Below are 115,343 nucleotides of genomic sequence, written 5' to 3'. Positions count from 1 at the left end.
TCATGCTCAAGTTGTGGAGGATCACGTTTAAAACAAGCTTCGCGCAATGTGTTTATTAATGATGTCAACTTACCCTACATTTCACAGCTCTCGATCGCTGAAGCGGAAACTTTTTTTAAAAAATTACAACTACACGGCCAAAAAGCACAAATAGCAGAAAAGATCCTAAAAGAGATCCTCGAGCGGCTCAGTTTTTTAGTCAATGTCGGCTTGAATTACCTTAGTTTAGAGCGCAGCGCAGAAACCCTTTCCGGTGGCGAAGCACAGCGCATTAGACTAGCTAGCCAAATTGGAGCAGGGTTAATGGGGGTCATGTACGTATTAGATGAACCCTCTATTGGTCTCCATCAACGCGATAATGAACGCTTACTTAAAACGCTCACTCACCTACGCGATTTAGGTAATACCGTGATCGTAGTTGAGCATGATGAAGATGCTATTCGCCAAGCGGATCATATCATTGATATTGGTCCGGGAGCAGGTATACATGGTGGTGAAATTATCGCACAGGGTAATTACAAAACCATTCTTAAAGCTAAAAATTCACTAACAGCCGATTACTTAAGTGGGCGTAAAGAGATCGCGATTCCTAAGCAACGCACAGCGTTAAACGATAAATGGATCAAATTAAACGGCGCCACGGGAAATAATTTAAAATCGGTTAATTTAGCCATCCCCATTGGCCTGTTAACCTGCATTACTGGCGTTTCAGGCTCAGGAAAATCAACATTAATTAATGATACATTGTATCCTCTCGCCCAAACCAAGCTCAACAAGGCAACGACCACCACCCCTGCGCCCTTTAAATCAATCACAGGGCTGTCACAATTAGACAAAGTGGTAGATATTAATCAAAGCCCTATCGGTCGAACACCACGCTCAAATCCCGCTACCTATACGGGCATTTTTACTCCGATTAGAGAGCTCTTTGCTGCCACGCCTGAATCTCGCTCAAGAGGTTATAAACCAGGACGCTTTAGCTTTAATGTCAAAGGTGGACGCTGTGAAGCTTGCCAAGGTGACGGTATGATTAAAGTTGAGATGCATTTCTTACCGGATGTTTATGTACCCTGCGATGCTTGTAAGGGGCAGCGCTATAATCGTGAAACCTTATCAGTCAAATACAAAGGCAAAAATATTCATGAAACCTTGGATATGACGGTGGAAGATGCTTTCACCTTCTTTGAGCCGATTCCGGTTATTGCACGTAAATTACAAACATTAATTGATGTTGGCCTTGCCTACATTCGCCTGGGTCAAGCTGCAACCACACTTTCTGGTGGGGAAGCACAACGCGTTAAACTTGCGAAAGAGTTATCAAAACGTGATACCGGTAAAACACTTTATATTCTTGATGAACCAACTACAGGTTTACATTTCCACGATATTGCACAGTTATTAAAAGTTATTCATACTCTGCGCGACCATGGTAATACCATCGTTATTATTGAACATAATTTAGATGTTATTAAAACGGCAGACTGGATTGTTGATTTAGGACCGGAAGGCGGGAACGGTGGTGGCGAAATTATGGCAACGGGAACACCAGAACAAGTCGCCGAAATAACGGCTAGTTTTACCGGTCAATTTTTAAACAAAATGTTAGCTAAATAAACTGCGATAGGAATAAAAAATAAATGGATGTTCAACAAAAACTGACTCGTGCTTTTTTTATCTGTTTTGCACTTTTAATGCTGTTAGGCGCGCATTACTTTCAGCATAATCAAGGAGGAAGTGGCCTTGAGCTGGCACAAAACAATGTGGTTTGGATTTTTTTCTCGTGTTTAATCGGGCTTGGTTTATGGAAAGTAAGTGAACAACAAAAATTTATTTATTCACGTTTCACCATACTATTTTTAATTGCGGTAGCGCTCTTTTGCGTCCCAATTTTATATCCTAACAATGAACTTGCCGAGCAAAGTTATACCCGCTTAATTGGCCTTTTCGCGGGCTTTTTGTTATTTCTAAGTCTGCAACAGTTTCACTTTAAACGCCTTGAAACTGAACGCCTTCTGTTGCTTATTGTCGGCGCAGGATTACTGCAAGCTTGCTATAGCTTAATGCAAGATTACCTGCTACCTGCACAAAATATCTTTGGCTATGATGTCGGCTATGGTCGCCCCTATGGTATTTTCCAGCAGCCTAATGTACTTGCCTCATTTATGGCGACAACGCTCATTTTATCGGGCTATTTATTGCAACAAATTAGTAATAAAAAAGTGCAAGCTTTTTTATTACTAACCACCCTACTTAATGCGTGGGTGATTACCTTGACTATGTCACGCACGGGCTATCTCGGTAGTGTCATCGCGTTACTTTTATTTTTACCTTGGGCATGGCAATGTAATAAAAAGAAGCTGACGATTTTTATGCTCGCCATCGCTTTAGGAACAGGGATTGCGATGCTAAAGGGGGATGCCTTGAAGGCGCGCAATGTTGATAATCTAAGTGAGGGGGGAGCGCGCTTAAACCACTATAGTAATAGCTGGCAAATGATTAAAGAGAAGCCACTACTCGGTTATGGTTACGGCGGTTTTGAAAAGCATTATTTACTGTTTAACGCTGAACAAGTGAAAAACAATAAATCTAAACCCGAATATGCCAACCTCACTCACCCACATAATGATATGCTATTTTGGGCCGTTGAAGGGGGTATTCTTCCTCTCTTTGCGATGTTATTGCTGATTGCTAGTTTCCTAAATTTACTACGTGCTTTTAAGTTTACCCACGCATTGGCACTCACCTCATTAGTGATTCCCATCATATTGCACACACAGACAGAATATCCTCTCTACCATAGTGCGCTGCATTGGTTAGTACTAATAGTTCTCGTGTTTTATATCGATAATCAAACTAAGCTCACTCAACAAAAGTCATTTAGGTTAACCTTTGGACTGCGTGTTTCAGCAATATTAGTCCCACTATTTACCACTATTTTTATGCTATCCAATCTTTATACTATCGCCAAGATAACTGAATATGAGCGCAGCAAAGAACCTAATATTATGGTGTTAATGGATATTGTTAATCCATTAGTGTTTGCTGATCGTTTTAATTTTCATCTCACCTACTTTAGGTTAGTCATGGCAATACAAAGGAAAGATGCCGAAGAGATCCAAAAAATTATTGCATGGACGAATGATACCGTGAAGGAGACCCCTCGCTCTTATTTTTATATTATTTTATACCATGCTTATATGAGTAGCGGTCAATCACAAAAAGCACAAGAAATTTTAGGCTATGCACGTTATTTATACCCTTTAGATAATGCACTTGCTAATATAGATAAACAAATAAAGGCGAACAATGCGCCTATATCAGACGCAAGTTCAACGGGTAGTACTACAAGTGCAGGACAATCAACAACTAATAAAGCCAATTAATATGAGCAGATATTTTTTCATTTTATTTATAAAATGTGTCAAAGTACTCTTACTTAGCTTGCTGCTTAGCCAGCAAGTTTTGGCTGATATTTATCTCTATATTGACAGCAATGGCAACCAACACTTTGCTGAGCGTAAAGTAAATAATGAATACAAATTATTACTACGCAGTGATACCAATAAGAGCCAAGGAAGTTTTAAAAATTGGAAAGAGAAGCGTTATAACAATATTAGCTTACCTAATAATGCTATTTTACAAAAAAAATACCATCCATTGATCCTAGAGGCTGCGCATAAATATCAATTAGAACCCGCTTTTATCCATGCCGTTATCACTGCCGAATCAAACTATCAACGTCATGCCATCTCTCGCGCAGGCGCGAAAGGGTTAATGCAATTAATGCCAGTAACGGCCGAACGTTTTGGTGTCAATGATCCCTTTGATCCAAAACAGAGCATTCACGCAGGAACGGAGTATCTAGCCAAATTATTGTCGGAATTTAAAAATAAAAAACTGGCACTAGCAGCCTATAATGCAGGAGAAGGGACAGTAAGAAAATATAATAAAATCCCCCCCTATCCTGAAACGCAACAGTACGTAAAAAAAGTGATGGACTTTTATCGTCATTACAAAATGAATTTATAATGAATTTTTTAAAAAACACAATACATTCATCAAAGGCAAAGCAACACCATCAACATACTGTTCAAAAAGCAACCGCCCAATTAAAACGGTTTCTAACATTGAGTTAATAAAATTGAAAATTAATAATTGGCACCGTGAAACGACTCACAAAGTAAAATAAAATATATTAATTTGAGAGAAAAAAATTTACAAAATAGCGCATAATAACCCTTCACCTATAAAACATAGATGTGGAAACAGTAACTTAGATAATGCACCCTAGAGATTTATTTATGAATGATGATGATCTTCTCTTTATAGAAGATGATATACACAACATAACAGAGCAATTATCTTTCCATCTATCTCCTTGGAAAGTGCTGATCGTTGATGATGACAAAGAGGTCCATGCAGTCACTAAGTTAGTGCTTTCAAAATTTGAATGGGATGAGATCCCACTACAATTTTATAGTGCTTATTCAGCCTATGAAGCAGAACAAATTATTTTAGAAAATAAAGATATTGCAGTGGCTTTGATCGATGTGGTCATGGAAACCGATGATGCAGGACTTCATTTAATCAAAAAAATTCGCGATGATTTTAATAACAAATCAACGCGAATAGTGCTTCGCACTGGCCAACCTGGGCAAGCTCCCGAACGAGAAATTATTCGTAAGTACGAGATCTCAGATTATAAAAACAAAACCGAACTCAGTGGGATGAAACTCGATACACTGATGTGTAGCGCACTACGTTCATACCAAAATATAATTAATCTAACAAAAAATAAACAAGCACTTGAGTTAGTCATTGAATCTTCAACGGTGTTATCTGAGACGATCACCTACGAAGCTCTTATTTATGAAACAATGAACTACCTGAGCAAATTACTGGATAAATGTTCTCATAGCGCGACTTCATCTCTATCTTCCCTTGGTATCTATTGTAATCCAACCGTTTTTCACCTCATTGAAGCTCGCGGTGAATTTGCTCATTTGAACAAATTAGATGATTTCGATAAGGTACATGATAAAGCCTCCATGTTAATCTCACAAAGTATTGCTGAAAAGCGTGATATTTACAGTGAAAATGCCTTTGTCATGAATATGCGAAGTAGTTCGAACAGCTCTATCCTATTCTACTTTGAAGGATTTTTTCCACTTAACGCACAAGATATTTCATTACTAGATCTATTTGCCAGTAATACAAAAACCGCTTTTGAAAATGAAGAGTTACGCCATGAATTAGAAGAGGGACAACGAGAAATTGTTTATCTACTTGGCGAAGCAATTGAAAGTAAATCCAAAGAAACGGGCAACCATATCCGCCGAGTAGCAGAGATAACCCGCATCTTAGCGCTTGAATTAGGCTTTAGCATTGTCGAGTCCGAAAAAATTAAATCAGCCTCTCCACTGCATGACCTTGGCAAAATAGGTATTCCCGATAGAGTTCTACACAAAGCAGGCCCGCTTAATGCTGAAGAGTGGGAGATAATGAAAACCCATGTTGAAATCGGCTATGAATTAGTGCGCTATTCCACTCAAGATATATTAAAATATGCCGCTTTAATTAGTTATCAGCACCATGAAAAGTGGGATGGCACGGGTTATCCCAATGGCTTAAAGGGAGAAGAGATCCACCTTGTTGGCCGTATCGCTGCCCTTGCCGATGTTTTTGATGCCCTTTGCCATGATCGCTGCTATAAAAAAGCTTGGCCGATGGAAGATGTTTTAAAGTTCATTGATGAGCAAGAAGGCTTGCATTTCGATCCGAAAGTCGTTGCCGCATTCCGCAAACATCGAAGTCAAATAATTGCAGTGAATGATCGCCATAGAGATTACTTCTAGCCTTTTCAAAAATCACAAAAGTTAGCAAGCATTTACGGTGCTTGCTTATATCCATAAAATAACTTTTTAAATTTTTATAAAAATCCCCCTGTTTGCTTTATAATAACCCCTACTTATACCAATTCGCATAATATTATGGTTATAGCTTGTTGAGGAAAAATGATAGAGAGCAAGGCGCATGATTGAGTAATAGCAGGCTATTACGAATAAATGCAACGCTATCATCTATTATTTTAACCAACAATATAGATCAGATCCTTATGCCGATTGGTATTATTATTGTTTTTTTATTTTGGAATATCGCATGTCTTTTGCAGAACTTGAGCTCGACCAACACCTATTAAATGCCCTTGCTCAAATGGGTCATAAACGCCCAACCAGTATTCAAAGCTTAGCGATACCTCCGGCAATGGATGAACAAGATATTATGGCGAGTGCGCCAACCGGAACAGGAAAAACGCTCGCATTTTTACTCCCCGCGGTGCAACGATTAATCGATTTCCCTCGTCGCAAAGGCGGCTCTGCGCGTATTTTAATTTTAACCCCGACGCGAGAATTAGCGGTACAGATCAGTGAAGTAGCACAACAGCTCATCGCGGGTACAGGACTCGTTGTAGGTAATATTATCGGCGGAGTTTCTTACCAAGATCAGGAAGAAGTGATCATGGGTAATGTGGATATCGTGATTGCCACGCCTGGACGCTTAATGGAATACATTGACTCTGAAGCATTTGACTGTCGTGAAGTTGAAGCCCTTATTTTAGATGAAGCTGACCGCATGCTGGATATGGGCTTTATCAAAGAGATGGACAGGATTGCTGGAGAAACTCGCTGGCGCAAACATACCTCGTTATTTTCAGCCACACTTGAAGGTAAAGGGCTACGAGAATTTTCACGCGAAGTACTACAAAACCCAATACAGTTAACGGCGGAAGTGTCACGCAGAGAGAGTGGAAAAATATTACAGTGGGTCCATCTTGCCGATGATCCTGAGCATAAATTAAATCTACTTTGCGCACTACTCGCACCACAAAAAACAGATTCAGAAAGTGATGCCGAAGAAAAACAACAGAAGATCATTGTCTTTGTTAAAACACGTGAACGTTTAGCAGAACTTGTCGCACAATTAGCCGAGCGCCATATTAGTTGTAATTATTTGCGTGGTGAAATGGACCAAGAAAAACGCAACCAAGCACTACGTCAATTTAAAGAGGGAAGCGTTAATATCCTGATCGCCACCGATGTTGCTGCACGTGGTATTGATGTGCCCGATATTAGCCATGTTATTAACTATGACATGCCGCGTAGTGCCGATGTTTATGTACACCGTATTGGCCGAACGGCACGTGGCGGTAAAAAAGGCATCGCTATTTCCTTAATCGAAGCGCATGACATTGATATCCTAGCCAAAATAGAACGTTATACCGACCAGAAACTCAAACGTCGCGTCATTAAAGAACTACGACCAACACATAAAGAAGCCAAAGTTAGCCAACGTAAACTTAAAAAACAGGTTAATAAAAAAGGTAAAGAGCGCGCAGAAGAGCTGAAAAAACAGCAAAAGGCAAAACGCTTACAGAAGAAAGAGAATATGGGTAAACAGCGTCATCGCGATATAAAAGCGAAGGGTAAACCCGATTGGGCGGCTAAGAAGAAAAAAGAAGATAAAGAGTCGTAACAAAATGATAGATGCCCCTATTCTTTATTAGATTGGGGCATCTCAAAAATAGAGCGCTTATTCTTTGATTTGCGCAATAAATTCATTGGATTGAGTTATCGCCAAATTCATATCCGTAATTAACCGCTCCACATCGCGTTTAATGACATTGTACTCCCCTTGTAATGCCCCAATCGCCTTCGCATTTAAATTATGCTTAAGAAACAAGACATTATCTTGCAATGCGGCTAGTACTGGCTGCATCCGCAGTTCCGCGGAATGCATCGTTTTAATCAGTTTATTATAGCGTTTCTCGGTGCTAGTTAGTTTTGCTTGGCTCTGCTTTTTTAACTGGGCACTGCTATATAGATTAATTTCATCTTGCCACTCAGCAAACAACGCATGTGCAACATCTTCAATCGATTCTATCTTACTCGATACATCATCAGCTGCCGCTTTACTAGTATCATAATGATTTTTACTTATTTCATATTGCTCGGCTAAATCACCGCCATCGAAGTTAATAAGCGTAGATAGATGAGTTAACGCATCCTTAAACTCAGTCTGTGCTTCCTGTTGAGACTCACTAGCGGATTCAACTCGGTCAATCAAGATATCGCGTTTGTGCTGCCCGACTTGCTCCATGGCTGCATAATAGGTCGATTCACATCCATAAAAAGTAAAAGTGAGCAGGGTTATTAATATAATTTGAATAAATTTCATCGGCTTACCTAATCATTATGAGCTCGAATGGCTGTATTTAGCGGCATCAATGATGCTCCAAATATATACAATAGGAACAAATAAATAACCAATTAAGACAACGGCTAGCCCCCATGAAATCAACATTCCAACAAAAAATATAAGCGCAGCTAAGAGCCTTCCCTGAACCAATTGCCCTAAACCTGGGATAAAAAAACTACAAATAGCGGCTAACACATTACCACCAGAACCTTGACCCGACATTATCATTCCCTCAATAGATTAATATAAATAATTACTTTAATACTAAAAGCGGGCAACGACAATTGAAAAATGGTGATATTGCTAAGCTAACTAACAATCGCATCGCAATGAGATCACTATCTTATCGTTTATTGCTTGTTGATCACCAATATAACCTCGCCAACATTTATTCCCCATTTTTAATATAACTGCGATTAATCACGGTTTTATTATTGATTTGATATAACCAATCATCAAAGGTAACCCGGTAATGGCTATTATCGACTTTAATATCAAGTTGATAATCCCAATGCAAAGCAAATCCAGCCGCTTCACCTACCGCTTTGCCATGAATGTCCCCAGCCGTACCGCTGTATCGACCATTATCCAGTTGTGTAATAATCCATGTTCTAGTGGTTTTTTCGCCATCATCAAAAACAAACCACTCCTCTAATTTGCCAACATTATCCTGCCATGTACCGACCATTTTCACGCTAAAGCGACGCGCTACAACACCGGCGTGATTTAACACCACGCCATCAGCTTGTAAGGGGCCATTAAAAAAACGTTGCACATCAAACTCAGGGGAAGTTCCCCTATAATCATCGAGGCGCTGGCCACTACAGCCGCTTATTAAAATAACAATAAGAAAAGCCATTAGTTTCATCATTGCTCTCCAATTAACTGTTTACGCAGGGATGGCAAAGCCGTATTACGGGCCAGCCAGATACCTAAAAATGCCGCAGCAAAATCAGGGTGTTGAATGCCACCGACGGGCACCTGATTATAATAAAAAAAACCTTCCCCCTGCTCAGATACATAAAATGTTAATCTATCTCCCTCTTTAACATCGGGGAAAATCAAGGTCAGTTGTGATAGCCAAGGTTTATATAATGCGGCATTCAACTGTTGTTGTTGCCATTGCTCGCGTGTGGCATCAATTAACCGTTGTCGATCAATATTCTTATGGTAGTGAATAGTTAGTGCCTGTGGATAATGTAGCTCTTGATAGTTACCTGTACGACTATATAAACTAGCATTATAAATATCCATAAACATCCATTTTAAGGTCGCTTCCCCTACGGGCTTGAGATCAGCTGTTATAGTCGCGTGACTAACATTAGTTGAAGCTAATAAACTGATCATAAGGAGCAATTTAAGCTTAGTGATTGCCTCTCCTAATCGCATCATGTTCATCTCCCATTAATTTACTCGATAATAGGTATACGGGCATCAACGCCATCCAGATCACTGCGAGTAAAAATAAACTTGAGAATTCTCCAAAAGGTAAGCTCAGTGCTGAAAGTTTCACTCCAGCAAAATAACTTAAAGGGGCAAAAAATCCTCCTGCCAAGGATTTCACCCATAATGGCTTCCCCTTTAACCACGACATAGAATAATTTAGGCTTAATGCAAAATGAGCCCAAAGCAATAACAACCAGAACGGCATAATAGAACTATCAGGAAAGAGAAATACGTCATTAACCGACAACAGCGCATCAACCCCGCCACCTAACAGCGTCACCCAGAACAGACGATAGAGATCAAATGTGCGCTGTCGGGATAGGTAAAAGTGCAATGCTAATGACAATAACAGGGGCATGATTGCCTGCTGCTGAAAGTAAACAGCAGCAAACCAAGCAACTTGGAACCAAAAAAGATTTATCCAATTTGCATAGCGACGCCAGAGATTATCCACAACGGTAACCGGGTTTCGCTGCAATTAAATGTACGGTACTGATAGTACGCTCTAAAAATGCGCCTTCGCAGTAACATAAATAGAATTGCCATAAACGAATAAAATCATCACCATAGCCAAGTTGACGAATCTCATGCAAAGCGCCTTGAAAGCGCTCAAACCAATGCTTTAATGTTTGTGCATAATCCTGACCGATATCATGTAAACCGGTAATCACCATATCCGTCTTATTTGAAACATTATCCGCCATTACCGAAATAGAAGGCAGGCAACCGCCGGGAAAGATATAACGCTGAATAAAATCAACACCACTGCGGTATTGGTCATAACGTTGATCGGAAATCGTTATCGCTTGAATCAACATTTTACCATCATCCTTAAGATGCTTATTGCAGGTTGCAAAAAAGCTAGCTAAATATTCATGGCCAACGGCTTCAATCATCTCAATGGAGACTAACTTATCATATTGCCCGGTCAGCTCACGGTAATCTTTTTTCAATAGGGTAATTTGATCGCTAAGACCTAGGGATTCAACCCGCGCCTTAGTAAAATCATATTGAGCATCAGAAATGGTAGTTGTGGTCACATGCACCTTATAATTCTGTGCAGCATAGATAGCAAGCGCTCCCCAACCTGTGCCAATTTCTAATAATGTTTGCCCTTCTTTAAGATCTAAACGTTGGCAGATGGTTTCTAATTTATGTAATTGTGCCTCCTCTAAATCGGCATTTTGATGAGGATATATGGCACTTGAATAAAGCATTTCTCGGTCTAAAAATGTTTGATACATCTCGTTACCCAAGTCATAGTGTGCAAGAATATTTTTTTTAGAGCCCGCTTGGGTATTTTTACGCGCCTTATGGTAAATCCAACTGGGCAGTTTCATTATCGTAGCAACACCTTTATCAAGCTTGGCTAATGCTTGCTGCTCTCTTCCAAGGACTTGGATAACTTTGGTTAAGTCTGGACTAGACCATAAGCCTTGAATATAGGCTTCACCGGCACCGATACTGCCTCCTAAAAGCATCTTTTTATAACAACGAGGATCGTGAATAATCACCTTTCCCTGCAAGTCGGCATCTTTATTACCTAATAGTTTTTGCTCATTACCCTCTTGTAATATAATCGCGGCTTGTTTCATGGAAGCGAGAATAGAGAAAATCATTTTTTTAGCAAACTTGTCCAACACACCAATGGAAGCTTCTGATTTATTTAACTCTGCTTGTTCAATTGACATGATTTTTCTCCTTAGTAGAGTGAGGAATATAGGGGATGCCTTTGCAAAACAGGCGTAATGCTTGCCAATAAATCCCCAGCAGGGTTTTTACCGTCATCCACGGAATAGCTAAGAGATTATTACGTAAATTTTGATTAGTGAAAGCCAGCCTTTTCATGGCAATACTGGCGCTAAATAACTTATCTTGCTGATGATTTTCAATTATTAGATGTAACTGTTCACTTGGCTCACTAATACGCCAATGGTACTGCATTTGTAAATCCATGAAGGGAGAAACGTGGAAGGTTTTATCACAGACAGTCTCACCATCAATTGCAATTAAATAGTAATGACGTTCGTTCCAAGGTGTATTACTCACTTCAGCAAGTAGGTAAGCTAAACGGCCACTTTGGTCATAGCAATAGTAGTTATTAATGGGACTAAAATACAAACCGAAACAACGCATCTGCCCAATAAACAGCACTCGCCCTTGGCGATTTTCACCACCAAGCTCCACTACCTTAGACCAGACATCATTTTTACTAATAGATGCTTGATGGCTAAGGTAATCGCTGCTGCGAAAACTCAAAGGGGCAAATTGATTCACTTTAAAATAGCGCCCTAACTTTGCTAAAACGGGGAGTTCATCTAAATCTATCGCCAGAAAAAAAATATTGTAACTAAAACGATGTAGCTTAGGCGCAAAACGTTTGTGAAATACCTTACCTTGATAGATACAAGAATTGAGAGGTTTATTTTGATTCATAAACTAACTCCAAATCGTTTACAAACATCTAATGCACTATTCACACCATCTTCATGAAAACCGTTGTACCAATAAGCACCAGCAAAGTGAGTATGGTTTTTGCCACAAATGCGCGACCTTAATTGTTGCGAGTGGATGCTTTTGCCATTAAAAACAGGGTGGTCATAGTGATAAGTTGCTAATATTTTACTTGCGTCGATCTGCTTGGTTTGATTCAAGGTGACACAAAAGGTCGGGGCATCGGCAGGCAAGCGTTGCAAAATATTCATGTTATAGGTCAGCGCAGCTGGGCTATCAGCATCATTACTAAGGTGATAATTCCATGCCGACCAGGCTCGCTTTTTAGTTGGTAATAGAGAGGCATCGGTATGTAAAACCACCTCATTTTTTTGATAGCATAATCCCCCTAACACCCTCTCTTCATCGGCAGTGAGATCCACTAGCATTGCTTTCGCTTGATCACTATGACAGGCTAAAATCACCTCATCAAATTGCTGCCAATCTTCGCCTGCAACTTGAATTTCAACCCCCTCTGCGACGCGCCTTACTTTACTAATCGGCGTGTTGAGATGTATTTTATCTGCAAAAGATTCGCAAAGCGGCGCGATATACTGCTTTGAGCCACCGGGAATAACATACCACTGCGGCCGATTCGTGACACTTAATAAACCGTGATGATAGAAAAAACGGACGAAAAAATAGAGCGGAAAGGCCTTCATATCATTGAGACTAGACGACCAAATCGCTGCCCCCATTGGTAAAATATAGTGATTGGCAAAGTAATCATCAAACCCCTGCGCGCTAAGGTAATCACCTAAATTTATTTGTGGATCGATACTTTGCTGTTGCCACGCTTGGGTGCAGAGTTTGTTAAAACGTAAAATATCCTTTATTAAGCGCAAAAACTTTACATTCAATAAATTGCCGCGCTGGGCAAATAGGCTATCGAGATTAGTACCACTATACTCCAAACCCGTGTGTTGATTTTTAACACTAAAACTCATGGTGGTTGCCAAACGCCCCACACCAATTCTTGCCAAGAGTTTTTCAAAATTAGGGTAAGTTCTATCATTAAAAACGATAAATCCCGTATCTATTTGCCATGCTTTGCCATCAACTTGAACACTTTTCGTGGCTGTATGGCCACCAATATAATCACCCGCCTCAAAAACGTGAACATCCTCCTTTTGATTGAGCAAATAGGCACAAGTTAAACCAGAAATTCCACTACCAATAATCGCTATTTTTTTCATTATCGCTTCATCCTTTTTGCCATACTTCTCCATACCCAATCGGGTAAAAATGCGAATAACTTCAGCAAACCAGTAAAAACTCTCGGAAAATGTATTTCTCTTTTACCTTGAGTAATTCCTTTGAAAATAAACTGAGCGGCTTGTTCCGCACTAATTAACATCGGCATTGGAAAATCATTTTTTGCCGTCAAGGGGGTCTTTATAAATCCAGGGTTAATTAAACTCACGGCGATGCCATCTGTTTGTAAATCAAGACTTAATACCTTAGCCAGATAACTAATCGCCGCTTTGCTTGCTCCATAGGCTTCGGCACGGGGAAAGGGCAAATAACTTGCGCTTGAACCCATTAACGCGAGCCCTCCTCCACTTTTTAATTTGGGCAACAAAAGTGCTAAAGCGTGTCCCACGGCAATCACATTAGTGCTAATAACACGTTCAAATAACTCCCCATCAAAATTGACAGGATCATCAATATATTCACAATTTCCAGCGTTTAATATAACCACATCTAATTCAGGAATACCCAGCAGCGCCGCGTTAATCTGTGCTTTATTTGTCAAATCAAAAGCAATACAACTAACATTGTTTAAGTTTGCTAACTCAGCTAAAACTTTTTCATTACGTCCACAGGCAATAACTTGCCAATGCTTTGCTTGATACAGTAAACAGAGCGCTTTACCAATCCCAGAGGTCGCCCCAGTAATTAAAATACGCTTCATTGTCTGGCCCTCTTTTTAATCACCTTAACTAGTGTAGATAACAGCGGTAGGTGTTCATAGAGCATCTCACCAAGGTCTAAATAATCGCGGTGATAATCAATCTTATCGCTAAAACTAAGGTGGCTAGCACCATGCACAACAATGGTTTTACCACTGGCAATTTTCGGATGCGCATAGTGCATCGTCCAGATGATGCTTGCTTGCTCCCCCTGTTCAATCACCTCTGTGATATCAAAGTGACACAACTGCAAGTTGCTATAAAGATGCTGAAAATAGCCACGTAATTGAATTAAGCCATTAATCTCATGCAAAGGATCTCTAAACTGTACCTGCTCACTATAAACCTCACTGAGCAGATCCAGATTATCACTATTCAATCCTTGGTATATTTGACAAAATCTTGCTAGTAATGGCGAACTCATGCTTTACCCCTGTGACTTTAGTACCGAGAATGTTTGCAATGCCTTAATACGCGCCTGTGTATGGTCAACTATGGCATTAATCGGCAAATGGATCTCTCGATTAGTTAGTTTTTTTAGCTCTGGTAAATAGTTACGTATGAACTCGCCATTTGGATCAAATTTTTGACTCTGTAAGATAGGATTAAAAATACGAAAGTAAGGTTGAGCGTCACAGCCCGTACTAGCCGCCCACTGCCAGCCTCCATTATTGGAGGCAAAATCACCATCAATAAGCTGTGATTTAAAATAAGACTCCCCCCAACGCCAATCAATTAAAAGATGTTTAGTGAGAAAGCTTGCCGTAACCATACGTAGCCGATTATGCATCCAACCACGCTGCTTTAGTTGACGCATTGCCGCATCGACTAATGGATACCCCGTTTCACCATCACACCACTTAGTAAATAGAACGCTATCATTCTGCCAAACAATATTATTTGCCAAGGGATTATAATTTGCCCCCTTACCAAGCTCAGGATTTAGCACCATGATATGGCGATAAAATTCACGCCAAATAATTTCGTTAAGCCAAACAAAAGCGCCACTCTCTGCCCTATCTAAGGCATAGGGAAAATGCATTAATAACTGATAAAGACACTGCTTCGCACTTAACACCCCCAATGCAAAATAGGGCGATAAACTTGAGGTAGCGGGTTGAGCGGGAAAATCACGCAGCGCGCCATATTGATCGACGCTTTGCTCAAAAAAGGTCGTTAATAACTGTTGTGCATATTGCTCACTCGCTGGCCACAAACGACTATCAAGCTGGTTGGGGGCAATATTAATAATAATCTTATCGGCTCCATCAGCCATGTTCACAACATGACCTTGCTTAATTGGCATCGGGCAGGGACGTAAATCAATTTGCTTCACTTGCTTGAGCCACTGCTTACGAAAGGCACTAAACACTTTAAACATACTGCCCTGCTGCGTTAATACCGAACCAGCAGGTAAAATGGTGTCGCCTTGATGCAGCAGCAAAGGGAAACCGATCGCTTGCAGATGCCTATCTCGATTTATCTCATCGATTTCAGGCTCCGCATTGGCGTGAATTTGGCTAATTTCCCATTGCTTACAAAGCGCCCCTAACCTCTCAGCAATACCGCTAAAATAGTCAACATATTCAATGTGTAAAGGGATACCTAATGATGCTAATTGAGTGCGTAAACTTTGTAGTGTTTTTCCAATAAAATCGACTTGAATGGGGGCAACTTGATGCTTTTGCCACTGCTTAGGGGTGACAAAATAGATAGCACGAGTCTGACCATGTAAACACGCCTCATATAAAGCGGGATTATCACTAACACGAAGATCCTTTCTAAACCAAATTAGCTGCATCACTATCTTTCCTTTGCTTTAACATTAATGGTTATACCGTAATTTCAATGCTTCCGGATGGGGGTGCAAATAGACTTGCTGGATAAGATAGGGATCGGGGTAAATAGTTAAATAATGAGTAATTAAGGTTAAAGGAGCCATTAACGGTAACAATCCCGTGCGGTATTTATCAATCGTATCGGCTAATGCAGTACGCTCTGTACTGGTGAGTTGTTTTTTAAAATAGCCCTGTAGATGCGAAAGTGTATTGGTATGGCTTTTTCGATTAGCGATACATTTTAAGGTCGCCATAAAGCCTGCAATATACTCAGGAGCAATCTCCTCGGCACTCTTTCCTGTACCACCGAGCATCGGCCCCAAGGTGTAATAAATAGTCGGATTATGCGCCATCAACAGGTATTTATGTTGGGCATGAAAGTTGGTCAGCTTAGCCATGGTGATCCCAGAGGCAACCAAGCCCTGCCATTTGTGATAGGCAATAACACGGGTGATAAAGTTCTCACGCAATAAAAAATCGTTTAAACGCCCATCTTCTTCGACGGGTAATAGAGGGTGATCTTGCATCACCTTAGCTGCAAACACACCAACCCCATTACGCTGCCCTTGATTATTATCAGGGTTATATAGTGTCACTCGCTCCATCCCACAACTGGGCGACTTTGCACAAAAAACATAACCACTTAACGGTGTTAAGGTCGGGCTAGTTTGCGCGGAAAATTCCTCTAATTTCTCGGTGACTTCAAAACTACCATCGCTGGCGACGACTCTGATACGTTGCTCACCCTTAATTAAGCGAATGGCTCGGCGAGGCGTCCCCATACCAATCGCCATCTCTGGGCATATGGGATGAAAATCGAAATATTGCGATAATATTTTCTGGCAATAAACACTACGTTTATGCCCGCCATCAAAACGCACTTTATTACCGATTAAGCAACTACTAATACCGACTTTAATTTTATTGGCATCAAATTCCATGTTCATCTCCAGCGCCTAGGCAACACAATTAATAAATCAATTTTCCTAATGGGTTCAAAACCTTACTAATACCAGAGGTAAAGTGTAAAGGGGCATTTTGTACCGCATAGCATAAACATCCTGACTCGCTAAATGGGCTGTGTTGCTGCCCACCCTCTAGCCAAATAAAATCACCTTTGTGATAACTACCATGTTCATCGGCAAAGGAGCCATCTAATAATAGCGTTACTTCATAACCTTTATGGCTATGACTCGGGATCACCCCATTTTTATCAATGTGTAACAAGTTAGAGCGAATATTATCTTCGTCTTTAACGATACGGGCACGACTTACAGGCCCTAGTCCAGACCACTTAATATCCTTAAAGGACCTAAAGGCACGCGGCAAATTAAAGGTTTTATTACTCACATAGGTGGTGACATTTTTCACTTGAGCTGCGACTGGCACTTCGGGCAACTCACTCTGTAGTATATTTTGCAACATGTCTGAAAAATCGACAGTGGGGCTATTTTCTTGCCAAGTCTGTGACGCTAACGATTGCGTTAGTTGTTGCGATTTTTTCTGACAATGTTCGCACATCTCGATATGCGCACTCACTGCAACGGCTAAAGAGAAGGGTAAATGACCTTCACTGTGTAAAATGAGTAGTTGCTGGGTTGGATGATGCTTAATCATTAGCGCTCTCCAGTTTTAATTTTAATTTACTGATTGCTAAACGTAGCCGCGATTTCACCGTACCTAAGGGTAAGTCTAAATGGTTGGCTAACTCCTGTTGCGACATGTCCTGTAAATAGATAGCCTCTACTACCTCTTTCTGCTGCATAGGTAAGCTATTGATATGTTCAAGTAAGTGACGCGAAAATAGATGGTCTTTGTTTAAAGATGTATCTTCTTCTGAAAATAACGGCCACAGATCTTCGCTGACATCATCTTCTTTGTTTCTTTGCTTTTTACGCAACATATCAAAACAAACATTACGCATAACGGTAAAGATCCAACCGCTCGCTTTGCCCTTATCACTATCAAAAAGTGACGCTTTACGCCAAACAAGCAACATGGTTTCCTGGACTAACTCCATCGCTTGCGCCTCAATTTGTAAACGCTGTAGACCGAAGCGATGAATACGAGGAGCAAAATAGTTAAATAATAAGGTATAGGCAGCCTTATCTTGCTGACGGGCAACAGCAAGCAATTGCTGCTGTAGTTGCATCTCTTGCTCATCAACATCAGGATGATCATTATATTTCAAATTAATGCCTAACTCAGGGGAAGATACCTTAAGCATATTACAATTCCATAAAAGCGATAAGTGGTTATCTGATAATTACGTAGCAACAAGCAATTTAGATCACAAAACCTCATGACGAATAACTTCTCCAATAAATTCCGCACAGGGTGAACAATCAGACTGCTTAGCCAACCAATATTTTTTACTGTCATCAATGGGCAATAATTCAAGCCAACGCTGACAAACCCAAGTTAGATTTTTAAAATCCTGATCCTTCAAGTTGTCACTATAAAGAGGATGACTAGTTAAGTAACCTCTTAACCTCGAAGCCATATATTGTTGTTTTTCGGGCAGTTTATATGTTTGCCAATGAGGTAAAATAACTATTTCTGCCTCTTTTAAGCCGTCTGATTGCACCGTAAAAGCCCCAATTTCCACTCTATCAACAGCTTCGACATCTATTGTCAAAACGCCCTGCTCATCCTTTTCAAAATCATAAATTTGCACACGACTGCCAATCGGATAAAATTCATCATTAATGGTGCATAGACAAATAACGAAACCATTACCATGCAGCAGAGATTGACTCACTAAGCGCAAATATCGAGGCTCAAAAATACGTAAACGAGTTTTACCGCCTGGCAATAAGAAAACAGGTAAGGGAAACAAGGCTAATTTCATGGTCAACTCCTCTTCTATCGCCGTTATTAAGCAAAATATTTAATAATACTAATCGGAATAAATAGCTGATCTATTTTACTGGTTAAAATAACTTACTTTTTTGTTGTAAGTTTCGTAAAGGGAACAACCATTTACGTCAACTTACGCGTCAAATTAAGCCATTTTTCCTGCGCAAAATTTAGATCACATACTTAATCCGATTGGTATAAATAGAGACGGCTTAGAAAAGAGTACGAGTGAAGGTGAGGTTTAGTTCACTACAATAAAAAATAAAGGCAATCGTGTGGATGAATTTAAAAGCAGTTTATACGCAAACTTAGCAGCAATCCCAGCAGGTAAATTAATTAGTTACGGTCAACTCGCGACACTTTGCGGATACCCGAATCATGCTCGCTATGTCGGAAGAGTATTATCCGCGTTACCTAAAGATAGTCAGCTACCTTGGTTTAGAGTGGTCAATAGCCAAGGAAAAATATCCCTTATGGGGGAAGCCTTTATACGACAAAGGGAGCTTCTTGAAAAGGAAGGGGTTATAGTCAGTGACAGCGGGAAAATAAGTCACTTTAAAAAAAGACAATACTAGCAGCCATTACACAAAATATTGATGTACTATTTTGCTAAATATCTTTAAATAAATAGAGGCGTAATACTGAGCGATTGACACCGCACAAACTAGAGCCGAGGGTACCTTGTTTAGCATAATAAAAAGCAGGTTGCGCTAGCTAGCCTTTGCAAATTATCTTTTATTTGGAACAAGTTTCATAAGAATCCTGTGTGCAATAGGTTAACGGAGTATAAATAACTTCCTCGTACTTTTGTTTTTCAATAATTTTAAGAAGTGTAAATATTATCTGCCTGCCCATTTCATAAGGCTTTTGACCAATGTTCACGTGAGCAAGATGGTCTCCTAGCATCTTTAACTGAATTTCAGATGCATCCGAAATAACAAGCACTATCTCTTTGCGCTCAAGTTTATCTTTAAACGGTTCAATCATGGTGCGGTATAGGGGGGCATCATTTTGTACCCAGCCACCAACGGCAATAAATGCATCAACCTTATTAGACGGTACTTTAAGCATTGACTCTAGCTGTTTAACAGAGCGGTTGATATTGTCATAATTTGGGATCGGAAGGCGCACTTCAGTCCATCCTAAATCATTTTTAAGTATTTCACCGGGAGGATTCTGATACTCTTTTCCAGATAGAGCGGAGCGCACCCCCATAATTCTTAGGTTTAAATTGGGCGAATCGGGTCTTCCTGTTTGAATAAGAAGCGTTCCACCAGCGGGGCGTATTTTTTTTAATTGCTCCCCCAAAGCCTTACCTAGTTCAAAATTGTTTGTCCCTATATAAGCCAAACGTAAGTTGTCATATTTTTCTAGGGTAACTGTATCAAAATCAGAATCATAAGTGATAACAGGAATTCCCAATTTTTTAGCTTTTTGCATGCTACTTTTAGCTAAGAAACGAGACTCAGTAACAGCGACGGCAATTCCATCAACACCTTCATTGAGTAACTCTTCTATAATTTTGTCCTGTATTCTGACATCTCCTTGAACAGGCCCACGGTATATACATTCAACCCCTTCGATTTGCGCAGCGGCATCTTGACACCCCTTTCCACTTTCATCAAAAAAAACACTATAATATTTTGGAACAACAGCAAATTTCAGGTTTTTTGCACTTACAGCAAATACGGTAAACATTAAAAAAACGATAGTTAGCCTTAGCATATTTCCCCTCATATCTATATTACCTCAAGCCTTGAACTGTTGTGCTTAGTTTACATGGCACACTTTATACTGCGTTTATTAATATCTTATAAGAGAATTTGTGCTCCACAGGAAGTGGCTGGAATCAGAGCTGATAATCATATTAGTAAGCCCCTACAAGTGAGGCTCAACCTAGAGTGTAGTATACATACAATTAAAACGCGGGCTTAAAAATGAAACTAGTATAGCGGCATCGGCAACCAGTCCTATCAATGTTTATTAGGGATAAACAGCTATAACCTGACATCGGTTTCCTGTCGACTTTGATAATTTATCAAATGATATCTTTAGTTTCCGTAACGAAGGAGTAGTCGCAAGTGATAAGTTGACATTTTCTATAACAAAGCATCCTTTTGATTCACACCTTTTATCAAAGCCAATGTGCTCATCTCCGTGGGCTCCAATGCCATAGCTATCGATAACAATGAAAAGCGGAGGGGTTAAAAGTATGAAGTCAAGAACATCACTATACAGGGTAGTATCCATAGAGCCATATTCAGGGGTTCCATAATTATTATTTTCAACATTCCCAGTAAAAAGAATGAGCGCTTTGCCTGACATATCCAGAGAAACTAAATCATCCACTGAAGGCATCTTTTCTGTACAATTAACCGTTACTACCTCTACCTCATAATCATTTTTTTCTGGTTCGGAGTCATAACAATCAATATGAGTTCCAATATGCCCAAAAGCACTAACCGCATCAGATTGACGTTTTGCCCACTCATAGGCGGCGTGCCCCTTTTCGACAATAAGGGTTAAATTTTCTTCATACATAAACTAAATCTCTTTAATACATATTAAGTAATATTAAACTATATACCCATGTTACCTCAATATGCTTTGTCAGGCGCGAGCTCGGATACCTGAGCAAGACGTAACGAGAGATAATTGTCATTCACTATTTGAGTGTTACAACGCAACACTGGTTTTCGAGCTAGCGCCCCGTAGGACAAGGAAAATAGCACCAATCTGCTTTGTTATAAAATATCTATGTAGAACTACTATACTTTTATTTTATGCCTCGCATCGCGGTACGCTTTTTCTTGCTGACTTTGCATCTTGAAGTATCATGGGTATATAACTAACGAGGTTGTAGAATTTTTCATTCGTAGTGCGATAACCTTCAATCAAAAAATGATTCATAATTTATTGATATTAAATTAAATAGTTTTTTTAAATCAAGGTGAAACGGTCAAAAAACACTATATCCGACCTACCAATAAATGGCGAGTATTTGTATCTAAAGTGATTGATATTTTGCAGGGAAATAACAAATAAAAACATTATTATTTGCTTTGATTTTTTTTATTGAATTTGACTAATATCACGGTACAATCGGCCAACAATTAACGGCACGAAAGAGCATTATATTATTATTTTTTGCAAGCTATATTGTTGATGGAAATGTTAACTCAATGAAGGCTATTGAGCTAATTACACACTTAAGTAACAACAATACTTAAGCTGATTTTAACAGCCACTATGGCTAGACTTTTGGAATATTGACAGTGACAGAGTGCCAACCTCTTTTACAACTATCAGGGGTCAGTAAAACGTTCGCCGATAATACGGTGTTAGACGATTTAGATCTGACTATTTACGATGGTGAATTTCTCACCTTATTAGGCCCATCTGGTTGTGGTAAAACGACCGTTTTACGCATCATTGCTGGCTTTGAGCAAGAAGATCAAGGGCAAATACTGCTCGATGAAAAAGATCTATCTATTCTTAAAGCAGAACATCGCCCAGTCAATACGGTATTTCAAAGCTATGCCTTATTCCCTCATATGAGCGTCTATGAGAACGTGGCATTTGGCTTGATAATGCATAAAGTGCCGAAAGCGGAAATTCAAGAGCGCGTGCTTGAAGCGCTACGTATGGTGCGCTTAGAAAGTTTTGCACAACGTAAACCGCATCAATTATCCGGTGGTCAACAACAGCGTGTTGCTATTGCACGAGCTGTGGTTAATCGCCCACGATTATTATTGCTCGATGAGTCATTAAGTGCGCTCGATTATAAACTACGTCAAGAGATGCAAATTGAGTTAAAACGGTTACAACGCCAACTCAAAATAACCTTCGTGTATGTCACCCATGACCAAGAAGAAGCGCTCTCCATGTCTGATAGGATTGTCGTTTTGAACAAAGGCAAAGTACAGCAGATTGGTACACCTCGTGAAATATACGAAACGCCTGTGAACCTTTTCGTGGCACGTTTTATCGGTGAAATTAATCAGTTTGATGGCCACGTTGTACGTCGAATTGATGAAAAGCATGTGGAAGTGATCGCAGAAGGGGCCGATTGGGTCGTACAAACCGACTACCCTTTTGCAGCCAACGATAAAGTGCATGTATTACTGCGCCCTGAAGATGTACGTCTAACGAAACCTGAATTGGCAAAAGAAACGGTACATATTGATGGCCATATCTACGAATGTAACTATAAAGGTAAAACCTTAGACTCTTATATTCGCTTATCAACGGGCACGACGGTCATCGCAAGTGAGTTTTTTGATGAAGATGATCCCGACTTTGATTATCGTCTAGGGCAAAAAGTCGCGCTGCAATGGATTACTGGTTGGGAAGTGGTGTTGCCTTATGAACAAACAATTTAATCAGTTTCGTTTCTGGGCAATAGGCCTTGCAACAAGCTGGCTAGCGCTGTTCGTTTTAGTGCCTAGTCTAATGGTATTAGTGACCAGTTTTCTAACCCGTGACGCTGATTTTTTAATTAAATATCAGTTTAGTTTAGATGGTTGGAAAGGTGTATTTGACCCAAGCTTTGTTACCTTGTTATGGGATTCGCTTTCCATGTCACTGATCACCTCGGTGATCTGTTTGGTCATCGCCTACCCCTTTGTAATGTGCCTAATGGGATTGCCGCAGCGTTGGCGGGGTATTATTCTATTTTTATTAATCATTCCCTTTTGGACCAATTCTTTGGTGCGCATTTATGCCATTCAATTTTTATTAGGTAAAAAGGGGCTTATTAATGAAGCGCTGCAATTTGTTGGCGTTATTGATAAACCATTAGATATGCTATATAGCCAGTTTGCCGTTATTTTTGGGCTCAGTTATATCCTCCTCCCCTTTATGATTTTACCCATCTATTCATCAATGGAGAAGTTGGATTTTAAATTACTCGATGCCGCCAAAGACTTAGGGGCGACTGCGACGCAACGTTTATTACGCATCACCTTACCATTAACATCACCGGGCATTATCGCGGGTTGTTTAATGGTCATACTCCCAGCGATGGGAATGTTCTTTGTGGCGGATCTATTAGGTGGATCTAAACATTCATTATTAGGTAATGTCATCAAAAATCAGTTTATCCAAACACGTGATTGGCCCTTTGGTGCCGCATTGAGCATGTTAATGATTTTCTTATTATCATTTATGCTCTGGCTTTATTACCGTGCGACGAAGATGTCGAACCGCGAAGGAGGCATCAATGACTCGGATTTTTAAATTAGGTTTCATCGGTTTGGTGCTCTGCTATGTATACACCCCGATTTTAATTTTAATTGTTAACTCCTTTAACATGTCACGTTATGGTAATAAATGGAGTGGTTTTACCTTTAAATGGTACGATAAATTATTCACTAATGACTCGCTAATGGAAGCCGCTTGGCATACCTTGCAAGTCGGTATTACTAGCGCAACGGCGGCAACGGTGATTGGCACCTTGGCGGCGGTTGCACTGCAACGTTACCGTTTTTATGGCAAAGGAGCGGTATCTTCATTGGTGTTTGTGAGTATGTTGACACCTGATATCGTAATGGCTATCGCGCTACTTATTCTATTTGTTAGCTTAGGAATAGAATTAGGCTATATTTCTCTATTAATTGCCCATATTACCTTCTGTTTACCCTTTGTGATTATTAGTGTTTTTTCTCGCTTAAAGGGGATGGATATGGCGGTGACTGAGGCGGCACGAGATTTAGGCGCTAATGAATGGCAAGTATTTAATAAAATTATCCTACCTATGATATTACCAGCGGTAGCATCGGGTTGGTTGTTAAGTTTCACTTTATCGATAGATGATGTGATTGTAAGTTCCTTTGTCACGGGACCAGGCTATGAAATATTACCACTTAAAGTGTATTCCATGGTGCGTGTTGGTGTCTCGCCAGAGGTAAATGCTATCTCTACCCTACTCTTTGTTGGTTCGGTAGTCTTAATTGTAATATCGCAACTATTGCTGCGTAAAAAAGGAAATTAATAATGAAAAAATGGTTAACACTTACAGCGGCAATGCTGATCAGTTTTTCAGCGCTCGCGGAAGAAAAAGTTGTACTGTATAACTGGGCTGATTACATTCCAGATTCAATCCTAAAACAATTTACTAAAGAAACGGGTATTAAAGTTGAAGTTGCTACCTTTGATAGTAATGAAACGATGTTTGCTAAGCTACAGCTAGTTAACGGTAAAGGTTATGACTTAGCGATTCCAACAACCTATTTTATCGAGCGAATGAAGCGTGCTGATCTGATACAACCACTTGATAAATCTAAGTTAAAAAATCTAGCTAACCTAGAGCCAAGCTTATTAAACCAAGCTTATGACCCGGAGAACAAATATAGTATCCCATATCTATGGGGTAGTACGGCGGTTGCGGTCAATAACGAAGAGATAGATCCTAAATCCATTACTTCGTGGAAGGATCTTTGGAAACCAGAGTTTAAAGATCAAATACTATTACTCGATGATGCTCGTGACATTTTCTTAATGGGGTTAAAAGTTAAAGGCTTTGAAAACAACACAAAAAATGAAGATGAAATCCGTCAAGCCTATGAAGCTTTGGTGGAATTATTACCGAATGTTAAGCTGTTTTTATCTGATTCACCAAAAGGCCCTCTGATTCAAGGCAACGTACCGATGGGCGTAATGTGGAATGGTGAAGCCTATATGGCACAAGCTGAATTAGGCACAGTGACATACATTTATCCAAGTGAAGGGGTGACATTTTGGGTAGACAGTTTCGTGATTCCGAAAGGCGCTGAAAACGTTGAAAATGCACATAAATTTATCGACTTTGTACTACGCCCTGAAATTGGTAAAATCATCGTTGAAGAAATCGGTAATTCAACCCCAAATAGAGCGACGATCCCTTTATTAAGTGAAGATATGCGTAACAATCCAATGGTTGTGCCACCTGCGGATGTTATCAAAAAAGGGACTTACCATAGCGATCTCGGTGAAGCTAATGCGATTTATGAAAAGTATTGGCAGATGCTAAAACAAGCAAAACCATAATTTACATTGCTCTTTTTAGTCCAAAAAAAACCGCTCAAGTGAGCGGTTTTTTATTAATTATGACATTCTTTCTCGACTAGCCTCAGCCAATTCAGCAAGCATTGCATCTGTATCATCCCAACTAATACAGGCATCGGTAATACTTTTACCAAAGACGAGCGCGTTGCCATCTTCGACCGACTGATTACCCTCTTCAATAAAGCTTTCAATCATCACGCCAGCAATAAAGGGGCTGCCGGAACGCATCTGTTGCATAATATCATGACCAACCTGCCACTGTTTTTTAAACTGTTTTAGACTATTACCATGACTAAAATCGACAACCAAACGTTTACTTAAACCAACTTTATCTAAAGCGATAGCCGCATCGGAAATATCTTCACTACTATAATTAGGCACCTTTCCACCACGTAAAATAAGATGCCCATAGGGATTACCTGCCGTTTTATAAATAGTCATACGACCAATTTTATCCGGTGAATAAAAAATATGACGCGCCTTCGCTGAGCGTATCGCATCAATGGCAATTTGCAAGTTACCATCGGTACCATTTTTAAAACCAACTGGACAAGAGAGCGCCGATGCCATTTCACGATGAATTTGACTTTCTGTGGTTCGAGCTCCGATAGCTCCCCAAGTCACTAAATCAGCAATATATTGACCTGTTACCATATCTAAAAATTCAGTGGCTGTCGCTAACCCCAATTCGTTTATATCCACTAACAATTTACGAGCCAGCTTAATTCCCTTATTAACATTATTACTACCATCTAAATCAGGATCGTTGATCAAACCTTTCCAGCCAACAATAGTGCGGGGCTTTTCAAAATAGGTACGCATAACTATACAGAGCTGATCGGTGTATTTATCTTTTAATTTTACGAGTCGTTTCGCGTATTCTAGCGCAGCTTCTGGATCGTGAATCGAGCAAGGCCCAACAATCACTAATAAACGAGGGTCTTCTCCCGATAATATCGCCTCCACCTCGCGCCTAGCTCGAGTAACCACGCCAGCCGCGACATCGGATATTGGTGAAACTTCAGCGAGTTCAGCTGGGGTAATCAAGTAATCTAGTTTTTCACTACGTAATTCATCTGTTTTTAATGGCATATCCATACTCTATTATCTGTTTATATTATTTCATACAATATAAAAATTATGCTTCGGTTAAAAGTAAAATCCCCCCTAAATTAATATTGTAGCCACATCATGGCTGCCTCATAATCATCGAAGGCTTTAATCTCTCCGGAGACAAACCATTCACTCACTTTAATACCTAACGCTCGCCACTCATTATTACCGTAAACAGCAATCTTAGAAAAACTCTCGCCATGCTTTAATCCTAACTTAAAATCATCCCAAGCAGCACGCAGCTCCCACCCTTCAAATTCACTAATATCAACCAAAACCTTGGCGCTCGATGACATCACTTTTTGCAATGCCGAATCGATCATCGGTGACAACACTTGGTAATCCGCGTGGTTCAGCTTTCCTATTGCTTTAACAACAATAATAAACTCTTCATCCACCCTTACCATACCCAGTGATAAACCATGATGTTGACGACTCATAATATCTCCTTAGTGTCTCTAAATAGTGGCAAATATAGAATGATACCAATCGGATTAAGTATGTGATCTAAATTTTGCACAGGAAAAATGACTTAATTTGTGGCGTAAGTTGACGCAACTGGTTGTTCCCTTTGCGAAACTTACAACAAAAAAGTAAGTTATTTTAACCAGTAGAATAGAATCAGCGATTTATTCCGATTGGTATGAGTATAGATTGATAAATCAATAGTGGAGGCGCAGAATAAATCAGAGCAAAAAGATAATAACAGACTGAGGCGTCAGTCTGTTATTGATAAAAAGCGATAAAATTAATCGGCAAAAGAGATGCCTGTTTGACGAGCAGATTGCACAGATAAATGGTCTAGCGGTACCCGTTTCGTTTTCCCAGCGACCTTTTCAAGGGGCACTGTGACAACTTCAAGGCCATCGGTAGCAACAAGCACATTATACTCTCCTTTAAAAAGAAGCTCGGCGGCCTTAGTGCCGAATTGCGTTGCCAGCACCCTATCATAACCAGAAGGAGCCCCCCCTCTTTGCAGGTATCCAAGTACCGACACTCGCGATTCATAATTAGAAATGGCATTTAGTTCATTGGAAACTTTATAGGCAGCACTACTGATATTTTCAGCGGCTCTTTTCTTACGCAACTGTTTTTTCGTTAACTCCGCTTCATCAAGGGATTTTGCTCCCTCTGCCACGACAATTACAGAAAAGGGTGAATTGGCATTGACGATGCGTTTATCAATATGCTCTTTTAGTTTCTCAATATCATAGGGAATTTCAGGAATAAGTATGGCATCCGCACCACCTGCAATGCCGGCATAGAGGGCCAACCAACCAGCCGTGTTGCCCATAATTTCAGCAATCAATACGCGCTTGTGAGAATGTGCCGTAGTGTGTAACCGATCCACCGCGTCGGTACAAAATTCAAGGGCGGTATGAAAACCAAAGGTAATATCGGTGCCATAAAGGTCGTTATCAATGGTTTTGGGTAAGGCAATGACATTTAAGCCCCTTTGAGTTAGCCAATACCCTCGCTTAGCCGTTCCACCGCCACCGAGTACAACCAGGCAATCAAGCTCCCAGTCATTATAATGCTTAATCATCTTTTCGACTTTTTCTTCATCTTTAAAGGGGCGTTCACGTGAATTACCTAGTATAGACCCCCCCGTATGTAGAATGCCTGAAAAATCAGCTTGTTCCATTAACTTGGCATTATTTTCAACTAATCCTTTATAACCATCAAAAAAAGCAACGATTTCAATACCGTAGTTATTTTGTGCACTTTTTGCCAAACCTCTTAACGCGGCATTCAACCCCGGCGCATCGCCGCCCGCGGTTAATACACCAATTCTTTTAGTAACTGACTGCATACAAATAACCCCTTTCATTGTAAATAGTTATTATAGATCACCTTGCGATAGCGCTCTTTATTGCTGCTATATTCTCGGCTTTAGTGACACTAATCGTTTGAAATTCAGGTAAAGTCGCACAGGCGACTATCGTTTCCATGTCGCTTTGACGTGGCGTTTTACCTGATAAGTGCACCTCGTTAACGCCTGTTTTATTAATTATTGTTGCGACATTATCACCATTAACCCCCGCCCCGGCCATCACAGATAATCGACCTTTACATTGTAGAACCATTTTACGAATAGTCTCTGCACCGTTCACAGCATTATTTGCAAGACCAGAGGTTAATACGCGTTCACAACCTGCACCAAGAATAATTTCCAATGCTTCATGTACATCAGCGCAGCAATCAATGCCGCGATGAAAGGTTACACCAACCCCCTTCGCCTCTTTCATTAAACTACGTAAAATATCTCTATCAACTTGCGCATTTTTATTTAAACACCCCAGAACAACACCTTGAACTCCCTGAGTTTTGGCATGATGAATATCATGCAACATCATCTCGACTTCAAGGCTGGAATAGAGGAAATCACCATCGCGCGGACGGATCATGGTGTAAATTGGGATATGGGCATGTTTCAGTGCTAAGGCGATCAAACCATGATTTGGCGTCAATCCCCCCACCGCAAGAGAGCTGCATAGTTCGATGCGATCCGCTCCCCCTTTTGTGCTGAAAATAAAGATTCGATATTATCAATGCATACTTCAATATTAACCATTTTTCACCCATAAAATAAAAAGCGTAACAGTGAATATACCATTGCGCATAAGTATCTGATCTATCTTGTTGGTTAAAATAATAGATAGCTACGTTGCATTCAATCGCAATAGCCAGTAATTACTCAATCATGCGCCTTGCTCTCCATTATTTTTCCTCAACAAGCCCTGATCACAATATTATGCGCAATGGTATTAGACCAATCCTAAGGTAGCTAATGTTTTTGCTTTAACTTTATTCAATAATTTTTCATTTTCGATAAGTGACTGACCGTATGAAGGGATCATCTCCACCATCGTCTTATTCCAGTCAGCTTCTTCAAATCTATCTGTAAAACATTTTTCAACCACATTGACCATCGCCTGGACAGCTGTTGAAGCTCCCGGTGAAGCGCCCAACAATACCGCTAACGTACCATCTTGAGAGGTCACCAATTCGGTGCCAAATTCAAGTTTGCCTATGCCATTCTTATCTTTTTTAATAACCATTACACGCTGGCCAGCTTGCGCTAATGTCCAATCGTCTTTATTAACTTCCGGGTAAAAATGACGTAACGCTTTTACTCTATCTTTATGAGATTGTAAGGACTCTTTTATTAAGTAATGGCTTAAATCTATATTCTTTGAACCAACTGATAGCATAGGCTTTAAATTAGTACCTGTAATGGATCCAACAGATCCATTTTCGATCCTTTTTTCAAAAACTTCGTGGTAAAGCCAGCAAAAGGGCCAAATAATAGTGCAGGATTGCCATCAATAATACGCGTATCAAGATGAGGCACAGACATGGGAGGTGCGCCAATCGGCGCTTTTCCATACACTTTTGAGCGATGTTGTTCAACAATCTCAGGTTTGCGACAAACCAACCACTGTCCACTCACGGGAAAACCTCCGTACCCCTTACGCTCAGGAATACCCGATTTTTGTAACAGGGGTAATGCCCCGCCACCGGCACCAAGAAAAACAAACTTGGTATCGATCAATGCAGAATGCTTGCCTGTCCGTTCTTTAACACGTACCGCCCAATGACCATTATCATGCTGTTTGATGCGCGTTACATTGAAATTCAATAGTAATTCAAAGTTCGGGGCTTGTTGCAGATTTTTAACCATATTGCGGGTCAATGCACCAAAGTCGACATCGGAGCCATAATTAACACGCGTGGCAGCGACAGGTTGGTTAGTGTCGCGTTTACTCATTGCCAATGGCATCCACCCACGGATCACCTCAGGATCTTCACTATACTGCATATCTTTAAATAGATGATGAGCACTGAGGCGTTCATAGCGTTGGCGAAGAAATGCCACATCTTTTTCCCCCCAAACTAAACTTTGGTGTGGAATAGAGTTAATAAATTCACTCGGGTTTGGTAAAATATTTTTTTCTACCAAATAACTCCAAAGCTGCAAAGTCACTTCAAAGGAAGCGTTAATAGCTAGCGCGCGATCAATATCTACACGTCCATCATCACCTTGAGGGGTATAGTTCAATTCACAATATCCCGCATGACCAGTACCGGCATTATTCCATCCATGTGTACTTTCATGGGCGACATGATCCAATCGCTCAACCATTAAAATTTTTAATGATGGATCAAGTTGTGTCAATATCATACCTAGCGTTGTGCTCATGACTCCACCACCAACAAGCAGGACATCTACCGTTTTTATATCCATTAAAACCTAGCCTTTACAAATTAATCTGAAATCTACTATTTGAACCTAACAAGTAAAAGCCCTTTACAGTTAATTAAATAGTGATAGGTTAAAATCCATTTGATTTTTGAGAGGAATCGATTCTAACCAAAATTTAGACTGGAAACTAGGGAATAATGTTGCCTAAGTTTGAAATATGTTAACGTTTTGTAAACACCCATCTACAACTAGCCATGCTATAGCCATGATACTTAAAGATGCGAAACGGATAATCATTTACTTCCTGCATTGTTGCAATACCTTATATGGCCCCTCTCCGGTTGCAAGACAATGTAGATAGTTGAAAAGAAAAATATAGAGCAAAAATAAATCAAAATAATTTTTAAAAATGAACTTACATTTCAAATATTTATGCAATTCAACGAAAACAAAAATGCCCATTACAACTGAAATTTATCCTATTAATTAGATAGATGCCAATAATTTTAATTATTACTACCTGAATAAATACCCGCTTAAAACGCGCAGTTAACCACTTCACTTTCATGGTTAATTGGTCATTTAAATTTCATTATCTCTTTTGCTCTTTTGTCCCCCTAGTAAATAATTACAATTATGGTAAAAATGTCCTCTTTCGCTCTACTAATAATTGACGAGCTACACAACGAGTAGGTTGATTCGCACATAATTTCTTACCTCATGGATGACGCATAAAATATTTCAGTGCATTGATGGTTTACCTCTTTTTTAATAAACAGTATCAACTCCCGTAATTAGATAATTATAGGATTTGCTATGAATGCAACAGGAATATTGAATGAAAAATCGTTTATCGGGTTTTGATATACTCGCTTTAGGCTTCATGAATTTTGCCTTTTTTTTAGGGGCAGGTAACATCATTTTCCCTCCACTGGCAGGCGCAATGGCTGGAGAAAACTTAACGCCAGCAACACTTGGTTTTTTAGTCACTGCCGTAGGCCTTCCGCTGATCTCCTTAATTGCAGTCGCAAAAGCAGGAGGCGGTATTATTGAGATGGCAAAATATCTGCCGAGTAAAGCGGCAACACTATTAGCGCTTGCTGTATTTATTGTTATTGGCCCAAGTTTCGCAACGCCAAGAGCGGCATTAGTCGCCTATGAAATAGGCATCTCTCCTTTTTTAGCAACCCCGGATGCAACGAGTTTAGCGATCTTCTCCATTGTGTTCTTTTTAATCACAGGTTACCTATCACTATCAACGGGTAAATTATTAGATATGATTGGTAAAGTGATCACGCCGTTACTAATTATCTTATTGATTATCCTATCCGTCGCCGTTTTTACTACCCCACTTGCAGAGTTAGGCAGTGCCACCCAAGAATATATTCATAATCCATTTATGAAAGGCTTTTTAGAAGGCTATAACACAATGGATACGCTAGGCGCTTTGGTTTTTGGCATATTAATTATTAACGTTATCAAATCAAAGGGCGTTGATGATAAGAAAGCACAATATAAATATCTCATTATGGCAGGCAGTATTGCAGCTTTTGGGTTAGCTTTTGTTTATTTATCACTCTTCTATTTAGGTGAACAGTAAGCCAAGGAATTGCCGGTAATGTCAGCAATGGCGGCGAAATAATCGCTCTTTATGTACAAGCACTATTTAATACCAAAGGGCTAATTTTACTCGCCTTAGTCGTTGGATTAGCCTGCTTAACGACCGCAGTTGGCTTAATCAGCGCGATGGCTGAGTTTTTAGTGACCCTAAAACCCAATTGGAATAGAAGCCGCTTAGTCATCATCAACTGTGCATTATGTGCGTTGGTAACCAATGTCGGTTTAAGTCAACTTATCAGTTTATCTGTACCTGTTTTATTTATTATCTATCCCGTGGCGATTGCACTGGTTGCCTTAACCTTATTAAGTGGCTTTATTAGCAAGAAGCAACTGAGCTATCGTTTTGTAATATCGATCGCCCTCTTCTTTGGGCTATTGGATGGTTTAAAAGTTGCGGGTGTGAATATGCATAACTTTGATTTTTTACCCTTGTTTGAGAAGGGAATGGCATGGTTTCTACCAACTTTTGCTGCATTAATTATCGCTGTTTTTGTCTTTAAAGAATCAACTGAAAAAGTAAGCCAACCCGTTGAGTCTTAATACTAAGTAATTTAAAACTAACTGTTAATTTAATAGTCCATTTTTATTTTACCTGCTTAGCAATTTTTATGGAGATAGTATGAATTTAAAACTTTTAGGCGGCATGTTACTCATTGCTGGTACAGCCCTTGGTGCAGGTATGCTCGCCATTCCAATGGTGCTAGCGCAATTTGGTATGCTTTGGGGATCACTATTAATGCTAGGCATCTGGATTGGTACAACCTATGCCGCATTGTTATTATTGGAAGCAACGCTCCACAGTGGTGGCGGCATCGGCATGAACAGTATTGCACAAAAAACACTTGGCAAGCCGGGGCAACTTATCACTAACGGTTTACTATATTGTTTAGTCATCTGTTTGATGATCGCCTACATTGTTAGCGCAGGTGATTTAATAAGAGAATTGTTAAATCACCTCGGTTGGCAACTTAACCTATGGCAAAGCCAGCTGCTCTTTACACTGGTCACTGCTGCTTTTATTAGCAAAGGTACCGCGAGTGTTGATAAGCTTAATCGCGTACTCTTTTTAGCGATGATCATCACTCTAGTGATAACACTGCTTTACCTGTTGCCAAATATTGAAATCGGTCATTTTGTTCAGCAAAATAATAGCAATAAAGTTGAGCTCATCAAAAATAGTGCAGTGCTATTTACCAGCTTCGGTTTTATGGTGGTGGTGCCGTCAGTCGTAAAATACAATAGTGAAGCAACTCATCAACAATTACGCAATATGGTCGTTATCGGTTCCATGCTGCCGTTTATCTGTTATTTGTTATGGTTAGTTGCCGTTATTGGCAATTTACCCACAGAACAACTCGTCAGCTTTGCAAACGTCTCTCAATTAATCACCATATTAAGCGCCCAATATAATAGCTTAGGCATTGTTTTGACGCTATTTACGGCACTTGCGATAGTCACTTCATTTATGGGCGTTGCGATGTCGCTATTTGATCAAAATCGTGATTTATTTAAGGGTAATAAAAGCGCTACGTTTTTAGTTACTTTTATATTGCCACTGCTCGGTGCCATTTGGGCAAAAGAGCAGTTTATCGGTGTCTTAGCATACGCGGGCATTATTCTGGTATTCTTAGCGGTTTTTGTGCCAATGGCAATGGTAGTTAAAGTTCGCTCTGCTAAATTCAAAAAAACCGACGCGGCGCCTTATCAAGTAGCAGGCGGTAAATCGGCATTAGTAGCATGTTTCTCTTTTGGTGGTTTCTTACTGTTTTCACAACTTATTTAATCATCATTCTCGTTGATGGTCAGTACTTACGCAATGACCATCAACTCACTATTTAAGCTTTAATAAGCTGCTGCACTTTCCCACAAATAGCCTCCGCTAATTGATGACTACTTAGATTACGATCGATCACTGACTGTTTTAATTTTCCTGATTGCACCACACTTAACCAATCATCAATCATATCCGCGAAGCCCTTTGCGGTTAACATCGGCGTCCAATCTTCAAGCTGAATGAGCGAGGTTTGCTTATCTTGCAAACACTTTCCACTAATAAAGGAATCAAACTGATAAGCGCGATTTTCAAAACTGGCTGATACATGCTCACAGGTGATACCGTATAGACGATTCATGGAGGCATGTAACAGTGTATTGTTCGATTGCCACTGCACATCTAACCGAGCTAACTGAGCTAACTGAGTTCCCTTAAATTGACTCGTCAGGTGAACACCTTGCAAGTCGCTTTTAGCATCGAGATTAACACTATCTAAGGGATGAATAAAATCATCAAAAATAAAATCACGAATATTTCCCGGTAGATTATGGCGATTTTTTTGCCAGTGTAATGATAATAAAGGCGATGCCAAATTAACGCTTTGCAGATCCCCCAAATGACGGTTATAAAGCGGAATAAAACGGCGATTAAACCCCATATACAGCGGCACTTGTTTCGCTTGTGCTAACTCATAGAGTTTTTCACAGTCAAAGGCGTTATCTGCAAGCGGTTTATCAACAAAGGTTGGTATACCCTGCTGTAAAAAATAGGCCGCTATTTCAGGGTGAGAAACGGTACTGCTGTGGATCATCACTGCATCAATATTGGCCTTACTCAGTTGGCGATAATCTTGATAAAGGGTTGTAACTCGGTATTGCAAAGCGAGCTTTTGCAAGGTCGCATTATTACGCGTGCAAAAAATCAACTCCACATCATTTAACTGAGTTAAGATAGGCAAATAAGCCTTCTGTGCAATATCACCAATCCCCACAATCGCAATTCTCATATCCCTCACCCTCTCAACGTTTAAAATATTTTTAAGAATCTACCCTCAGCTTTAACTGTCGATAATTAACACTATTTTTATCTTCTTCCGCGCAAACACTAAGCAGATCATCAATAAAATAGCAGTAGGCTCGATACTCAATCTGCTTTATTTTCTGTTGCTCTGTAGAGCTTAACATGTGGTACATCGTCGCCGCGCCAAAATCACCAAAAATGATATTAGCTTGCTCATCAAAAAGCGTGTTGTGCGCATACAAATCCCCATGACAAACTTGATTGGCATGTAAATGATTAAAGACCTCTTCCATTTGTGCCACTATTTTTTCAATTTGCCCAATGGACAAAGTAAAATCAGGGGCAAAGGTATCACGTGTACAGGTTTTAAAGCAGGGTGGTAACCCAAGGTTACGATAATGGTCAGGTATTAAGTTCATAATTAATGCTAAATACCCTTTTTCATCGACCTGCGCTAATGACCGCACAAGATTCACGTGATTTCCCAGCTTTAAACACGCTTGCAATTCATCCTGCGGATAACCATCACTGGTGACCTCACCTTTAAACACTTTAACGGCAATAGCATCAGGTAAGTCTGGTTGCGGCTGATTCCAAAGCGCCTTTGATATAACACCAGAAGCCCCCTGCCCTAATACCTCGCATAGTGTAAAGCTTGTTGATGGCACAACAGGTACAGAGTCAATACGGAGATCAGATTGGCTAAAGGGATTACCTGAAAAGGCAAACCATGCCAATTTTGGTAAATCGAGCAACTGCTGCGGACATTCCGTTAATCGATTCGCTGAAATTCGCACTAACTCTAGGTTGTGAGAGTGAGCCAAAGTGTGCGGTAAATGAGTTAATAAATTACCCGCCAATGCCAATTTTTGCAGTCTAGGTCGCTCGCCTAAAGAGTTTGGCAAGATTTCAATACGGTTGTCCGTTAAAATAAGCCAACGCAGTTTAGGTGGGAGAGCATTTTCTGGTACATCGCTGATTTTATTAGATTTGAAACCGACCATCTCTAAATTTTCGCATTGCCCAAGCACCTCAGGGAGGGTTTCAAAGTGATTATGAGAGGCAAAAATAATTTTCAGCTTAGTTAACTGCTTTAACTCATCGGGCAATGAACTTAATTGATTGTTCGATAAATCAAGGATCTCTAAGCTATCCGCCAAGGATAAAATCTCTAATGGGAAGGAAGTTAATTGTTCTGATAATGTTAAACGCTGAATACCAGTGAGTTTGCCTGATCGTAACTGAGCGAGAGTATGCAAAATAAGTAATCCATAATAGGTGATATTTAAAACGCCCAGTAGTTTACTAGAAAAGAGCAAGCACTGTCGGCTTAGCTTGAAAAATTTATTGTTTAAGGCATCTATATTTAAAGAATGATGACAAACTGCAGACGAAAAAACCGCAACAAGTGCGGTCTTTCTGAAAGTGGTCGGTGATAGATGGAGCGAACAAGCGACAGCTTGATGTCTGAGCAATCTTCTATGTGATACTAACACTACTATCTAGCTAAACTTTTATACTTCCAAAGCGACTTTAAGTATTGTGACTATTACGAAATTCAGGCGAAAAAAACCGCAACAAGTGCGGTCTTTCTGAAAGTGGTCGGTGATAGATGGAGCGAACAAGCGACAGCTTGATGTCTGAGCAATCTTTTATGTGATACTAACACTACTATCTAGCTAAACTTTTATACTTCCAAAGCGACTTTAAGTATTGTGACTATTACGAAATTCAGGCGAAAAAAAAACCGCAGCAAGTGCGGTCTTTCTGAAAGTGGTCGGTGATAGAGGATTCGAACCTCTGACCCTCTGGTCCCAAACCAGATGCGCTACCAAGCTGCGCTAATCACCGAAAATCTATATTTAAGACTTTACATATTACGGGTCAGACCCTGGTCCAACTCTTTGTAAACCCAAGGAGATGCGCTACCAAGCTGCGCTAATCACCGAGAATCTTGTTTTACATCGAGAAAAGATGGGGCGAATGACGGGGATTGAACCCGCGACAACCGGAATCACAATCCGGGGCTCTACCAACTGAGCTACATCCGCCACTAAAACTTATTTACGCTACCAAGCTGCCTACCGAAATATGGTGCACCCGACAGGAGTCGAACCTGTGGCCTTTGCCTCCGGAGGGCAACGCTCTATCCAACTGAGCTACGGGTGCTCACATCTTTAGCGTGGCGCGGATAATACTGGGAGTTATCTTTTCTGTCTACTACTTTTTACTACTTTTTTTAATTTTATTTAACTTAAGTTGCTGATTGAGCCATATTAATAAGATGCAATCGCTATTTTCGGATATACTTTCAGTAATATATTATAAGAGAGCAACAATATGACCATAGATCCCCATTTAGAGCGCGAATCAGAAAGTTACGAGCATCCCGTTCCAAGCCGTGAATTCATTTTAGAATACATGGAAAAGCAAGCGAAGCCGATAACTCGTGACGCCCTCTTTAAGGCTTTTTCATTAAGCAGTGAGGAAGAAGCTGAAGGGTTACGCCGTCGTTTAAAAGCGATGGAGCGAGATGGTCAATTAGTTTGGTGCCGTAATGCCACCTATGCGTTACCTGAAAAACTTGATTTAGTGAAAGGCAAAGTGATTGGCCATAAGGATGGCTTTGGTTTTCTAAAAAGCGAAGCGGGTGGCGATGACCTTTTCTTACCTAATCACCAAATGCGCTTTCTATTTCATGGTGATACCATTTTAGCACAACCTGTCAAAGTCGATGCCAAAGGGCGTACCGAAGCACGCTTTGTACGCTTACTCGATGCCCGCAAAGAACCCATTGTTGGGCGCTATTTTGTCGAAGAGGGTATTGCCGTTGTGGTGCCGGATGATTCGCGTATTAATCAAGAAATTTTAATCAGCAAAGAAAATAATGGTGGCGCACGTCATGGGCAAATTGTTGTTGTAGAAATAACTCAACGTCCAAAGGCGCGTTTCACGGCTCAGGGAAAAATATCCGAAGTACTCGGACAAGCGATGGAACCGGGGATGGAAGTGGAAATCGCAATACGTACCCACGATATTCCCCATGAATGGCCTAAGGGGTTAGATAAAGAACTCAAACAGTTTGCTGAATTTGTCCCTGAGCATGCCATTGTTGGTCGTGTTGATTTACGTGAACTACCTTTGGTTACCATCGATGGTGAAGATGCGCGTGACTTTGATGACGCTGTCTACTGTCAACGTGAAACCGATGGCGGTTGGCGCTTATGGGTGGCGATTGCCGATGTCAGCTATTACGTGCGTCACGGAACCCTATTAGATAAAGAAGCGATTAATCGTGGTAACTCGGTCTATTTTCCTGACCAAGTTATCCCAATGCTGCCAGAAGTCTTATCCAATGGTTTATGTTCATTAAATCCCCAAGTTGACCGCTTATGTATGGTCAGTGAGATGGTGATCTCGAAGGATGGCACGCTAAAAGATTATAAATTTTATGAAGCAGTGATGAACTCGCATGCGCGCTTTACTTATACCAAAGTTGCTAAAATTTTAGCAGGTGATGAAGCGTTAAGAGACCACTACAAACCTTTAGTCCCCCATCTCGAAGAGTTAGAAAATCTCTACAAAGCCTTTAAAAAGGCGCGTCATATTCGTGGCGGCATGGAGTTTGAAACGCTAGAAGTGCGCTTTATATTCAATGAAGCACGTAAAATCGAATCGATAGAGCCTTTAATTCGCAATGATGCGCATAAGATCATCGAAGAGTGCATGATCCAAGCAAATGTTGCCTCTGCTCTATTAATTGAAAAGGCAGAAGCCGCAGCACTATATCGCGTCCATGAAACGCCAAGTGAAGAGAAACTAGCAAACTTTCGCTCTTTCCTTGCGGAATTAGGGTTAAGTTTAGAAGGTGGCGATAGCCCTGCTCCTCGCGACTACGCTAATCTAGCCGAACAATTTGCGGATCGAGAAGATAGTGAGCTTTTACAAACCATGTTATTACGGTCGATGAAACAGGCTGTTTATCAAGATGAAAATCTCGGTCATTTTGGTCTGGCATTAGCTGAATATTCTCACTTTACTTCGCCAATTCGTCGTTACCCAGATCTTATTTTACATCGCGCCATTAAATACTTAATTGCACAGCAAGAGAATGGGCAACAAAAATCGAAATGGACAAATACCGGTGGTTACCATTATCAACATGATGAGATGGGAGTACTCGGTGAGCATTGCTCAATGACCGAACGCCGTGCTGATGATGCAACGCGTGACGTTGCTGATGCCTTAAAATGTGAATATATGCAAGATCACGTTGGTGATACCATGACGGGCACCATCGCTGCGGTGACCAATTTTGGCTTCTTTGTCCGTTTGAACGATATTCATATCGATGGATTAGTGCATGTAACCAGCCTACTGTCCGATTACTACATCTTTGATGCGGGCAAACAAACCTTGAAAGGTGAGCGTACAGGTCGCACTTACCGTATTGGCGATGTGTTAGATGTGAAAGTATTATCGGTTAACTTAGATGATAAGAAAATCGATTTTGAACTGGCCGACCAAGAAGCGGCAGGACAACGAAAACGAGCTCGGACAACGGCAGCAAGAGAGAATGAGCGCCCAATCGATCGCCGTGCCAAAAACAGCCGAAATCGTAAAGAAAAAAATAAAATGAGCGATCAACCCGTGATCCGTGAAATCGATCAAAACAGCGCGGAGCAACAGAAAAAAGCAAAGGCAAAAAAGAAGAAAAAAATAAAACAGGGTGAAAAAAACACCCCTACATCGAGAAAGAAAAAAACAACAGCGAAGAAAAAACGCCCCGGCCGTGCCGAGCGAAATAAAGCCAAAGCAAAAGGCGAATAGCTGATAATCCATTTAAATATTAGAGAAAACGATGAGTAAAAGTGAATTAATTTATGGCATGCATGCCGTTGATGCGTTACTAGAAAGACAACCAGAGCGCGTAATCGAAATATACGCACTCAAAGGGCGTGATGACGAACGCCTTAACGCAATTCTAAATAAAGCGCGTGAATGGGGAGTATCAATACAGGAGATGCAACGCAAGGCATTGGATGATAAATCCGATGGCGAGCAGCATCAAGGTATCATGGCGCGCGTTAAAGCAGCTAAAATACTCACGGATAATGATTTAGAACCCATTTTAAACGAGTTAGATGTACCTCCCTTTCTACTAATTTTAGATGGGGTAACCGATCCTCATAATCTTGGTGCATGTTTACGTAGTGCTGAAGCGGCAGGCGTTCACGCGGTCATTATTCCAAAAGATAATTCAGCGAGCCTAACGCCCGTTGTGCGCAAAGTTGCCTGTGGGGCTGCCGAATCAATCCCGCTTATCCATGTTACTAACCTCGCGCGTATGATGCGCAGTTTACAAGAGAAAGGAATTTGGATTTACGGGACTGCTGGAGAAGCTGAACAAAGCATCTACGATTGTAAACTTTCTGGTGGTATTGCATTGGCGATGGGTGCTGAAGGCAAAGGTTTACGCCGTTTAACACGCGAACATTGTGATGAACTGATAAAATTACCGATGGCGGGCGCGGTTTCTAGTTTGAATGTATCAGTGGCAACGGGCATCTGTCTATTTGAAGTAGTTCGTCAGCGCCGTTAAGATCCTTTTGAACGCGTGCAATGAAAATGTTGCATGCGTTCTAAAATGCATAAAGGAGCTTTAATCCACTCGTCACTTCACGATTTTTGGTATCTTCAGGCACTGTCGTTGTGTAGGTATAATCCAAGTCAAAAACCAAATACAGCTCTTGATAAATTCTATTCTGCGCTTTTACTACTGAATTATAGGTTGAACTTTTTCGCCCCGTTTGCACCGCCCCTTCTGCAGAAAATTGCAATGCATCTGAGAAAACAAAACTATAGAAATAGTAGGCACGAATAATCGCTTCGTTAATCGTGATCTCATCTTCCCCCTCATTAGGTTGTGCTATTTTATAACCAGGCCCAAACTCGGCATTAAGCGTATGTTTATCGCTATGCAATATTTTTCGACCATACCCCACTGCATATACATCTTCACGTTTATAACTAGAAAAACGCCCGTGTTGCATATCACTTCGAGAATAGATGAAGTCTTCCGGAGCTAAATGATAATCACCCTGCAATTGCCAACGTTGTTTAGATGTTTTGGTTTTGCCATCTTCATCTTCAAATTCAAAATAAAGGTCATTATGAATTTTATACTTGTCCCGTATTTCATAATCGACAATAAGACGCCCATCAAGGGAACGATTGACATTATTGTCCTGCTCATAGCTATAACCAAACTGAACCGAACCAGATAATGGGTTATAGGTCTCTTTTTTTGCTGAATTTTATCAGGGCTACTATCTTCGTTATGTTTAGGGCGCTTAATAATATCCGGCTGACTATCAATTTTAAATTTCATCTCTTTATTTTGTGCCATCAATAGATCTTCATCTTTTTGCATTTTTTGAGCTTCGGAGAGCTCCACTTGCAATGCTTGATATTGCTGACGAGTAGCCTCTAGATGAGCATTCTGCTCTTGTATCATTTGTTCACGTTTACGTAACTGCTCCTGTAGGGCGTTATTTTCTGCGATAAATTGTTTTAACTGCTCAGCTTGATTTTGAGATTTTTTTAATAAACGCTGATGCAACGCTTTTTGCTGTTTTAGTTCAGCATTATTATAAGCGATGTGACTTTCCATCGACCAAAATGAAGGAGGCGTAGAGCTTTCCTGTAGTTGATACTGCGAAAGTTGATGCTGCGAAAGTTGTTCAGCATGGGGCTGCCTAGCTTGCTCAAGTCGCACATTCTCTTGTGCCGGCAAATAGCTAAAGGTAAGCTTACTATCTTCATTATCCAATGAGATGATAACGACAGAAAGTAACGCAAGAGAAATTGTAAAAACCAATAAAAATCGAGAATTAAACAAGGTGAACTCAATAAAACAGTTAAAAAACCAAAAAGAGATATACTTATATTAGAGATTAATCAATTAGATGCAATACGTTAAGATAATATCAATAATTAGCATAATCAAAGCTTGCACCAGATTACGCTAAGCTGTACACTTTGTCGCCTTAAATCAACCACCCTTTTTGTTCCTTGCTTCTATTGGTACGGTTGAGCCAAATTAAGAAGCTACTAACCCGTAAGGAGCGATTTTTATATGCGTCATTATGAAATCGTATTTATGGTTCACCCTGATCAGAGTGAACAAGTTAATGGTATGATCGAGCGTTACACTGCATCTATTACAGAAGCAGGTGGTACTGTTCATCGCCTAGAAGATTGGGGCCGTCGTCAACTGGCTTACCCAATCAACAAGCTACACAAAGCACACTATGTTCTTATGAATATTGAAGCTGAGCAAAGCGTAATCGATGATTTGGAAACTGCTTTCCGTTTCAACGACGCAGTGATCCGCAACATGATCATGCGTACTAAAGCACCTATTACTGAAGCATCTGTAGTGGCAAAAGCAAAAGAAGAGCGTTCTGAACGTGCTCCTCGTGCTCCACGCCCTGAGTTCGATACGGACACAGCAGACACTGAAGAAGCAGACGCTTAAGCATAAGTAACTTAGTGACTGATAACTTTTTGCGACTTTCAGGTGTAGTAACAGAAAAACCTACATTCAAAAAAAGTCCGGCAGGTATTGAACACTGCAATTTTGTGATTGAACATAATTCAATGCAAGAAGAAGCAGAGTTACCACGCAACGTTTTTTGCTATATGCCCGTTGCAGCAAGTGGAACACTCGCTAATCAGTTGAAACATAAATTATCGAAAGGGATGCAAATTAGAGTAAGTGGCTTTATCACTTATCACCAAAGCGCCAATAAGCTTGGTAAACTCGTATTGCATGCTAAGTACATAGAACAAATTTGAGGAAATACCATGGCTCGTTACTTCCGCCGTCGTAAGTTCTGTCGTTTCACCGCTGAAGGTGTTAGCGAAATTGATTACAAAGACGTAGTTACGTTAAAAAATTACATCACAGAAAGTGGTAAAATCGTACCAAGCCGTATTACTGGCACAAGTGCAAAATACCAACGCCAATTAGCGCGCGCTATTAAACGTGCTCGTTACTTGTCACTTTTACCTTACACAGATTTACACAAGTAAATAGGAGCTATATATTATGGAAATTATCCTACAAGATACAGTTGCTAACCTTGGTAAACTAGGCGATAAAGTTAACGTTAAAGCAGGTTACGCACGTAACTTCCTTTTCCCGCAACAAAAAGCTGTACCAGCAAACAAAGCAAACTTAGAAGCTTTTGAAGCACGTCGTGCTGAATTAGAAGCTAAGCAAGCTGCAAACCTTGCTGCTGCGCAACAACGTGGTGCAGCACTAGAAGCACTAGAAGTTGTTACTATCGCATCTAAAGCTGGTGATGAAGGTAAATTATTCGGTTCAATCGGTACGCGTGATATTGCTGATGCAATCACAGCGGCTGGTGTAGCTGTTGTTAAAAGTGAAGTACGTCTTCCTGAAGGCGCTTTACGCCACACTGGTACATACGAAATTGCTGTTTCAGTACACTCTGACGTATCAACAATTGTTAATCTTGAAGTGGTAGCAGCAGAGTAATCTCTCCTAACACGTTCAAGCATAAAAATACCTGCCCTGTGCAGGTATTTTTTTATCCAATTATTTTTTAATAGCGTGCCACTCATCACATCCGCATAGCATAATAGCTACATGACAAGATCCCAATCACATTCATCGCTATTAGCAATAAGATAAAATAAACACATTATCTCTGTAGCAAGGAAGTGCGCCATGTCCAAATTAACATTACTTAATAAATTACTCATACTTACCCTTTTACCGCTTATTATTATTCTAATTTCGGTTGTTTCTGTCTCCTATACCGTTAATGTTGAGGCTCTTAACCATGATATTGATACATTCCGCACTACCTTAATTAAAGAGAGAAAAAAACAACTTAAGGAGATAACAGAAGTTGCAGTAGGGATAGTGGGCTATCAAAAATCACTTGGAGATAAAGGGGACATTAAGGCAGCGCTTCGTGATCTTCGTTTTGGTAATGCCGGCTATTTTTATATCTACGATACTCAGGGTAATAACATATTTCATGCTTTCAAACCTGACTTAGAAGGAAAAAACCTACTCAGCTTAAGTGACTCTAAAGGGACTAAAATAGTTGTAGGTTTACTTAATGCCGCACAAAAAGGCGATGGTAATTTCTCCTACTTTTATCAAAAGCCAGGCTCACAGACTCAAATTGAAAAACTCGGCTATGCAACCATGATCCCTAACACTAACTGGATGCTAGGAACTGGCGCTTATATTGATGATATTGAAACAGTCATCGATGGATATGCGATAATGGCAAAGCAAACCCTGCAAGAAACAATGGTGATGCTTGCCTTGATATCACTCGCCTTAATCATCGTGACAATCATCATTATCTATCTGGCAGCAATCCGAATTGTTAATCCGATCAAAAATATGGCGAACAACCTTAATGATATTGCACAGGGTGAAGGAGACCTAACGCGACGTCTTAGTGTCAAAGGTAAAGATGAAATAGCACAACTCGGTCGGGCATTTAATCTATTCGTTGATAAACTACAACACACAATAAGCGATATCAATGCCGTCACCATAAAAATCAACCAAGCTGGCGATGATATGTACAAACAGAGCAGTGATATCGCCACCCAATTACTCAGTCATAATAATGAAACAGAGCAAGTTGCATCGGCCATTACCGAAATGTCATCAACGGCCCATGAAGTAGCCAGTAATACTAATCATGTGGCTGATGCAACACAAAATGTCACCAAAGATGTGATGCGCGCTCAAGAGTGTGTAGATACCTCATTATTTGAAATTTCAGGTTTAGTCGATGAAATCAATGGTGCGGCAAAGAGTATGAGCTCGCTGAGTGAACAATCGAAAAAAATTAATAACGTACTCACCGTTATTGGCAGCATCGCTGAACAAACGAACCTATTAGCACTTAATGCAGCCATCGAAGCTGCACGTGCAGGAGAGCAAGGACGCGGCTTTGCCGTTGTTGCAGATGAGGTACGCAGCCTTGCTAGCCGTACGCAGGAGAGTACGTTAGAGATCAATGATATGCTTTCTGAATTGCATCGTTTAGTGACACTTTCAGTTAACGCAATGGAACTTAGCCAAGAGCGAAGCATCCGCTCAGTAGACTCATCACAGGCGATTTCAGAAAGCCTCGGGGCAGTTACCACTGCGATTAATTCAATTAATGATATGACCACACAAATAGCCACGGCATCGACCGAACAAAGTTCTGTGACAGAGGAAATTAATCGTAATATCAATGCGATTCAGGACATTGTCAACATACTCACACAGAGCAGTAAAGAAGCAGAAGCCGTCAGCCGCAACGTATCCAGTGAGGGAGATAAACTTGAACAGTTAGTCAGTCAATTTAAAATATAATTGATTTAAATAACCCCATAGGGAAGTTTTTGTTTGCACGGTCTGCCGCATCGTAATTTTATAACAACGCAGATTGGTGCTATTTTCTTCCCTATGGACGCTTGCAACTGGTAAAGTGTCCTGAGGCGATATCGATATATGGGCATTTTTCTCGGCTTAGTCCCAAGAGCCAAACTAGATCAATAAAAGTATGAGTAACATCTTCTCCTCGTAGCGACTACATTGTTACCAAAACAACATAATGATAATATGCAAAATTAATTAACAGGTGAGGATTAATGATAGCAATGCCCAACCGTTACCTTTTTGTGATAATTACCTTCATCCTGATTATTGTCATCACAATATTTAGCGGGCATAAATCTCAGCTAAGCCACACAAAGATCCACGCTAAAAATGGTATAATCGATATCTCTTCAGCCATTAAGCAAAGTCGAACACTTCATTTAAATGGCCAGTGGTTATTTTTTTATAACCAATTTTTAACTAATCAAGAGATACAAGAGAATATAGCGCAAGCCAAGCCGATCAATGTTCCTGCAAACTGGAAGCTTACTCAGTTTGAGCCACAAGTAAGTAAAACAGATGGCTTTGGTACCTACTATTTACAGATAACACGGGGCAAACATAAACAGCCACTGGCAATTAGTTTACCCATTATTTATTCAGCCTATCGTCTATATATCGATGATCAACTACTTGTTATATCTGGAAATGCTGCACAAAATAAAAATGATCAAGTGCCGCGTTATAAAACGCGTATTTTACAACTAGATACAGAGAAAGAAGTTATTCACCTTACGCTGCAGGTAGCAAATTTCGAAACAGATTGGGGAGGTATTCGCTACCCGATAACGATAGGCGATGCAGAGCTCATTTATCAAAATGATAAAATGAGCGCGATGAAGAGCATATTTCTAGCTGCCTTTTTATTGGCCATTGCCCTGTATAACCTGATACTTTTTTCATTAAGAAAAACGGACTCATTACCCCTGATATTTGCCCTAATATGTTTTGTTTTAGGGGGACGTGAATTTTTTATCGGTAACTATATCATCTTAAATTATCTGCCCGAATTAACCTTTTTACAAATGGATAGGGTAGAGCACCTTACCTTTTTCATTGCTGGCCCACTCATCATGCATTTTAATTACTTGAGCTTTCCGGCCTATTTTAATAAACGTTTCCTTATTAGCACCTATCTCATTGCCATATTATTAAGCCTGGTGCTTTTAATTTACCAGAATCATTTCACCGTATTTATTATGCAGCTGCTATCGTTATTTTATGTAGTCTATGCACTTTATGTGGTGGTACTAGCGTGTAAAGCAAAGCAAACTGGAGCGGGCATTATCTTACTGGCGAGTATGATTTTAGGGGGCTGCGTTGTCAATGATATTTTATATGCCCGTGAACTTATTATTAGTAGTTATTTAAGTAGTTTAGGTTTAGCAATTTATGTACTATCACAGGCTTATATGACTGGCGTAAAATTTAACCTCGCTTTTATAAACAATGAAAATTTAAGTAAACGCCTGACACGTCGTAATACAATTTTAGAAAATCTAACATTGAGATTTGAAGCCAAAGTTAAGGAGCGTACAGCGGAATTAGCCGATGCCAACCAACGTTTAAAAAAGATAGCGCAAACAGATCCCCTTACTCAAGTAGCAAATCGCAATGGTATTCAAGAGATAATACAACATGAAGAAGCTCGCTTTAAACGTAGTGCAAAAACATACTCTATAGGAATCTTAGATTTAGATCATTTCAAAAACATTAACGACAAATATGGCCATGATGGCGGCGATGAAGTATTAAAAAACGCAGCTAACATAATTAAGCAAAATATCCGTGGGCAAGATAAGGTGGCACGATGGGGCGGCGAAGAGTTTATTATTTTATTGCCGGAAACAAATTTGCTTGGCGCGGCAGAGGTCGCTAATAAATTACGCAATATGATTCAGCAAACAACCATAAAAATGTCTGGTCATGATATTCACATAACCGCAACAATTGGTTTAGCTGAAGCGCAATATGGTGAATCTTTTGATACAACATTCAAACGTGCAGATCTTGCCTTATATAAAGGCAAGGAAACAGGTAGAAATAAAGTGGCAATCTAGTCAGCCCTATACCACTCAAAGCATCACTAGAGATCTATTTAACAACTTAAAAGATAAATAATGAAAACCTTAGAACAGTACCAATTACTCACTACACAAGCGCTATCTATTATTGAAAATGAAGCGGATTTAATCGCCAATCTTGCCAATATTAGCGCCCTACTCAATATGAATTTAGATAACATCAATTGGGTTGGTTTTTATCTGCTAAAAGAGAGTCAACTTGTATTAGGTCCATTTCAAGGCAAGGTTGCCTGTATACGCATTCCTTTAAATAAAGGGGTATGTGGGAAAGCATTTTCAGATAACCAAATTCAGCGCATTGCCGATGTGCATCAATTTGAAGGCCATATCGCCTGTGATAGCGCGAGCCAATCTGAAATTGTGCTGCCGATTTGTGTCGATGGCATCGCGGTTGCCGTGCTAGATATCGATAGCCCAATTATAAACCGATTCAGCGAATTAGATCAGCAAGGGTTAAGCTATTTTATTGAACAGATTCAAGAGAAGCTTGGCTTTTAACCATACAATGTTTATCGAAGATGCCTTCATAGAATCCAAGCCATAGATTGCTAAGTAAAAAAAGCCCCGCTAATTAGCGAGGCTTTTCATATCCAACCTCTCGGTTAGGTTTATTTAGCTTGTGGGCGCATGTGTGGGAACAGTAATACATCACGAATAGTATGGCTGTCAGTGAACAACATAACTAGACGGTCAATACCGATACCTTCACCCGCTGTTGGTGGTAAACCATGCTCAAGTGCAGTTATATAATCGGCATCATAGAACATTGCTTCATCATCACCCGACTCTTTCTGTGCCACTTGATCCATAAAGCGTTCCGCTTGATCCTGTGCATCATTTAACTCAGAGAAACCATTCGCTAGCTCACGACCACCAACAAAGAACTCAAAACGGTCAGTTACAGTTGGGTCATCATCGTTACGACGCGCTAAAGGAGACGTCTCTGCTGGATAGGCAGTAATGAAAGTCGGTTGTAACAATTGATGTTCAGCAGACTCTTCAAAAATCTCAGTTAACACACGACCTTCACCCCACCCCTCTTTCAGGTTAACATGTAAACGCTCAGCCACCGCTTTAAGCCCAGCCATTGAGTCAAGTTCGCTTGCTTCTATACCCTCGTTATATTTTAGTACCGCCTCTTTCATGGTCATGCGCACAAAAGGAGCACCAAAATCAAACTCTTGCTCACCGTATTTAACGATACTCGAACCTAATACATTTTCAGTAATAGTGCGCAGCATATCTTCCGTCAAATTCATTAAGTCAATGTAATCGGCATAGGCTTGATAAAACTCAATCATGGTAAATTCAGGGTTATGACGAGTAGAAACCCCTTCGTTACGGAAGCTACGGTTTATTTCGAAAACACGCTCAAATCCACCAACAACTAAACGTTTAAGATTTAGCTCAGGCGCGATACGTAAATACATAGGTAAATCTAAAGCATTGTGGAATGTTTCAAATGGACGAGCGGTTGCCCCACCAGGTATCGCTTGTAACATCGGTGTTTCCACTTCCATGAAATCACGATCGGTTAAATAATGGCGAATAGCGGTAATGATTTTATTACGTAAAATAAACGTCTTACGTGACGCTTCGTTAGCAATTAAATCAAGGTAACGTTGGCGGTAACACGCTTCGGTATCAGAAAGCCCATGAAATTTATCAGGTAATGGACGCAATGCTTTGGTTAAAATGCGAATTTCACTGACTTTAATACTTAACTCGTTGGTTTGCGTTTTAAATAAAACACCTTTAGCGCCGACGATATCGCCTAAGTCCCATTTTTTAAACTCTTCGTTATAGAAACCTTCTGCTAGGTTATCACGAGCAACATAAACCTGTACGCGTCCCCCCATATCTTGGATTGTCGCAAAACTTGCTTTACCCATGATACGACGAGTCATCATGCGACCAGCAACACTCACCTCAACGGCAAGCTCCTCTAACTCTTCTTTGCTTTTCGCTTCATATAACTGATGTAATTGATCGGAGATATTGGCACGACGGAAGTCATTTGGAAATGCTTGGCCTTTTTCGCGCATCGCATTCAATTTAGCTAAACGCTGTGCCAGTATTTCATTTAACTCTTCTTGTGGTGCTTCTTCTTTTATTTGCTCTGACATGATAATTCCTGTTATTAATCTTTTAAAAATTTTATTACAAACCTGATTTCAGGCTCGCTTCAATAAATTTATCCAAACCGCCATCGAGTACCGCTTGAGTATTGCGGCTTTCAACACCGGTTCGCAAATCTTTAATGCGCGCATCATCTAAAACGTATGAACGAATTTGACTTCCCCAACCGATGTCCGATTTATTATCTTCACTCGCCTGTTTTTGTGCATTCTGCTTTTGCAGTTCATATTCATACAACTTAGCTTTTAACTGCTTCATTGCTTGATCTTTATTTTTATGTTGCGAACGGTCATTTTGACACTGCACCACTATATTGGTTGGCACATGAGTAATACGTACCGCTGATTCAGTGGTGTTAACATGCTGTCCACCTGCACCTGATGCACGATATACATCAATACGTAATTCCGCGGGATTAATCTGAATATCAATATCGTCATCAATTTCAGGATAAATAAAGGCTGATGCGAATGATGTATGACGACGTCCCGTTGAGTCAAAGGGCGATTTACGAACAAGACGGTGAACCCCAGTTTCAGTTCGCAACCAACCAAAAGCATATTCGCCAGCAAAACGGATCGTTGCCCCTTTTATACCCGCGACATCCCCAGGAGAAACTTCCATTAATTCGGTTTTATAACCGTGAGCTTCACCCCAACGCAAATACATGCGCAATAATATATTTGCCCAATCTTGCGCTTCAGTGCCACCAGAGCCTGATTGAATATCCAAATAGCATGAACTTGCATCGTGTTTTCCTGAAAACATACGACGAAACTCAAGCATCTCTAATTTTTTTTCTAATTCATCCGTTTGGCTTTGCGCTTCATCAAAACTATCTTGATCAGACTCCTCAACGGCCATTTCAACTAGCATTTCAATTTCTTCCGTGCCAGTGGCCAATTCATCAATCGTTTCCACCACTAATTCCAGTGAACTACGCTCTTTGCCTAATGCCTGGGCTCGATTGGGTCATTCCATACATCGGGTGATTCTAACTCACGGGTAACCTCTTCTAAACGCTCTAATTTAGCATCGTAGTCAAAGATACCCCCGGAGCAAATTAGCTCGCTCATTTAGGTCTTTTACTTTATTTAAAATGGGATTGACTTCAAACATTAAAAATCTCTATTGATTGCTGACGAAAAGAGCCGAATTTTAACCAATATCCGCTGAAATATATAGAGCATAAAGAAAATAAGTAAATTTGTTCACTATCTTTTTCTGCCATTAACCGCCATTTTTTGGCTCAACGAGCGTAAAGTGGATAAAAACCAATAAATTTCCTGTTTTTTTATCAACGCGGGGATGCAATTTTTTTTCATTGCCGTAAAGTACAACGTTCGTATAACAAGGTTCGCCCTAACCCGATACAGGTTAGAAGCGACGCAATTTACCAATTGTATATTAGGAGAAAGTTATGGAGATGTTATCTGGCGCTGAAATGGTTGTCCGATCACTACAGGATGAAGGTATAGAGCATATTTTCGGTTATCCTGGCGGTTCCGTATTAGATATCTACGACGCTATTTTTCAATGTAGCGATATTGAACACTATTTAGTTCGTCATGAACAAGCAGCCGTACACATGGCAGATGCTTATTCAAGAGCGACGGGCAAAGTAGGCACCGTTCTGGTAACAGCAGGACCAGGTGCGACAAACTGTATTACAGGCATTGCAACAGCTTATATGGACTCTATTCCATTAGTGGTACTTTCAGGACAAGTACCCACCAATTGGATTGGTGATGATGCATTCCAAGAAACGGATATGATTGGGGTTTCTCGCCCAGTCGTAAAACACAGTTTCTTATGCCGCACAGCAGAAGAAATACCCATTGCCATCAAAAAAGCATTCTATCTTGCATCAACTGGACGACCAGGTCCCGTTGTTGTCGATTTACCAAAAGATGTGCAAAACCCACTGAATAAATTTCCCTATGAATACCCAAAAAGTGTCAGTTTACGCTCGTATAACCCAACCTTTAGTGGTCATAAAGGGCAAATAAAACGCGCCTTAAACGCATTACTCAAAGCTAAAAGGCCTGTACTTTATGTTGGTGGTGGTGCCATTGCATGTAATGCATCTAAACAAATCATTGAACTGGCTGAAAAATTAAACTTACCCGTAACCAATACGTTAATGGGGTTAGGGGCATTTCCAGGGCAACATAAACAAAATATCGGTATGCTGGGTATGCATGGCACCTATGAAGCCAATCTAACCATGCACAATGCAGATCTTATTTTTGCATTAGGCGCGCGTTTTGATGATCGTGTTACCAATAATGTCGAAAAATTTTGTCCAAACGCTAAAATTATGCAAATTGATATTGATCCAACTTCAATTTCAAAAAATATTCATGTTGACCTGCCTATCGTTGGTTCTATAGAGATTGTTTTACAGCAAATGCTTGATTTGCTACTAGTCACGCAGGAAACAAATGACGCAGAAAAAATAGCACAGTGGTGGGATAAAATTAATATTTGGCGCGCTAAAAACTGCCTTGCTTACAAAACATCGAATAGCCACATTAAGCCACAACAGGTAATTGAAAGTTTATACAAAGTTACCAATGGGGATGCCATTGTCACCTCTGATGTAGGCCAACACCAAATGTTCGCAGCGCTTTACTACCCCTTCAAAGAGCCGCGTCAATGGATTAACTCGGGTGGCTTAGGCACAATGGGCTTCGGTCTACCTGCTGCTATCGGCTGTAAAATTGCTTATCCAGATCGTCCCGTTGTTTGTGTGACTGGTGACGGTTCAATTCAAATGAATATCCAAGAGCTTTCAACCTGTATGCAATACAACATCCCCGTTGTTATTGTCCTACTAAATAATCGCTCTTTGGGGATGGTAAAACAGTGGCAGAAAATGTTCTACGGTGGCCGTCAGTCTCACTCCTATATGGATAGTGTTCCTGATTTTGTTAAATTATCTGAAGCTTATAACCATGTTGGTATCAAAGTTGATACTCTTGATGAACTTGAGCCTGCGCTTGAACGTGCATTTGAACTCAAGGATCGCGTCGTGTTTATTGATGTCATGATTGATCCAGAGGAGCACGTTTACCCAATGCAAATTAAGTTCGGTAGCATGGAAGATATGTATTTAAGCAAAACGGAGCAAACTAATGCGTAGTATTATTTCTGTATTACTTGAAAATGAATCAGGTGCACTTTCTCGCGTTGTTGGGCTTTTTTCACAGCGCGGTTATAACATTGAATCATTAACGGTGTCACCAACCAATGATAAAACGTTATCACGCATGACTATCACCACGGAAGTGTCCGATGTAGCACGTCTTGAACAGATGATGAAACAATTACATAAATTGGTCGATGTCTTGCGCGTATCGGAATTAACTGAAGGCCCACATGTTGAACGTGAACTTTTATTAGTAAAAGTTCGCACATTAAATGATACTCGTGAAGAGATAAAACGTTGTGCCGATATCTATCGTGGCCAAATTGTTGATATCACACAAAACCTTTACACCATCCAACTAAGTGGTACTTGTTCTAAGCTTGATGCATTTATTGCAACACTTGAAGATACCTGTGAAATTGTTGAGGTTGTTCGCTCTGGTGTCTGTGGTATCGCACGCGGTGAAAAAGCACTACGCGGTTAAATGGTAAAACTGATTACCCTATAAAATGCAAAGCTCAGAATTCTGGCTTTGCATTTTTTATTTCTACTAGGAGCGGTTATGTTCGAGTTAGGTGCATTATTACTCTCTGCATTTATTCTATTTATGTTTGGTTTATCAACTATTAGCTTAATCTGTATCGGGGCTATTATCATTTTGAGCTTTATCTTGTTGAATACGATTGCATTTATCTTTAAATTTGCATTTTGGATTATTTTAGCAATGATTATCTATTACCTCTTTTTCAACAAGGAACGGGATCAACCATGAAAATTTTTAATTACGCACTGATACTAGCGAGCTTACTGCTCAGTAACACTCTGCTTGCAAATACACTGACTGTCGACAACGCCTACGTCAGAGCAACACCACCACACGCACAAAATAGTGCAGCTTTTATGGTGATAAGCAATAGTAGCGAACAAAACATCAATCTTGTTTCAGCTAGCTCTGATATTGCTGAACGCGTCGAATTACACACCCATATAATGCAAGATGGGTTAATGAAAATGCGTCAGGTTGCAAAAATTGAAGTCCCAGCGAAGCAGCAAGCAATACTACAACCTGGTGGTTTGCATATAATGTTTATTGGCTTAAAAGAGGACCTGAAAGAGAATAAGTCTGTTATAGTGAAATTGTTATTTGATAATGGTGAAGAGATGACGATTAACGCACCGATCAAAAAAACTGTAATGCATAAAAATAAAACCAATTAATAATTACAATCAATAGGATTAACAATGAAAAAACAGATTTGCGCAGCCGTTGTGGCTGGCCTTATAAGCATGCCAACTATGGCTGATTTCTTAGGCGTATATGCAGGTGTTGATTACCGCAAAACAAAAACCAATCATACAGCCAATGGCTATACGGATGGATTTGATGACACGAATAACTTTTCGGGGTATCTCGCATTTGAGCACTTTATTCCACTCGTCCCCAATGCAAAAATCAAATACTCAGACTTAAGTGGTGAACACAGTGCAGACTCGAAGAACATTGACAGTTCATCAAAGAATGCCATTTTGTATTACCAACTACTTGATAACAGCTTGTTTGAGTTGGACTTTGGTCTGGCATACACCCGTGTTGAAACAGACTACGACAATTTAAGCACAAATTTAGGGCAAGCTTACGGTGCTGCAAAAGTGCATATCCCAGGTATTGCTATGCATGCATTCACTGAAGTTATTAGCGGCTCTATCAACGATGATGATGCAACAGACGCAGAAATTGGCCTTGCTTATACATTCAATCCGAATTCTGCGTTATTAAATTTTTCCCTACGAGCAGGTTACCGCTACCAAGAGGCAAAAATAGACCGCTTTAAACAAGAAAATAAGGGGCCATTTATCGGTCTGGAAGCACATTTCTAATAGTTCGTCACATTAAATGATCGAGTGCTTAACGGACTACGCTCATTGATAACAATCCCCGCCATAAATGTGCACAAGCGTAGCTTAAACACATCACGCGGGGACTGTAATTGATACCGGTTAGAATAAAGAACAGAACCAACATCCCCATTCTCACCCCCAGCATAAAAAACAACAAAAGGCATATAAGAGACACCGCCATTACAGCTAATGCCATTCATCTATATGACCAATTGCTCTTTGTGCATAATGTTGCAAGCCGGACTGGTCATCACCTTGACAACTAACTCACTCTGCCGCTTCGTTGCTGTTTTTTTCATTATTGTTTTTAAATAGCTCCTAACGGTTTCATAACTTAAGTTAGCTATTTTCGCAACCTCCAATAGTGAGTGACCATTTACCAACTCACTACAAATTAGACTTTCTTTGGTTGATAAATTATATAATTGAGATAACAGCTCCCTATTCACACAGGGAAGATGTCGATGGTAAATGAAAAGTGCAACACCAGCATGGCGGCCTTGTTTATGAAACAAAGGTGCAAATGTTAATGTGGTAGGGATTGCATCATCACCAGATAGTTGAATATTACAGATTGAGTTTTGTTGTAAACATCTTTGTATTGCACGCTGAATACGCTGATTAATTTTAACATTTATCCAATGCAAGGTCTGATTAACTTTCTTTAAATAGTTATGCGAAGATAAAAACTGTTCTGCTTGTTGATTACAATCAGCCACATAACCTTGCTCATCCAATAAAATAACAGGTAACTGAATTTGATTGAATAATAATTTTCTTATCAAATGTGGTTGATCATATTTCAATTTAAGTTGGTAAAGCTGCATTGAATGTTGAATGTGTGGAATGATTCTTTCTATAAAGCGATTCTCCTGCAATGAAAATTCACCTTGATTTTTACTTCGATGAAAAAAGAACTGGCAGCTCGATTCAGACTCATAACTCAACACGCTTCCACCAGCATAATAAATATCAAGATCCCTATTTAAACGCTGAAAAAAATCTGGATTTACTTGTAGCATTAACTCTGCGTCACAATCCCCCATGGTAATCAACTCACCAGGCAACGCTTCACTCAAACGCATAATCAAAGGATCTTTCTTGCTATTCTGCTGCAAAAAAAGTGATGCATCGCTAATATCCAACCCCTCCATCCAGATAATATTTTCCCTTTCTAGCGACTCATTAAACACCACAATGGCAGCGGAAAGTAGATTACAACGCTGAACGAATTGCTTTAAAAATGGTTTAAAACCAGCAGGCTGAACTAAAGCAGTATATAACGATTGTATTAACCGCTCACAGTCAGATTCAACCATATGCAACTCCCTATTAATCATTAAGCTTCAGAAAATGGCTATACATCAATGATATATCAAACAATTACCAGTTTATACCCAAATGGGGGTATTTGCAGCGGTACTTTTATATTATTGTGAAACCTAACATCTCAGTAAAAAGCATAATATAAAAGGAGTTAATTATGAAATTACATCCGCTTGTCCTGGCATTAGGTCTAACACCATTGGTAGGTTGTGGAGGAGGAAGTTCATCATCTGATAACGCCACCGCGACTAGCTACTCAGTATATGCAATTGATGGATATCTACGCAACGCGCAAGTATGGCTTGATCTAAATGGTAATTATCAATTAGATTTAGGAGAGCCAGAGGCACTTTCTGGAGAAGGTGGTTTAACCATATTAGATACAACCAATATCAGCAATCCAGAGCAATACTCGGTTGTTGTCAAGGCAATTGCAGCACAAACAATTGATGAAGATACTGTGACTGTAAGCAATCCCAATGGCATCGCAATTACCACTCCATTTTTATTATCCGCACCAGCGGGTCAAACAGTCATATCTCCGCTTTCCACCTTAGTTAAAATAAAAATGGATAACGGCCAGGATCAGCAGCAAGCAATGACAGCTGTCGCAACAGAGTTAGGTATTGTCGAAGACGCCTTACTTGGGGATTATATTGCAGCCAACCAAGGTGATATCGCAGCAAAAGCTAATGCAGTCGTAGAGTTAGGCGTACTGCCTGAGTCTGAACAAAAATTACAGGAAATTAGCCAAGATAATAGTAATCTTGATGAGCAGTTAACGACGCACTTAGAGACGGTGAAAGTACTAACCGAAGAGCAACGTTTAGTTAAAGAAGAAGACGGTAGTATCACTGTAGCGACAAAAATCGATACGGATGATGATGGTGTCATTGATGATAAAGATGCTTTTCCAACAGATGCCAGCGAATGGTTAGACAGTGATAAAGATGGCATGGGCAACAATAGCGATGCTTTCCCAAATGATGCGACCGAAACTGTAGATACCGATAAAGACGGTGTAGGTGACAATAGCGATGCCTTCCCTAATGATGCGACAGAAACTGTAGATACCGATAAAGACGGCATGGGTGACAATAGCGATGCCTTCCCTAATGATGCGACAGAAACTGTAGATAGCGATCAAGACGGTGTGGGTGACAATAGCGATGCCTTCCCTAATGATGCGACTGAAACAGTAGATACCGATAAAGACGGCATGGGTGACAATAGCGATGCCTTCCCTAATGATGCGACAGAAACTGTAGATAGCGATCAAGACGGTGTGGGTGACAATAGCGATGCCTTCCCAAATAATGCGACTGAAAGCGCAGATACCGATAAAGATGGTATGGGTGACAATAGCGATGCCTTCCCTAATGATGCGTCAGAAACTGTAGATAGCGATCAAGACGGTGTGGGTGACAATAGCGATGCCTTCCCAAATAATGCGACTGAAAGCGCAGATACCGATAAAGATGGCATCGGTGACAATAGCGATGCCTTCCCTAATGATGCGTCAGAAACTGTAGATAGCGATCAAGACGGTGTGGGTGACAATAGCGATGCCTTCCCAAATGATGCGACTGAAAACGCAGATACCGATCAAGATGGCATCGGTGACAATAGCGATGCTTATGCCAATGATCCTGATAAATCTGTGCTTGATACGTTTAGCAACAAAACATATACAACACCATTTATCCACCCTGTATTTAGAAAAGTAACCATTGTTGCAGTAAATACAGAAACATATATTCAAACGTTCAATAATGGTGATATACAAACGGCAACCATGATCTCTTATACCGCACTCAATGGTGTTCACTATGGTCATAACGAAATATTGGACCTATTAAAAACAGATGGCAGTTTTAACAGAATTAGTGCATGGAAATATGACTTCAACCTTGATGGTAACGCTCAATTTATCGGTGCCGCAATTGATATCGGTAATAGAACAGCTAGTGGTGAAAACTTCTTAATGTATGTCGATGAGTCTGATGCCGCACTTGAAGGGGGCAATAATGGAGGAGGAAGGAACTATGATGGTATCTTTAATCCTGAATCAACCACTCATCCGGATGACCTATCTCAGGTTGATTTTGTTGCCAACGTCACCGTAACATGGCAAGAGAGCGATAAAGGAATAACCACCACAACAGATTTTATGCAATATCCAGCAGCAGGATTTGATCACACTAATATATCAGCTTTACAGGCTGAATATGCGGAGCATAAAACGGTGATGGTTGACGAAAATGGCGCACTATCTACCATAGACAAACATGATGACTGGAACGCTGACACGACCGTTAACTCACACATACAGTTTACTGTCATCGCGGAAAATCAATACCAGCTCAACTATAAACGTCCTGTCTGGGCAAATCCAACAGATGGCATTGATGAAGAGTATGCAGACTATAGCTACATAAACGGTAAAGCTGATACCTTAACCTCTTACTGGTACGAAACCAGCGAAAGTTTAAATGATCAAGGTGTACATATCTACGCCGGTAAACGTTATGTACTGGATCAGCAGGATGAAGCCAATATTAAACTGGTTGATGCGGAAAATCCGAATGGTTTGCTTTTCCAAGAATATTCTTCAACTCGTAAATCGGTCAGTGCAACAGAAAATAATGAAATTGTTACCTGGACGCACTATCCACTTGCCGGTTATGACTTTACCGTTGACACCGAAGATACTGGCCAAAACTACAAAATATTCCAAAAACAAAGCAACGGTATCTGGGTTGGCTACACTTTTCCACAATGGGGCTCACAGTCAATTGTTGATCTGCCAGGAAAAATTGAAGCTGCGCGCGCAGGCGGCACAGCGCTTTCAGAAATTGATGAACAGGTTATTGCAGGCTTAAGCCGTTACAATCAACCGATTACCACAACGTCTTTTGCCTACGATGAGCATGGAAATCCGATAACGTGGTACTTTGTCAGTAATCATCCTATTGTCACAGATGGCCAATATACAATGAGTCCCGTTACCCTAACCAATAACGGTTTTAAAGATGGCTGGCTGGTATTAAACGCCGCTGATAACTTCTTCCTTGCCGAGCCGACGACAGATACACCATGGAACTGGTTTAATGCTTATCAACGCTATTGGTTAGGCATTGACTCAATCGACACGGATCCCAACCACTTCATGTGGAGTAACTGGCTAGGTGAGTTTTACTTAGATGAAAGTCAAGCAGAAGCAAAACTTGCTGTATTACAAATTGAACACTTAATTGGTACATGGGCTAATGATTATGTCGCATTTCAATTTAACAGTGATATGACCTATGTAATGGAGCAAAAAATAGGTGATGGTGAATCACCGACAGGAACAGAGTCGGGAACCTTTAGCTATAATAGTGCGACAGGAGCAATAACAGTAACCTCTATCATCGATGATCAAAATGGCAGCTCAGGTCTTTCCGACTACCTGAATAACCCAAGCAATTCTTTTGTGCTTGCTCTGCCAGTCGTTAATGGCAGCTTAACCTTTAGTTATGTCGATGGTGATGAGAGTGGTGAATTTACACTCAATGCAAACTGATGCAGCATCATTAACCTGATTTTTACGGCAAAATAATTAAAGGTAAAACATTTATACCCATGTTATGTCAGGCACTAGCTCGGATACCAGAGCAAGACGTAACATGAGGTATAACTATACTTCAATTTTTTGCCTCGCATCTCGGCACTCTTTTTCTGCTGACTTTGCATCTTGAAGTATCATGGGTATAAATAGGGTATTAGCAGACCATGTTTAACGCCCTAACTCCCCCCTTAAATTCGTCCCTAATAATTCGCGAATCACTTTATTAGAAAGCCCTTGGCTAAGTAAGTAATATAATTTAGCGATCACGGTTTCCGTGGTCATATCCAAGCCACTAATAACCCCCGCTTCTAATAAGGCATGCCCTGTTGCATAGCCATCCATATTAACTTTACCTTTCAAACATTGACTGCAGTTGACAATTAACACACCACGATCACTCGCCTCTTTTAAGGTCTCTAAAAGAGAGTCATCTTGTTGTGCATTGCCCACACCATAGGTCAATAATACCAAGGCTTTAATTGGACTTTTTAAAAGGTTTTCGAGCACTTGCGAGTCTAATCCTGGAAATAGATGTAAAATAGCGATCGATTGGCTTTCAATCTCGGTAACGCGCAAACGTGTATTCACCGAACTTTGCGTCACCCCTGCAATATTTTTTATCTCAATTCCCGCCTCCAACAAAACCGGATAATTGGGAGAGACAAAGGCATCAAAGCCATCGGCATACTGCTTAGTGGTACGATTACCACGAAATAGCTGATTATTAAAAAACAGGCACACCTCATTAATGGGATGGTAAGCCGCGAGATAGAGCGAATTTAATAGATTAATACGCGCGTCGGAACGCAATTGAGAGAGTGGAATTTGCGATCCAGTAATAATTACCGGCTTAGATAAGTTTTCAAATAAAAAGGAGAGCGCGGATGCACTATAGGACATGGTATCGGTGCCATGCAAAATAATGAAACCATCGAAATCGTGATAACGTTTTTGAATATCTAGAGCCAGCGTATTCCAAACTTGAGGGGAAACATTCGCTGAATCAATCAGGGGGTTATATTCATAAAGCTCAAACTCAGGCATCTCATCATGATAAAACTCAGGCATATTCGCGATGGTTTGTGACAGATACCCTACCGCTGGAATAAAACCATCTTTAGAAGGTTTCATACCAATAGTTCCGCCAGTATAAGCAATATAAATTCGTTTTTTCTGGTTCATCGCACTTCTCTTTTATTCTTTATATAACGTTGCTAACTTGTATCGACACACGTAAAACGTGCTTTTGCGCCCTATTATGAAATTAATGAATAGACATAGCCACTATTATGTTTACTGTAATCGTGTTTTTCTTATCGCTAAATCACCCTGTTTTAAAGAGTAACGGCGCTAAGCAATTTGCTAACTGATCGGTTAATTGCAGTATTGAAATAGGCAAGGTTGACCGGGTGATGCTGTAGCCTTCGATAAAGGGCAAAACAATTGATACCGCAATTTGTAATTGCTCCACTGCGCATCCCACTGGGGCAATCGTTTGCAGATGCGTATATAGTTGCGCATATAGCTCGCGATAATATTGGTCGTAAGCTAAACGTCCTAGGCGATGATGATTTGCTGATGCCCAAAACTCTTTAAACAGATCACTATTGCCACTATTTTCACGATATTTAAGAATATAAAAAAGCAACGAACTTAATGCCGCTTTTCCCGATTGACGGCTTGGTTTTTGATAAGCTTGCAAGTAAGTAAAATAACGGTTAATAAAATCCTCAAACAGCTTATCTAACAAAACATGTTTATTTTTAAAATATAACAATACCGTACTTTCAAATAAAGCAGCTTGTTCCGACACTTTCTGTATCGAAAATCCTTCACAACCGACCTCTTTTAAAAGTTGCAATCCTGCCGATAAAATAGACTCAACTTGTTCATCAACCATATATATCCCCCGTATTAATACATTCATTGTAGGGGGCTTATTAATAGTGAGCAATCTTCCATAACGCAAACTTTTTCAATATGTTAACAACGAGACTCATGACAATGGCTATAATCATTACCTAGCCAACAAAGACATGGCTACAATGTGCCATTAATCTCCACATGCTTTATCAGGCGCTAGGGTAAGGAAAATAGCCGTGTGGAATTATCTATACTTCTATTTATAGCTAGAATCACGGTTGGCTTTTTTTAATGACTTTACATCTTGAAAAGTAGCATGAATATAAATATAACGAATGATGATTGAAAATGATGCAGCAGTATCGGGAGAAGCGATGAAACAACATTCCTTATATACTCTTATGCGAGGTGTGCTTTTAGCCTACTTTTTCTGCAGTATAATGAATTTATCCTTTGCGAATACGCTTCCAGAAAACACCCTCATTACCCCCTTAAAATCGCAAGCATCCTTTAGCAATAAACAGCACAAAAAAACACCACATAAAATAGCCTATATGCCACCAGCAACCGAATTTAACTATTACCTTGAGTTATGGAAGGGGATTTCAGCAGCTGCATCTGCCACTAAGAATGAAGTGTTTTTACTTGCTCCACAAAAAGACAACCCGACAGAACAGATAAAAATGCTTAGCAACGTAATACAAACGGATGTCTCTGCGATTATCTTTGCAACTCACGATGAAGTTGCCACGGCCCCTCTAATCAAACAAGCCATTGCCAAAGGAATTATTGTTATTATCGTCAATACAGACGACATCAACTACCCAACACCCGTGCATGCAATTGTTGGCTATAAACAACGTAAAAGCACTTATCTATTAGGCCAATATGCTTTATCTTTGACACAGAGAAAAACAATCAATGTCGGCATAATTGAAGGAGAAAAGGGGTATCACTCCGAGCAACGAGTGACAGGCTTTACAGATGCAATTAAGAACTCGCAATTACAAGTTATTGCCCGCGCTAATGGCCACTGGAGTACAGAAGGAGGTTATGCTGCCACATTAGAAATGTTCCGCAACCACCCCGATATCAATCTTGTTTTTGCTGCCAATGATTTCGAAATTATTGGAGTAGAAGCAGCTTTAAAAGCATTGAACATTCAAAATGTTCTCTTATTTGGCAATGATGGAGTCCCCTCTGTCATTGATGCGATTGCCAATAAAAGAATAGCGGCAACCATGTATGCAAATCCACAAGAAATGGGAAAAGTGGCATTTTCGGCCACCCTTGATAGCCTTACTAACGATTTCAAAGGAGGTTATATCGAGACAGCAATGACACTGATCACTCCCGACAACGCAGATTTACATTATTCTGAAAAAAAATGGCAACCTAATGATTTAAAAGAAATTATAATCACAGGGGAAACAACAGCAGGATTAGCTAATAAAGATGGTAGTGGTTTATATTGGGATATTATGCGCGCAATATATGAACCACTAGGCATCAAGGTTACGATAAAATCACTACCTCTTAAACGCTCACAACTAATGGTAGAAAGCCAAAAAGCAGATATGATGCTAGGAAATTATCGCGGATACTCCAACAATTTAATTTTTTCACAATGGCATTATGACACTAAGGATATAGTTGCCATATTCAAAAAAAGCACCTTGCCATGGCATGGCCAACAAAGTATTTCCGGTAAGCGTGTTGCTTGGGTTAGAGGCTCAAATTATGATAACTACCTTTCCGTAGACGTTATCACTAAAGAACAAAATAATCACGTAAGCCCATTGATAATGTTAGAAAGAGCCAGAGTCGATTACTTTCTCTGTGATCGCGCAGCTCTTGTCGAAGCATTAGAGGATTCAGCTAAACATTTGCAAGAAGCAGGTTTTAACCAAGACGACTACCAAATTAAAAGCCTCTTTAAATTGAAGTTATATCCCGCCTTTACCAATACACCTCGCGGTCAAAAGCTAGCCGAAATATTTGATAGTCAGCTCCCCCAATTACTCCACTCAGGTAAACTCAAGGCAATATTCGACAATTGGAATACCCCAATATTCCCATTTGACTACTGATACCAATCCGCATAAGCATCTGATCTATCTTGTTAATTAAAAATAATTGATAGCAACACTGCATTCAATCGCAGGTCATAGCTATAATTATGGAATCGGTAGACTTTGTATGAACTAATGGGATAATATCAAATCGTTTTATGGAGATGGATCCCCCTAATATAGTGACGCCCTAATAGGCCAAACGTTTAAACAACATTAACGTGTATGTTTAATACCAACCTGAATAAATAGCAGACCTATTTGGCTAGTTAAAATCAGATAACATACTGAATCAGTTTGGTATAAATTTATGCACGTGATAAGGGGGGAGATGTGTCAAGCCAATACGCACTTAGTCGAGCATCTATTGCAGTTCCATTTTTCAATACCATCAAAGAATATGGAAAAGATCCAAGAATCATCACCAAACAACTCGGTATTGACGATCACGTTTTTACTAATAGCAATCTTTATCTCCCCTCCTACTCATTAGGGCACCTCCTTGATTGCAGCGCAAAATTAACCAACTGTGATGATATTGGCTTTATATCTGGCCACATAGGTACAACGCAAGATCTACACCCTAAACTGGTATCATTGCTTGCTAACCAAGAAACATTAATGGATGCATTACTGGCTTTAAGCCAATGGCTGCATTTACAAGGCTCTCATTTCAATCTTGAGTTTGAATATATAGAGGGTGAGTTACGCATTTACCACACTAGCTCCTTGCACTCTTCACACAGAGGATTTAAACATGCGCACCTTTTTACAACATCACGCCTAATTAAACTATTAAGTAAATACCAAGGCACAGATTGGAAGCCTAATTATATTGTGTTGCAACCAGATATTGCCGACACCACGCAGATAGCACAAAAGACCGAAAACGGACGAGTATTAGTCGGACAACCTAAAAGTTATATAGCGATTAATTGTCAAATAGAGTCAATGGGGGCAACCAATAGCACTTACCGAGACAAGTCGACCAATGCATTACAACAACTAAAAATTATCATAAATACACTATGGTGCACTAACAACTTTAGTTTAGAGCTCATCGCTCACTTATTTGGTATTTCAGAACGCACCGTACAGCGTATATTTACCGAAAGCGGAGACACCTTTAGAAACTATATCAATAACTTAAAAGTAGACCAAGCAAAGCAACTACTTTTACAGGGATTTAGCGTAACTCAAACGGCAGAGAAGTTACAATACACAGAGCCCGCCAACCTTTCTCGCGCAATAAAAAAACAGACTGGCTTATCACCAATGCAATATATCAATCAACATGCTCGTGATTACACTCCGGAACTGCAATAGCCAATAATATTATAAAATATTACATGGCATACAATGTCGCAAAATGATAGGGACAGTATTGCCCTTCCCACGTAAAATTCTGAAATATACAAACATTATAATTTTGTTCAGGAGTCTATATGTTTAAAAAAACTTTACTTGCTAGCGTGCTCGCTGTCAGCGCATCAGCCAATGCTATCACGACTGAAACACGTCAAGCGTACAGCAAAGATTTTGGCATGGTTAGCTTCATGTATCCAAGCGAACAAGCTTCATGGTACTGGAAAAACCTTGATCAAGTGATGCCAACCGCCTCGGTTAAAAAAGCGGGTATTGCAAAACCACTTGAAAGAGATTACATCTCAGCAAGTAAAGTAAATAACGCGACTTTTAATGATACAAAATTAACTGAGATAATGAATGGTGAAAACCCAGCTGTAAACTCAATGATGATTGTGAAAGATGGCAAGGTTATTTTTGAAAAAAACAACATTCCTGCAAATACAAAACATGTATGGATGAGTAACGCCAAAGCTATCGCGGGTCTACTTGTCGCGATGTTAGAAGCTGAAGGTAAGCTTGATGTACAAAAACCACTTAAACAGTACATCCCTACACTAAACGGTAAAGATTGGGGTGACATTGCAATTATCGACGTATTAAATATGCAATCAGGTATGGATCATGAAGAGAATGATGCGGCACGTGCCAACCCTAACTCTTGGATCACTAAAATGATGTTCGCAGAAACGGGGGAAGCACCAAACTATTACGATACGTTAATTAACATTCCAAAAGCAAAAGCGCCAGGCCAAGCATTTGAATACAGCTCTGCTAATACGCAAATGCTAGGTTTACTGATTGCAACAATTGAAAACAAAACCTTATCGGAAGTGTTTGAAGAGCGCGTTTGGTCAAAAGCGGGCATGACTGGCGATGGTTACTTCTCAATGACACCTGATGGTCATGAAGTGATTCACGGCCTATTCAATTCTAACATCGAAGACATGGCTCGTTTTGGCATGTTATTTACCGATTCATGGTCAGCAACCGCTGAAAAGCAAATCATTCCTAGCGACATGGTGAAACATATTCAGAAATCGGTAAAACCAGGCGTTTACAAAGTAAGCCCTGCACACGTTGGTTTTATTGGCATGTTCCCTGATGAACCAATTGGTGGCAGCTACCAATTTGATGCGGTGTTTGCAGATGGAGATATCTACAAAGGCGGTATGCGTGGACAGGGTCTATACATCTCACCTAATAAAAATATCGTTGCCGTATGGTTTAGTAACCGTATCGAAGGTAACAACGTAGCAGGCTACATTCGTAACTTTGTAAAAGAAGAAATTAAATAACCTGTTTATCCGCCTGTATTGCATTCAAAAATAAAATACAGGCACTACCTTATCAAGTTCGCGGCATCTATATCTTTTATTTGATTGCACTGCGATAGAAGTTAAAAGTGCAAAAAGCAAGATCTACTCCCATGCCCCCTCGATTTATCTCTGAGCACGGGGTGTCCTGTACAGTTCCCAGATTAACTTATTTTGAATCGGCGAGTCGATAATCCAATTAAAGCAAGAGCAAAAATCGCCAGCGTTGCAGGCTCTGATACGATAATTTTCGTATTCGTGTAGCTAATATTATCTATTGCGCCTGAACCATGTAGCTTGATTTGCATTGAGTAAATTCCTGATATACCGAAATCGAGTCTTGCCCATTGGTTGTCACCACCAGTAAAGGGAGTGTAAAAAGTATTTGCTGATATTTCTTCGCCGTTAATATCAAATAAAGAAACTAAAGTATTGCTATTCGTTTCTTGACTTTCAATATCGAAAAAATCAATGCTGTTCAGGGTAACCGCTTCAGAAAAATCAATATTAAAGTAACCGGCCGCTCTTCTACCTTCATCATCAGGATTTGTACAGGTTAATGCATTACAAGTACTGGGATTTTCATGAAGAATTAACACATTACCAGGGCTAAGATCTCCTAGACTTGAGTTATTAAAGAAAGGAGCAGCAAGATCACTATCACCACCAGTATAATTATTTGTATCAAATATCACCGCTAGGTTATCTGCATTACGAGCAACATTTACCCCGTTAAAGGTAACACCATGAGACAAGCTATATTCATTGTCGATAATTGTCCCCGCAGCATATTTATCAAAGTTGATAATGCCACTTGTTGCGAAAGGAGAAGTAACAGCGAATAAAGCGGTTAAGAAGATAGTTTTAATGCAATTCATAATTTTCCAATAATAGTAATATTTATTTATGTGCCTGACTTATTAAGTCAAACCATCAAAGCAAAAAACAAGCCAACTTAAATAATCTATTTTTAAACATGCACTTATATTGATTTATTGATACATCGCCTTCTATGTATGTAAAGTAATTCGACTAATGTAAAACAAGGTTTAGCCCTGATGACTTCTCATAACTATGCATTTACAAATAAGTAAGCAACAAACGACAACAAACGGGGCATCCATGTATTTTACTTCATAAAGATAAACCCACGTTCAACGAGGAAATGCCTAAGTTACAAAACACCGTTTTGAAATACATGGTGAACTTCCTACACCTAATTGAACGTGGCATATTATTTTTAGTCAAAAAAGTATGGGTATTCTCTAGTACTATTATGTTTATTTTTCGAGTGCCACCACCTCACCACTCAGCGCAACTCCTGCCATAATGGCTCCTGCACCACATTGAAAGGTCTCGTTGCTTGAGGTGAGATTGTTTTTATAATTTGATTTGATATTTACTACCGCATTTCCACCTTCTTTTATCGCTCGGTCTTTTAGAGAAATCATGGCAGAAAGGAAAACCCAATTGCACGCTTCTTCATCTGTTTTATTGAAAGCGTTTGTTTTTTTCCTAGTTTTAAATTCACCTAATTCTTTGAGAGCTTTGCCGTAACTCTGTTCGCCAAAGTAGAATGAAACTTCAGAGCCTAATTTAGATTTAGCCACTTCAGAACTCATTGCCTTTGTAATAGAATAATTACCCACATCATCTCTAGCAAAAGTGCTTGATGAGAAAAAAACTAGTGATGAAAGCGCTAGAGTTGTTAATTTTTTCATTGCTATAAATTCCAAAATAGGTTGATTATGACTAGAGCATAACGAGGCTATACAATTTCTCATTGTCAGCCTGATTGTATTAAATAAAAAAACACAGTAATTCATAATCTATTGATATTCAAATAAATATTCTGTTTAAAAAATAATAGGTTCAAGCCTAGAGTGCATGTATACGCACAATTCAAACAAGGGCTTTAAAACAGCTAACAGCTAACAGCTAACAGCTAACAGCTAACAGCTAACAGCTAACAGCTAACAGCTAACAGCTAACAGCTAACACGTTGATTTTCTTTATTTCAATTTATGGGTGTCCAGCCTTTTGTTTCAGCAGGTCATGGGCGTATTGAAACGAGGATATGTGAGCAATTATTAATTGATAAAAAATGGTTGGCCAAGGAATATCGTTGGTCAGGCTTAAACAGTCTTATTAAAATAACCGCACAAGTACATGAAAAAAGTACAGGCAAAGAAACAGAGGAAACACGTTGGTACATTAGTTCATTGCAGTTAGGTGCAGAGCAAGCGTTAGGCGCAGTGCGTGATCATTGGCAAGTTGAAAGTATGCATTGGGTACTTGATATGACATTTAGAGAAGATGAGTCACGTATACGTAAAGGACGAGGACCATTAGCCTTTAACGTTATGAGAAAAATGGCAATGGCCTTATTCAAACAAGATAAAAGTAAATCGGCCAGTATGGCTGCGAAACAGAAGATGGCAGGGCTAGATGATAAATACCGCTCAACCTTGTTGGAGAGCGGGATTAAAATGCGCTAGCCGTGTCCCCACCCCAAGAAAACGTCAAAAACAAAACAAAACAAAACAAAACAAAAAAGTTCAACCAAAAAACCAAAAACATCAACCAATATCACGAATTCATTATTAAACACTCTGTTTTTGTGATATTTCCTTTGCATTTTACAACTGTTTAATAATTAAGCGTTTTTTAATGCTAGATTTGCATCCGAATAAAATATAACAAGGAGACTATTTTATGTTGAAAAAATCACCACTTACAATGATAACGAAGCAGTTATTTCCCCCCTTTCAGCAGCAGTATTCATGACTCTTCTGACAAGCCATAGCGTCTTTGCGGAAAACTTCTCTGCATATAATGCAGCACAGTTGTCAGAACACCTTCAGGCAGCTGTTGATAATGGCGATAGTAAAGATACGATTACAATTTTTGGTACCATTACGACATCACAACAATTCGACATCCAATCACCTGTAACAATTCAAGGTGCACCAGGTTTTCGTGTCAGCCGTATAGTGCGTACTTCAACTGATGCTTTTCAACCACTATTTAACATTCAAAGCAGTAATGTAACTATTCAAAATTTATTAATGTTTGATAGAAATGGTCAAAACGAAAATACTCAAGTTGCTGCAGATGCCGGCAATGACCACTCTAACGCACGTTTAATTAATATTCCCTATGAAGATGCTTATCAACAAATTAGCAATATTACCATTACCAACAATACCTTTGAAAACACTCCGGTTGGCGTTGCTTCTTCAGGGCTCATTCCTCGAAATTTAACGATTACCAATAATGATTTTAACAAGGTAAACCGTAGTGTTGAATTATTGCGTGATGTTGGTCGTGTGCACCACGTACTCGATGTGAGTGCCGATAATGTCGTATTAAATGGCGGAACCATCAACATCTCAAATAATCGTGTGACTGGTAATCGTATTCGCCTAGGATTCTCTGTTGATGCAGGCAATGATGGTATATATGTACCGCCTAGTTTTGAAAACATTCCATTTTTTGATGCTAGTGCACGTGCATTATTTAGTGATCGCCCAGTGGTGTTTACCAATAGCTCAACAATTAATGCGAATAGTATCGCGGGTGCGAATGAATTTGGTATTGCACTTGCGACGGTTGCTAACATTACTGTTGCAGGAAACTGGGTTGCAACAGCGGAAGACGATATTTGGTCTGATGATGCGAGTATTGAAAATAACTTTACAGCAGGCATCAATGTTGAGCATAACAGTGAAAATATTGTTGTCGATGCTAATACGATTGTGGTTGGTACAACGGGTGGATTTGCAACAGGTATTAATGTGCTAGGTTTCCAAGACCATGAAGCACCACTTAATCATGCACAGGCAAGTAGAAATATTTCTCTTGTGCGTAATACCTTTGAAGGGACAGGGCAAAATACTATTTTAGCATTTGGTTATGAAAACTTATTAGTGCAAGATAACGATGCTTCAGACTTTATAACGCGCAACCCTTATTCGGTGAACGCTTCTTTCTATACTATCCCTTGTGGTATAGGTACAAGTACAGCTTCAGGTAATACTAATATTTTCTTTAATCAAAGCAGTTTTGATGGTAACGGCAATGCTCCTCAGTTTTATGACGCTCATGGTAATGTTATTGACTCACCAGTTTGTAACTGAGTTTACTATAGCTTAATCACTTTAATGAAGAGCAACATTTGCGTAGCTCTTCATTGAACCCGCTTTTCAAATGACGTAAAACACTAAGATCAGGCTAATTACAGACACTAACAATCCACGCAGTGAATACACCTCGAATACCAATTTATCTCGACACACAGAGTACCCCTAGCAGTTTCATTGAATTAAGGCATTCTGAAAAAAGCATGTAAAACAGAAGATAGTTTGATGATGATTAGCTTTTTATTAGTTGTGGTGGCTAATAAACTCGCTAACTTTCATCAGGCAAGAACGGGGACAGCCACATCTTATACTTTATAAAAATATGGGAGTTGAGATCGAGGACATCCATATCTTTTGCTTTAATAAAAAGCAAACGCAGCAAACTGCCCCGATACATTGATTAAAAACAGATCAATATTACGTTGATAAAAGGTTATTAACAGTCGTTTATAGCGCTGCTTTTTCATCCGTTGTGAGGGATACCATCGCAGCGTATTTTTCCTACTATCGATACCCCAAATTCGCTTCAACCCACCCTTGCACTTGTGCAAAACGGTACTTTTCTAAACGTGCGAATCCTTGCACGTTACGTACTTTTAAGCGGGTGAAAATGGGTGTCGGTAGCCCACAGAAAAAACGCGCCAATAGCACTGGTGTTGTTTTCTCTGCTAATTTATCTCTAATTGCGGCGCTTAATTGGGTAAAGTCAAGGTCAGTTAATGGCATTAACGCGGGAGGTTCAGGCAAGCTAGCACTCTTTCCTGCACAGACGGAACAGTGCCCACATGGCGCTTGCAGATTCGCATCGGAAAAATAACGCGCGAGTTGTAAAGTTAAACATTGCTGACTGGAGAAAAAGTCGAGTAGATAATGAATCCGTGCTATTTCACTGGCCTCTTTATTTTTAAACTGCACCACGAGACCGTCGCGTAAGTCTGTATTAAGTGGTTGATGACTAACTTGATAGACCTGTGTCATCTGTTTTGTTTGTAGCTCCAACAATCCCTGTTGATCGAGATAATCAATCGCCGTGATCACGCGACTACGCTCACTTGGATATATCCTTTGTAATTGGTCAAAGTTGATGGTTGCCCAAGTACGCGCTTTATCTGCGCTGTTGAAAATGGCCTGCACAAACTGCTGCCGCTCTCCATTAAAGCGATTTAAAATCGTCGCTTCTGCTACGAGCAATTTGTATTTATATTCAGCGTAATAACTGTAAGCCGGTTGTAAAACGCCCTGCAATTCTAAATAGACTAATAGGGTTTTCAATGCCAGTAGACGGATATTAGATTGGCTCGATAGGCTATCCATCAACACCTCCCACTGCCCATTCGCTTGGGCTATCTCATGCAGTATATAATCGATGCCACTGGGTTCGGGAGTGTCGCTGTAGACAAAGTTTTCCAGCACATTAAGGTTGTTTTTATTCGCTAACAGCAAGCAGTCTGACGATAAACCGTCTCGCCCTGCTCGCCCTATCTCCTGCGCATAATTCTCAATGGACTTGGGTAAGTCATAATGGACAACAAAGCGAATGTCACTTTTATCAATGCCCATACCAAAGGCGATGGTGGCAACAATCACTGGCAGTTTCCCAGCCATAAAATCATGCTGAATCGCAACGCGGCGATCATTGGCTAAGCCAGCGTGATAAGCGGTGGCATCCACCCCTTGATTTTTTAATAAACTTGCCAACACTTCAGCGCTTTTTTGTAGAGTCACATAGATGATCCCAGATAATCCGTGGCGCTGTTTTATCCAAGGTAGGAGCAGCGCAAACTTATCCTCATCGGTGACTCCAATAACCGCGAGATTAAGGTTGTGACGATAGGAGCCCGTTAAGGTAATATGATCCGCGCTAATCGCAAATTTAGCCGCCATATCCTCAATCACTTTGGCGGTTGCCGTTGCGGTTAGTAGTAATACTTGCGGAATAGCAAAGTCGCGACGATATTGCGCTAATTTAAGATAATCGGGACGAAAATTATGCCCCCATTCCGAGATACAATGTGCCTCATCAACCACCAACAGCGAGATAGGTAGCTGCTTTAAGAAAAGACGAAAACGTTCGCTGTTTAAACGTTCAACGGAGATAAATAAAATCTTAATCTGCCTATTCGTTAAAGCGTTATAGACTGCCGAGGACTCCTGTGGCGTCTGCATCGAATGTAGGCTCGCGGCACTAATGCCCTTTTGCTGTAAAAATTGTAATTGATCGGCAATCAGCGCGAGCAAGGGAGAAACCACTAACGTCAAATTCGGTAAACACAATGCTGGCAATTGATAACAGAGGGATTTACCCGATCCCGTTGGAAAAATGGCCGCTCCACTATGACCATTAAGCAAGGCACCAATAACCTGTTGTTGCCCTTCTCTAAATTGAGTAAAGCCAAAATGCTGCTGCAGTAACTGTTCCATCTTATTCACTCTTTTCAATGACGACGAGGATCACTTATAATCAGCGACCACTTTGAGGTAAACAATATCATGCGAATTCATGCTCTGCATAAACTTTATCAACAACGCCATAGCCGCTGTACGCGCCCATTTTTAGCGAGAGGGGGACGTATTGAACGTTGCGTGCATTGCATGTTACTGCCCTATTTATGTATCTGTTCCATTAAGAAAACCGTGCCCACCAATAGTGCGTTTTTACTGTTAATGTACGATGATGAGATTTTAAAACCGAGTAATACAGGCCGCCTGATTGCCGACCTCATTCCCGATACATTTGCCTTTATCTGGTCACGCACCGAGCCAGATCCAAAGCTTTTAGCACTACTCAAGGATCCTTGCTGGCAGCCCATTATTATCTTTCCTGCTGAATATAGCGAGGACAGCGGCTACTAAAGCAAATGCCATTACTTACAAAGGGGCAACGTCCGTTATTTATTTTGCTCGATGCCAGCTGGGCACAAGCCAAAAAGATGTTCCGGAAAAGCCCCTATCTCGATCCCTTTCCCGTTTTATCATTTTCGCCAGAATCGATCTCACGCTATTTGGTGCGCAAAGCGGTGAAAGATAATCAACTGGCAACGGCAGAAGTCGCAGGAAGAGTATTAGAGTATATCGGTGAAACGGAAAATGCGCAGACGATGGATTTACTTTTTGAGACGTTTAAGGAGAATTATCTACTCGGTAAAGCGCGTAAACCGTTACCTGAAAATGCAACGCAGTTTGCGCTGCAGAAACAATTACTAATAAAATCAAAGGATTGAAATAAAAAATCAATGTCAGTACAGATTTATTGTTACGATTGTCCTACTATCAATTATACTGTTCAAAACTTATGAGGATAATGTATGAATATAAAACGACACATGTTAACAACTGCCTTAATCGCTTTATTTGCACTCGCTCAGGTCAATGCGGCAACAGTCACCTTAAAAGATGGACGTGCCATAGAAGGGAAGATAAAAAGCCAAAACAGTGAAACCATCGTTGTCGATATGAATGGTATTGAGATGCGCATTCCGGCTTCAGAGGTTGCCTTGATTGACTTGCAAAGTAGCACATCATTGGACAATACAGACACTGCAGCAGTTTCACAAACAAATACAACAACACAAGATAGCAGCAACATACCTGTAACCGTTCCTGCGGGCACAGCCATTACCATCCGCATGTCTGAATCGGTCAATTCCCGTAACCATAAAACAGGGCAGCGTTTTACTGGCGTACTCGAAGCGAATCTGATGGCAGGTAACGTCGTAGTCGCACCGAAAGGCGCGCAAGTTTACGGGGTGCTGAGCAATGTAAAAAAAGCGGGCCGTATTGCGGGCTCTGCGTCGATGCAGCTGGAACTCAGAGATATATCCATTAATAACGTAATGGTTGCCATCAGAACACAAGCGATCAGCGGTACAGGAGAAAATACCGCCAAAACGTCTGTGGGGCGCACTGCTCGTGCAGCTGCCATTGGTGGTTTAATTGGCGGTGGAGATGGCGCAAAAACAGGCGCAAAAGTGGGTGTGGGGGCAGCCATTTTAACTCAAGGTAGTGATATTGAAGTTCCCAAAGGTACACTGCTTGATTTTATTTTAACGGCCCCCATTCAAGGATGACAGTGTAAATATTGAACAGCGAACTCTCGGGTTCGTTGCTTCTCACTCGGCGCTATGAATGAACAAACTGACAAACAAACTGCGCAAGCATCTCTACATTGTTAAGATCTAACAAGGGCAACCTACAATTAGGGACTTGCCCATCACAGGCCACTGCAATAATGGATGCATCACTTGTAAATAAAAATGGCTTCGCTAAATCACTACGATGCAGCTCGATTTTAGAAAATGGCTGATCACGAAAACCTTCCACCAGCACTAAATCTAATGTATCAGTTTGTAATAAAGCCAGTTGCTCGCTCAATTTGCTATCGTGCTTTTGCGCATATTCAGAAAATAGAATTGAGCGCTGCGTTCCCGCCAACACCACTTGCGTCGCACCTGCTTTGCGAAGGCGGTAGCTGTCTTTACCCGGCTTGTCGAGATCGATATCATGATGACTATGCTTGATAAGGGCGACGCGCAGCCCCTGCTCAACTAATATCGGAATTAATTTCTCGAGTAGTGTTGTCTTGCCAACGCCACTATAGGCAGCAAAGCCCAGTAGCGGCTTAGGAAAATCTTCAATGGTGTGCATTTTTTCTCCCCGGTGATGAACATATTCATTAGCATTGCCAAAAAGCAGCAATGCATTTTTAATGATCATGCGTATAATAGCAAATTCAATCTATACACCACCTACACAATGATACTCTGGAAGCACAATGATCCCCTATCTCAATGAATTTTTAATGGTCACTTTGATCCACTTTTTAGCGGTGATAAGCCCCGGCCCCGACTTTGCTATCGTGGTTCGTCAAAGTATCAGCTTTGGACGAAAAACGGCAATCATGACTAGCCTCGGAATCGGTGTGGGTATTTCGATGCATGTGCTTTATACACTCCTCGGGATAGGCCTTATCATCACACAGTCAGAAACAGCCTTCATGGTTGCGAAAATTGCTGGAACTTTATATCTGAGCTATCTTGGCATAAAGCTATTATTCAGCAAGGCGCAAACAACAAAAACCATGGAAGTTAATGTTGATCATGATAAAAAACATCATCAGAAAGCCTTCATGCTTGGCTTTATGACTAATTTATTAAATCCTAAAGCGACAATGTTCTTTTTAGCGGTTTTTACTAGCATTGTTAGCATCAACACGCCCTTGTATGTACAAAGCATTTATGGCTTGTGGATCACAGTGACTACGGCATTGTGGTTTTCACTGGTTGCCTTTTTCTTTTCACAGCAAAGAGTGCGCGATAAATTCGTTAGTCATGGTTATATTTTTGAGCGGATAATGGGGGTAGTATTATTACTATTTGCAGGAAAGTTAGCTATCGCCTTAATGTAATCAACTTAACAAAGACTTGTTAGTAGGATCACTAGCAAGTCTTTGTTTAGCTTTTTATGGAACCGCAAAACCTTTCGATGCAACCCAAACTCGATACCACTGCTCAGTATTCATCTGTAGTGCTAATGCACCAACCGCTTCTTTAACACGGTCGATTTTTCCCATCCAATAATCCCCACCGGATTGCACGGATGCTTTAAGACCCATGCAAAAATTACCTGTTCGATTGACGTAGCCCCTAATTCATCAATAAGCTCAGTTAAGGTGCCGCGTAATCTTCTCGCCTGTTCTGTCTGCTCACTAAAAATACCTCCACCCGCTAAACATGACCAAGCCATTGGACGAACACGATATTGTTGTAACTGATCGCAAACCCCATTTTCAAGCACCGCAAAGTGCATAGGATTAATTTCAACCTGATTAGTAACCAAAGGTGCATCTAAACGCGATTGTAATAAATCAAACTGCGCTGCGGTGAAGTTTGACACGCCAAAATGTTTCACCTTACCGCTTTGTTTTAGTTCGCTAAAAGCCTCCGCAACTTGATCTGCATCCATCAAAAAATCAGGGCGGTGAACTAATAAGGTATCTAACTGTTGCACACCTAAACGACGTAATGAATTGTCGGTCGACTCTAAAATAGCCTGTTTACTACTATCATAGTGAGAAACACGCTGTTTCCGGGCGTTTGAGCAATTCCATTAATGCCAAATTTTGACACTATTTCAATTTGATCGCGCATCGCAGGGTCGAGTTTTAATGCTTCACCAAATAGTGATTCACAACCACCCGCATCATAAATCGCAGCGTGGTCAACGGTTGTAATCCCCATTTCCACATGCGCCTTAAGAAAAGATAAACGCGCCTGTGCGTTCATATCCCAAGCGCCTAAACGCCAATACCCCTGCACTAATTGAGAAAACGCAGGCCCCTGTGGTGCCATCAATACTTTTTCTACACAATTCATAACAAACTCCAACTAAACATAAATATTACCATTAAGGTTAGCATTAAAATAAGATAGCAATACAAGGGTTACACTTAGATACAAAGTAACTCAATTAATAAATTGTCGCCTTTCCGACACAAATAACATTCGTTGTCGCTTTTATGCTTACTTAAGGCAATTATTAAACGTTATCGCAGATCAAAATAATTATACAATTTGTGTAAAATATATGTTTATTTTGTAGGAAAATCCTGCAAAAGGAACTATATTACGCGCATGGGCAAGGGTGTGAAAAAGAAGCTGGTTATTGCAAATAAAAGCAGTAAAAGGAAACGCATCAATAATTACTTTTATCCAATAATTTGGCATTAATAATGCTTTAACCAGTAAACAATAGCTAGTAATAATAACTAGCAATTTTTAGATCCGTTACATATATTTATATGTAGCTGAGGAGTGCACTCTATGAACAAAGATACAATCAATACAACTTTTAACACCCCATTACTAAATGATTGTACCAATCATTTAGCCTTTCAGCTTAAACAAGCTCCAGCTGGAAATAAAAGAGAGCCAAAGAAATTGACGCCAACCTTTGAAACGTTATGCGCTGATATAGTCACTCATGAATTTATTCGTGGTTACAACTAAGTTATAACTCACTAGCGTTAATAATGACTAAGTAAACAGAGTCGCTAATATAACGACTCTGTTTACTCGCTATTGTATTATTACGAGCTACTTTTCGTCTCGATAAAAAACTAACTCGCTCTCGGTTGATTCCGCAGCAACAAAATAATAACCATCGACATCAAAAGAGGTTAACTGTTTAACTTCCGTTAATTGCTGTTCAATAATATAACGCGCCATTAATCCCCGTGCTTTTTTAGCATAAAAGCTAATCACTTTATATTGACCATTTTTTTGGTCTTTAAAAACAGGGGTAATAATCTTCCCTTGCAGCGCTTTTTTATTGACGGATTTAAAATACTCATTTGATGCTAGATTAATAAGTAAGTCATCACCTTGCTCAGCAAGCGATTGGTTGATAGTCTCTGTGATTAAATTCCCCCAAAATTGATAGAGGTTATTACCTCGCTCATTATCTAATCGCGTCCCCATTTCCAAGCGATAAGCAAGCATTAAATCCAATGGTCTTAAAACACCATATAAACCAGAGAGTATACATAGATGTTGCTGTGCATATTGCAAGGTAGTTGTAGATAACGTGTCGGCTTGCAAACCAGTGTAAACATCTCCTTGAAAAGCAAAAATAGCCTGTTTCGCCTTATCGGGTGAAAATGGCAATTGCCACTGCGCAAAACGAGCAAGGTTCAAACCTGCAATTTTGTCACTCACCTTCATTAATGAGGCAATTTCCTGCATAGATAGTTGTTGGCAGCGTGCTATCAATAACTCACTCTCTGCTAATAATTGCGCTTGAGAAAAAGTCGATATTGGCGCTGACGTGACAAAATCTAATGTTTTAGCAGGGGAAAGTACGACTAACATTGTTACTCCTAAACAGTAATATAATGACCGTGCGTAACAGCCATCATGCAGCGTTACGCACTCTTACGATGATATTAAAACCCTAATGTCACATCATCTAACGCGCCTGCGCTAAAACTTTTTTTATCGGTCGTTGAGTGTAGTTTGATCATTAAGCGAACATCATTAGCCGAATCGGCATGCGCCAAGGTTTCCGTATAACCAATAATGCCTCTCTCATATAACTCAAATAGAGATTGATCAAAGGTTTTCATACCTTGTTCCGTCGATTTTTTCATAATATTTTTAAGCTCATGGAACTCTCCCTTACGAATAGCATCAGCCATGGTCGGGGTATTATATAAAATTTCAAATGCGACACGCCGTCCTTTGCCATCGGCAGTAGGCACTAACTGCTGTGCAACTATCGCACGTAAATTTACCGATAAATCAAATAAAAATTGACGATGACGATCCTTATCAACCAAATGCATAATGCGATCAAGTGCTTGGTTAGCATTATTGGCATGTAATGTTGCTAAACAGAGATGTCCTGTTTCCGCAAAATTAAGGGTAAACTCCATGGTTTCCTGATTACGAATCTCCCCCACCAAAATAACATCAGGTGCTTGTCGTAATGAGTTTTTCAATGCGTTTTCAAAGCTATCGGTATCAATACCCACTTCTCGTTGAGTGATCACCGAACGCCCATGTTGATGCACAAATTCAATGGGATCTTCAATGGTTAAAATATGCCCTGCGGCATTTTCATTACGGTATCCTATCATCGCAGCTTGCGTTGTTGACTTACCAGAGCCCGTTGCACCCACACAGAGAATTAAGCCATGATTCGCCATACAAGTTTCTTTTAATTGCTGCGGCAGGTGTAACTCTTCAAAACTTGGGATATTACCTTCAATGCGACGAATAACCATTGAAGGTTGCTCTTTTTGCATATAGGCACTAACACGAAAACGCCCAGATTCAACCGTATTTAAAGCAAAATTAGACTCTTTTTCAATCTTGAATTTAGCGAATCGTTGTGCCCCCATCGCCTCTTCACAGAGTTGATAAACCTCCGCAGAGGTTAAGCTTTGATCATTGATTTGCTCTAAATAACCATTCACTTTCATCGTTGCAGGTAACCCTACGGAGATAAAAAGATCAGACGCTTTTGTTATCGATGCTTTATGCAGTAATGCCGTTAACATGACTTAATCCTTGTTAGAAAGTTTTAGGGTCAGATGCTTTTTGTGCCGCATCTGCATGAGAAACTTGCCCCTGGCTCACTAGGTTACGTAAACATTGATCTAATGTTTGCATACCATGCACCATCCCAGTTTGAATAACCGAATACATTTGTGCAACTTTATCTTCACGAATAAGGTTACGAATGGCTGGGATACCAAGCATGATCTCGTGTGCAGCAACACGACCACCGCCATTTTTCTTTAATAGCGTTTGTGAAATAACCGCACGTAATGACTCAGATAACATAGATCGCACCATGCCTTTTTCTGCCGCAGGAAATACATCGATAACACGGTCTATGGTTTTGGCTGCGGATGTGGTGTGCAATGTTCCAAATACGAGGTGGCCCGTTTCAGCGGCTGTTAATGCTAAACGAATGGTTTCTAAATCACGCATCTCACCGACCAGAATAACATCGGGATCTTCACGCAAGGCGCTTTTAAGGGCGCGATCAAAACCAAGGGTATCTTTATAGACTTCACGTTGGTTAATCAGCGCTTTTTTACTTTCATGCACGAACTCGATCGGATCTTCGATGGTCAAAATATGTTCATGACGACTTTCATTGATATAATCAATCATCGCTGCGAGTGTCGTTGATTTACCCGATCCCGTAGGCCCTGTTACTAAAACCAAACCACGGGGAAATTCAGATATTTTCTTAAAAATCGCGGGTGCATGTAAATCATCCAATGTTAATACTTTGCTTGGGATGGTACGAAATACCGCACCAGCGCCTCGTTTTTGGTTAAATGCATTAACACGGAAACGGGCTAAGTCTGGAATTTCAAATGAAAAATCGGTTTCTAGCTGCTCTTCAAAATCTTTACGCTGCTTATCATTCATAATGTCATAAATTAGACTATGCACCTCTTTATGCTCTAAAGCTGGTATATTTATCTTGCGAACTTCGCCATCTACCCTGATCATTGGAGGAACGCCAGCAGAAAGGTGTAGATCTGATGCATTATGCTTTACACTAAAAGCTAATAACTCTGTAATATCCATAATTTAAAAATCCTATTTATGATGAACAATATTTTTCAACAAATAACAAACGTTAAACAAAAAATAGCGCATGCAGCTCAACAAGTACACAGAAATCCTGAGCAGGTTCAGCTATTAGCGGTGAGTAAAACCAAGCCTGTTGCACTAATCAAACAGGCTTATGACTTTGGTTTACGCCATTTTGGTGAAAATTACGTGCAAGAAAGCGTAGAAAAAATCCAACAAATCAAAACTGATAAGGCATTTTCAGATCCGATTTATTGGTATTTTATTGGCCCATTACAATCCAATAAAACACGCCTTGTTGCTGAAAATTTTGACTGGGTACAAAGTGTTGAGCGAATGAAAATAGCACAACGCTTAAATGATCAACGTCCCAGTGAGTTAGCACCACTTAATATTTGCCTACAGGTTAATATTAGCGGAGAACAAAGTAAGTCGGGTACTACTTTATCGCAAGTTATTGAGCTAGCTTCACAAGTAAGTACATTACCACGCTTAAAACTACGTGGAATCATGGCGATCGCCGAAAATACCAGCGATCAACTACGCCTTGAAAAACAGTTCCAAGAGCTCCATAACATCTATTTACAGCTACAACAGCGATTTCCTAATATAGACACGTTGTCGATGGGAATGAGTGGCGACTTAGAAAGCGCAATTCGTTGCGGTAGTACCATGGTACGAATTGGTAGTGATATTTTCGGTCGTAGAGACTGATTTTTATTTTTAAAAAAGGAATTAACATGTTACACAAAAAAATTACATTTATTGGTGCGGGCAACATGGCGACAAGCATAATCAGCGGTCTAGTTAAAGATGGTTACCCGAGTGATTTAATTTGTGCGAGTGAACCAAACATTGCAAATACACAGAAATTAGCAGATAAATACGCAGTAAAAACAAGCCAAGATAACAACCAAGCAACACAATGGGCTGATGTCATCGTTTTATCGGTAAAACCACAAATAATGCCAGCGGTCTGCCAAGACCTAGCAGAACAAGGAATCGATTTTAGTCAAAAACTCATTATCTCGATTGCTGCAGGTATTTCAGTACAACGTCTACACTCGTTATTGGGTGAAAACAGTGCGATCGTTCGTACTATGCCAAATACCCCATCACTTTTGAAAAAAGGGATGACGGGCTTATTTGCTTCACAGCAAGTCACCGATGCAGACAAAGCTTTTGCTGGTGAATTAATGGCAGCAGTCGGCGAAACACTGTGGGTTGAAGATGAAGCGATGATCAATGCGGTTATTGCCGCATCAGGATCATCTCCTGCTTATTTCTTTCTGTTTATGGAAGCAATGCAAGAAAAAGCAATGGAGATGGGCTTTACTGAACAGCAAGCACGTTTACTCGTACAGCAAGCTGCATTAGGTAGTGCAGAAATGGTCAAAGAAAATAGTGAAATTAGTCTCGCCACATTACGTGAAAATGTCACGTCAAAGGGAGGCACAACTGCCGAAGCGGTGCGCACATTGAACGAATTAACATTAAAAGAGACCGTCGCTAAGGCCATGCAAGCAGCTGCTGACCGTGGTGTAGAGATGGAAAAGTTATTTTAAGTTTACAAAAAGAGAGAATATCCAATGAATGCTGTTAATTTTTTAGTCAATACTCTGTTTGATCTCTATCTGATGGTGGTATTGCTACGAGTCTGGTTACAGGTTGCTCGTGCTGATTTTTATAACCCCTTTAGCCAATTTATCGTTAAAGCGACGCAACCGGTTGTCGCGCCGTTACGTCGGGTTATACCAAGCTTGGGTGGTTGGGATACGGCGACGATCGTCTTTGCTCTGTGTGTAGCAGCATTAAAAGTTATTAGTTTAAGTTTAATTATCGGCGCTTCGATTACTCCCTTCATTGTCGCTGTATCAGCATTGGTTATTTTCATAACCGCTGTATTTAAACTACTCTTTTGGGTATTGATCTTACGTGCCATTCTCAGTTGGATTAGTCGCGGCCATAACCCAATTGAAGCAGTGATGATTCAATTAACCGAACCGCTACTTGCACCAGTACGACGCTTTATTCCTCCTATGGGTGGGCTGGATCTATCGATGCTAGTGGTGTTACTCGGCTTGCAATTTTTAGAAATGCTAATCAATGACCTACTGCAACAGCTATTCTAATGAGTGTGAATTACTTAAAACAAGACGGAGAAGATCTTCTACTGCGTCTTGTTTTACAACCGAAGGCGAGTTGCGATAAGTTTGTCGGTTTATTAGGAGATGAGCTTAAAGTGATGATTACTGCACCTCCGATAGATGGTAAAGCGAATCAACACTTAATTAAATTTCTTAGTAAGCAGTTTAAAGTCCCTAAGGGTGCGGTCATCGTAGAAAAAGGATCATTAAATCGCCATAAATTAGTGCGCATTCAAAATCCCAAACAGATTCCCCCTTTTTTAATAACAAGGATGAACCATGTTGACATTAAATAGACTGTTAATTGCCTCTCTATTAACCGCTTTTTCGCTATTTTCTTCGATAACTTTTGCAGAGCAATCCCTTCGCTTTGCTAATTTACAGGTGCACTATATCGCCCTACCAACGACTTTTTTACAGCCAGAAATTGCTCAGCAATATGGTATAAAACGCAGCAAATTTACTGGCTTGATTAATATTTCCGTACTGGATGAAAATGACAACTTAAAAGCCGTTGCAGCACAGTTATCTGGCACAGGTAAAAATCTTATCGGGCAAGTAGAAACATTAAATTTCAAAGAGATACGAGAAGGAGAGGCTATTTACTACATTGCTACTTATCCCTTTAGCAATGAAGAAATTGTAAACTTTTCCATTGCAATTAAAAGCGCCAACACAACCAATACACTTAAGTTCCAACACAAGTTTTATACAGAGTAAAAACAGGCAAATTATGAAAAAAAAATGGGTTTTAGCCACAGGTAACAAAGGTAAAGTCAAGGAGATGAGCGAACTGCTTAATAGCTTCTCAATTGAAGTCTTACCACAAAGTCATTTTAACGTTGCAGAGGTTCCAGAAACAGGTACAACCTTTGTTGAAAATGCCATTATCAAAGCGCGCCACGCAGCTAAAATAACAGGTCTGCCAGCCATTGCCGATGATTCTGGTTTAGAGGTCGATTTTTTAAATGGTCAACCCGGTATCTACTCCTCTCGTTTTGCCAGGTGAAAATGCCACCGATCAAGATAATATAGATCTACTATTGAGTAAATTAGAGGGTATTAGTGCAGATCAACGCAGCGCTCGTTTTCAATGCGTACTCGTTTATATGCGTCACGCTTTAAATCCGACCCCCATTATCTGCCAAGGTACATGGGAGGGGGTAATTAGTAATGAAATGCAAGGTAAAAATGGCTTTGGTTATGATCCAATCTTTTGGGTCGAAAGTGAACAGTGTTCATCGGCACAGCTAAGCAAGCAACGCAAGGGGGAGTTAAGCCACCGCGGTAAAGCCTTGGCAATGCTTGTAGAGTTACTCAAAGAGCAGTTGGGTTAATCGCTGACTATTTATTGCCCCTACCATGAGGTAAGGGCTATTGTGCACATTATTAGGTTATTAAATGCTACAGTTACCCCCTTTAAGCCTCTATATTCATTTTCCTTGGTGTATTGAAAAGTGCCCCTATTGCGATTTTAATTCCCATAAATTACAGGGTACGATCCCAGAACAAGCCTACTTGCAGGCACTTCTCGATGATCTAAATAACGAGTTAGTTTATGTGCAAGGTCGTCAATTAGAGAGCATTTTTATCGGCGGCGGTACACCGAGTTTAATTTCAGCGTCAGGGATAGCATGGTTGCTTACTGAAATTAAACAGAAAATTCCCTTTAAAAAAGAGATAGAGATCACCCTTGAAGCCAATCCAGGGGCGATTGAAAATCAGAAAATAAGCGATTTTAAGAAAGCGGGAATTAGCCGTTTCTCCTTTGGTGTACAAAGCTTCCAGCAACAAAAACTAACGCTATTAGGTAGAATCCATGGCCCACAGGAAGCCGTTAATGCCGCGAAACAAGCGACCGCAGTAGGTATGAAAACCTTTAATTTAGATTTGATGCATGGCTTGCCTGAACAGACACTTACTGATGCACTTGAAGATTTACAAACTGCCATCGCATTACAACCAACACACCTCTCTTGGTATCAATTAACCATCGAACCCAATACCCAATATTTTTCACATCCCCCTAAATTACCTGAAGATGAGCTTCTCTGGGAGATTCAAGAGGCAGGTGTTAAGTTACTCGCAGAGAATGGTTATCAGCAGTATGAGATATCAGGTTATTGCAAAACGGGTTTCGCCTGCCAGCACAACCTTAACTATTGGCGCTTTGGCGACTATATCGGTATTGGCTGTGGCGCCCATGGTAAGTTAACCTTGCCACTTGAAAATAAAATCATTCGCAGCAGTAAAATCAAACACCCTAAGGGTTATTTAGATAAGTCTCGTCCATTTATCGATCACACTCATGTCGTCGCCAAAGATGAAATCGCCTTTGAATATATGATGAATCGCTTACGACTATTTGAGGTAATCCCATTTAAAGAGTTTGAAGCTTACACGGGATTAAGCGTTGCAACCATAGAGCCAGCGATAACTGCCGCGATCAATAAAAATTTATTGGTAAAAAATAGCGACAACTGGCAAGTAACTGAGCTTGGTCACCGCTACTTAAATGAACTATTGACGCTATTTATGGAATAATTTTTAATGTTGAGGGGAATATTTTTCCATCATCCCTTCAACATCATCCATCATCTCAGAGCTACCGCAGAAAAAGGGGACACGTTGATGGATTCCGTAGGCTCTATGGTCATAATTCGATTAAAGCCATCACTGGCACGACCGCCAGCCTGTTCAATCAAAAATGCCATTGGATTACATTCGTACAATAAACGTAATTTTCCTTTTGGTGCAGAGGCCGTTGAAGGGTAGATATAAATCCCCCCCTTTAATAAATTACGATGAAAATCAGAGACTAATGAGCCAATATAACGAGAGGTGTAGGGACGATTTGATGCGGGTTCGATCTTTGGCAATGTTTTAAATATTTCTTAACACCATCGGGGAATTTAAGATAATTACCTTCGTTAATCGAGTATATTTTGCCAGTCACAGGGATCTGGATATTTTCATGGGAAAGGTAAAAAACGCCTAATGATGGATCGCAAGTAAAGCCATGCACTCCATTTCCCGTTGTGTAAACCAACATGGTTGATGAACCATAAATAATATACCCCGCAGCGACTTGGCGTATACCTGGCTGTAAAAAATCGTCTAATACAACGGGTTCACCTAACGGGCTAAGCCTTTGATAAACAGAAAATATAGTACCGATAGAGACATTAACATCAATATTCGATGAGCCATCAAGCGGATCCATTAATACGACATACTTGCTGTTTACGCTGCGCTCACTATCAAAGATAATAATATCTTCCTCTTCTTCCGATGCAACACCACAGACTTCTCCTCTCGCTTCTAATGCAGACTTAAACACATTGTTAGCAAATAGATCCATTTTTTGCTGTACTTCACCCTGTACATTTTAAGGCCGGTTACGCCAATAATATCGACTAGCCCTGCTGTATTTATTTCCCGATTAACGACTTTCGCAGCTAATCGAATAGAACTTAGCAGTAAAGATAATTCACCCGTCGCTTTAGGGTATTCGTTTTGTTGTGCAATGATATATTCGCCTAAGGTGATCATTTTCTACTCCCTATAATATAATGTGTCGCTGATATCCAACGCTATATATTCGACCATCGAAAAAGTTAACAAAATAAAAGGCGAATACAATCACCCTCAAAATGATGCGCTAATGAGTGCAAACAAATAGGCAAAGATTAACTTTTTGTAATGATTCATCCACCTTTTCAATCTGATCAATGCGCTACAATTTTCTCATCAAATAACTATAGGAAACAAAACATGAAATTAAAAAGTTTAATTTGCGGCGTAACCATTGCATTAGCCTCCTTTACGGCATTAGCTGATGATGATGCACTTTCTGTACTGGCATTAAAAAATGCTAAATTCACCGTAGAGCAGGCAATTGAGAAGGTATCGCAGGAGTATAAAGGTAGCATTGTTGAATTTGAAGTAGACGATCATCGAGGGCAAGCTAGCTATGAATTTGAGATAGTTAATTTGCAAAGTGAACAAAAGTACAAACTGCAGGTAAGCAATGAAGATGGTAGTATATTAAAAGAGAAAACCACTAACCTAAAAAGTGATGAAAAAGAAGCGGTGAACACACTAACCGCTGCTAAGTTCGATCTAAAATCTACACTGACACTGGTGCGACAAAAATATAATGCTGAAGTAGTTGAATTTGAATTGAAAAATAAAAAAGGGATCACTTTTTATAAATTCAAACTGTACGATGAAAATGGGCGAAAACGCATTATTGTTGATGTTGAAACGGGCGAGATGGTTCCCGTTATGAAAAAATAGTTGATTATGATTAATTCGCCCGATTTTCATCATTGGGCGATAACGACAGACCACGTATATTGATAGAACATGACTATAAACGATAGAAGGATAACTTGTGCGAATTTTAGTTGTCGAAGATAACCTCACTACTCGTCAGTACCTACAAAAGGCACTGCAAGAACAAGGGTATCAAGTAGACCTTGCTGATAATGGTAAAGATGGCTTATTTTTAGCACTTGAACATGATTACCAATTAATCCTGTTGGATCGCATGTTGCCGCAATTAGATGGTTTATCGGTATTATCAACCCTCAGAAATGCCAACAACAAAACACCCGTTTTAATATTAAGCGCATTAGATAGTGTATCAGAGCGTGTCAGAGGACTACGAGAAGGAGGCGATGATTACCTCGTTAAACCCTTTGCGTTATCTGAGTTATTAATCAGAATTGAGATATTAATTAAGCGTCGTGTACTCGGTACACAGCCATCAAGCACTATCCAAGTCTCTGATCTAAAAATGGATCTACTTTCCCATAAAGTATATCGTGGATTAATAGAGGTTCCTCTACAACCCAAAGAGTTTAAATTATTACGCTATTTAATGGAGCATGCGGGGCAAGTGGTATCTCGCTCCTTGCTATTTGAAGCGGTATGGGATTATCATTTTGATCCACAAACCAATGTTATTGACGTGCACGTTGCACGTTTACGTAAAAAGGTAGAGCTAGATGGTTATCCCCCCTTACTTGAGACAGTGCGTGGCGTCGGTTACAGAATGGTGGAGAAATAACCTAAAAGCGAGTTCCATCTGGCGTTTAACCTCTTTATACACCGCCCTGCTACTTTGTGTTGTTAGCCTTTTGCTGATTATTTTATACCAATTGAGTGTCGGGCAAATAAAACGCAATCAAATAGTACAAATGGAAAACCTTGTTGAACAGCAAAAGCTCTTAGCTAAGCAACTTGAGCTCAATGATTTCATTCAACAATTTGAGATGCATGCAGCTAACTCTAGACAATACATACTGACTTTTAGGCATAAGGGAAATACCTACGGTCAATTAAGCTCCATTCCGACTTATATTAATAGTTGTCCAACGCTCTCTCGCTTCCCTATTTGGTTAGAAAAATACGATGAATTACGTTTGATTAGTGGCTGTATTTTACATATATCAACGGGCACACTATTTATCGCCAACGATGACGAATCACTTTACAATTTACAAACACAATTTCTTAACGCGTCTCTCGTGGCACTATTATCTGCATTGATATTGGGTATTTTTACAGGATTTATTTTCTCTCGACGTGTATTAAAAAGGATCCGTACATTTAATAATATTGCACAACGCGTTGAAGCAGGAGAAATGACCGCTCGAGTTCCAATCTCCTCTAATGCCGATGAATATGATGACATGGCGAGACATATTAATACCATGTTATCTCGCCTAGAGGACTCTTTTAATGCCATCAGCACAGTGACCGATGCGATTGCACACGACTTACGTACCCCACTGAGCCACCTTAAACAACAAATAGAAGAAAATATAAATGATGCACATAAAGCAGGTCTAAATAGCGACCATTTACAAAAAATGATAACGAAATTAGATGCTATTCTATTTACCTTCACTGCAATGTTAGAGATCACACGCCTTGAACATAGTCAGCAAAAAGAGCACTTTACTTTAGTATGTCTCGATGACGTGATTAATGATGCCATTGATTTAATCCACCCCCTCATAGAAGAAAAACAACAAAACTTACACATTACTGGTGCAAATTGTTTACTACAGGGTGATGCGACGTTATTGTTCAGAGTCGTTTATAATTTACTCGAAAATGCCTGTAAATATGCAGGAGAGTTTGCACAAATATCCATTGATATCAGCAACAAAGGCTTTACGCTTAGCGATAATGGTCAGGGAATTGCCGATAGTGAAAAAGAAAAAGTATTTCAACGCCTATACCGCATTGAAAAGAGTAGAAATATAGCGGGCTTTGGTATTGGCCTGTCACTAGTCAAAGCGATCGTGCGTCTGCATGATGGTAAAATAAAACTCCTAGACAACAATCCCGGCTTAAAGGTGGTTATTGAATTTACTGATACGCATTAAATAACTTCAACTAGGAATAAGCAAATCGATACTGCATAGCTACTTCAATTTTCTGCCTAGCATCTTGAAGTAGCATGGAATTTATCCCATGCTACTTCATAAAAGGCGTTAAGAAAGATTCACTAAAAATGGGTCTCGAGATAACTTATGATTACCCTCTGGCTCAAACCAAGCCAATTTTTCGGCCAAACTGACGACTTCACCAATGATCATCAATGTCGCACCTTGTAAGCCACCACCTAATAAAGTTAATTCTGATAGTTTTCCAATAACCACCTGCTGGTCTGAGGTTGTGCCCCGATTAACCAAGGCTACAGGCGTATCGGGTGAACGCCCAAAACTGAGTAACTGATTTTGTATTTCCTGAGACTGAATTAATCCCATGTAAACGACTAATGTCTGATGGGGAGCTGCGAGGGCTTGCCAATTAAGTTGTCTGCCATCTGATTTACGATGCCCTGTTACAAAGGTAACAGATTGAGAATAATCACGATGTGTTAAAGGGATCCCCGCATAGGCACTACACCCTGAAGCGGCGGTAATGCCCGGTACGACTTGAAAAGCGACCCCCGCGGCGACGAGCTCTTCTAATTCTTCTCCACCACGGCCAAAAATAAAGGAGTCCCCCCTTTCAAACGCACCACTTTTTTACCTTGTTTAGCAAATTCCACCAACATTTGATTGGTTCTTGATTGCTCAACTTCGTGATTTCCAGCTTCCTTACCAACGGAAATCAAATCAGCATCACGACGCACTAAATCTAAAATATCGGCAGAAACCAACCTATCATATAATACGACATCAGCTTGCTGCATAAGCTGTAATGCCTTTAATGTTAATAACGATGGGTCACCTGGCCCTGCTCCAACCAAAGCAACATCTCCCTGTGTAACATCTTCCGTTAATGTTTTTTCCATTAACTCAAGCGCATTTGCTGTTTGCCCTTTTTGTAATAAATGACCTAATTGCCCGTTAGCAAATAATTTTTCCCAATAACGTCGACGTAAAGAAGGATTACCAATCACTTCCTTTACACGGTTACGAAAATCACCAGAAATACGAGCTAACCGCCCTAAATGCATAGGTAGTAACGCTTCTAATCGCTCCCTAATTAAACGCGCTAAAACGGGAGCTGTACCTGCACTTGAAATCGCCACAATAATAGGGGAGCGATCCACGATAGAGGGCATAATAAAACTGGACAGTTCTGGGTCATCGACCACATTGACGAGCAATTGTAAGGCATTAGCTGCATTTGCAATTTGTTCATTAACATCGCGCTTATCGGTTGCAGCAATAACTAACCATTTGCCCTGTAACAGATCAGTACTGAAATTTTGACGGATTATTTTTAATTGCTGATCTTTCTCTTTTTGCAATAGACGGCTATCAATTTCAGGCGCACAAACAGTGACATCAGCATTGGCTTTAAGCAACAGGTGCACCTTTCTAAAGGCAATATCCCCACCACCGACGACAAGACAGGGACGGTTTTCGAGTTTGGTAAAAATGGGTAGGTAATCCATAGCAAGTCACTCATTAATAGTATTATGAAGCCGACACTATAAAGAAATATCTCACAAAGATAAAATAGCGAAAAGTAATTACTTATTGTAAAACGTTAAACTAGCGATTCTCTAATAATGCACGCACACCATCACGCCAAGTAAATATCCCCTTGATTTCGCCCCCCTCCAATACAGGTAAGCAACCAATATTGTTATTCAACATAATCATTAATGCATCACTAACAGTGCATTGCGGCGCAATAACCAATGGAACGAGTCATTATCTGATGTGCACGTTGATTGATCGTAGCAGTATCACGCGTAGACTCAGCATCGGTTCCCAAAAAAGGGCTCAGACAACGCAATAAGTCATGCTCACTAATAATGCCCTGAAGTTGATTATCTTCGACAACGAGTAAATGATGAAATACACCGTGATCTAAAATTTCTTTGACAACGGTTAACCTATCGTCCATATCAACGGTCACCACACGAGTTGTCATCATGTCACACACTTTCATATCATGCTCTTCAATTGAACTAATTAAAAAAGCCAGTATCAACTGGCTCTACACATAAACTTAAGTACTTACGTTAAATTAAGGTTTATTTTTTATGAAATCAACGCCCTTTTGAATATCAGCATGCAAGACGGCTAACATTTCTTGTTTTTTCTGATCTTCAAATGGACTTAAATCACCAAAGGGCAAAACGCAATCTATACCATTTTTACCCAACAACAATGGTTGCGTAAAAAATGGCGAACAGCTATTACCACCATCAACATAAGCATTCTGAATAATCCCCTGTTTACCTAACAAAGCTTTTACAAGGTTGATACCAAATATTGATGCTGCACGCGCCATGGAAAGGGTTGCAGACCCTCCTCCCGCTTTTGCTTCAACCACTTCCGTACCTGCGTTTTGAATTCGCTCGGTAAGCTCAACGACCTCTTGTTCAGTAAACGTAACTCCCTGCACTTGCGATAAAACAGGTAAAATGGTGGTACCACTGTGACCACCAATAACATTAACTCGAACATGCTCTGCTGGTAAGCCTTTTTTCTCAGCAACAAAATCTTCGGCACGAATCACATCTAAGGTAGTGATGCCAAATAACTTGTTTTTATCATAAACCCCTGCTTTTTTCAGTACTTCGGCTGCGATGGCAACGGTGGTATTAACAGGATTAGTAATAATTCCAATGCATGCCATTGGGCAGACTTGAGCAATTTTTGTCACTAAAGTTTCAATAATACCAGCATTAATATTAAACAGATCGGAACGGTCCATACCCGGCTTACGGGCAACACCCGCAGAAATAAGAACAACATCGGCACCTTGTAAAGCTGGCGTAGGATCATCTCCGGCATAGCCATCGACATAAACACTGGTAGGAATATGACTTAAATCTTTAGCAACCCCCGGTGTAACTGGCGCAACATCATAAAGTGATAATAATGAATTTTCAGGTAAATCAAGTTTAAGCAGTAAAGCCAATGCTTGGCCAATACCACCAGCAGCACCTAGAACAGCAACCTTCATAAAACAACCTCCGATTTATAATATCATTGCCATTAATATTACTTCAACTTAGTCGATTGTGCTGGAAATGTTAAGTGATTGTGAGCGATGTAAAGTTAATTGGGGTAATCAGCAAAATTTAAGTGATTTAACACATATTTTTGTATTCACCTTCCCCCTTGAATTAACGCATAACAACCATTTAGCTCCCCATTATGCTTTATATAAAATGGATCCGTTGAGTCCTTGATAATTCTATTGTAATAATTGAAAAACGAATATTTATGCATTTTTTTAGATTATTTAGTTATTGATAATTAGCCAATATCGATTATCATTGGCAGTGCAATTTGCACAAGTTCTAAATTAGAGTATTTTTAATATGACACAACCAACAGAACTAATGGACTTCTTCAAGGCATTATTAAAAAAAGAACGCCTCAGCTCGCAAGGAGAGATAGTAGAGGCATTACAGGAAGCTGGTTTTCACAATATTAATCAGTCCAAAGTTTCTAGAATGTTAAGTAAATCAGGGGCGATTCGTACACGAAATGCCAAAAAAGAGATGGTTTATTGCTTACCTTCCGAGCTTGGTATCCCAACAACGACTAGTCCATTAAAAAATCTGGTGGTAGATATTGATCGCAACGATAGCCTAATAGTTATCCGCACAAGCCCAGGCGCTGCGCAACTGATTGCCCGCCTACTTGACTCGATAGGCAAAGCCGAAGGTATTCTTGGCACCATTGCAGGCGATGATACCGTTTTTATTACCCCAACAAGCAGTAAAAAAATTAATAACACCTTAAATGTAATCAAGCAATTATTTCAATAATAGTCCCGAAGGAGTGCGCCTTTGCAAAAAGGCCACTTCTTCACCCCTCTAGCAGCATCGTAAAATTAATCTACTATTAATGGATTAATGGCATTGCACAGAGAAAATGATATTGAAAAAGATAGCCGCTTTTACACTCATTGAGTTACTGATAGTCATTGCTATTATTGCTCTGCTGGCAAGTATTACCTATCCATCTTACCTTTCCTACTTAATCACAATGCGTCGAAGTGATGCACAGGCAGTGTTAATTAAAGCGCAATTAAAACAAAGCAGCCTACATATTTTAAATCCAACCTATAGCGTTGATAAGAGTGAACTAGGCTTATTAGATAATCACTATTATAACTTTACCACTCTCTCTGCCAGCGCATCCACCTACCTCATCAAAGCGACAGCCAAAATGGGCACGTCGCAGGCCGATGATGAAACAGCCTGTAAAACATTATATGTCGATCAAAATAGCAGCCACACTAGCGATGGCAGCACCCCAAATGAGCAGTGTTGGTGATAAATCAAATAAAAATAATAGTTAAAAATTTCCTACTGTGAATACTAACTTGCTGGCATTTTTTATAAGAAACAAACACAAACAGCATGTTTAACCGCCAACTTTTCATCCGTTTTTGTTAAGAAACCACTTTCATTATCACGTTTAAAAACAATTAAGTAATCGCTTTTCTGATGCGCAACTAATAACCATTGTTGATCTGGCGATAGCGCAAAGTGACGCGGAAATAATCCACCAGAAGGGGTAAACGTAAGCGCGGTCAATAATCCATTACTTTGTTTAACGCTGTAAATGGCAATACTATCATGGCCACGATTACTGACGTACAGATACCGCCCATCCAGACTTAATGCCACTTCAGCAATAGAATTTTCCAAGCTACCTTGTGATTCTCCGCTTAATGGCTTGTTTGCCTGTGGCAAACTGCTAATAGACTGAATATGCACTAGTTCGCCAGTCGTTTGATTAAAATTGAAGACACTAACTTCAGAGCTCAGCTCATTACCTAAATATAATTTATCGCCCAACGCATTAAAGGTAAAATGACGTGGTCCTGAACCAGCAGGTAAATACGCACAAAATACTTCATTCAGCTGATTTTCACTCACATCATATACTTTTAAGGCATCAATCCCTAAATCAGCCACGACTAAAAATTTTTCATCTACACTTAATTGACTTGCGTGAGCGTGTGCACTTGCTTGCCTATCAGGGCAACGCCCTTGACCTGTATGCTGGATCGACTGATAAGCAGGCAATAACTTATCTTGAGTCAACGAAAACGCACTCACACTACCAGTCATGTAGTTACTTACAAATGCGTTTTTATGATTTAAACTGATATGGCAAGGTGCACCACCTAAGCTGCTTTGCTTGTTGATAAAAATAGGGGTAATTGGCATTTTTATATCAAAACAACCGAGGTAGCCTTGTTGCTCATTTTCACTCACGGCAAGTAAATACTTTCTATCTTTGCTGACAACCAAAAAACTAGGATCTGATAACATTGCTGAACTGCCAACTTCTTTTAATTGTCCATTTTTATTATCAAACTCAACGACTTTAATGCCCGCTTCCGCATTTGGCGTATAACAGCCAATGTATAAAATTTGTTTAGTCATGGTTTACTCTTTTAAAAATAAATAGGGGCACATAACAAGCACTCTCATTTGCTCAATGGAACAACGACCCATCCCAGAGTCATTGGTAACGAGAAAATTAACGCATCAATTTATTAAGCCGCTAAAGTGCAAATTAACGACCGATAGCCTGCTACTTTTAAAAACGCGCTTTGATCTCCTGCTCCGTCATAAATTCCAACGGTTTATTAGATAGATACTGATAAATGACATTATAAGCTAATACATTTTTCACATACCGGCGCGTTTCTTTATAGGGAATTGTTTCAATCCAGCTATCCATTAATAATCCCTTGGAAGTCCCATTTTTAAGGTCATTTTGCCAACGATCAACTCGATATGGCCCGGCATTATAAGCTGCGGTAGCAAGACCGATTTCCTTGATAACGTTGCAACAAACCATTTAAGTAAGCACTACCTAACTCCACATTAATAGTGCCATCACTTAATTGAGAGCGATTATGATAGCTTTTTAAGCCTATTTTTTTAGCTGTTTCCTTCGCCGTATTAGGCATTAATTGCATATAACCTCGCGCACCAGCAGGTGAATTTGCAAACTCATCAAAGGCGCTTTCTTGTCTTGTAATCGCATAAATATAAGTACTATCTAACTGATATTTATTCGCATAGAAAAGAAAAAAGCTCCGCCTCAGTTGCAGGAAAACGAATACTTAAGGCATCCCAACTTTTAGCGTTAATACTAGCGACCACGGAAAGGTGCGCCCAATCCTTACTGGCAGCAAATAAACCCAGTTGGTTTTGCAGGGCGACACTTTTACCTAATAACAATTTTCGCCACTCACGTTTTAACAAAAAGGGCAAGGAGTGGTAATGTAACTCTTCAATATGCGCTAATTGTTTTTGTAAGTGGTCTAATTTATTACTTTTTGCTGTAATAATCTGGCTATTAAATTGGTATTTTTTACCCAACTTTTGGGCAGCAAGAAAGCCGTAATAACTACGACTAGAGGCAATTTTATTGTAAATATGCACTGCTTTTTTGTTCTGTTTTTTCTCTTCCCATACTCGCGCTTGCCAATACTGCCATTTATTTTCAGATCTTTTATTTACGCTGAGCTTAGCTATCCAATACTCAATACCTGACCAATCGTCTAATTTAATCGCATAGCGGATACGTCGTTCGATTAAATTAACATCTTTAATTTTAGCGAGTTCTTTATCTAACCAAGGCATTAACTCTTCACTTTCGACAATAAGAATGCGTGATATAAGATCTTTTTTAAATTCAGCCTCTCCTTCGATGTAAAATGAATTTTGTTTTCATAAGTTAAATAGGCTTTTAACCCTAACTGTACATTTTTGCGGGCAAGCTGTTTAATCGAAGCATTTAAATAGTCATAACTTTTCTGCTTTTTATTAGTAAATAATGTACTTGTCAGCAATTTTTCTGGTTTTTTGCTTAATGTAAATAACTGTTCTGCCAACCGCTTGTTTGAATCATTCATGAGTGTTATCAAATAGGACATTAGCGCCGTCTGTTTTTTCTGATAACTAAGTTGAAAACGTTGCCAAATTAACTTCTGATCAATTTTTTTTATTTTTAAATAGTGCTGCAACACCGGATCACAGGCATTGGCTAAGGAGACACCCGTTAACCACGTTTCTTTCACGGCGGGCCAAATTCTACTGGATTGATTATCAGCAAGTTTTGCTTGAAAATAGAAACACTTTAAATCGGTAGAGTTAGGTAGTTTTGGGTAAAATTGTAACAATTGATCCCAAAAGCGATTCTTGCCTAAGTAATATAAATACTCTCTTTGTAAGTCTTGGCTAACAACATGGTCAGGATATTTTTTCAAAAACGCTTGTATAGCAGTTAAGCTATCAGGGCTAAAGTTCGATTTAAATTGTTGGTATTCAAGTAAATAAGTCAGCGGGTAGTCTGGAATCAGCTGCATTTTTTGTAATGCATCCTGCCATTTTTCCTGTTGTTGTAATTCAGAAGCTTGGGTATACAGGTTTCTTTGCTCGCTTAATGTCAATGATGCGGCAATATTCGTAAAGGATATTAAAAACAACGTCAGAAAAATTTTTTTCATTGAAATTCCTTTATATCGGATGATTTAACGCTATACCATAGCACAGGCTAATAACTCCTGTGTATATTTGTGTTGCGCTTGCGTAAATATTTCTTCAGTACAACCCTGCTCTATGATTTCGCCCTCTTTCATAACCAAGACTCGATGACTTACAGAGCGGACAACGGATAGGTCATGACTGATAAATAAATAGCTCAGTGATAACTCTTTCTGTAAGGAGATCAATAAATCCAAGACTTGTTTTTGAATACTCCTATCTAAGGCAGAAGTAGGTTCGTCTAAGACTATTAACTGAGGATTTAAAATCAAAGCACGTGCAATCGCGATACGCTGTCTCTGTCCACCAGAAAATTCATGAGGGTAACGCTGGCCACTCGATGGTTCTAATCCAACACGTTGCAAAACACTTGCTACTTGCTGTTTTATTTGTGTAGGGGTTAATTTTTTATGAACCTGCAAACCTTCGCTAATAATTGCTTCAACAGACATGCGAGGGCTTAAACTTGCATACGGGTCTTGCAACACAATTTGCAATTCTGCGCGCAACGCTTGCAATTCATTATGGCCTATAGCGTCAATTTCTTTACCTAAATAAACGACCTTACCCGTGCTTTTAATCAGTTGCAAAATCGCCTGCGCGAGAGTACTTTTCCCCGAGCCACTCTCGCCAACTATTGCTAATGTTTCTCCCCGGTGTATGTGCAAACTGACATTTTTTACCGCTTGTAAGCGGTGCGTTGTTTTGCCCCAAAAATTCTTTTGTAATGGATAACAAACATTGATCTTATCTGCACTTAATATTAATTGCGGTTCCTCTAAGGGTGCCATCTTTCCCGATGGAATAGCCCCTAATAGCATTTTTGTATAAACATGCTGTGGAGCGCTAAATAACGCATGGTTATTGCTATATTCAACGACTTCCCCATCACGCATAACCATGACGTAATCGGCAATTGAACGCACAATATGTAAATCATGGGTAATGATTAAAATAGCCATATTGAGGCGCTGCTGCAACGCTTTTAAAAGATCCAGAATCTGTTTTTGAATAGTCACATCAAGCGCTGTAGTCGGCTCATCTGCAATTAATAGTTCAGGGTCATTCGCTAAAGCCATGGCAATCATAACGCGCTGTCTCTGCCCCCCTGATAATTCATGGGGATAGGAACCAAGTCGCTGCTCTGGATTTTCAATTCCCACTAGCTGCAACAACTCTATTATGCGCAGCTTGGCTTTATGGCCCGTTAATCCTTTGTGTAAAAGCAGCGTTTCAGCAATCTGCTTTTGCACCGTATGCAGAGGATTAAGCGAAGTCATAGGCTCTTGAAAAATCATTGAGACTTTATTACCGCGAATAGATTCAAGCACCACATCATCTTTACCGACTAATGGCTCTCCAGATAAATAGATTTCACCACTAGGATGATGTGCATGGGGATAAGGCAAGAGTTGTAAAATTGAGAGCGCTAACAGTGACTTACCTGCGCCACTTTCTCCAACAATCGCTAACGTTTCCCCCTTGTTAAGGGTAAAATTAACCCCCTTAACAATCGCCTTTTCGGCAAAGCTGATAGACAAGTTGTCTACTTTTAATAACTCATTAGAGTGCGTTGTTCCGCTCATACTGTTTTCCTTGGATCAAAAGCATCACGTACGGCTTCACCAATAAAGACTAATAAAACCAAAATAGTAGAAAGTGAAATAAAAGCGGTGATTGCTAGCCAAGGCGCATGCAAATTATCTTTACCTTGGGCAACCATTTCACCTAAGGAAGCTGATCCTAACGGCAATCCAAAACCTAAAAAATCCAGTGATGTTAATGTTGTTAGTGCGCCTGTAAATAAGTAAGGCATGAAAGTAAGGGTCGCGATCATCGCATTGGGTAAAATGTGTTTAAACATCACTTTACTATCAGATACCCCCAATGCCTGAGCTGCTTTAACATATTCTAAATGACGACCACGTAGGAACTCTGCTCGTACAACCCCAACTAAACTTGGCCAGCTAAATAAAATCATCAACGCCAGCAACCATGTAAAGGTCGGTTCGACAAAGCTCGCTAGAATAATAAGCATAAAGAGCATGGGTAGCCCTTCCCATATTTCTAATAAGCGTTGACCAAACAGGTCTATTTTTCCACCGTAATAGCCCTGAAAAGCGCCGACAGCAACACCAATCATGGAGCTAGCAAAGGTGAGGATTAATGAAAATAATACGGATATTCTAAAGCCATAAACCAAACGAGCTAAGAGATCTCGCCCTTGGTCGTCAGTACCTAAATAGTTAATATGACTCGGTGGTGAAGGTGCAGCTTCAGTTAATTCGTAGTTGATACTATCATAGGAAAAAGGAACAATAGGCCAGAGGATCCAACCAGATTTCTCAATTTGTTGCACCATATAGGGATCACTATAATCGGTATGAATGTCAAAATCACCGCCCAACCTATTTTCCGTTATATCTTCAACAATAGGAAAGTACCAATGATTTTTATAGGAGACCATTATCGGTTTATCATTTACCCAAAGCTCCGCAAATAAACTCATTATAAAAAGAGTCAGAAAAATCCACAGCGACCAATATCCCCGCTTATTGCTTTTAAACTGCATCCAACGATTATGATTGATTGGATTGTTTTTTATGTTCTGCCACGTAACCAATAATGACATCTTATCGTCCTTCAAAACTAATACGGGGATCAATCATGGTATAAGTGACATCGCTAATTAACTTCAATAGTAAGCCAATCAACGTAAATATATACAATGAAGCAAATATAACTGGATAGTCTCGATTGATCACCGATTCAAAACTCAGTAGCCCTAAGCCATCGAGCAAAAAATAACTTCAATTAGCATTGAGCCCGTAAAGAAGATACCGATTAAGGCTGCGGGTAATCCAGCTATCACCAAAAGCATCGCATTGCGGAAAATATGCCCATATAAAATGCGTTTTGTTGAACAACCTTTTGCTCTTGCTGTGATCACATATTGTTTATGAATCTCATCAAGAAAAGTGTTTTTAGTAAGCATCGTAAGCGTGGCAAAACTTGCTAATACTGATGCAAGAATAGGTAAGGTTAAATGCCAAAAGTAATCCTTTATTTTTGCAAAGAATCCCAGCTGGGCAAAATTATCCGAGGTTAATCCACGCAATGGAAACCAATCATAATAAGAGCCACCTGCGAATAACACGATGAGCATAATTGCGATAATAAATGCGGGGATGGCATAGGCAACAGTGACGACGGTACTACTCCAAATATCAAAGCGACTCCCATGTGACGTTGCTTTCTTGATGCCTAATGGAATAGATATCAAATAGGCGAGTAGTGTTGTCCAGAGCCCTAAAGAAATAGAAACAGGCATTTTTTCGACAATTAAGTCCGTCACTTTCATATCACGGTAAAAACTATCACCAAAATCAAACTGCGCATATCGCCATAGCATAGAGAAATATCGTTCTAGCAAGGGTTTATCAAAACCATATAGCTTCTCTAATGCCGCAATATACTCAGGATCAACCCCCTGTGCTCCACGATATTTAACCGTCGTTGAGTTCTCTTTTATCTCACTATTAGTGCCACTAGCAAGCCGCGAACTATTATTTGAGTCAATACCTTGATAGTGGGCAATCGCTTGCTCTACGGGCCCTCCTGGGGCTATTTGCACAATAAAAAAGTTAATCGTCATAATCCCCAATAAGGTGGGAATAATAAGCAGTAAACGCCGCAGAATGTATTGTTTCACTGGATTTGCTCCTGAGCCTTTTCAGAGGGTGTACGCAGCCACCACGTTGATAAACCAAGATCATAAATAGGCGCTATTGGCGGACGAGAAAATTTATCCCAATAGGCGATGCGGTAAGCTGGAAGGTACCACTGCGGAATAACCATATGCTGACTCAGCAATACTCGGTCTAGCGCCTTGGTTCTATGCACCAGCTCTTCACGCGTATCGGACATAATTAATTGCGAAACTAGTTGATCGATAACAGGTAAACAGACACCTGCCCAATTTGAAGTTCCGACCTGCATCTGACTCGCACATCCCCAATACCCGACTTGCTCATTACCAGGGGAGATAGACTGCCCCTTGCGCAGGGAAACCATATCAAAATCGAAATTATTCAAACGGTTAATAAATTGTGAGATATCAACTAAACGAATCGATGTGTTGATACCAACTCTTTGCAGGTTACGGCGAAACGGATGTACCACCCGCTCAAAATCCTGACTATACAGTAAAAATTCAAAGCTTAGCTGCTTACCATTCTTATCCTGCATTTTGCTATCTTTTAATTGATAACCTGCCTTTTCAAGTAGCTTTACTGCTTGACGCATTTGTTCCCGTATATTGCCATCGGCATCAGTTTTAGGGTGTTGTAGAGGCCCAAAAATAGAATCAGGCAATGCGGATTTATAGGGAGATAAAATCTCATATTCCGCGGCAGAAATCTCTTTTTCTGTCGCTAATTCAGATCCAGAATAAAAACTATTAATACGTGTATAAGCCCCATAAAAAAGGGTTTTATTAGCCCACTCAAAATCAAATAAAAGACTAATCGCATTACGCACATTGATATCTTTAAATTTATCTTTGCGTAAATTAAACCAGAAACCTTGCATGCCCTGTGGATTTTTATCTGCAATTTGCGTGGTTACAATTTTACCGGAAACAAAATTATCGCCGGTATAACCTGTCGCCCAACGCTTAGATGAGCTCTCCAAGCGATAGTCAAACGCTCCCGATTTAAATGCTTCAAAGGCCACATTATCGTCACGGTAATAATCAAAAAGCAATTGGTCAAAATTATGCATTCCCTTATTTACCGGTAAATCTTGTGCCCAATAATCCGCAACACGTTGATATATTATCCGCTTAGATGGTTCAACACTGGCCACTTCATAGGCGCCAGAGCCAATAGGAATAGTGAGACTACTCTTAGCAAAATCGTGATCACGCCAATAGTGTGCTGGCAAAATAGGAATTTGCCCAATAATCAGAGGCAATTCACGATTACCGACTTCCTTGAAGTAAAAGCTCACCTGTAATGGGCTATCTACGATGACCTCCTTAACACCCGAATAGTAGGAACGGAAATGAGGCGCCCCCTTCTCAATTAATAACTCAAAGCTAAATTTAACATCCTTTGCTCGAATAGGCTGACCGTCCTGAAAACGTGCAGCTTCATTAATCATAAAAGTGACAGAAGATAAATCATCGGCAATTTTAACTTTTTCGGCAATTAATCCATAGCAACTAAAGGGCTCATCTGCCGATTGCTTCAATAACGAATCGTAGATCATAGAAATACCTGCCGCAGGGTTACCTTTCACGATAAAAGGATTTAGTGAATCAAAACTACCGATAGCAGCCTGTTTGAAAACGCCACCTTTCGGCGCATTTGGATTAACATATTGAAAATGAGAAAAATCTGCGGGGTACTTTAAATCGCCATACATACTCAAGGCATGGCTCCAATTTTGCGCGAATAGAAAATAACTATTCATCGATAAATAGCAAAATATCAAAGTACGTATAAACTTAAATATAAGAGCTCTAAACATGCAATAAACCAACTATAAGCAAATAAAAATACAGGAGGAAATAACGATAACAAAACGTTCAACAAAAAAGAATAGCAAAGTGGGATTATAAGCAGTGGTGAGTTATCTGGACAATATTGCCCCATAACCCCCACCTCAACAAGTAGTTTTTGTTTTTATCTATAGAAAATAAACGTAGATCAAAAATTAATTCCAAGAATAGCAGGAGGGCAAAAAAACGTGATCTAAATCACTTTTAAATACGATAAAAAAGAATAATCTAATTAAGAACACGATACGTGTATAACAAAAAGGTGTCTTCTATGAGAATTGAAATTACAAGTAAACAAATAACTATCACTGACACAATGCGTAACAAAGTAGAGGAACGTTTCGAAAAATTAGAAAAATTACAAATTCCTTTAATCAAACCTCACTGTATTATCACCAAAGAGCCAAAAGGCGTAAAAATTGAGGCAACAATTGGCATACCAAATGGTAAGGTCTTTGCCCATGCAGAAAATGATGATCTTTATGTTGCAATCGGACAGCTATTCCAAAAAATAGAAAGGCAACTCAATAAACACTTACATAAGCCGCAAGCGGATCGCGCTAAAAATAATGGCAAAGATATGTGCCGTAACGGTGAAATTTCAGGAGAAGCCATTGAAGAGCCTGAAATAGAAATAGAATCAGATGCAGAAATTAAATTAAATAAAGAATTTGCAGCATAAAGAGCAAATATCTTTACTAGCTAAGTAGAAATAAAAAGGAGCGATAAGCTCCTTTTTGTTAAATCAGCGATAAAAGATTATTTTTCTAGACCATCATCTTCATAATGACGATTATCGTGAGCCTGCTGCAGTAGCAATCGGCTCTCCTCCAAAAACAGATTAGAGTAATCCCCCATCCAATCAGTTACAGATGCAAAGCGCTTAATAAATGCATCACGATCGCCCTTCTCAAGGAGTTCAATCGCCTCAGAAAAATGTTTATGATAACGCTTAATCATGGCGACATTATTTTTCTGTGAAAGAATAATATCTGCATACAAAGACGGCTCTTGGGCAAATAAACGGCCAACCATAGCCAACTCTAAGCGATAGATTGGAGAACTTAAATCAAGCAACTGCTTTAAATCAGCATCAACCTCTTGCAAATGAACACCATAAACAAAACTTGTGAAATGCCTTAAAGCTTGGATTAAGGTCATTGACTGGTCATGAATATCTGCTTTGACTTTATAAAGGTGCGCCCCCCATATTTTCATCTGCTCAATCAGCCATTGGTATTTATCTGCATCACGACCATCGCAATAAGCGACGACTTGTTTCGCAAAACTACTAATATCAGGGCCAAACATAGGATGTAGCCCAACAACAGGACCTTTATGCACAGCTAACATAGCATTTAATGGACCTTCCTTAACACTGGTAATATCGGCAAGGATACAATCATCAGGTAAATAGGAGAGTTCTGATATGATAGATTCGGTCACGTCGATAGGAGAACCAACGATAACTAACCCTGCATTGCTACATATGTTTTCAGCTTGATCCCAATTAGCACGACCTAAAATGTCAACGTCATAACCTGACAGTTTAAACATCTCAACAAAGCGTTTGCCAAGTAGTCCATTCCCGCCAATAATAACGATACGTTTTAAATCTGGATTGACGGTTTTAAAGCCGGTTTCATTTTCACTGGCATAGGATTCACGCATAGTACGACGCAAAATATCTTCAATCAGATTAGCAGGAACGCCTTTTAACTCAGCCTCTTCTCGACGTTTAGCAAGCATAGAGGCTTCGCGTTCAGGAACATATATAGGTAAACCGTGTTTAGTTTTCACTTCACCGACCTCACCAACCAAACGTAAACCGTTCGGCGAGTAAATCGATTAACTGCTGATCAACAGCATCAATTTGATCTCTTAATTTACTTAAAGGCATAATTTCTTCTTATCGTGAATGTAATATATCATTTAACAAACTATTGGCTTCAGCTAATAACTCACTGGTTGTCTGCCAATTAATACATGCATCAGTTACAGAAACACCATATTTGAGGGATTCTTTATCCTGTTCAGCAGATTGACTTCCTTCATTAAGATGACTCTCTAACATAATACCGATTATTGATTTATTTCCATCAAGCACTTGATGGAAAACATCTTTAGCAACTAATGGTTGCAAAGAATAATCTTTATTAGAGTTTGCATGGCTACAATCGACAATGAGTATATCGTCAACGCCTGCTGCATGTAGGGCTTTTTCTGTTAGAGAAACATTAACCGAATCATAATTTGGTTTACCACCACCACCACGCAATATAACATGTCCATCTTGATTACCACTAGTTTGCAATAGTGCACTTTGGCCTTGTTGATTGATCCCCATAAATCTATGTGGAGAAGAAGCTGACTGCATCGCATTGACAGCGGTTGATAAACTGCCGTCAGTACCATTCTTAAAACCAACGGGCATTGATAAACCACTCGCCATTTCACGATGCGTCTGTGATTCGGTAGTACGAGCACCAATTGCAGCCCAGCTAAATAAATCACCGAGATATTGCGGACTAATGGGATCCAATGCTTCTGTTGCGATAGGTAAACCTAAATCTGCAATCCACAACAACAATTCACGAGCTTGCTTTAACCCGTATTCAATATCAAAGGAATCATCCATATGAGGATCATTAATTAAGCCTTTCCAGCCAACCGTGGTACGGGGCTTTTCAAAATAGACTCGCATAACGATATATAACGTATCTTTATATTGCTCATGTAATTTGTGCAATTTAATAGCATACTCTTTAGCAGCTTCTAAATCATGAATAGAACAAGGGCCACAAATAACTAAAAAACGCGGATCTTTTTTATGCACAATATTAGCAATGATCTGGCGTGAATCTGCAATAGAGTGATAAATACTATCAGAAGCAGGTAAGAGTTTTTTTAACTCAAGCGGAGTAATTAAAACAGTTTCTGATTGAATATGAATATTTTCATTTTGAGGTATAGTCATTTTTTTCTCATTGAGATATTGATAGTGAAAGCATCATATCATAGCGATAAAATAGATCATATTTGCAGATTAAATGAGCGTAGATATTTTAAAAAATATAGAGAAATGCGTAAAAAATTGCCGATGTAAAAAAATCTTACTGGGTTTGTTTAATTGGGCGCTTGGCGATGGAAAGACGTCGCAGAGCACCGAAGCTCGTGACACATCGCTATCGCGATACTCGCCCTACTATCACATGATTTGATACTGCCGTCGGCAGGCTACCCAGCTTCCCCGTGTTCAAGTGGTCATCATCAAGTGCTTAAACAAAAAAATCCCTGCTGACATCGTCAACAGGGATTTTTCGTTTATTAGGCGCTTGGCGATGACCTACTCTCACATGGGGAGACCCCACACTACCATCGGCGCAGCTGCGTTTCACTTCTGAGTTCGGAATGGGATCAGGTGGGACCACAGCGCTATGTTCGCCAAGCTAAAAAGTTAATTAGAAAAGCTGTCTATTATTCTTTAATCTTGCAAGTTGTAAAATATATTGTCGCAAACGTACTTTTTCTTGGTTACATCAACACGTCTTAGGTGTTGTATGGTTAAGCCTCACGGGTAATTAGTACAAGTTAGCTCAATACGTTACCGCACTTACACACCTTGCCTATCAACGTTGTAGTCTCCAACGGCCCTTCAGGGGACTTAAAGTCCCAGTGAGAACTCATCTTGAGGCTCGCTTCCCGCTTAGATGCTTTCAGCGGTTATCGATTCCGAACGTAGCTACTGGGCAATGCCATTGGCATGACAACCCAAACACCAGCGGTTCGTCCACTCCGGTCCTCTCGTACTAGGAGCAGCTCCTCTCAATTCTCAAACGCCCACGGCAGATAGGGACCGAACTGTCTCACGACGTTCTAAACCCAGCTCGCGTACCACTTTAAATGGCGAACAGCCATACCCTTGGGACCGACTTCAGCCCCAGGATGTGATGAGCCGACATCGAGGTGCCAAACACCGCCGTCGATATGAACTCTTGGGCGGTATCAGCCTGTTATCCCCGGAGTACCTTTTATCCGTTGAGCGATGGCCCTTCCATTCAGAACCACCGGATCACTATGACCTACTTTCGTACCTGCTCGACGTGTCTGTCTCGCAGTTAAGCTGGCTTATACCATTGTACTAACCTCACGATGTCCGACCGTGATTAGCCAACCTTCGTACTCCTCCGTTACTCTTTGGGAGGAGACCGCCCCAGTCAAACTACCCACCAAACAATGTCCCAAACCCCGATTCAGGGGCCATGGTTAGAACTCAAAACATACAAGGGTGGTATTTCAAGGTTGGCTCCACGTCATCTGGCGACAACGCTTCATAGCCTCCCACCTATCCTACACATGTAGGCTCTAAGTTCACTGCTAAGCTGTAGTAAAGGTTCACGGGGTCTTTCCGTCTAGCCGCGGGTACACTGCATCTTCACAGCGATTTCAACTTCACTGAGTCTCGGGTGGAGACAGCATGGCCATCATTACGCCATTCGTGCAGGTCGGAACTTACCCGACAAGGAATTTCGCTACCTTAGGACCGTTATAGTTACGGCCGCCGTTTACCGGGGCTTCGATCAAGAGCTTCGACCTAAGTCTAACCCCATCAATTAACCTTCCGGCACCGGGCAGGCGTCACACCGTATACGTCATCTTGCGATTTAGCACAGTGCTGTGTTTTTAATAAACAGTTGCAGCCATCTGGTATCTTCGGCCGCCAATAGCTCCATCCGCAAGGGACTTCACCGTCAGCGGCGTACCTTCTCCCGAAGTTACGGTACCATTTTGCCTAGTTCCTTCACCCGAGTTCTCTCAAGCGCCTTGGTATTCTCTACCTGACCACCTGTGTCGGTTTGGGGTACGATCCTTATATTTCTGAAGCTTAGAGACTTTTCCTGGAAGCATGGCATCAATGACTTCATCACCTTAGTGACTCGACATCGTATCTCAGTGTTAAGAAAACCCGGATTTACCTAAGTCTTCCACCTACATACTTGAACCTGGACAACCATCGCCAGGCCCACCTAGCCTTCTCCGTCCTCCCATCGCAAAATATAAGGGTACGGGAATATTAACCCGTTTCCCATCGACTACGCCTTTCGGCCTCGCCTTAGGGGTCGACTCACCCTGCCCCGATTAACGTTGGACAGGAACCCTTGGTCTTCCGGCGGGGAGGTTTTTCACCCCCCTTATCGTTACTCATGTCAACATTCGCACTTCTGATACCTCCAGGATGCCTTACAGCTTTCCCTTCGACGGCTTACAGAACGCTCCTCTACCATGCCTATAAATAAGCATCCGCAGCTTCGGTGATATGTTTAGCCCCGTTAAATCTTCCGCGCAGGCCGACTCGACTAGTGAGCTATTACGCTTTCTTTAAAAGATGGCTGCTTCTAAGCCAACTTCCTAGCTGTCTAAGCCTTCCCACATCGTTTCCCACTTAACATATACTTTGGGACCTTAGCTGGCGGTCTGGGTTGTTTCCCTTTCCACGACGGACGTTAGCACCCGCCGTGTGTCTCCCGTGATTGCACTTGTTGGTATTCGGAGTTTGCATGGGGTTGGTAAGTCGGGATGACCCCCTAGCCCAAACAGTGCTCTACCCCCAACAGTGATACACGAGGCGCTACCTAAATAGCTTTCGAGGAGAACCAGCTATCTCTTGGTTTGATTGGCCTTTCACCCCCAGCCACAAGTCATCCCCTAATTTTTCAACATTAGTGGGTTCGGTCCTCCAGTTGATGTTACTCAACCTTCAACCTGCTCATGGCTAAATCACCAAGTTTCGGGTCTAATCCCAGCAACTATTCGCCCAGTTAAGACTCGGTTTCCCTACGGCTCCCCTATACGGTTAACCTTGCTACTGAAATTAAGTCGTTGACCCATTATACAAAAGGTACGCAGTCACCGAACTAAGTCGGCTCCTACTGCTTGTACGTACACGGTTTCAGGTTCTATTTCACTCCCCTCACAGGGGTTCTTTTCGCCTTTCCCTCACGGTACTGGTTCACTATCGGTCAATTAGGAGTATTTAGCCTTGGAGGATGGTCCCCCCATATTCAAACAGGATTTCTCGTGTCCCGTCTTACTCGTTTTCACTGTAAAGAAGTTGTCATATACGGGACTATCACCCTGTATCGTCGGACTTTCCAGACCATTCTACTAACTTCTAAACAGCTTAAGGGCTGTTCCAATTTCGCTCGCCGCTACTTTCGGAATCTCGGTTGATTTCTTTTCCTAAGGGTACTTAGATGTTTCAGTTCCCCTCGTTCGCTTCGTTAAGCTATGTATTCACTTAACGATGACACTAAGTGCCGGGTTGCCCCATTCGGAAATTCCAGGATATAACGCTTGTTATCAACTCCCCTGGACTTATCGCAGATTACCACGTCCTTCATCGCCTCTAATTGCCTAGGCATCCACCGTGCACGCTTATTCACTTAACCATACAACACCTAAAAAGTGTCACGCAGTGACGCGTTTTAGGTATTGTTCCCAACAAGAGATTGACGTCTTTTTGTCAATGTCTGAGTGGGCAACACCATTTGGCATCACTACTTAATACTGATTTTTGTTTTGTATGTCGTTTCCAAGACGCTTGCGATTTCTCATATTTTACAATACAAAAAACAACATTCGTTTTTCGTGCACCTATCAATCATAAGATTGAGTAGATACGTACTGTTCACATTTCACTACGTGAAAAATGAACTTTTTATTTTTGCTTGATTACAATAACTAGAATAAATTCTAATCATTGAGAACAATTTCGTTTCGTTTAAACATATTGATATCTATATCGATACGTTCAAACAGAACTTTATCAGCTTTCCTAATTGTTAAAGAGCAGTGTTACTTATATTTCAAAGAAAGACACTTTATAAGCATTCTAAAGAGAACATTTATAAAGTGATTCTTTTGGTTTCACAAAGAACAGTAAAAAAAGATTAAGTATCCTTTTTTATCGCAGTGGTATCCCCAAGGGGATTTGAACCCCTGTTACCGCCGTGAAAGGGCGGTGTCCTAGGCCTCTAGACGATGGGGACATAGAACTTCTGCACTTCTTCAGTCTAATCAAACAATCTGTGTGAGCACTCATTATTGTGAATTTCTTTACGTAAGGAGGTGATCCAGCCCCAGGTTCCCCTAGGGCTACCTTGTTACGACTTCACCCCAGTCATGAACCACACCGTGGTCATCGCCATCCCGAAGGTTAAGCTAATGACTTCTGGTGCAGCCCACTCCCATGGTGTGACGGGCGGTGTGTACAAGGCCCGGGAACGTATTCACCGTGGCATTCTGATCCACGATTACTAGCGATTCCAACTTCACGGAGTCGAGTTGCAGACTCCGATTCGGACTACGACAAACTTTATGAGATTCGCATACCCTCGCAGGTTAGCAACCCTTTGTATTTGCCATTGTAGCACGTGTGTAGCCCATCCCGTAAGGGCCATGATGACTTGACGTCGTCCCCACCTTCCTCCGGTTTATCACCGGCAGTCTCCCTAGAGTTCCCGGCATGACCCGCTGGCAAATAAGGATAGGGGTTGCGCTCGTTGCGGGACTTAACCCAACATTTCACAACACGAGCTGACGACAGCCATGCAGCACCTGTCTCAGAGCTCCCGAAGGCACTCATCAATCTCTTGGTGATTCTCTGGATGTCAAGGGATGGTAAGGTTCTTCGCGTTGCATCGAATTAAACCACATGCTCCACCGCTTGTGCGGGCCCCCGTCAATTCATTTGAGTTTTAACCTTGCGGCCGTACTCCCCAGGCGGTCTATTTAATGCGTTAGCTTTGAAACCCACGGCATATAGCCACAAACTTCTAATAGACATCGTTTACTGCGTGGACTACCGGGGTATCTAATCCCGTTTGCTCCCCACGCCTTCGCGCCTCAGTGTCAGTCTCTGTCCAGGTGGCCGCCTTCGCCACTGGTATTCCTTCAGATCTCTACGCATTTCACCGCTACACCTGAAATTCTACCACCCTCTACAAAACTCTAGTTAACCAGTTTCAAATGCAGTTCCAAGGTTGAGCCCTGGGCTTTCACATCTGACTTAATTAACCACCTACGCGCGCTTTACGCCCAGTAATTCCGATTAACGCTCGCACCCTCCGTATTACCGCGGCTGCTGGCACGGAGTTAGGTGCTTCTTCTGCGAGTAACGTCACAGATACAGGGTATTAACCTGCACCCTTTCCTCCTCGCTGAAAGTGCTTTACAACCCGAAAGCCTTCTTCACACACGCGGCATGGCTGCATCAGGGTTTCCCCCATTGTGCAATATTCCCCACTGCTGCCTCCCGTAGGAGTCTGGACCGTGTCTCAGTTCCAGTGTGGCTGGTCATCCTCTAAGACCAGCTAGGGATCGTCGCCTTGGTAGGCCTTTACCCTACCAACTAGCTAATCCCACTTGGGCTCATCTTGTCGCGATAGCTTATAAATAGAGGCCACCTTTGGTCAAAAGACATTATGCGGTATTAGCAGTCGTTTCCAACTGTTGTCCCCCACAACAAGGTAAATTCCCAAGCATTACTCACCCGTCCGCCACTCGTCAGCAAAATAGCAAGCTATTCTCTGTTACCGTTCGACTTGCATGTGTTAAGCCTGCCGCCAGCGTTCAATCTGAGCCATGATCAAACTCTTCAATTTAAAGTTTAATTTGTATCTTTCGATACGACTCAATATTACTGACTAAAACTAAAGAACTTACGTTCTTTTTGTTATTCTGAATTAACCACCAAATATAAATATTTGGCCTGTTAATCATTGAAAGATAAATCTTTCAATGTAAATGAATTAATTCGTGTGTCACTTCTATTGATGTTACCTAAACAAGTTAGGTGTAACTTCTGCAAGCAGAAGCGTTACTTTTTGATTATTTGAAATCACATCAACAATAAGTGCCCACACAGATTGTTTGATTAAATTGTTAAAGAGCGCGCCTTGCGGCGAGGTGCGTATATTACGCCCCTTTCGAACAATGTCAACGTCTTATTTTACGTTTCTTACGAAGCGATAAATGCGTTTGTTTTATTCTCAAACTGGTTGCTAACTTGCGTTACGCCCCGTGTCTGTGGATGCGCATTATAGGGATTCAGATCACATTGGCAAGCGTTTTTTTCCAATAATATTTAATTATCGTTTGTTTGTATAATATCTAATCAACTTCTGTTTATTGGTTACAACAATACGCAAAAACATGAAGAACAAGTTTATTTCTCTGTGGGACAGAGCCCTACTTAAAAAGCGCTTTATAATAGAAACAGTTAATACATCAGCTTAAAAATATTTCTTGCATTGAACACTCCAGACACCGCAGCTATCATAGCTTTATACTGAATTTGTTAGGTGGATTGATCGCGTATTGTTTAAAAGAAAATAAACCATCTTTAGATTAACAGCTCAGGAATTTGAGCTGTTAGATAGCCATAATGTGATATGCGCTTAACCAGAATAAAAAACAGTAAGAAAAGACCTACTGGGTTTGTTTTATTTGGCGCTTGGCGATGGAAAGACGTCGCAGAGCACCGAAGCTCGTGACACATCGCTATCGCTATCGCGATACTCGCCCTAATATCACATGATTTGATACTGCCGTCGGCAGGCTACCCAGCTTCCCCGTGTTCAAGTGGTCATCATCAAGTGCTTAAACGAAAAAATCCCTGCTGACATCGTCAACAGGGATTTTTCGTTTATTAGGCGCTTGGCGATGACCTACTCTCACATGGGGAGACCCCACACTACCATCGGCGCAGCTGCGTTTCACTTCTGAGTTCGGAATGGGATCAGGTGGGACCACAGCGCTATGTTCGCCAAGCTAAAAAGTTAATTAGAAAAGCTGTCTATTATTCTTTAATCTTGCAAGTTGTAAAATATATTGTCGCAAACGTACTTTTTCTTGGTTACATCAACACGTCTTAGGTGTTGTATGGTTAAGCCTCACGGGTAATTAGTACAAGTTAGCTCAATACGTTACCGCACTTACACACCTTGCCTATCAACGTTGTAGTCTCCAACGGCCCTTCAGGGGACTTAAAGTCCCAGTGAGAACTCATCTTGAGGCTCGCTTCCCGCTTAGATGCTTTCAGCGGTTATCGATTCCGAACGTAGCTACTGGGCAATGCCATTGGCATGACAACCCAAACACCAGCGGTTCGTCCACTCCGGTCCTCTCGTACTAGGAGCAGCTCCTCTCAATTCTCAAACGCCCACGGCAGATAGGGACCGAACTGTCTCACGACGTTCTAAACCCAGCTCGCGTACCACTTTAAATGGCGAACAGCCATACCCTTGGGACCGACTTCAGCCCCAGGATGTGATGAGCCGACATCGAGGTGCCAAACACCGCCGTCGATATGAACTCTTGGGCGGTATCAGCCTGTTATCCCCGGAGTACCTTTTATCCGTTGAGCGATGGCCCTTCCATTCAGAACCACCGGATCACTATGACCTACTTTTACCTGCTCGACGTGTCTGTCTCGCAGTTAAGCTGGCTTATACCATTGTACTAACCTCACGATGTCCGACCGTGATTAGCCAACCTTCGTACTCCTCCGTTACTCTTTGGGAGGAGACCGCCCCAGTCAAACTACCCACCAAACAATGTCCCAAACCCCGATTCAGGGGCCATGGTTAGAACTCAAAACATACAAGGGTGGTATTTCAAGGTCGGCTCCACGTCATCTGGCGACAACGCTTCATAGCCTCCCACCTATCCTACACATGTAGGCTCTAAGTTCACTGCTAAGCTGTAGTAAAGGTTCACTGTAGTTTTCCGTCTAGCCGCGGGTACACTACATCTTCACAGCGATTTCAACTTCACTGAGTCTCGGGTGGAGACAGCATGGCCATCATTACGCCATTCGTGCAGGTCGGAACTTACCGACAAGGAATTTCGCTACCTTAGGACCGTTATAGTTATGGCGCCGGTTTTACCGGGCTTCGATCAAGAGCTTCTACCTATAAACCCATCAATTAACCTTCCGGCACCGGCAGGTGTCACACCGTATACGTCATCTTGCGATTTAGCACAGTGCTGTGTTTTTAATAAACAGTTGCAGCCATTGTAGATCTTCGGCCGCCAATATCCTCATCAGGGACTTCACCGTCAGCGGCGTACCTTCTGAGTTATGTACTATTTTGCCTAGTTCCTTCACCCCAGTTCTCTCAAGCGCCTTGGCAATCTCTACCTGACCACCTGTGTCGGTTTGGGGTACTATTATATTTCTGAAGCTTAGATACTTTTCCTGGAAGCATGGCATCAATGACTTCATCACCTTAGTGACTCGACATCGTATCTCAGTGTTAAGAAAACCCGGATTTACCTAAGTCTTCCACCTACATACTTAAACCTGGACAACCATCGCCAGGCCCACCTAGCCTTCTCCGTCCTCCCATCGCAAAATATAGGGGTACGGGAGTTACTGTTTCCCATCGACTACGCCTTTCGGCCTCGCCTTAGGGGTCGACTCCACCCTGCCCCGATTAACGTTGGACAGGAACCCTTGGTCTTCCGGCGGGAGGTTTTTCACCCCCCTTATCGTTACTCATGTCAACATTCGCACTTCTGATACCTCCAGGATGCCTTACAGTCTTCCCCTTCGACGGCTTACAGAACGCTCCTCTACCATGCCTATAAATAAGCATCCGCAGCTTCGGTGATATGTTTAGCCCCGTTAAATCTTCCGCGCAGGCCGACTCGACTAGTGAGCTATTACGCTTTCTTAAGACGGCTGCTTCTCTAGCGACTTCTAGTCGTCCGGCCTTCCCACATCGTTTCCCACTTAACATATACTTTGGGACCTTAGCTGGCGGTCTGGGGTTGTTTCCCCTTTCCACGACGGACGTTAGCACCCGCCGTGTGTCTCCCGTGATTGCACTTGTTGGTATTCGGAGTTTGCATGGGGTTGTAAGTTGGTATATGATCCTGCTAAACAGGGCCTGACCCCAACAGTGATACACGAGGCGCTACCTAAATAGCTTTCCAGGAGAACCAGCTATCCCTGGTTTGATTGGCCTTTCACCCCCTGCAGCCACAGGTGATCCCCTAATTTTTCAACATTAGTGGGTTCGGTCCTCCAGTTGATGTTACTCAACCTTCAACCTGCTCATGGCTAGATTACCAAGTTTCGAGTCTAATCCCTAGAACTATTCGCCCAGTTAACACTCGGTCTCCCTACGGCTCCCCATACGGTTAACCTTGCTACTGAAATTAAGTCGTTGACCCATTATACAAAAGGTACGCAGTCACCAAACTCAAGTTGGCTCCTACTGCTTGTACGTACACGGTTTCAGGTTCTATTTCACTCCCCTCACAGGGGTTCTTTTCGCCTTTCCCTCACGGTACTGGTTCACTATCGGTCAATTAGGAGTATTTAGCCTTGGAGGATGGTCCCCCCATATTCAAACAGGATTTCTCGTGTCCCGTCTTACTCGTTTTCACTGTAAAGAAGTTGTC

Annotated in this window: 93 protein-coding genes, 4 tRNA genes, 5 rRNA genes and 12 pseudogenes (1 of these 114 running past the window's edge); 52 read left to right on the top strand and 62 right to left on the bottom strand. The window is 40.5% G+C overall.

Translation table 11 applies throughout. From position 1 onward, the window contains the following. From uvrA to srmB, 5 genes are all read left to right on the top strand, one after another. On the top strand, positions 1–1,614 hold the 3' portion of the coding sequence (gene uvrA / locus AB1A03_RS15205; protein ID WP_354625462.1) for an excinuclease ABC subunit UvrA. It extends 1,209 nt beyond the left edge of the window; 1,614 of the gene's 2,823 nt are visible here — the last part of the coding sequence; its start codon lies off the left edge, out of view; the stop codon is at positions 1,612–1,614. A 23-nt stretch (positions 1,615–1,637) separates the two neighbouring features. Next, complete coding sequence (locus tag AB1A03_RS15200; protein WP_354625461.1) at positions 1,638–3,383, top strand: PglL family O-oligosaccharyltransferase; 1,746 nt, start codon at positions 1,638–1,640, stop codon at positions 3,381–3,383. Position 3,384: 1 nt separating this feature from the next. Beyond that, positions 3,385–4,029: a lytic transglycosylase domain-containing protein gene (locus AB1A03_RS15195; RefSeq protein ID WP_354625460.1), complete on the top strand. Its 645-nt coding sequence runs from the start codon at positions 3,385–3,387 to the stop codon at positions 4,027–4,029. A gap of 272 nt (positions 4,030–4,301) precedes the next feature. Then, positions 4,302–5,855 carry an HD domain-containing phosphohydrolase gene (locus AB1A03_RS15190; RefSeq protein WP_354625459.1) on the top strand — a complete coding sequence of 518 codons (1,554 nt, stop codon included), beginning with the start codon at positions 4,302–4,304 and terminating at the stop codon, positions 5,853–5,855. Positions 5,856–6,159: 304 nt separating this feature from the next. Next, the gene (gene srmB, locus AB1A03_RS15185) at positions 6,160–7,533 is read left to right on the top strand and encodes an ATP-dependent RNA helicase SrmB (protein ID WP_354625458.1); all 1,374 of its coding nucleotides are present in this window, start codon (positions 6,160–6,162) and stop codon (positions 7,531–7,533) included. A gap of 57 nt (positions 7,534–7,590) precedes the next feature. On the opposite strand, the gene AB1A03_RS15180 is transcribed toward srmB, so the two are convergent. The 15 genes from AB1A03_RS15180 to AB1A03_RS15110 all read right to left on the bottom strand — a co-directional run bounded on the left by AB1A03_RS15180 (position 7,591) and on the right by AB1A03_RS15110 (position 18,797). Then, on the bottom strand, positions 7,591–8,235 hold the full coding sequence (locus AB1A03_RS15180) for a DUF2959 domain-containing protein (protein WP_354625457.1): 645 nt from the start codon (positions 8,233–8,235) through the stop codon (positions 7,591–7,593). 15 nt (positions 8,236–8,250) lie between these two features. After that, positions 8,251–8,478 carry a hypothetical protein gene (locus AB1A03_RS15175; RefSeq protein ID WP_354625456.1) on the bottom strand — a complete coding sequence of 76 codons (228 nt, stop codon included), beginning with the start codon at positions 8,476–8,478 and terminating at the stop codon, positions 8,251–8,253. A gap of 166 nt (positions 8,479–8,644) precedes the next feature. Next, positions 8,645–9,127: a DUF3833 domain-containing protein gene (locus tag AB1A03_RS15170; RefSeq protein ID WP_354625455.1), complete on the bottom strand. Its 483-nt coding sequence runs from the start codon at positions 9,125–9,127 to the stop codon at positions 8,645–8,647. Beyond that, positions 9,124–9,648 (bottom strand): chalcone isomerase family protein, encoded by a 525-nt coding sequence (locus tag AB1A03_RS15165; protein ID WP_354625454.1) that lies wholly within the window; start codon positions 9,646–9,648, stop codon positions 9,124–9,126. The genes AB1A03_RS15170 and AB1A03_RS15165 overlap by 4 nt, the downstream gene beginning before the upstream one ends. Then, positions 9,620–10,156: a DUF2878 domain-containing protein gene (locus AB1A03_RS15160; RefSeq protein WP_354625453.1), complete on the bottom strand. Its 537-nt coding sequence runs from the start codon at positions 10,154–10,156 to the stop codon at positions 9,620–9,622. Before AB1A03_RS15160 ends, AB1A03_RS15165 begins: the two co-directional genes overlap by 29 nt. Next, positions 10,149–11,387 (bottom strand): class I SAM-dependent methyltransferase, encoded by a 1,239-nt coding sequence (locus AB1A03_RS15155; RefSeq protein ID WP_502945975.1) that lies wholly within the window; start codon positions 11,385–11,387, stop codon positions 10,149–10,151. The genes AB1A03_RS15160 and AB1A03_RS15155 overlap by 8 nt, the downstream gene beginning before the upstream one ends. After that, positions 11,383–12,138 carry a DUF1365 domain-containing protein gene (locus AB1A03_RS15150; protein ID WP_354625451.1) on the bottom strand — a complete coding sequence of 252 codons (756 nt, stop codon included), beginning with the start codon at positions 12,136–12,138 and terminating at the stop codon, positions 11,383–11,385. The genes AB1A03_RS15155 and AB1A03_RS15150 overlap by 5 nt, the downstream gene beginning before the upstream one ends. Next, on the bottom strand, positions 12,135–13,391 hold the full coding sequence (locus AB1A03_RS15145; RefSeq protein ID WP_354625450.1) for an NAD(P)/FAD-dependent oxidoreductase: 1,257 nt from the start codon (positions 13,389–13,391) through the stop codon (positions 12,135–12,137). The genes AB1A03_RS15150 and AB1A03_RS15145 overlap by 4 nt, the downstream gene beginning before the upstream one ends. After that, positions 13,391–14,110 carry an SDR family NAD(P)-dependent oxidoreductase gene (locus AB1A03_RS15140; protein ID WP_354625449.1) on the bottom strand — a complete coding sequence of 240 codons (720 nt, stop codon included), beginning with the start codon at positions 14,108–14,110 and terminating at the stop codon, positions 13,391–13,393. The genes AB1A03_RS15145 and AB1A03_RS15140 overlap by 1 nt, the downstream gene beginning before the upstream one ends. After that, positions 14,107–14,532, bottom strand: a complete 426-nt coding sequence (locus AB1A03_RS15135) for a nuclear transport factor 2 family protein (protein WP_354625448.1) — start codon at positions 14,530–14,532, stop codon at positions 14,107–14,109. The genes AB1A03_RS15140 and AB1A03_RS15135 overlap by 4 nt, the downstream gene beginning before the upstream one ends. A gap of 3 nt (positions 14,533–14,535) precedes the next feature. Further along, positions 14,536–15,909 carry a deoxyribodipyrimidine photo-lyase gene (phrB, locus tag AB1A03_RS15130; RefSeq protein WP_354625447.1) on the bottom strand — a complete coding sequence of 458 codons (1,374 nt, stop codon included), beginning with the start codon at positions 15,907–15,909 and terminating at the stop codon, positions 14,536–14,538. 24 nt (positions 15,910–15,933) lie between these two features. Then, the gene (locus tag AB1A03_RS15125; protein ID WP_354625446.1) at positions 15,934–16,893 is read right to left on the bottom strand and encodes a YbgA family protein; all 960 of its coding nucleotides are present in this window, start codon (positions 16,891–16,893) and stop codon (positions 15,934–15,936) included. 22 nt (positions 16,894–16,915) lie between these two features. Continuing rightward, positions 16,916–17,563, bottom strand: coding sequence for a ChrR family anti-sigma-E factor (locus AB1A03_RS15120; RefSeq protein ID WP_354625445.1), 648 nt, complete (start codon positions 17,561–17,563; stop codon positions 16,916–16,918). Further along, positions 17,556–18,173 (bottom strand): sigma-70 family RNA polymerase sigma factor, encoded by a 618-nt coding sequence (locus AB1A03_RS15115; protein WP_354625444.1) that lies wholly within the window; start codon positions 18,171–18,173, stop codon positions 17,556–17,558. The genes AB1A03_RS15120 and AB1A03_RS15115 overlap by 8 nt, the downstream gene beginning before the upstream one ends. A gap of 63 nt (positions 18,174–18,236) precedes the next feature. After that, positions 18,237–18,797 (bottom strand): LON peptidase substrate-binding domain-containing protein, encoded by a 561-nt coding sequence (locus tag AB1A03_RS15110; RefSeq protein WP_354625443.1) that lies wholly within the window; start codon positions 18,795–18,797, stop codon positions 18,237–18,239. 283 nt (positions 18,798–19,080) lie between these two features. On the opposite strand from AB1A03_RS15110, the gene AB1A03_RS15105 reads away from it, so the two are divergent. After that, the gene (locus AB1A03_RS15105) at positions 19,081–19,380 is read left to right on the top strand and encodes an MGMT family protein (protein WP_354625442.1); all 300 of its coding nucleotides are present in this window, start codon (positions 19,081–19,083) and stop codon (positions 19,378–19,380) included. 160 nt (positions 19,381–19,540) lie between these two features. Here the strand turns inward: AB1A03_RS15105 and AB1A03_RS15100 are convergent, their stop codons facing one another. After that, a complete protein-coding gene (locus AB1A03_RS15100) occupies positions 19,541–20,542 on the bottom strand; it encodes a substrate-binding domain-containing protein (protein ID WP_354625441.1) in 1,002 nt (333 codons plus the stop codon). A gap of 246 nt (positions 20,543–20,788) precedes the next feature. Next, positions 20,789–21,346, bottom strand: a complete 558-nt coding sequence (locus tag AB1A03_RS15095; RefSeq protein ID WP_354625440.1) for a hypothetical protein — start codon at positions 21,344–21,346, stop codon at positions 20,789–20,791. A 734-nt stretch (positions 21,347–22,080) separates the two neighbouring features. Between AB1A03_RS15095 and potA the strand changes: the two genes are divergently transcribed. From potA to AB1A03_RS15075, 4 genes are read left to right on the top strand one after another with little or no spacing between them, the layout of a single operon-like run. After that, positions 22,081–23,187: a spermidine/putrescine ABC transporter ATP-binding protein PotA gene (gene potA, locus AB1A03_RS15090; protein WP_354625439.1), complete on the top strand. Its 1,107-nt coding sequence runs from the start codon at positions 22,081–22,083 to the stop codon at positions 23,185–23,187. Then, entirely contained in the window at positions 23,171–24,043 is an 873-nt protein-coding gene (gene potB, locus AB1A03_RS15085; RefSeq protein WP_354625438.1) for a spermidine/putrescine ABC transporter permease PotB, read from the top strand. Before potA ends, potB begins: the two co-directional genes overlap by 17 nt. After that, the gene (gene potC, locus AB1A03_RS15080) at positions 24,027–24,797 is read left to right on the top strand and encodes a spermidine/putrescine ABC transporter permease PotC (protein ID WP_354625437.1); all 771 of its coding nucleotides are present in this window, start codon (positions 24,027–24,029) and stop codon (positions 24,795–24,797) included. Before potB ends, potC begins: the two co-directional genes overlap by 17 nt. Before the next feature lie 2 nt (positions 24,798–24,799). Next, the gene (locus AB1A03_RS15075) at positions 24,800–25,831 is read left to right on the top strand and encodes an extracellular solute-binding protein (protein WP_354625436.1); all 1,032 of its coding nucleotides are present in this window, start codon (positions 24,800–24,802) and stop codon (positions 25,829–25,831) included. A gap of 57 nt (positions 25,832–25,888) precedes the next feature. Here AB1A03_RS15075 and AB1A03_RS15070 read toward each other — a convergent pair whose 3' ends face one another. The 5 genes and pseudogenes from AB1A03_RS15070 to mqo all read right to left on the bottom strand — a co-directional run bounded on the left by AB1A03_RS15070 (position 25,889) and on the right by mqo (position 31,211). After that, positions 25,889–26,941 (bottom strand): 3-deoxy-7-phosphoheptulonate synthase, encoded by a 1,053-nt coding sequence (locus AB1A03_RS15070; protein ID WP_354625435.1) that lies wholly within the window; start codon positions 26,939–26,941, stop codon positions 25,889–25,891. Positions 26,942–27,021: 80 nt separating this feature from the next. Beyond that, positions 27,022–27,402, bottom strand: a complete 381-nt coding sequence (locus tag AB1A03_RS15065) for a SpoIIAA family protein (RefSeq protein WP_354625434.1) — start codon at positions 27,400–27,402, stop codon at positions 27,022–27,024. A gap of 308 nt (positions 27,403–27,710) precedes the next feature. Continuing rightward, a complete protein-coding gene (locus AB1A03_RS15060; RefSeq protein ID WP_354625433.1) occupies positions 27,711–28,775 on the bottom strand; it encodes a 6-phosphofructokinase in 1,065 nt (354 codons plus the stop codon). A 37-nt stretch (positions 28,776–28,812) separates the two neighbouring features. After that, positions 28,813–29,433 (bottom strand): copper homeostasis protein CutC, encoded by a 621-nt coding sequence (locus AB1A03_RS15055; RefSeq protein WP_354625432.1) that lies wholly within the window; start codon positions 29,431–29,433, stop codon positions 28,813–28,815. A gap of 297 nt (positions 29,434–29,730) precedes the next feature. Further along, positions 29,731–31,211, bottom strand: a pseudogene (gene mqo, locus AB1A03_RS15050) (malate dehydrogenase (quinone)). A 796-nt stretch (positions 31,212–32,007) separates the two neighbouring features. Here mqo and brnQ point away from each other — a divergent pair. From brnQ to AB1A03_RS15035, 3 genes are all read left to right on the top strand, one after another. Further along, entirely contained in the window at positions 32,008–32,769 is a 762-nt protein-coding gene (gene brnQ, locus AB1A03_RS15045) for a branched-chain amino acid transport system II carrier protein (RefSeq protein ID WP_354625431.1), read from the top strand. 8 nt (positions 32,770–32,777) lie between these two features. Beyond that, positions 32,778–33,329: a branched-chain amino acid transport system II carrier protein gene (locus tag AB1A03_RS15040; RefSeq protein WP_354625491.1), complete on the top strand. Its 552-nt coding sequence runs from the start codon at positions 32,778–32,780 to the stop codon at positions 33,327–33,329. 79 nt (positions 33,330–33,408) lie between these two features. Further along, on the top strand, positions 33,409–34,572 hold the full coding sequence (locus tag AB1A03_RS15035; protein ID WP_354625430.1) for an amino acid permease: 1,164 nt from the start codon (positions 33,409–33,411) through the stop codon (positions 34,570–34,572). Between the two features lie 52 nt (positions 34,573–34,624). Here the strand turns inward: AB1A03_RS15035 and AB1A03_RS15030 are convergent, their stop codons facing one another. The 5 genes from AB1A03_RS15030 to AB1A03_RS15010 all read right to left on the bottom strand — a co-directional run bounded on the left by AB1A03_RS15030 (position 34,625) and on the right by AB1A03_RS15010 (position 37,752). Beyond that, on the bottom strand, positions 34,625–35,569 hold the full coding sequence (locus AB1A03_RS15030; RefSeq protein ID WP_354625429.1) for a Gfo/Idh/MocA family protein: 945 nt from the start codon (positions 35,567–35,569) through the stop codon (positions 34,625–34,627). Between the two features lie 31 nt (positions 35,570–35,600). Continuing rightward, the gene (locus AB1A03_RS15025; protein ID WP_354625428.1) at positions 35,601–36,842 is read right to left on the bottom strand and encodes a leucine-rich repeat-containing protein kinase family protein; all 1,242 of its coding nucleotides are present in this window, start codon (positions 36,840–36,842) and stop codon (positions 35,601–35,603) included. 515 nt (positions 36,843–37,357) lie between these two features. After that, positions 37,358–37,434, bottom strand: a tRNA-Pro gene (locus AB1A03_RS15020). Positions 37,435–37,558: 124 nt separating this feature from the next. Continuing rightward, positions 37,559–37,634: transfer RNA gene (locus tag AB1A03_RS15015), tRNA-His, on the bottom strand. A 41-nt stretch (positions 37,635–37,675) separates the two neighbouring features. After that, a tRNA-Arg gene (locus tag AB1A03_RS15010) sits at positions 37,676–37,752 on the bottom strand. A gap of 171 nt (positions 37,753–37,923) precedes the next feature. Here AB1A03_RS15010 and rnr point away from each other — a divergent pair. Then, entirely contained in the window at positions 37,924–40,413 is a 2,490-nt protein-coding gene (gene rnr / locus AB1A03_RS15005) for a ribonuclease R (protein ID WP_354625427.1), read from the top strand. Positions 40,414–40,444: 31 nt separating this feature from the next. Beyond that, positions 40,445–41,185 (top strand): 23S rRNA (guanosine(2251)-2'-O)-methyltransferase RlmB, encoded by a 741-nt coding sequence (gene rlmB, locus AB1A03_RS15000; protein WP_354625426.1) that lies wholly within the window; start codon positions 40,445–40,447, stop codon positions 41,183–41,185. Between the two features lie 40 nt (positions 41,186–41,225). On the opposite strand, the pseudogene AB1A03_RS14995 reads toward rlmB, so the two are convergent. Then, a pseudogene (locus AB1A03_RS14995) lies at positions 41,226–41,798 on the bottom strand (DUF481 domain-containing protein); the annotation flags it as partial. A 923-nt stretch (positions 41,799–42,721) separates the two neighbouring features. On the opposite strand from AB1A03_RS14995, the gene rpsF reads away from it, so the two are divergent. The 7 genes from rpsF to msrC all read left to right on the top strand — a co-directional run bounded on the left by rpsF (position 42,722) and on the right by msrC (position 48,654). Further along, a complete protein-coding gene (gene rpsF / locus AB1A03_RS14990) occupies positions 42,722–43,123 on the top strand; it encodes a 30S ribosomal protein S6 (protein ID WP_354625425.1) in 402 nt (133 codons plus the stop codon). Between the two features lie 14 nt (positions 43,124–43,137). Beyond that, complete coding sequence (gene priB / locus AB1A03_RS14985) at positions 43,138–43,443, top strand: primosomal replication protein N (RefSeq protein ID WP_354625424.1); 306 nt, start codon at positions 43,138–43,140, stop codon at positions 43,441–43,443. A gap of 9 nt (positions 43,444–43,452) precedes the next feature. Beyond that, positions 43,453–43,680, top strand: coding sequence for a 30S ribosomal protein S18 (gene rpsR / locus AB1A03_RS14980; RefSeq protein ID WP_019613652.1), 228 nt, complete (start codon positions 43,453–43,455; stop codon positions 43,678–43,680). 16 nt (positions 43,681–43,696) lie between these two features. Then, entirely contained in the window at positions 43,697–44,149 is a 453-nt protein-coding gene (gene rplI, locus AB1A03_RS14975) for a 50S ribosomal protein L9 (protein ID WP_354625423.1), read from the top strand. Positions 44,150–44,341: 192 nt separating this feature from the next. Next, the gene (locus AB1A03_RS14970; protein ID WP_354625422.1) at positions 44,342–46,006 is read left to right on the top strand and encodes a methyl-accepting chemotaxis protein; all 1,665 of its coding nucleotides are present in this window, start codon (positions 44,342–44,344) and stop codon (positions 46,004–46,006) included. Between the two features lie 278 nt (positions 46,007–46,284). Continuing rightward, a complete protein-coding gene (locus AB1A03_RS14965; RefSeq protein WP_354625421.1) occupies positions 46,285–48,132 on the top strand; it encodes a sensor domain-containing diguanylate cyclase in 1,848 nt (615 codons plus the stop codon). Between the two features lie 60 nt (positions 48,133–48,192). After that, positions 48,193–48,654 (top strand): free L-methionine (R)-S-oxide reductase MsrC, encoded by a 462-nt coding sequence (gene msrC, locus AB1A03_RS14960; RefSeq protein ID WP_354625420.1) that lies wholly within the window; start codon positions 48,193–48,195, stop codon positions 48,652–48,654. Between the two features lie 110 nt (positions 48,655–48,764). On the opposite strand, the gene lysS is transcribed toward msrC, so the two are convergent. Together lysS and prfB are read right to left on the bottom strand one after the other, a co-directional pair. Next, the gene (gene lysS, locus AB1A03_RS14955) at positions 48,765–50,282 is read right to left on the bottom strand and encodes a lysine--tRNA ligase (RefSeq protein ID WP_354625419.1); all 1,518 of its coding nucleotides are present in this window, start codon (positions 50,280–50,282) and stop codon (positions 48,765–48,767) included. A 34-nt stretch (positions 50,283–50,316) separates the two neighbouring features. Then, a pseudogene (gene prfB, locus AB1A03_RS14950) lies at positions 50,317–51,414 on the bottom strand (peptide chain release factor 2). Positions 51,415–51,715: 301 nt separating this feature from the next. Here prfB and AB1A03_RS14945 point away from each other — a divergent pair. From AB1A03_RS14945 to AB1A03_RS14925, 5 genes are all read left to right on the top strand, one after another. Beyond that, the gene (locus tag AB1A03_RS14945; RefSeq protein WP_354625418.1) at positions 51,716–53,440 is read left to right on the top strand and encodes an acetolactate synthase 3 large subunit; all 1,725 of its coding nucleotides are present in this window, start codon (positions 51,716–51,718) and stop codon (positions 53,438–53,440) included. After that, positions 53,433–53,930: an acetolactate synthase small subunit gene (ilvN, locus tag AB1A03_RS14940; RefSeq protein ID WP_354625417.1), complete on the top strand. Its 498-nt coding sequence runs from the start codon at positions 53,433–53,435 to the stop codon at positions 53,928–53,930. The genes AB1A03_RS14945 and ilvN overlap by 8 nt, the downstream gene beginning before the upstream one ends. A gap of 78 nt (positions 53,931–54,008) precedes the next feature. Next, on the top strand, positions 54,009–54,218 hold the full coding sequence (locus tag AB1A03_RS14935) for a hypothetical protein (protein WP_354625416.1): 210 nt from the start codon (positions 54,009–54,011) through the stop codon (positions 54,216–54,218). Next, positions 54,215–54,664 (top strand): copper chaperone PCu(A)C, encoded by a 450-nt coding sequence (locus AB1A03_RS14930; protein WP_354625415.1) that lies wholly within the window; start codon positions 54,215–54,217, stop codon positions 54,662–54,664. The genes AB1A03_RS14935 and AB1A03_RS14930 overlap by 4 nt, the downstream gene beginning before the upstream one ends. Before the next feature lie 24 nt (positions 54,665–54,688). Then, positions 54,689–55,324 carry a TIGR04219 family outer membrane beta-barrel protein gene (locus AB1A03_RS14925; protein WP_354625414.1) on the top strand — a complete coding sequence of 212 codons (636 nt, stop codon included), beginning with the start codon at positions 54,689–54,691 and terminating at the stop codon, positions 55,322–55,324. 221 nt (positions 55,325–55,545) lie between these two features. On the opposite strand, the gene AB1A03_RS14920 is transcribed toward AB1A03_RS14925, so the two are convergent. Beyond that, a complete protein-coding gene (locus tag AB1A03_RS14920) occupies positions 55,546–56,664 on the bottom strand; it encodes a LuxR C-terminal-related transcriptional regulator (protein WP_354625413.1) in 1,119 nt (372 codons plus the stop codon). Between the two features lie 164 nt (positions 56,665–56,828). On the opposite strand from AB1A03_RS14920, the gene AB1A03_RS14915 reads away from it, so the two are divergent. Next, the gene (locus AB1A03_RS14915) at positions 56,829–60,236 is read left to right on the top strand and encodes a hypothetical protein (protein WP_354625412.1); all 3,408 of its coding nucleotides are present in this window, start codon (positions 56,829–56,831) and stop codon (positions 60,234–60,236) included. 213 nt (positions 60,237–60,449) lie between these two features. Here the strand turns inward: AB1A03_RS14915 and ansA are convergent, their stop codons facing one another. Continuing rightward, entirely contained in the window at positions 60,450–61,463 is a 1,014-nt protein-coding gene (gene ansA / locus AB1A03_RS14910; RefSeq protein WP_354625411.1) for an asparaginase, read from the bottom strand. Positions 61,464–61,605: 142 nt separating this feature from the next. After that, complete coding sequence (locus AB1A03_RS14905) at positions 61,606–62,181, bottom strand: TetR/AcrR family transcriptional regulator (RefSeq protein ID WP_354625410.1); 576 nt, start codon at positions 62,179–62,181, stop codon at positions 61,606–61,608. Positions 62,182–62,479: 298 nt separating this feature from the next. Here AB1A03_RS14905 and AB1A03_RS14900 point away from each other — a divergent pair, with 298 nt between their 5' ends. From AB1A03_RS14900 to AB1A03_RS14890, 3 genes are all read left to right on the top strand, one after another. After that, on the top strand, positions 62,480–64,234 hold the full coding sequence (locus AB1A03_RS14900) for a substrate-binding domain-containing protein (RefSeq protein WP_354625409.1): 1,755 nt from the start codon (positions 62,480–62,482) through the stop codon (positions 64,232–64,234). A gap of 315 nt (positions 64,235–64,549) precedes the next feature. Next, a complete protein-coding gene (locus AB1A03_RS14895; protein ID WP_354625408.1) occupies positions 64,550–65,542 on the top strand; it encodes a helix-turn-helix domain-containing protein in 993 nt (330 codons plus the stop codon). A 119-nt stretch (positions 65,543–65,661) separates the two neighbouring features. Further along, positions 65,662–66,879, top strand: a complete 1,218-nt coding sequence (locus AB1A03_RS14890; RefSeq protein WP_354625407.1) for a serine hydrolase domain-containing protein — start codon at positions 65,662–65,664, stop codon at positions 66,877–66,879. A 182-nt stretch (positions 66,880–67,061) separates the two neighbouring features. Here AB1A03_RS14890 and AB1A03_RS14885 read toward each other — a convergent pair whose 3' ends face one another. Next, positions 67,062–67,775, bottom strand: a complete 714-nt coding sequence (locus tag AB1A03_RS14885) for a PEP-CTERM sorting domain-containing protein (RefSeq protein ID WP_354625406.1) — start codon at positions 67,773–67,775, stop codon at positions 67,062–67,064. Positions 67,776–68,177: 402 nt separating this feature from the next. Further along, on the bottom strand, positions 68,178–68,618 hold the full coding sequence (locus AB1A03_RS14880; RefSeq protein WP_354625405.1) for an excinuclease: 441 nt from the start codon (positions 68,616–68,618) through the stop codon (positions 68,178–68,180). Positions 68,619–68,939: 321 nt separating this feature from the next. Between AB1A03_RS14880 and AB1A03_RS14875 the strand changes: the two are divergent. Then, a pseudogene (locus tag AB1A03_RS14875) lies at positions 68,940–69,395 on the top strand (ISAs1 family transposase); the annotation flags it as partial. Positions 69,396–69,680: 285 nt separating this feature from the next. Continuing rightward, positions 69,681–71,036 carry a right-handed parallel beta-helix repeat-containing protein gene (locus tag AB1A03_RS14870; protein ID WP_354625404.1) on the top strand — a complete coding sequence of 452 codons (1,356 nt, stop codon included), beginning with the start codon at positions 69,681–69,683 and terminating at the stop codon, positions 71,034–71,036. 507 nt (positions 71,037–71,543) lie between these two features. Here the strand turns inward: AB1A03_RS14870 and AB1A03_RS14865 are convergent. After that, the gene (locus AB1A03_RS14865; protein ID WP_354625403.1) at positions 71,544–73,460 is read right to left on the bottom strand and encodes a RecQ family ATP-dependent DNA helicase; all 1,917 of its coding nucleotides are present in this window, start codon (positions 73,458–73,460) and stop codon (positions 71,544–71,546) included. 69 nt (positions 73,461–73,529) lie between these two features. Here AB1A03_RS14865 and AB1A03_RS14860 point away from each other — a divergent pair, with 69 nt between their 5' ends. The 3 genes from AB1A03_RS14860 to AB1A03_RS14850 all read left to right on the top strand — a co-directional run bounded on the left by AB1A03_RS14860 (position 73,530) and on the right by AB1A03_RS14850 (position 75,106). Further along, a complete protein-coding gene (locus tag AB1A03_RS14860) occupies positions 73,530–73,892 on the top strand; it encodes a DTW domain-containing protein (protein WP_354625402.1) in 363 nt (120 codons plus the stop codon). Positions 73,893–73,897: 5 nt separating this feature from the next. Next, a complete protein-coding gene (locus AB1A03_RS14855) occupies positions 73,898–74,260 on the top strand; it encodes a DTW domain-containing protein (RefSeq protein ID WP_354625401.1) in 363 nt (120 codons plus the stop codon). 84 nt (positions 74,261–74,344) lie between these two features. Further along, positions 74,345–75,106, top strand: coding sequence for a hypothetical protein (locus tag AB1A03_RS14850; protein WP_354625400.1), 762 nt, complete (start codon positions 74,345–74,347; stop codon positions 75,104–75,106). A 52-nt stretch (positions 75,107–75,158) separates the two neighbouring features. Here the strand turns inward: AB1A03_RS14850 and mobB are convergent, their stop codons facing one another. Beyond that, positions 75,159–75,752, bottom strand: coding sequence for a molybdopterin-guanine dinucleotide biosynthesis protein B (mobB, locus tag AB1A03_RS14845; protein ID WP_354625399.1), 594 nt, complete (start codon positions 75,750–75,752; stop codon positions 75,159–75,161). Positions 75,753–75,810: 58 nt separating this feature from the next. Between mobB and AB1A03_RS14840 the strand changes: the two genes are divergently transcribed. Beyond that, positions 75,811–76,443 (top strand): LysE family translocator, encoded by a 633-nt coding sequence (locus tag AB1A03_RS14840; protein WP_354625398.1) that lies wholly within the window; start codon positions 75,811–75,813, stop codon positions 76,441–76,443. A 54-nt stretch (positions 76,444–76,497) separates the two neighbouring features. Here the strand turns inward: AB1A03_RS14840 and AB1A03_RS14835 are convergent. Next, positions 76,498–77,410, bottom strand: a pseudogene (locus AB1A03_RS14835) (aldo/keto reductase). Between the two features lie 447 nt (positions 77,411–77,857). On the opposite strand from AB1A03_RS14835, the gene AB1A03_RS14830 reads away from it, so the two are divergent. Continuing rightward, entirely contained in the window at positions 77,858–78,043 is a 186-nt protein-coding gene (locus AB1A03_RS14830) for a hypothetical protein (protein WP_354625397.1), read from the top strand. Between the two features lie 87 nt (positions 78,044–78,130). Here the strand turns inward: AB1A03_RS14830 and yaaA are convergent, their stop codons facing one another. From yaaA to AB1A03_RS14815, 3 genes are all read right to left on the bottom strand, one after another. Further along, a complete protein-coding gene (gene yaaA, locus AB1A03_RS14825) occupies positions 78,131–78,904 on the bottom strand; it encodes a peroxide stress protein YaaA (RefSeq protein WP_354625396.1) in 774 nt (257 codons plus the stop codon). A gap of 74 nt (positions 78,905–78,978) precedes the next feature. Beyond that, complete coding sequence (locus tag AB1A03_RS14820) at positions 78,979–80,094, bottom strand: PilT/PilU family type 4a pilus ATPase (protein WP_354625395.1); 1,116 nt, start codon at positions 80,092–80,094, stop codon at positions 78,979–78,981. Between the two features lie 13 nt (positions 80,095–80,107). Next, positions 80,108–81,142: a type IV pilus twitching motility protein PilT gene (locus AB1A03_RS14815; RefSeq protein ID WP_354625394.1), complete on the bottom strand. Its 1,035-nt coding sequence runs from the start codon at positions 81,140–81,142 to the stop codon at positions 80,108–80,110. A 21-nt stretch (positions 81,143–81,163) separates the two neighbouring features. On the opposite strand from AB1A03_RS14815, the gene AB1A03_RS14810 reads away from it, so the two are divergent. The 7 genes and pseudogenes from AB1A03_RS14810 to hemW all read left to right on the top strand — a co-directional run bounded on the left by AB1A03_RS14810 (position 81,164) and on the right by hemW (position 85,839). Then, positions 81,164–81,862, top strand: a complete 699-nt coding sequence (locus AB1A03_RS14810) for a YggS family pyridoxal phosphate-dependent enzyme (protein WP_354625490.1) — start codon at positions 81,164–81,166, stop codon at positions 81,860–81,862. 26 nt (positions 81,863–81,888) lie between these two features. Further along, positions 81,889–82,713, top strand: a complete 825-nt coding sequence (proC, locus tag AB1A03_RS14805) for a pyrroline-5-carboxylate reductase (RefSeq protein WP_354625393.1) — start codon at positions 81,889–81,891, stop codon at positions 82,711–82,713. A 24-nt stretch (positions 82,714–82,737) separates the two neighbouring features. After that, positions 82,738–83,280 (top strand): YggT family protein, encoded by a 543-nt coding sequence (locus tag AB1A03_RS14800; protein ID WP_354625392.1) that lies wholly within the window; start codon positions 82,738–82,740, stop codon positions 83,278–83,280. Then, a complete protein-coding gene (gene yggU / locus AB1A03_RS14795) occupies positions 83,280–83,591 on the top strand; it encodes a DUF167 family protein YggU (RefSeq protein ID WP_354625391.1) in 312 nt (103 codons plus the stop codon). The genes AB1A03_RS14800 and yggU overlap by 1 nt, the downstream gene beginning before the upstream one ends. Further along, on the top strand, positions 83,575–84,015 hold the full coding sequence (locus AB1A03_RS14790) for a DUF4426 domain-containing protein (protein WP_354625390.1): 441 nt from the start codon (positions 83,575–83,577) through the stop codon (positions 84,013–84,015). Before yggU ends, AB1A03_RS14790 begins: the two co-directional genes overlap by 17 nt. 13 nt (positions 84,016–84,028) lie before the next feature. Further along, positions 84,029–84,632 (top strand): annotated as a pseudogene (locus AB1A03_RS14785) (XTP/dITP diphosphatase). A gap of 64 nt (positions 84,633–84,696) precedes the next feature. Then, on the top strand, positions 84,697–85,839 hold the full coding sequence (gene hemW / locus AB1A03_RS14780) for a radical SAM family heme chaperone HemW (protein WP_354625389.1): 1,143 nt from the start codon (positions 84,697–84,699) through the stop codon (positions 85,837–85,839). 3 nt (positions 85,840–85,842) lie between these two features. Here the strand turns inward: hemW and fbp are convergent. After that, positions 85,843–86,847 (bottom strand): annotated as a pseudogene (gene fbp / locus AB1A03_RS14775) (class 1 fructose-bisphosphatase). A gap of 222 nt (positions 86,848–87,069) precedes the next feature. Between fbp and AB1A03_RS14770 the strand changes: the two are divergent. The 3 genes from AB1A03_RS14770 to AB1A03_RS14760 all read left to right on the top strand — a co-directional run bounded on the left by AB1A03_RS14770 (position 87,070) and on the right by AB1A03_RS14760 (position 89,696). After that, the gene (locus AB1A03_RS14770; RefSeq protein WP_354625388.1) at positions 87,070–87,594 is read left to right on the top strand and encodes a PepSY domain-containing protein; all 525 of its coding nucleotides are present in this window, start codon (positions 87,070–87,072) and stop codon (positions 87,592–87,594) included. A 97-nt stretch (positions 87,595–87,691) separates the two neighbouring features. Beyond that, positions 87,692–88,369 (top strand): winged helix-turn-helix domain-containing protein, encoded by a 678-nt coding sequence (locus AB1A03_RS14765; RefSeq protein WP_354625387.1) that lies wholly within the window; start codon positions 87,692–87,694, stop codon positions 88,367–88,369. Then, entirely contained in the window at positions 88,338–89,696 is a 1,359-nt protein-coding gene (locus AB1A03_RS14760) for a sensor histidine kinase (RefSeq protein ID WP_354625386.1), read from the top strand. Before AB1A03_RS14765 ends, AB1A03_RS14760 begins: the two co-directional genes overlap by 32 nt. Positions 89,697–89,804: 108 nt before the next feature. Here the strand turns inward: AB1A03_RS14760 and cysG are convergent. The 3 genes and pseudogenes from cysG to mdh all read right to left on the bottom strand — a co-directional run bounded on the left by cysG (position 89,805) and on the right by mdh (position 92,748). Next, positions 89,805–91,222: pseudogene (cysG, locus tag AB1A03_RS14755) on the bottom strand (siroheme synthase CysG). A gap of 100 nt (positions 91,223–91,322) precedes the next feature. Then, positions 91,323–91,725, bottom strand: a pseudogene (locus tag AB1A03_RS14750) (CBS domain-containing protein). 78 nt (positions 91,726–91,803) lie between these two features. Next, a complete protein-coding gene (mdh, locus tag AB1A03_RS14745) occupies positions 91,804–92,748 on the bottom strand; it encodes a malate dehydrogenase (RefSeq protein WP_354625385.1) in 945 nt (314 codons plus the stop codon). 361 nt (positions 92,749–93,109) lie between these two features. On the opposite strand from mdh, the gene argR reads away from it, so the two are divergent. Both argR and AB1A03_RS14735 read left to right on the top strand, forming a co-directional pair. Beyond that, entirely contained in the window at positions 93,110–93,562 is a 453-nt protein-coding gene (gene argR, locus AB1A03_RS14740; RefSeq protein WP_354625384.1) for a transcriptional regulator ArgR, read from the top strand. A 112-nt stretch (positions 93,563–93,674) separates the two neighbouring features. After that, positions 93,675–94,073 carry a type IV pilin protein gene (locus AB1A03_RS14735; RefSeq protein ID WP_354625383.1) on the top strand — a complete coding sequence of 133 codons (399 nt, stop codon included), beginning with the start codon at positions 93,675–93,677 and terminating at the stop codon, positions 94,071–94,073. A 62-nt stretch (positions 94,074–94,135) separates the two neighbouring features. On the opposite strand, the gene AB1A03_RS14730 is transcribed toward AB1A03_RS14735, so the two are convergent. The 9 genes and pseudogenes from AB1A03_RS14730 to AB1A03_RS14690 form a co-directional block, all read right to left on the bottom strand. After that, complete coding sequence (locus AB1A03_RS14730) at positions 94,136–95,194, bottom strand: lactonase family protein (RefSeq protein WP_354625382.1); 1,059 nt, start codon at positions 95,192–95,194, stop codon at positions 94,136–94,138. A gap of 157 nt (positions 95,195–95,351) precedes the next feature. Then, positions 95,352–95,495, bottom strand: a complete 144-nt coding sequence (locus tag AB1A03_RS14725) for a hypothetical protein (RefSeq protein ID WP_354625381.1) — start codon at positions 95,493–95,495, stop codon at positions 95,352–95,354. A 67-nt stretch (positions 95,496–95,562) separates the two neighbouring features. Continuing rightward, complete coding sequence (locus AB1A03_RS14720) at positions 95,563–95,799, bottom strand: transglycosylase SLT domain-containing protein (protein ID WP_354625489.1); 237 nt, start codon at positions 95,797–95,799, stop codon at positions 95,563–95,565. A gap of 31 nt (positions 95,800–95,830) precedes the next feature. Continuing rightward, a complete protein-coding gene (locus tag AB1A03_RS14715) occupies positions 95,831–96,406 on the bottom strand; it encodes a lytic transglycosylase domain-containing protein (RefSeq protein WP_354625380.1) in 576 nt (191 codons plus the stop codon). After that, positions 96,406–97,272: a lytic transglycosylase domain-containing protein gene (locus AB1A03_RS14710; RefSeq protein WP_354625379.1), complete on the bottom strand. Its 867-nt coding sequence runs from the start codon at positions 97,270–97,272 to the stop codon at positions 96,406–96,408. The genes AB1A03_RS14715 and AB1A03_RS14710 overlap by 1 nt, the downstream gene beginning before the upstream one ends. Before the next feature lie 30 nt (positions 97,273–97,302). After that, positions 97,303–98,895 carry an ABC transporter ATP-binding protein gene (locus tag AB1A03_RS14705; protein WP_354625378.1) on the bottom strand — a complete coding sequence of 531 codons (1,593 nt, stop codon included), beginning with the start codon at positions 98,893–98,895 and terminating at the stop codon, positions 97,303–97,305. Then, entirely contained in the window at positions 98,892–99,941 is a 1,050-nt protein-coding gene (locus tag AB1A03_RS14700; RefSeq protein WP_502945974.1) for an ABC transporter permease, read from the bottom strand. The genes AB1A03_RS14705 and AB1A03_RS14700 overlap by 4 nt, the downstream gene beginning before the upstream one ends. A gap of 1 nt (position 99,942) precedes the next feature. Further along, a pseudogene (locus AB1A03_RS14695) lies at positions 99,943–101,021 on the bottom strand (microcin C ABC transporter permease YejB). Further along, positions 101,018–102,736 carry an extracellular solute-binding protein gene (locus AB1A03_RS14690; RefSeq protein WP_354625487.1) on the bottom strand — a complete coding sequence of 573 codons (1,719 nt, stop codon included), beginning with the start codon at positions 102,734–102,736 and terminating at the stop codon, positions 101,018–101,020. The pseudogene AB1A03_RS14695 and the gene AB1A03_RS14690 overlap by 4 nt, the downstream one beginning before the upstream one ends. Positions 102,737–103,143: 407 nt before the next feature. On the opposite strand from AB1A03_RS14690, the gene hpf reads away from it, so the two are divergent. Further along, entirely contained in the window at positions 103,144–103,554 is a 411-nt protein-coding gene (gene hpf, locus AB1A03_RS14685; RefSeq protein ID WP_354625377.1) for a ribosome hibernation-promoting factor, HPF/YfiA family, read from the top strand. A 77-nt stretch (positions 103,555–103,631) separates the two neighbouring features. Here hpf and tyrA read toward each other — a convergent pair. The 6 genes and pseudogenes from tyrA to AB1A03_RS14655 all read right to left on the bottom strand — a co-directional run bounded on the left by tyrA (position 103,632) and on the right by AB1A03_RS14655 (position 111,535). Continuing rightward, positions 103,632–104,772 (bottom strand): annotated as a pseudogene (tyrA, locus tag AB1A03_RS14680) (bifunctional chorismate mutase/prephenate dehydrogenase). A gap of 9 nt (positions 104,773–104,781) precedes the next feature. Next, positions 104,782–105,849: a 3-deoxy-7-phosphoheptulonate synthase gene (locus AB1A03_RS14675; protein WP_354625376.1), complete on the bottom strand. Its 1,068-nt coding sequence runs from the start codon at positions 105,847–105,849 to the stop codon at positions 104,782–104,784. Positions 105,850–106,205: 356 nt separating this feature from the next. Continuing rightward, positions 106,206–106,321 (bottom strand): 5S ribosomal RNA (gene rrf, locus AB1A03_RS14670). Positions 106,322–106,432: 111 nt separating this feature from the next. Then, a 23S ribosomal RNA gene (locus tag AB1A03_RS14665) occupies positions 106,433–109,321 on the bottom strand. Positions 109,322–109,845: 524 nt separating this feature from the next. Continuing rightward, positions 109,846–109,921, bottom strand: a tRNA-Glu gene (locus AB1A03_RS14660). Positions 109,922–109,993: 72 nt separating this feature from the next. Further along, positions 109,994–111,535, bottom strand: a 16S ribosomal RNA gene (locus tag AB1A03_RS14655). A gap of 526 nt (positions 111,536–112,061) precedes the next feature. Between AB1A03_RS14655 and AB1A03_RS14650 the strand changes: the two are divergent. After that, a pseudogene (locus AB1A03_RS14650) lies at positions 112,062–112,284 on the top strand (transposase); the annotation flags it as partial. Positions 112,285–112,587: 303 nt separating this feature from the next. Here the strand turns inward: AB1A03_RS14650 and rrf (AB1A03_RS14645) are convergent. Together rrf (AB1A03_RS14645) and AB1A03_RS14640 are read right to left on the bottom strand one after the other, a co-directional pair. After that, a 5S ribosomal RNA gene (rrf, locus tag AB1A03_RS14645) occupies positions 112,588–112,703 on the bottom strand. Between the two features lie 111 nt (positions 112,704–112,814). Continuing rightward, positions 112,815–115,343, bottom strand: a 23S ribosomal RNA gene (locus AB1A03_RS14640); the annotation flags it as partial.

The organism is Psychromonas sp. MME2 (assembly GCF_040566515.1).
GTDB lineage: Bacteria > Pseudomonadota > Gammaproteobacteria > Enterobacterales > Psychromonadaceae > Psychromonas.
This window is presented reverse-complemented; position numbering and strand designations above follow the sequence as displayed.

Excerpts from the sequence above, each read along its gene's own strand:
- AB1A03_RS14725 (WP_354625381.1), bottom strand. The coding sequence starts at position 95,495 with ATGGATAGCTGGATTGAAACAATTCCCTATAAAGAAACGCGCCGGTAT.
- AB1A03_RS14850 (WP_354625400.1), top strand. The coding sequence starts at position 74,345 with ATGAATATAAAACGACACATGTTAACAACTGCCTTAATCGCTTTATTT.
- srmB (WP_354625458.1), top strand. The coding sequence starts at position 6,160 with ATGTCTTTTGCAGAACTTGAGCTCGACCAACACCTATTAAATGCCCTT.
- AB1A03_RS14840 (WP_354625398.1), top strand. The coding sequence starts at position 75,811 with ATGATCCCCTATCTCAATGAATTTTTAATGGTCACTTTGATCCACTTT.
- AB1A03_RS14830 (WP_354625397.1), top strand. The coding sequence starts at position 77,858 with ATGAACAAAGATACAATCAATACAACTTTTAACACCCCATTACTAAAT.
- yggU (WP_354625391.1), top strand. The coding sequence starts at position 83,280 with ATGAGTGTGAATTACTTAAAACAAGACGGAGAAGATCTTCTACTGCGT.
- rpsR (WP_019613652.1), top strand. The coding sequence starts at position 43,453 with ATGGCTCGTTACTTCCGCCGTCGTAAGTTCTGTCGTTTCACCGCTGAA.
- AB1A03_RS14935 (WP_354625416.1), top strand. The coding sequence starts at position 54,009 with ATGTTCGAGTTAGGTGCATTATTACTCTCTGCATTTATTCTATTTATG.
- AB1A03_RS14870 (WP_354625404.1), top strand. The coding sequence starts at position 69,681 with ATGACTCTTCTGACAAGCCATAGCGTCTTTGCGGAAAACTTCTCTGCA.
- AB1A03_RS14860 (WP_354625402.1), top strand. The coding sequence starts at position 73,530 with ATGCGAATTCATGCTCTGCATAAACTTTATCAACAACGCCATAGCCGC.
- AB1A03_RS14920 (WP_354625413.1), bottom strand. The coding sequence starts at position 56,664 with ATGGTTGAATCTGACTGTGAGCGGTTAATACAATCGTTATATACTGCT.
- AB1A03_RS15070 (WP_354625435.1), bottom strand. The coding sequence starts at position 26,941 with ATGCCATTAAAAACAGATGAATTACGTAGTGAAAAACTAGATTACTTG.
- ansA (WP_354625411.1), bottom strand. The coding sequence starts at position 61,463 with ATGAACCAGAAAAAACGAATTTATATTGCTTATACTGGCGGAACTATT.
- rlmB (WP_354625426.1), top strand. The coding sequence starts at position 40,445 with ATGAGTAAAAGTGAATTAATTTATGGCATGCATGCCGTTGATGCGTTA.
- hemW (WP_354625389.1), top strand. The coding sequence starts at position 84,697 with ATGCTACAGTTACCCCCTTTAAGCCTCTATATTCATTTTCCTTGGTGT.
- potB (WP_354625438.1), top strand. The coding sequence starts at position 23,171 with ATGAACAAACAATTTAATCAGTTTCGTTTCTGGGCAATAGGCCTTGCA.
- AB1A03_RS14945 (WP_354625418.1), top strand. The coding sequence starts at position 51,716 with ATGGAGATGTTATCTGGCGCTGAAATGGTTGTCCGATCACTACAGGAT.
- AB1A03_RS15115 (WP_354625444.1), bottom strand. The coding sequence starts at position 18,173 with ATGCTTAAGGTATCTTCCCCTGAGTTAGGCATTAATTTGAAATATAAT.
- mdh (WP_354625385.1), bottom strand. The coding sequence starts at position 92,748 with ATGAAGGTTGCTGTTCTAGGTGCTGCTGGTGGTATTGGCCAAGCATTG.
- AB1A03_RS15100 (WP_354625441.1), bottom strand. The coding sequence starts at position 20,542 with ATGAGGGGAAATATGCTAAGGCTAACTATCGTTTTTTTAATGTTTACC.
- AB1A03_RS14700 (WP_502945974.1), bottom strand. The coding sequence starts at position 99,941 with ATGTCATTATTGGTTACGTGGCAGAACATAAAAAACAATCCAATCAAT.
- AB1A03_RS15095 (WP_354625440.1), bottom strand. The coding sequence starts at position 21,346 with ATGTATGAAGAAAATTTAACCCTTATTGTCGAAAAGGGGCACGCCGCC.
- phrB (WP_354625447.1), bottom strand. The coding sequence starts at position 15,909 with ATGCAGCTAATTTGGTTTAGAAAGGATCTTCGTGTTAGTGATAATCCC.
- AB1A03_RS15110 (WP_354625443.1), bottom strand. The coding sequence starts at position 18,797 with ATGAAATTAGCCTTGTTTCCCTTACCTGTTTTCTTATTGCCAGGCGGT.
- AB1A03_RS14885 (WP_354625406.1), bottom strand. The coding sequence starts at position 67,775 with ATGAATTGCATTAAAACTATCTTCTTAACCGCTTTATTCGCTGTTACT.
- AB1A03_RS14710 (WP_354625379.1), bottom strand. The coding sequence starts at position 97,272 with ATGAAAAAAATTTTTCTGACGTTGTTTTTAATATCCTTTACGAATATT.
- AB1A03_RS15075 (WP_354625436.1), top strand. The coding sequence starts at position 24,800 with ATGAAAAAATGGTTAACACTTACAGCGGCAATGCTGATCAGTTTTTCA.
- AB1A03_RS14815 (WP_354625394.1), bottom strand. The coding sequence starts at position 81,142 with ATGGATATTACAGAGTTATTAGCTTTTAGTGTAAAGCATAATGCATCA.
- rnr (WP_354625427.1), top strand. The coding sequence starts at position 37,924 with ATGACCATAGATCCCCATTTAGAGCGCGAATCAGAAAGTTACGAGCAT.
- AB1A03_RS15175 (WP_354625456.1), bottom strand. The coding sequence starts at position 8,478 with ATGTCGGGTCAAGGTTCTGGTGGTAATGTGTTAGCCGCTATTTGTAGT.
- AB1A03_RS15150 (WP_354625451.1), bottom strand. The coding sequence starts at position 12,138 with ATGAATCAAAATAAACCTCTCAATTCTTGTATCTATCAAGGTAAGGTA.
- AB1A03_RS14900 (WP_354625409.1), top strand. The coding sequence starts at position 62,480 with ATGATGATTGAAAATGATGCAGCAGTATCGGGAGAAGCGATGAAACAA.
- AB1A03_RS14810 (WP_354625490.1), top strand. The coding sequence starts at position 81,164 with ATGAACAATATTTTTCAACAAATAACAAACGTTAAACAAAAAATAGCG.
- potC (WP_354625437.1), top strand. The coding sequence starts at position 24,027 with ATGACTCGGATTTTTAAATTAGGTTTCATCGGTTTGGTGCTCTGCTAT.
- AB1A03_RS15170 (WP_354625455.1), bottom strand. The coding sequence starts at position 9,127 with ATGATGAAACTAATGGCTTTTCTTATTGTTATTTTAATAAGCGGCTGT.
- AB1A03_RS14880 (WP_354625405.1), bottom strand. The coding sequence starts at position 68,618 with ATGAAAAAATTAACAACTCTAGCGCTTTCATCACTAGTTTTTTTCTCA.
- AB1A03_RS14820 (WP_354625395.1), bottom strand. The coding sequence starts at position 80,094 with ATGTTAACGGCATTACTGCATAAAGCATCGATAACAAAAGCGTCTGAT.
- AB1A03_RS15200 (WP_354625461.1), top strand. The coding sequence starts at position 1,638 with ATGGATGTTCAACAAAAACTGACTCGTGCTTTTTTTATCTGTTTTGCA.
- ilvN (WP_354625417.1), top strand. The coding sequence starts at position 53,433 with ATGCGTAGTATTATTTCTGTATTACTTGAAAATGAATCAGGTGCACTT.
- AB1A03_RS14890 (WP_354625407.1), top strand. The coding sequence starts at position 65,662 with ATGTTTAAAAAAACTTTACTTGCTAGCGTGCTCGCTGTCAGCGCATCA.
- AB1A03_RS14915 (WP_354625412.1), top strand. The coding sequence starts at position 56,829 with ATGAAATTACATCCGCTTGTCCTGGCATTAGGTCTAACACCATTGGTA.
- yaaA (WP_354625396.1), bottom strand. The coding sequence starts at position 78,904 with ATGTTAGTCGTACTTTCCCCTGCTAAAACATTAGATTTTGTCACGTCA.
- AB1A03_RS15125 (WP_354625446.1), bottom strand. The coding sequence starts at position 16,893 with ATGAACATGGAATTTGATGCCAATAAAATTAAAGTCGGTATTAGTAGT.
- AB1A03_RS15145 (WP_354625450.1), bottom strand. The coding sequence starts at position 13,391 with ATGAAAAAAATAGCGATTATTGGTAGTGGAATTTCTGGTTTAACTTGT.
- hpf (WP_354625377.1), top strand. The coding sequence starts at position 103,144 with ATGAGAATTGAAATTACAAGTAAACAAATAACTATCACTGACACAATG.
- AB1A03_RS14970 (WP_354625422.1), top strand. The coding sequence starts at position 44,342 with ATGTCCAAATTAACATTACTTAATAAATTACTCATACTTACCCTTTTA.
- AB1A03_RS14770 (WP_354625388.1), top strand. The coding sequence starts at position 87,070 with ATGAAATTAAAAAGTTTAATTTGCGGCGTAACCATTGCATTAGCCTCC.
- rpsF (WP_354625425.1), top strand. The coding sequence starts at position 42,722 with ATGCGTCATTATGAAATCGTATTTATGGTTCACCCTGATCAGAGTGAA.
- AB1A03_RS15120 (WP_354625445.1), bottom strand. The coding sequence starts at position 17,563 with ATGATTAAGCATCATCCAACCCAGCAACTACTCATTTTACACAGTGAA.
- AB1A03_RS14690 (WP_354625487.1), bottom strand. The coding sequence starts at position 102,736 with ATGTATGGCGATTTAAAGTACCCCGCAGATTTTTCTCATTTTCAATAT.
- AB1A03_RS14855 (WP_354625401.1), top strand. The coding sequence starts at position 73,898 with ATGCCATTACTTACAAAGGGGCAACGTCCGTTATTTATTTTGCTCGAT.
- AB1A03_RS15060 (WP_354625433.1), bottom strand. The coding sequence starts at position 28,775 with ATGCAGTCAGTTACTAAAAGAATTGGTGTATTAACCGCGGGCGGCGAT.
- msrC (WP_354625420.1), top strand. The coding sequence starts at position 48,193 with ATGAAAACCTTAGAACAGTACCAATTACTCACTACACAAGCGCTATCT.
- AB1A03_RS14715 (WP_354625380.1), bottom strand. The coding sequence starts at position 96,406 with ATGCCTTGGTTAGATAAAGAACTCGCTAAAATTAAAGATGTTAATTTA.
- AB1A03_RS15035 (WP_354625430.1), top strand. The coding sequence starts at position 33,409 with ATGAATTTAAAACTTTTAGGCGGCATGTTACTCATTGCTGGTACAGCC.
- AB1A03_RS14705 (WP_354625378.1), bottom strand. The coding sequence starts at position 98,895 with ATGAGCGGAACAACGCACTCTAATGAGTTATTAAAAGTAGACAACTTG.
- AB1A03_RS15180 (WP_354625457.1), bottom strand. The coding sequence starts at position 8,235 with ATGAAATTTATTCAAATTATATTAATAACCCTGCTCACTTTTACTTTT.
- proC (WP_354625393.1), top strand. The coding sequence starts at position 81,889 with ATGTTACACAAAAAAATTACATTTATTGGTGCGGGCAACATGGCGACA.
- rplI (WP_354625423.1), top strand. The coding sequence starts at position 43,697 with ATGGAAATTATCCTACAAGATACAGTTGCTAACCTTGGTAAACTAGGC.
- lysS (WP_354625419.1), bottom strand. The coding sequence starts at position 50,282 with ATGTCAGAGCAAATAAAAGAAGAAGCACCACAAGAAGAGTTAAATGAA.
- AB1A03_RS14790 (WP_354625390.1), top strand. The coding sequence starts at position 83,575 with ATGTTGACATTAAATAGACTGTTAATTGCCTCTCTATTAACCGCTTTT.
- AB1A03_RS15135 (WP_354625448.1), bottom strand. The coding sequence starts at position 14,532 with ATGAGTTCGCCATTACTAGCAAGATTTTGTCAAATATACCAAGGATTG.
- AB1A03_RS14965 (WP_354625421.1), top strand. The coding sequence starts at position 46,285 with ATGATAGCAATGCCCAACCGTTACCTTTTTGTGATAATTACCTTCATC.
- AB1A03_RS15195 (WP_354625460.1), top strand. The coding sequence starts at position 3,385 with ATGAGCAGATATTTTTTCATTTTATTTATAAAATGTGTCAAAGTACTC.
- AB1A03_RS14730 (WP_354625382.1), bottom strand. The coding sequence starts at position 95,194 with ATGACTAAACAAATTTTATACATTGGCTGTTATACGCCAAATGCGGAA.
- AB1A03_RS15065 (WP_354625434.1), bottom strand. The coding sequence starts at position 27,402 with ATGAGTCGTCAACATCATGGTTTATCACTGGGTATGGTAAGGGTGGAT.
- brnQ (WP_354625431.1), top strand. The coding sequence starts at position 32,008 with ATGAAAAATCGTTTATCGGGTTTTGATATACTCGCTTTAGGCTTCATG.
- AB1A03_RS14675 (WP_354625376.1), bottom strand. The coding sequence starts at position 105,849 with ATGACTATACCTCAAAATGAAAATATTCATATTCAATCAGAAACTGTT.
- AB1A03_RS14925 (WP_354625414.1), top strand. The coding sequence starts at position 54,689 with ATGAAAAAACAGATTTGCGCAGCCGTTGTGGCTGGCCTTATAAGCATG.
- mobB (WP_354625399.1), bottom strand. The coding sequence starts at position 75,752 with ATGATCATTAAAAATGCATTGCTGCTTTTTGGCAATGCTAATGAATAT.
- AB1A03_RS14930 (WP_354625415.1), top strand. The coding sequence starts at position 54,215 with ATGAAAATTTTTAATTACGCACTGATACTAGCGAGCTTACTGCTCAGT.
- AB1A03_RS15190 (WP_354625459.1), top strand. The coding sequence starts at position 4,302 with ATGAATGATGATGATCTTCTCTTTATAGAAGATGATATACACAACATA.
- AB1A03_RS15030 (WP_354625429.1), bottom strand. The coding sequence starts at position 35,569 with ATGAGAATTGCGATTGTGGGGATTGGTGATATTGCACAGAAGGCTTAT.
- AB1A03_RS14865 (WP_354625403.1), bottom strand. The coding sequence starts at position 73,460 with ATGGAACAGTTACTGCAGCAGCATTTTGGCTTTACTCAATTTAGAGAA.
- AB1A03_RS15140 (WP_354625449.1), bottom strand. The coding sequence starts at position 14,110 with ATGAAGCGTATTTTAATTACTGGGGCGACCTCTGGGATTGGTAAAGCG.
- AB1A03_RS15165 (WP_354625454.1), bottom strand. The coding sequence starts at position 9,648 with ATGATGCGATTAGGAGAGGCAATCACTAAGCTTAAATTGCTCCTTATG.
- argR (WP_354625384.1), top strand. The coding sequence starts at position 93,110 with ATGACACAACCAACAGAACTAATGGACTTCTTCAAGGCATTATTAAAA.
- AB1A03_RS14800 (WP_354625392.1), top strand. The coding sequence starts at position 82,738 with ATGAATGCTGTTAATTTTTTAGTCAATACTCTGTTTGATCTCTATCTG.
- AB1A03_RS14905 (WP_354625410.1), bottom strand. The coding sequence starts at position 62,181 with ATGGTTGATGAACAAGTTGAGTCTATTTTATCGGCAGGATTGCAACTT.